This is a genomic window from Kitasatospora saccharophila, from assembly GCF_039529925.1.
GTDB lineage: Bacteria > Actinomycetota > Actinomycetes > Streptomycetales > Streptomycetaceae > Kitasatospora > Kitasatospora saccharophila.
The window spans coordinates 1-110,614 of record NZ_BAAANS010000011.1; the positions used below are offsets into that span (position 1 = coordinate 1).

Here is a 110,614-nt window from a genome sequence, read left to right on the forward strand (position 1 = left end):
ACAAGGACCCCGAAGCCCCCATCTTCGAACTCGTCGACTACGGCGTCGTCGGAGACCTCTTCAACGTCCTGCCCCAACTCACCGACGAGGTCAAGGCCCGCAAGGGCTGATCCGGCCCGCAACGGCGGACGGCGCGGCTCCCGGGGTCTCCGGGGGCCGCGCCGTCGTGTTGCCGTGCGGTCGTGCCGTGGGCGGGTGGCGCGGTCAGCGGCCCGCGAGGGCGTGCACGAAGCGGGTGCCGTCGACGGTGCCGAGCCCGGAGGCCAGGTCGTAGCCCTTGGCGGCCGGGTAACCGGTCACCGCGTCCCAGGAGTTGTCGCCCGCGGTGACGTCGGTGATGCCGCTGACCTGCTGCGGCAGCAGGGCGAGCGCGTACAGCCGGGGGTTGAGCTGGCCGAGGCGGTGGCCCGCCAGCTGGTTCGCCAGGGCGACGACGCCGGAGAAGATCGGCGTGGCCTCGCTGGTGCCGCCGACCAGGTGCCAGCCGACCCGGGTCGGGTCGTAGGACTCGTACGTCCAGGCGGCGCCGTCCACGGCCGCGCTCATCGAGATGTCCGGCGTGCCGCGGTGGCCGCCGGTCACGTTCCCCACGGCGGCCTGGTACCAGGGGCGTTCGAAGACGCCGGAGACGCCGCCGCCCGCCGCGCCGTAGTCGTCGTGCCAGACCCGGTCGGGCGCGGTGCGGTTGCCGCCGTCGTCGAGGGTCAGCTGGGTGCCGCCGACCGAGGTGACCAGCGGGTCCGCCGACGGCCAGGAGTTGACCCTGTACGGGTACAGGTCGCTGCCGTTCTCCGTCGCGTCGGTCGCGCCGTTGTCACCGGAGGCGGCCAGCACGGTGACGTCCTGGGCGGCGGCGAACTTGAAGGCGTACCGCAGCTTCTCGATCGACTTGAAGTCGCCCTTGTCGTAGCCCGGGAAGGTGTTCTCGGTCGCGCCGAAGCTCTGCGAGACCACGTCCACGTCGTGCGACTTGATGACGGCCTTCTCGGCGTCCATCATCTCGGGCAGGCCGGTGACGCCCTCGGTCTCCGCGACGCCGGTCTCCACCAGCACGATGTGCGCGTCGGGGGCGATCGCGTGCGCGTACTCGACGTCCAGGGTGGTCTCGCCGGCCCAGCCGGTGTGGTCCGCGTTGGTCGGGTCGAACACCGGGACGTCGCCCCACTTGACCACCTCGACCCGGGTGTCCGGGATGCCCCACTGCCTGTCGAAGGTCTCCAGGTCGTGCTGGATCGTCGGCGAGCCGAAGGAGTCCACGATCACGATGGTGCGGCCCTTGCCCGTCACGCCCTGCTGGTAGAGCGGGTCCAGGTGGTAGGCGGTGCGGTACTGCAGCGGCGAGTAGCAGTGGATGCCGATCTGGGCGACGCAGTCCGAGGTGGATATCGGCGCCACCCGGCCGACCGCGTCGATCTGCCCGGCCGAGGCGGGGCGCAGCTTGAAGACCGCGGGAAGGCGGGCGGCGGACCGGGCGGTGGCCGTCGCCCCGGTCAGGGCGGTGGCCCCGACGGCGAGCAGCGCGGCGGCCCGCAGCGCGGTGGAGCGTCGGGTGCCCGCGGTGGCGGGGTGCATACCCAAGGAGGACTCCTCGAAGAGACGGTTCCCCGGCCTGGTCCGGTCGGGGCGCCCCCATCACATCGGCAGCCGCCGGGCCCTTCCATAGTCCGAGACGGCTGTGGGCATGGCCCCGACAGGCCACCGGGTTCGGTAAAGGGAACGGCGGGGTTCGGTAACGTCCCAGCTCCGGGGCGCGGGCGGGGCGCGGGCGCGGTGGCGGCGACCCGTGGGCGGGGCGCTGCTGCGCGCGGCCGGGCCGGACTCGTAGAGTCGGGCGGCATGGGACTGCTGACAGCACTCGACGGCGGGTACGGCGACCGGGCGGACGCGATCACGGTGGACGGGACGGCGCTGTCCCTGGAGCAACTGCTGGGCGCGGCCGGGGCGGTGGCCGAACGCGCCGCCGGGGCGCCCGGCCTGGCGGTGCTGGCCCGGCCGACCGCCGAGACGGTCGCCGCCGTGGTCGGCGGCCTGCTGGCCGGCGTGCCGGTGGTGCCGCTGCCGCCCGACTCCGGGCCGGTCGAGCGCGCGCACATCCTGCGCGACAGCGGCGCCGCGCTGCTCGCCGGAACCGGACTGCCCGAGGACGCCGAAGGGCTGACGGCCCTCCCGGTCGACCTGGCGGACCGTCCGTCCGGCGGCTGGCGGCCCGCCGCCGAGGACGGCGACCGGACCGCGTTCGTGCTGTACACCTCCGGCACCACCGGCGCCCCCAAGGGCGCGCTGATCCCGCACCGGGCCGTCGCCGCCGGGCTCGACGGCCTCGCCGACGCCTGGCGCTGGGACGCCGGGGACACCCTCGTGCACGGCCTGCCGCTGTTCCACGTGCACGGCCTGGTGCTCGGCGTGCTCGGCGCGCTGCGCACCGGCAGCCGGCTCGTCCACACCGGCCGGCCCACCCCCGCCGGGTACGCGGCCGCCCGCGGCAGCCTGTACTTCGGCGTCCCCACCGTGTGGTCGCGGATCGCCGCCGACCCCGCCGCCGCCCGCGAGCTCGCCGCCGCCCGGCTGCTGGTCTCCGGCAGCGCCCCGCTGCCCGTGCCGGTCTTCGAACGGCTGCGGGAACTCACCGGGCAGGCCCCCGCCGAGCGGTACGGCATGACCGAGACGCTGATCACCGTCGCCACCCGGGCCGACGGCGAACGCCGCCCCGGCGCGGTCGGCGTGCCGCTGCCCGGCGTGCGCACCCGGCTGGCCGGGGAGGACGGGCGGCCGGTGCCCGCCGACGGCGAGGGCGTCGGCGAACTCCAGCTCCAGGGGCCGACGCTGTTCGACGGCTACCTCGGCCGGCCCGAGGCCACCGCCGCGTCCTGGACCGCCGACGGCTGGTTCCGCACCGGGGACGTCGCCGTGATCGAACCCGACGGCTTCCACCGGATCGTCGGCCGCGCCTCCGTCGACCTGATCAAGAGCGGCGGGTACCGGATCGGCGCCGGCGAGGTCGAGGCCGCGCTGCGCGACCACCCCGGCGTGGCCGACGCCGCGGTGGTCGGCGCCCCCGACCCCGACCTCGGACAGGCCGTGGTCGCCTACGTGGTGGCGGCCGACGGCGGCGGCGTCGGGGAACGCGAACTGGTCGACTTCGTGGCGGGCCGGCTCTCCGTCCACAAGCGCCCCCGGCGGGTGGTGCTGGTCGACGACCTGCCGCGCAACGCGATGGGCAAGGTGCTCAAGAAGCGGCTGCTGGAGGGCGACGGGTAACCCGCCCCGCCGTCCGTGCCGCCGTCCGTTCGTCCCCGGACCCGTCCTCCGTTCCGTCACCCGGCGCGCGCCCCCCCGCGCACGAACCCGCCCCTCGGCGCTCCCTTTCAGGAGGCCGGGGAGTGGGTACCACTGGAGAGGCGCGGGGGCCGGTGCCCCGCGCTGCCCGGCCGCGCGGCCGGGCCGCCGAGGAGGGGCAGGGATGCTTGTGATCGTCTGGGTCAATGGGGCCTTCGGAGCGGGCAAGACGAGCGCCTGCCGGGAGTTGCTCCGCCTGCTGCCGGGAAGCGTGCTGTTCGACCCGGAGACCCTGGAGCCGGTCCTGCGGGCCGCCCGCCCGGGCCGCGAGGACACCGACCCGTGGGAGTCGCCCGCCTGGCGGCGGCTGACCGCCGAGAGCGCCGCCGCGCTCGCCGCCGAGGCCGACGGGCCGGTCCTCGTCCCCGCCACGCTGCTGCGCCAGGAACACCGCGACGAGGTCTTCGGCCTGCTCGCCGGCCGCGGCATCCCCGTCCACCACGTCGTCCTCGACCCCGTCGAGACCATCCTGCGGGCCCGGATCGCCACCCGCGAGGACGTCCCCGGCGACCCGGAGGCCACCGCGAGGCTGCGCCGGCGCGCCCGCGAGGCGCTGCCCGCCTACCTCACCGCCCGCGGCTGGCTGGCCGGGGACGCCCGGATGGTCGACAACGGCGTCCTGACCCCCCGGCAGAGCGCCGAACGGATCGCCGAACTGGTGCGCGGCGGCGGCGCCCGCTGCCCGATCGTGCGCAGCGAGGGCGGCGACGGGGACACCGTCGCCGCCGCGGTGCTGCTCTTCGACGACCGGGACCGGGTGCTCCTGGTCGACCCCGCCTACAAGCCGCACTGGGAGTTCCCCGGCGGCGTCGTCGAGAGCGGCGAACCGCCCACCGCGGCGGGCGTCCGCGAGGTCGCCGAGGAACTCGGCCTGCGGCTGCGGCCCGAGGAACTGCGACTGCTCGCCGTCGACTGGGAACCCGGCGCGGGCCGCGGCCGCGGCGGCCTGCGACTGGTCTACGACGGCGGACGGCTCGGCCCCTCCCAGGTGCTGCGGCTGCGACTGCCCGCCGGGGAACTGCGCGACTGGCACTTCGCCACCCTCCGGGAGGCCGCCGAGATGCTGCCCGCCGCCCGGATGCGACGGCTGACCGCCGCGCTGGAGGCCCGGGCGGTCGGCGAACTGCGCTACCTGGAGGGCGGGCGGCCCGCCGCGACGGGGGTGGCGCCCGCGCGATGAGAGCCCCTGCCGGGGGCTCGGCAGAGCGCGCGCATTCAGGGGCTCGGGGAACGGCGAGGCTGTGGCTGCGGGCGGTGCACTGCCGTTGCGCGCCATTGGCTTTCGGTTCTGTTCACGGCACGCAGCAGCACGGACACTTCGATGGGCTCCGGCCGTCAGCAGCATCGACCCGCCGTTCCCCGGGCCCCTGTCGGGGCCGATGCGCAGTATGGACCCGCCGTCCCCCGAGTCCCTGTCGGGGCTCCTCAGAGGTAGCGGGCAGGATGGGGGGATGCCGTTCACCCTCAGTCATGCTGCCGCCGTCCTGCCCGGGTTGCGGGCCGCGCGGCGGCGCGGGGCCCTGGTCGCCGCCGGGTTGGTCGCCGGTGCGATGGCGCCCGACGTGCCGTTCTTCGCCGAGTCCCTCGTCCGGGGGGCGTACCGGCACGGCGGGTTGACGCACCGGTGGTGGGCCGCGCCGACCGTCGACGTGGTGATCGGGGCCGGGCTGGTCGCCGGGTGGTACGGGGTGTGGCGCGAGCCGCTGCGGGCGGCGGTGCCCGGGCGGTGGAACGGCGCGCTGCCCGCCGGGCGGCCGACGGCCGGTGAACTCCCCTGGGCCGCCGGGGCGCTGGCCGTCGGCGCCACCACCCACCTGGTCTGGGACTCCTTCACCCACCACGGCCGGGCCGGGGTCCGCGCGCTGCCGGTCCTGGAACGGCGGGTCGGCGGTGTCCCGCTGCACGGCGTCCTGCAGTACGGGACCTCGCTGGCGGGGCTGGCCGTGCTCGCCCGGTACGCCGGGCCGTGGCGGGAGAGCCGGAGGGGCACGGCCGCGCTGCTGGCCGCGGCAGCGCTGGCCGGGGCGGCGGAACGGGTGCGGCGCCGCGAGCGCGGCTTCGTCGACGAGGCGTGCTTCGGCGCGGGCGCGGGGCTGGCGGTGGGGGCGGCGCTGCTCGGCAGTGCGCGCGTTCAGGGGCTCGGGGAACGGCGAGGCCGTGGCTGCTGACGGTTCACTGCCGTTGGGTGCCGCCGCTTCGGGTTCTGTTTACGGCACGCAGCAGCACTGACACTTCGATGGGCTCCGACCTTCAGCAGCATCGACTCGCCGTTCCCCGAGCCCCTGACGGTGCTCGGGGAGGCTCGTCCGGTTAGAGGTAGCCGTTGGTGGCGAGGTGGGCGCCGATGGCGCGGTAGATGGCGGGGTCCTCGGGGGTGAGGGCGGCGAGGCCGTCGACGTAGCGGTTGTACATGCAGAAGGCGGCGGCGATCAGGACGGTGTCGTGCACGGTCTCGTCGTCGGCGCCGGCGGCCTTCGCGGCGGCGATGTCGGCGGGGGTGACGGACAGTCCGCTGTCGGCGACCTTGGCGGCGAGTTGGAGGAGGGCGCGCATCAGGTCGGTGACGGGGGCGGTGGCGAGGTCGTCCTGGACGGCTTCGACGAGGGCGAAGTCGCCGTCGAGGCGGTGGGCGGCGGTCGCGCCGTGCGCGCCGGCGCAGTAGCGGGTGCGGTTGAGGGAGGAGACGTAGGCGGCGATGAGTTCGCGTTCGCCGACGCCCAGCGGGGAGTCGCCGCGCAGCAGTTGTTCGGCGAGTTCGCTCAGGCGCAGGCCGGAGGAGGGTTTGGCGGCGAGCAGGCCCCGGATGCCGGGGTCGTCGTTGGGGAGCGCGATGTGGGGCATGGGGGCCACTGAAGCGGTTCGGGGCGGCCTTGGCAAGGGCTTGACCTGGGAAGGCGACGCCGGGGCCGGAGGGGCGGGGGAGGGCCGCGGCGGGGGGCGGGCAGATTAGGATGGGCGACCGTGACTGACACCGGTAGCACTCAGGACCAGGCCCTCGCCGACGACGCCGGTGACGGGGCGTCGGAGGGGTTCGCGGGCACCGACCCGCAGGACGGGCAGGACGACGGGACGGCGGCGCGGCTCGACGGCGTGTGGGACGTCGTGGTGGTCGGGGCGGGCCCGGCGGGCTCCTCGGCGGCGTACGCGGCGGCCCGCAGCGGTCGGCGGGTGCTGCTGCTGGACAAGGCCGAGCACCCCCGGTACAAGACCTGCGGCGGCGGCATCATCGGTCCGTCCCGGGACTCGCTGCCGGAGGACTTCAAACTGCCGCTGCAGGACCGCATCTCGGCGGTGACCTTCGCGCTGAACGGCCGGTGGACGCGGACCCGGCGCTCGAAGCGGATGCTGTTCGGCGTGGTCAACCGGGACGAGTTCGACCTGCGCCTGGTGCAGGCCGCCGAGCAGGCCGGGGCGGTGCTGGTGACCGGGGTGACCGCGACCGGCGTCGAGCAGCGGGGCGGCGACAGCCGCACGGTGTTCGTGACGCTGGCGGGCGGCCGGAAGGTGGAGGCGCGGGCGGTGGTCGGCGCGGACGGCTCGGCCAGCCGGATCGGTCGGTACGTCGGCGTCAGCTTCGACCAGATCGACCTGGGCCTGGAGGCGGAGATCCCCGTCCCCGAGTCGGTGTCGCGGGCCTGGGCGGGCCGGATCCACCTGGACTGGGGGCCGCTGCCGGGCAGTTACGGCTGGGTGTTCCCGAAGACCGACTCGGGGACGCTGACCGTCGGCGTGATCTCGGCGCGCGGCGAGGGCGAGCGGACCAAGGAGTACCTGGCGGCGTACGTCCGGCGGCTGGGCCTGTCCGGGTTCGAACCGCTGGTGGAGTCCGGGCACCTGACCCGCTGCCGGGCCGAGGACTCGCCGCTGTCGCGCGGCCGGGTGCTGGTCGCGGGCGACGCGGCGGGGCTGCTGGAGCCGTGGACCCGGGAGGGCATCTCGTACGCGCTGCGCTCGGGCCGGCTGGCCGGCGAGTGGGCGGTGCAGGTGGCCGAGGCGTCCGGCGCGGCGGACGTGCGGCGGCAGGCGCTGAACTACGCGTTCGCGATCAAGGCCGGGCTGGGGGTGGAGATGCGGGCCGGCAAGGTCATGCTGGCCTCGTTCGAGAAGCGCCCGTACCTGTTCCACCTGGCGGTGTCGGTGATCAACCCGGCGTGGCGGGCGTTCGCCCGGACCACCCAGGGGCACACCACCTTCGCGCAGTTGATGCGGGACCACCGGGCGGCGCGCAAGCTGGCCGCGGTCGCCGGGCGCCAGTAGCGGGTGCGGGCCCGCCCGGGAGGGGGTTCCCTCCCGGGCGGGTGGTGCGGACGGGCGCGGGGGTTGGGATTCGGGGGGCCGCCCCGCGCCCGCGTCCCGGGGTTACTTCAGGCCGGCGTCCAGGGCGTTCATCAGGGTGCCGGACGGGGTGTCGCCGGACATCTCCCAGACCATCGCGCCGAGCAGGTTCTTGGACTTGAGCCAGGCGGTCTTCTGGCCGATCGACCAGGTGTCGTCGAAGGTCCACCACTGGCCGCCGTTGCCGGTGTAGCCGTAGGTGGAGACCGAGACCGGGTCGTGGTAGACGGTCAGGTTGGGCACCGAGGTGATCAGGTTGTTGTAGCCGCGGGTGCCGGCCTCCTCGGCGAACTGGCCGGGTGCGGCGCCGCCCGCGGCCTGCCAGGCGCCGTGCGCGCCGCCGTCGGTGACGTTCTGCCAGCCGCGGCCGTAGAACGGGAAGCCGATGGTGAGCTTGCGCGGGTTGACGCCCGCCGCCAGGTAGGTGTTGACGGCGCTCTCGACCGAGAAGTGGAAGTTGTACGGGTCGTTGGGGTCGGCGTACAGGTTGGCCTGCTGGCCGGTCTTGTTCGGCTCCCACGAGTTGTCGCTGCCGGAGCCGTGGAAGTCGTAGCCCTGGACGTTGGCGATGTCGAGGGACTGGAAGATCTGCGAGAGGTCCCAGCCCTGGCCGATCTTGGCCGGGTCGGCGGGGGTGAAGGCGGTGAGCAGCTTGTGCGAGCCGCCGAGGGCGTCGAGCTGGCGGCGGAACTCGGCCAGCAGCAGGGTCAGGTTCTGCTTGTCGTTGGGCGAGTAGTGGTTGCCGGGGTGGCCGTCCGGGGAGCCGGGCCACTCCCAGTCGATGTCGATGCCGTCGAAGATGCCGGCGCCGGTGCCGGGGCCGCCCGCGCCGTTGTAGGCGGGCAGGTTGCCCTTGATCCAGATGTCGATGCAGGAGGAGACCAGCTTCTTGCGGGAGGCGTCGGTGGCGGCCGCGTCCGAGAAGAACTTGGAGTACGTCCAGCCGCCGAGCGAGACCACGACCTTCAGGTTCGGGTACTTCGCCTTGAGCTTCTTGAGCTGGTTGAAGTTGCCGCGCAGGGTCGACCAGCCGTCGTCGGCGACGCCGTCCACGGACTGGGCGGCGCTCATCGGGCGGGCGTAGTCGGCGTCGGCGTCACCGGCGCCGGTGCCCTGGTCCGGGTCCTCCGGGTCGGCGGTGGTGCCCTTGGTGACGCCGGCCATGCAGGTCAGGTTGGTCGGGTCGATGTTCTCGAAGGCGTAGTTGATGACGTCGAGCTTGGCGGCGCTGCCCGAGGTGTCGAGGTTCTTGACGAAGTACTGGCGGCCGTAGATGCCCCACTGGACGAAGTAGCCGACCCGGGAGTACTTGCCGGGCCCGGCGAGGTCGCCGGTGGAGACGTTCAGGGTGGTGGAGGCGGGGGAGTTGTTGTCGGCGGCGTCCCGGGCCCGCACGGTGAAGGAGTACGGGGTGGCGGGGGAGAGCTGGCCGACGGTGGCGGTGGTGGTGGCGCCGGTGACGGTCTGCACCAGGTTGGCGCCCTGGTAGACGTCGTAGGCGGCGACCCGCTTGTTGTCGGTGGCGGCGTTCCAGGCCAGCGAGACGCTGGTGCTGGTGACGCCGGTGGAGCGCAGGTTGCCGGGCGCGGTGGGCGGCACGGTGTCGCTGGCCGGGTCGACGGTGGCGGCGCTCAGCACCGGGCTGACCGGGCCGGTGTTGCCGCGGGTGTCCTTGGCCCGGACGGTCAGGCCGTAGGTGGTGGCCGGGGTCAGGCCGGTCAGCGTGGTGGAGGTGCCGGTGGCCGAGCCGAGCACCACCGAGCCGTTCAGCACGTCGTACGAGGCGACCGGGAAGTCGCCCTTGGACGCGGCCGGCCAGCTCAGCGAGAGGCTGTGCGCGGTGGCGTCGACCAGGGTCGGGGCGCCCGGCGCGGTCGGCGGGACGTCCGGGGTGCCGTCGCACTTGTCGCCGTTGACGCGGCAGTTGAGCGGGGCGGTGATCGGGCCGTTGCCGATGAACCAGAAGCTGTACGGCTCGGTCGAGCCGTTCGCCGGGACGGTCGCGTTGTAGTACGCGTTGGTGGCGACCACGTGGCTGCCGGTGGTGGTGGAGGTGCCGTTGTAGGTGCCGGTCATCGTGACGCCCGCGGGCAGGTCGAACTCCAGCGTCCAGCCGCTGACGGCGGTCGCGTTGGGGTTCTTCACGATGAAGGTGCCCTTCCACCAGGACCCGTAGTTGTCGCTGGTGAAGGTGGCGGTCAGTTTGGCCGCGGCGTTCGCGGGCGTGGCGGCGAGCAGGGCTAGCGGCAGTGCGAGCGCGGCGAGCAGGGCCAGCAGTCGGGCCCTGAGCCATTGCCTGGAGCGGACGTGCATCGGTACTCCCTGTCTGGTGTGGGGGATTCCGTACAGGGGTGCCGGGAGCGGCACTCAGGAGGGTAAGTGGACTGGACCAACTCGTCAACAGGTCTATACCGGAGGGAGATTGACGGGACGTCGGCTCCATGATCCACCGCTGTCGGTGGCGGCTGGCAGGATCACCGGCATGGGACTGGACCTGATGGTGGGCGCGCTGATCGGCGCCGACGAGGAGACCGCCGAGTGGTTCCGCGCGGAGTGCGCGGAGATCACCCGGGTGCTGACCGCGGAGGGGCTGCCCGGCTGGCGGGAGCCGGAGGACGGGCCGCGCTTCGGCGACCGGCTCTGGGGCTACTCGGGCCTGCACACGCTGCGCCGGCTCGCCGCGCACCTGGCCGCGCACGGGCGGCTGCCCGCACCACTGGCGGCGGGGGAGCGGGCCACCGACGACCCGGTGCTGCGGGCGGCCTACGAGGAGATCCCCGACGAGCGGCCCGGCCCGTTCGACCACCTGCTCCACCACTCGGACTGCGAGGGCTACTACGTGCCGGTGGACTTCGCCCCCGTCCTGGCCGACCTGGAGCTCTCCGGCGGCCTGCTCGGCTCCTCGGTGCGGCTGCTCGCCGAACTCGACGAGCTGGCCCGGGCCCTGGGCCTGCCCGACGGCCTCGACCCGGACTCCGCGGAGGTCGCCGACGCGGCCGAGGACCCGGACCCGGCGGCCGGGGACTGGCGGCGCTACGGCACCGAGGCGTTCATCTGCCTGCAACTGCGGCTGGCGGCGCGCCACTCGGTGGAGACGGGGGCGGTGCTGGCCTTCTGCTGAGGCGGAACGCGCGATCAGGGGCTCGGGGAACGGCGAGTCGATGCTGCTGACGGCCGGAGCCCGTCGGAGTGTCCGTGCTGCTGCGTGTCCTTGACCGAACCGGAAGCCGATGCGCGCTCCGGCAGTGCACCGTCAGCAGACCCGGGCTCGCCGTTCCCCGAGCCCCTGGTGGGGCTTCTCTCACGGGCCCAGCAGGCGGTCGGCGAGCGGGCTGCGGGCGTAGAGCACCAGGCGGCCGTGGCGGGCCCGGGTGACCAGGCGGGTGGCGTGCAGGACGGCCAGGTGCTGGCTGACGGCGCCGGGGGTGACGCCCAGGCGGCGGGCCAGTTCGGTGGTGGCGGCGGGTTCCTGGAGCAGGGCGAGCAGGCGGGCCTTGGGGGCGCCGAGCAGTTGCTCCAGGGCGTGCGGGGCGGGCGGCGGGTCGGCGGGGCCGGACAGGTTGCCCTGGCCGCGGGCGGGGTAGCTGACGGACGGGGAGAGGTCGGGTCCGATCGCGGTGATCGCGCCGCGGGCGAAGCAGGTGGGCAGCAGGGCCAGGCCCTGCCGGTCCAGCCGGACGTCCAGCTCGCCCGTCCCGGGCATGTCGATCGTCAGCGTCCCCTCCGACCAGTGCAGCCGCGGGTCGAGGTCGGCGAACAGCCCGGCCGTGCCGCGCTCGGCCAGCACGCGGGAGCGGTGCACGATGTCGGCGTGCAGCACCGAGCGGGCCCGGGGCCACCAGGCGGGCTCCAGGACGTGCGTCCAGTAGGCGTCCAGGGCGTCGGCGAGCTCGGCGATCAGCGCGGCGGGCCGGTCGGCGCGTTCGGCGAGCAGCGGGGGCAGCGCCCGGTCGTGCGGGAGGAAGGCGAGGGCGAGTTCGCCGGCCAGCCGGGCCGGGTCGAAGGCCCGGACCAGGGCGAGTTCGGCGCGGAACTCCGGGAAGGGCGTGCTCGGCCGGGGCGTCAGGAAGTCCGGCACGTACTTGTTGCTCGCCACCAGGGCGCGCAGCAGCGGCGCCTGCGGCAGCGCCTCGAAGGCCGGGCGCATCGCCTCGAACGCGGCGGTGTGCGGGTACCGGCCGGGATGGGTCCACATCCGCAGGCTGAGCACCGCCTCCTGGAGCGGCGAGCAGGCGAAGGAGGTGGCGGCCAGGTCGGCCAGGCCCAGCCGGAACCGCAGCAGCACCGAGCCCCCCGGGGTCCGTTCCCGCCCGGACGATTCAGGCGGGGGCTAAATCAATACCACGGGCGTTCCGTACCCGGTCTGATCGGGGCATGACCTCCACCGCTCCCGCGGCCGACCGGGCCGTGCCGCCGCCCCCCGCCCGCAGCCGCCCGGCCCGGCTGCTCCCCGAGGACCCGGTGCTGCGCCGGCTGTCCGCGATCACGCTGGTCAACACCGTCGGCAACGGCCTGGGCATGACGCTCGGAGTGGTCTACTTCACCCGGGTGATGGGCTTCGGCGTCGGCGCGGTCGGCCTGGTGCTGACCCTCGCCGGGGCGTGCGGGGTGGCGGCGGGCGTCCCGGCCGGGCGACTGTCGGACCGGTACGGGCCCAGGCCGGTGCTGGTCGTGCTGCTGGCGGCGCAGGCGGTGTGCGCGGCGGCGTACGTGCTGGTGGACCGGCTCGCGGTGTTCGCGGTGCTGGCCTGCCTGGTGGCGGTCGCCGACCGGGGCGGCTCGGCGGTGCGCGGCGCGCTGTTCGCCGAGGTGCTGCCGGTGGACGGGCGGGTGGCGGGCCGGGCCTACCTGCGCTCGGTGACCAACACCGGCCTCGCGGTGGGCACCCTGGGGGCCGCGGCCGTCCTGCAACTGGACACCCGGGGCGCCTACTTGACGGCGCTGCTGGCCGACGCGGCCTCGTTCGGGGTGATCGCGGTGCTGTACCTGCTGCTGGTGCCGTCCACGCCGCGCACCCCCGAGCAGGCGGCGCGCTCCGCCGGCGGCCCGAACCCGGCGCTGCGCGACCGGGCCTTCCTCGCGCTGACCGGCCTGAACGCGGTGGTCAGCCTGCAGTTCGTGATGATCGAGGTGGGGCTGCCGCTGTGGGTGGTGCGGGACACCGACGCGCCGCGCTGGATGGTGGCGGGCGGGCTGCTGGTGAACACCGCGCTGGTGATCGCGCTCCAGGTGCGGGCCACCCGGGGCACCGAGCGGCCGCGGGCCGCGGCCCTGGTGTTCCGCCGCGGGGCGCTGCTGGTGGCCGCGTCCTGCCTGGTGCTGGGCCTGGCCGCCGGGCTGCCGGGCTGGGCGGCGGCGCTGCTGGTGGCGGGCGGCGTGGCCTGCCAGGCGCTCGGCGAGGTGTACAGCCAGGCGGGCGCCTGGGCGCTCGGCTACGACCTGGCGCGGGACGGCGCGCACGGCGCCTACCAGGGCGTGCTCAACACCGGCACGTCGGGCGCGCTGATGCTCGGCCCGGTGCTGATGACCTCGGTGGTGGTCGCGCACGGGCTGCTCGGCTGGGCGCTGCTGGCCGCGCTGTTCGCCGCCGCGGGCTGGGGGATGACGGCGCTGGTGCGGAGCTGAGGGTGCGGCGGCGGCGCCGGGGTGCCGGTGCGGCGCCGGTGGGCGGGCACGGGGGAGGCCCCGGCCGACGCGTGGTCGGCCGGGGCCCGTCGTCCTTCAGCGGGTCAGCAGCTCAGGTTGGAGCCGGTGGGGACGCCGAGGATCGAGGCGAAGCTGGTGTAGGCGTTGACCCGGCTCTGCACCTGGGCGGGGTTGCCGCCGTTGCACTCCAGCGAGCCGTTGATGGAGCGGATGGTCTCGCCGAAGCCGTTGCCGTTGACCATGGCGTTGTGCGCGGTCATGGTGCCCGGGCCGTTCTGGGTCATCCAGTACCAGATGCCGGTCTGCCAGGCGACCGAGGCGTCGGTCTGCACCAGGTTCGGGTTGTTCAGCAGGTCGATGCCGAGCGCGTCGCCGGCGGCCTTGTAGTTGAAGTTCCAGCTGAGCTGGATCGGGCCGCGGCCGTAGTACGCGGACTGCCCGGCCGGGCAGCCGTAGGGCTGGGTGGTGTCGCAGTAGTGCGGGTAGTTGGCGGTGTTCTGCTCGACCACGTACACCAGGCCGCCGGTCTCGTGGTTGATGTTGGCCAGGAACGCCGCCGCCTCCTGCTTCTTCACGGTGTCCGAGCCGGTGTTGGCGAACGCCGGGTAGGCCTTCAGCGCCGCGACCAGGCCGGAGTAGGTGTAGAAGGAGTTCCGGTTCGGGAACATCTGGTTGAACTGGGCCTCGGAGACCACGAACCCGCTCGGGTTGGGGGTGGTCGAGGCCGAGGTGGACGGGCCCGGGCTCGGGGTGCCGTCGGTGGTGCAGGTGGTGGGGCTCCAGTACCAGGTGGACACCGTCGGGTCGTAGCCCGGGTTGTCGTGGGTGGCGACGTAGAACTTCCCGTTGGGCGCGTACTTCACCGTGGTGCCGGTGGTGTACTGCGTGCCGGCCACCCAGATCGGCAGGTTGCAGTCCTGCAGGGTGGGGCTCGGGCTGGGGGTCGGGCTCTTGGTGGCCGGGCTGGAGTTGGTGGGGCTGGTGCCGCCACCGGAGCCGCAGACGCCCTGGTCGGCCCAGACGCCGGAGCCGCCGGTGCTCGGGGTCTCGCCCTGGGTCCACCACTTGGCGTTCCAGTTGTGCCCGTTGTACGAGGCGGAGGTGCCGCCGGTGTACACCTGCGAGGCCGCGTACGGGGTCGCGCAGGCGGTGGCCGCGGTCGAGGTGGTGGGCACCATGACGGCCAGGCCGGTCGCGGCCAGCGCGCCGGTGAGCAGCGCGGCGACCTTGCCGCGGCGGGAGCCGGCGCGGTGCGCCGGCCGGTGGGTGGTGCGGGTGTGGGACATTCGGCCACTCCTTGTGGGGGAACGAGCGGTGTAGCCAGCACTCAAGCGACCTTGTCCGTTAACTGTCAATAGGTCTAGACCTTAAGGGAGTCGAGGACGTGTACGGAGCGCTGTGCGGCGCGCTGCGGGCGCGGTGGCGGCACGGCACGGGGAAGATCGGGTACTGGTCAGTAGCGCCACCGTGTGCCAGGGTGCAGGCGAAGCCCCGTCCGACCCACCCTCAGCCGGAAGGCAGGCCAGGCCAGATGACCCCCGCCGCGCCGTACGTCCGCCGCACCACCGACGAATCCGTCGCCACCCTGGTGCTCGACTCCCCGCACAACCGCAACGCCCTCTCCACCCGGCTGATGGCCGAACTCACCGCGCACCTCGCCGACGCCGCCGCCGACCCCGGGGTGCGGGCCGTCGTCCTCGGCCACACCGGCCGGGTCTTCTGCGCGGGCGCCGACCTCTCCGAGGCCACCGGCGACGACCCCACCGCCGCCCCGCGCGGCCTGGTCGCCCTGCAGCGCGCGATCGTCGACTGCCCCAAGCCCGTCGTCGCCCTGGTCGACGGCCACGTCCGGGCCGGCGGACTCGGCCTGGTCGGCGCCTGCGACCTCGCCGTCGCCGGACCCGACGCCACCTTCGCCTTCACCGAGTCCCGGCTCGGCCTCGCCCCCGCCGTCATCTCGCTGCCGCTGCGCCCCAAGCTCGACCCGCGCGCCGCCGCCCGCTACTACCTCACCGGCGAGACCTTCGACTCCGCCGAGGCCGCCCGGATCGGCCTGGTCACCGAGGCCGCCGACGACTCCGCCGCCGCGCTGCGCACCGTCCTGGACGCCCTCCGGCTCTGCTCGCCGCAGGGCCTGGCCGAGTCCAAGCTGCTGGCCAACGCGGCCGTCCGGGAGTCCTTCGAACGGCACAGCGAGGAGCTGGTCGCGCTGTCGGCCAAGCTGTTCGCCTCCGAGGAGGCGCAGGAGGGCATGCGGGCCTTCCTGGCCAAGCGGCCCGCGCCCTGGGCGCGCTGACCTGGCCGAGCCTGCTCCGAGGCTGCTCCCGGGCCCGCTTCCGAGCCCGCTCCCGAACCGGAAGTTACCGGCCGGTGTGAGTTTGGTCCCGTTGCGGGCCGCCGGACCGCACCGGCCGCTACGGTGAGCCCATGTCGATCGCCCGCAGACTGCTCGGACCCGTCCGCGAGCGCGCGCGCCGGACCGCCGGGCGCGCCGTGCACCGCGGCTGGCGCTGGGTCCAGGACGCCGGGGCGGTCAGCAACCGCAACCCCGGCCCGTACCGGTTCGGGGAGCTCGGCGACGGCACCAAGCTCGCCTTCCCGCTCGGCACCGTCTTCAACGAGCGCTGGATCACCATCGGCCCGTTCTCCATCATCGGCGAACGCGTCACCCTCTCGGCCGGCTTCCTGCCCGGGCTCGACCTCGGCCCCGAACCGATCGTCCGGATCGGCGGCGGCTGCGTCATCGGCCGCGGCAGCCACATCGTCGGCCACCAGCGGATCGAGCTCGGCGACGACGTGTGGACCGGCCCCGACGTCTACATCACCGACCAGGCCCACGAGTACCGCGACACCGGACTGCCGATCGGCAAGCAGTGGCCCCGCAACGAGCCCGTCTCGATCGGCGCCGGCTCGTGGATCGGCACCGGCGCGGTGATCCTGCCCGGCGCCCGGATCGGCCGCAACGTGGTGGTCGCCGCCAACTCCGTGGTGGCCGGCGAGGTCCCCGACTACGCCGTGGTGGCCGGCGCCCCCGCCCGCCAGATCCGCGGCTGGAGCCCCGAGGACGGCTGGCAGCCCCCCATCCGCCACGACCCGCCCCGCCCCGTCCCCGAGGGCGTCACCGCCGAACAGCTCCGCGCCCTGGTCGGCTGGGACCTCCGCCTGCCCGGCGAGAGCGAGCCGCCCCCCGCGCGGTAGCCCGGTCGGCGCCCCGCGCCGCGGCCCTGTCGGCGCCGCCTGCGATCATCCCGGCGTACCCGGACGGTGAGGGAGCGGTGACGGTGGAACGGCCGGAAGAGCTGGAACGGCTGGAACGGGACCTGCGGGCGGTCGTCGCCCGGCTGGCGCGCAGCGCGCCCGAGGGGTGGACGGAACTGCGCCTGGAGGCGGTCGACAGCCGCGACGGGCCCGGCACCCACGGCGAGTGGACGCTGGCGGACGGCAGTCGGCACGGCCTCCAGGCCGAACCGGCGAACCTCGACGCCCTCGCGGCGACGATCGCCGCCGAACGCGGCTGGCCGCGCGCCCGGCTCCACCTGGAGCACGCCCCGGCCGGGCCGTACACCCTCACCGCGACGCCCGAACCGCCCGCCACCCGGGGCCGCCTGCTGGTCCTCGACCCCGGGTACGTCCACCCCGCACCCGGCCGGGACCAGCCCGGCTCCGTGCTGCCACCCGCCGGGGACCCGGCGCGGGCCGTCGCGCTGCTGGTCGAGTACCGGCGGCGGGTCGCCGAACTCACCGGCTACGAACGGCCGTTGGATCCACCCCTGACGCCCGGGCAGATCGAGGAGGCCGAACGCCGACTCGGCCACCGGCTGCCCGACGACCTGCGGGCGCTCTACCGGGTCGCGAACGGCTGCGACGTCATGGCGGACGGGCTGTGGCTCGGCTCCCTGCGCTGGCTGCCGCTCGACGAGGCCGTCCGGGCCCACGCCAACTGGGCGCGCCACCCGCACCGGCCCGACCTCGACCAGCCGACCGACGTCCGCGTCATGGCCGAACCCGGGCCGCCCGACACCGTCCGCCGCTGCCTGAACCACCCGGGCTGGATCCCGTTCGCCACCGCCGACGACGGCAACTACCACGCGGTCGACCTCGCCCCGGCCGAGCACGGCCGCCCCGGCCAGGTCATCGAGAGCGGCCGGGACTTCCACGACGGCCCGCTGTACGTCGCCGACTCCGTCACCTCGCTACTGGCCGCCTGGATCGACCTGCTCGACCGGGGCGCCTACGAGATCGAGGACGCCCCCGAGGACGGCGAGGAGATCGACCCCGCCCACCCGCCGTACCTGGACTTCACCGAATCGGTCCGCCCGCCGCGGATCGAGTCGTCCGCCCTCGGCCCCGACCTGCCCGCCGTCGTCGCACCCACCCTGCGGCGGGTGACCGTCAACGGCGAGGCCGGCGCCGGCCCCCTCGACCTCGCGCCGCTGGCCGCCGCGCCCGGCCTGCGGGTGCTCGGGGTCCGCCACCGCACCGTCACCGGTCTGGCGGTGCTGCGTCCGCTGCCGGTGGAGTTCCTGCGGGTCGGGTTGGACGGTGAGGGGCTGGCGCCGTTGGCCGGGCATCCGCGGTTGGGGGCGCTCGATCTGGCCTGCGGGGTGCCGTTGGACCTGGCGCCGTTGCGGACGCTGCCCGCGCTGTGGTGGCTGGACCTGTCGGGTTGTGCGGTGGTGCGGGACCTGGGCGTACTGCGGGAGTTGGCGGGTTTGCGGTACCTGGCGCTGACGGAGGCGCAGTGGGGGCGGCTGCTGGAGCGGGACGCGCTGCCGCCCGCCCTCGCCGTCGCCCGGCTCGCGGGAGGGGACGCCACGGACGAGCGGCTCAGGGCCTGGTCCGGGCGCTTCGTTCCCGCCGGGGGCGAGCCGCTGCACATGTACGGAACACTGGAGGCAGGAAAGTGACGGACAGCCAATTGGAGCAGGAAGTAAGGGAGTTCGTCGCCGCAGTGGCGGCCGGGGCCCCCGAGGGATGGACCGGGTTCGAGCTGGCCGTCAAGGGCGGGCCGGGCGGGCCGGAGTGCGACGGGTGGTGGGCGGTGCCCGGCGAGGGGCCGCGGCTGATGCGGGCGGTGCCCGGGGCCGGGGATCTGCTGGTGGCGATCGCGGCCGAACGGGGTTGGCGCAGCGCCCGGCTGACGGTGCGGGGGCAGCGGGGCGGGGCGTTCGAGTGCACCGCGGAGCCCGGGACGGTGCTGTCGGGGGACACCGCGGTCCTCGACCCCGGGTACGTCCACCCACTGCTGGACGAGAGCGCCCCCGGCTCCGCGCTGCCCCCGGCCGGGGACGCGGACCGGGCCGTCGCGGCGCTGCACGCCTTCCTCCGGGGCCGGGCCGAACTGCTCGGCGAGGCCGAGCAGTTGGCGCCACCCGCGATGCCCGAGCAGCTGGCCGAGGCCGAACGGCGGCTCGGGCACCGGCTGCCGGACGACCTGCGGGCGCTCTACCTCACCACCGACGGCGGCGGAGGGACCACGGACCTGATCGACGGCCGGCAGCTGCTGACGCTCGACGAGATGGTCGAGGCCGCCGAACACCTGCGCTACGCCGGGAAGTTCCACTTCGCCTGGGACGAACCCGGCGACGCGGTCGTCCCGCTCGAACCCCGGCCGCACGGCGCCGTCCGCCGCTGCCACGACCACCCGGGGTGGGTGCCGTTCAGCACCGACGGCAGCGGCAACCACCACGCCGTCGACCTCGCCCCGGCCCCGGCGGGCCGACCCGGACAGGTGCTGGACATCGGGGCCGACAACTACGAGGGCCCGCTGTACGTCGCCGACTCCGTCACCTCGCTGCTCGTCCACCACCTCGACCTGCTGGAACGCGGCCACTACGCGCTCCAGGACGACTGGCCGCCCTACCTGCTGCTCGACCTGGACCCGGACGAGGAACCGGAGGAGCCGGAGTGGAACGACGGCGGGCTGCCCGAGACCCCCGGCCCGGACCTCCAGTCGGTGCGGATCACGCCCCGCGCCCCCGCCACCGCGTTCGACCTCGCGCCGCTGGCCGCCGCGCCCCGGCTGCGCCGGCTCGACCTGGGGCCCGCACCGTCACCGGTCTGGCGGTGCTGCGTCCGCTGCCGGTGGAGTTCCTGCGGGCCGGGTTGGACGGTGAGGGGTTGGCGCCGTTGGCCGGGCATCCGCGGTTGGGGGCGCTCGATCTGGCCTGCGGGGTGCCGTTGGACCTGGCGCCGTTGCGGACGCTGCCCGCGCTGTGGTGGCTGGACCTGTCGGGTTGTGCGGTGGTGCGGGACCTGGGTGTGCTGGGGGAGTTGGCGGGTTTGCGGTACCTGGCGCTGACGGAGGCGCAGTGGGGGCGGCTGCTGGAGCGGGACGCGCTGCCGCCCGCCCTGGTGGCGGCGCGCTCGGTCGGGGCGCGGGTCTCGGAGGAGTGGGCGGCGCGGCTCGGGCACCCGGCGGGGGAGTCGTACCGGGTCGAAGGCGTTATCGCCGGAGGCGAGTTGAGGTAGCGCCGGTTCAACGGGTGGGCGGATCGCGGGGGTTCGCCGGAAGTCGCGCGGGGTGCAACGACTGTCACAGCTGCGCAACGGAGGAAACCGGGCGGGGCGGACCGGCGTGGTGGGGGGTGTCGGGTCGGGCAGGATGTCCGTCCGATGGATCTTGGAAGTGAAGGTCGGGCCGCGGGGGCGCTGACGAAAACACGGCCGGATCCGCGCTGTCCGCACTAGTTCCGGGGGGATTCGCACCATGCGTCTCAACCGTCTCACCGTGGCCGCCGTCCTGACTGCACCGCGAACGCGGCCGGCCGGACGGTGCTGGAGGCCACCGAGAACGCGTACTCCGTGCACGTCTGGATGCGCGCCAGGTCGACCGGGTTCGTCTGCGGTCCCGACGTGCCCAACGACGGTTACCTGGACTAATCGCAGTGCGCCGGGCTTCGGTCCGGTGGTGAAGCGGTTCTGAGCCCTGCTCTGACGTAGGCGGTGGGTACCCGTCCGCGCGGTGGAAGGTGTCCGCCGCAGGCGTCGGGTCGGGCGGTTGTGCTGCTCGGTGTACTGGCGGACCACCGGCAGGGGTGCGCCGTCGGCGGAGCCGGCGAAGTGCGGGCGGGGCCGGAGGCGTTGTGCGCGCCGGTCGTGCTCGACCGGGTTGGGGAACTCCTGGCACATGTGGCAGGAGTCGACGCCTTTCGAGCTGTTGGCCGGCTTGGGCGGGGTGGCCTTGGGCGGGTGGACGTGGTCGCCCCTGCCGTTGGGCTTCATCGGGCGGCCCGGAGTCGGCGGGGATGCTCCGCATGATCGCTTCGGGCCGGGCGGGGGCTGGCCGGTGGCCACTTTCTGGCGGTATTCGGTCACGAAGGCCGAGTGTGCGGGCGGGTGTCGACCGGTCGGGTCGTTACGGCGTCCGGTCGTGGATTGAGAGGCTACGGTGCGGTTGTGCAGCTCAGGTACTCCTTCCGCGTCTACCCGACGACGGGTCAGCGTGCGACGCTGGCCCGGACGTTCGGGTGTGCAAGGGTGGTGTACAACGATGCTTTGCGTGCCCGTGAGGACGCCCGGGCGGCGGGGTTGCCGTCCCCGAGGGCGGGGGAGCTGTCGAAGGCGCTGATCACCGGGGCGAAGAGGACCCCGGAACGCGTCTGGCTGGGCGAGGTGTCGGCCGTCGTGTTGCAGCAGTCCCTGCGGGACCTGGACACCGCCTACCGGAACTTCTTCGACGGCCTGAAGGGCAAGCGGCCCCGCACGGGTGCGCCGCGCTTCAAGTCCCGCAAGGACACCCGGCAGGCCGTCCGCTTCACCGCGAACGCCAAGTGGAAGATCACCCCTGGCGGGAAGCTGCGTCTGCCGAAGATCGGCGACCTCGCCGTGAAGTGGTCCCGCACCCTGCCCTCGACGCCGTCTACGGTGACGTTGGTCAAAGACAGTGCGGGCCGGTACTTCGCGAGCTTCGTCATCGAGACCGACTCTGCCGCCGACCTGGCCCGCATGCCCGACACCGACACGGCGGTCGGCATCGACCTGGGGCTTGCGCACTTCGCGGTCCTGTCCGACGGGACGAAGATCGACAGCCCGCGATTCCTGCGCCGTGCCGAGAAGAAGCTCAAGAAGGTCCAGCGTGCCCTGTCCCGCAAAGAGAGGGGCAGTAGGAACCGCGACAAGGCCCGCCGCAAGGTGGCCCGCGCCTACGCGCGGGTGGCCGACGCGCGGCGCGAGTTCCACCACCAGCTCTCCACCCGGCTGATCCGCGAGAACCAAGCGGTGGCCGTGGAGACGTTGGCGGTCAAGGCACTCGCCCGCACGCGTATGGCCAAGTCCGTGTACGACGCCGGCTGGTCGGCTTTCGTGGCCGTGCTGGAGTACAAGGCCGCGCGCTACGGGCGGGAGTTCGTCCGGATCGGACGCTTCGAGCCGACCAGCCAGGTGTGCTCGCACTGCGGCGTCAAGGACGGCCCCAAGCCCCTGCACGTCCGCGCATGGACGTGCGGCGGATGCGGGACGGTCCTCGACCGGGACGTGAACGCGGCGGTCAACGTCGCCAAGGCCGCCGGACTGGCGGTGACAGCCTGTGGAGCGCGGGTCAGACGGGCATCCGTGCCCGCACCGCGCAGCGAAGCAGGAACCCACCCGAAGCGACCCACCCCACCGGTGTGGGAGCAGGCGGGAATCCCCGGCCCCCAGGCCGGAGAGGATGTCAATGGGAGCCCGGGGGCGACGCCCGGGTCTACGAGTTCGACAACGACGTGAGGACCACGCTGCTGGACGGGGACCTGAAGTCCAGGGGCGTCGACCTGACCACCTTCATGAAGGTGCAGGAGACCTGCCTGAAGAACGCCGAGCCGGCCGCGCCGTACCGCTGCTTCGGCAACCAGTACGAGGTGGAGCTCGATGCCCGGGGCAAGGTGACCCTGATCGGCCAGCTGTACCAGCCGTGACGAGCTGCCGTCCGTGCGAGCGGACGGCGAGGCGGCGGCCTGGGCGCGTGGGGGCGTCCGGGCCGCCGCCGTGGTGCTTCCGGCGGGCGGGGCGGTCAGGCCGCGCGGTGGCGGCGGACGGTGAGGGCGAGCACTCCGGCCAGGGCCGAGCTGGCGGCGACGGTCAGCAGGGCGGCGGGCAGCGAGAGCGCGTCCGCCAGGAAGCCGATCACCGGGGGGCCGATCAGCATGCCCGCGTAGCCGAGGGTGGAGGCGGTGGCCACGCCCTGCGGCCCGGCGGTCGCCCCGGCCTGGGCGATGGCCAGCGGGAAGACGTTGGCCAGGCCGAGGCCGACCAGGACGAAGCCGGCCAGCACCACCGGGACGGACGGGGCCAGCGCGGCGGTCGTCATGCCCGCGCAGGCGGTCAGGCCGCCGAGCAGCATCACCCTGGTCTGGCCCAGCCGCTCGGCGAGCCAGGTGCCGGAGAGCCGGCCCGCGGTCATCGCGAAGGCGAAGGAGGCGTACCCGGTGGCGGCCAGCGCGCCGCTCGCGTGCACGTCGTCGGTCAGGTGCAGGGTGGCCCAGTCCGCGAGGGCGCCCTCGCCGTACGCGGTGCACAGGGCGGTCAGGCCGAGCAGGACGACCAGCAGCCGGGCGTGCCGGGACGGGCGGGCGGCGGCGGTGGCCTCGGTGGCGGGGGCGGTGGCGCTCGGCCGGGGGAGGGCCGCCGGGGCGCGCAGCAGGGCGGTGCCGGCCAGCACCGTCACGGCCAGGCCGAGCGCGGTGGCCGAGGCCAGCGCCCAGGAGGCGCTGATCCGGCCCGCCAGCAGGCCGCCGAGCGCGGCGCCGAGCAGGCCGCCGAGGCTGTAGCCCGCGTGGAAGCTGGGCATGACGGGTCGGCGGAGTTCGGCGACCAGGTCGACCGCGGCGCTGTTCATCGCCACGTTGGCCGCGCCGTAGCCCGCGCCGAACAGCAGCAGCACCGCGCCGAGCGCGAGCACCGAGTGGGTGTGCGCGGGCAGCGCCACGGCCAGCGAGAACACGGCGACCGAGGCGACGGTGACCGGGCGGGAGCCGTAGCGCAGGCACAGCCGCCCGATCAGGGCCATGGTGGCGACCGCGCCGGCCGAGATGCACAGCAGGGCCAGGCCCAGCGCGCTGTGCGAGGCGGAGACCTGGGCGCGGACGTCCGGGATCCGGACCACCCAGGACGCGAACAGGAAGCCGTCGACGGTGAAGAAGGCGGTGAGGGCGAGGCGTGCCGCCGACCAGGAGGAGCTGCGGCCGGACGGGGTCTTCGAAGGGGCAGCGGAGAGGAGGGAGGAGCGGGCTTCTGTTTTGTTCAGTAGCGGCACAAAGTCAGAATAGGGGAGTGCCGCACACACCTACAAGCCCGAATTCGGGTCAGACTCCGGGCCAGACTCCGCGTCCGCAGCCGGGGGCGTCCAAGCGGGCCGCGCCCGACCGCGGCCGCACCCTGCTCGGACCGGCCCTGCGCCTGATCCACACCGGACAGGCCCCCACCCGCTCCGCCCTCACCGGCGCCCTCGACGTCACCCGCGCCACCGCGGGCGCCGTCACCGGCGAACTGGAGGCGCTCGGCCTGATCACCGTCGACTCCCGCCCCGCCGGCGGCGGCCGCGGCCGGCCCTCGCACCGGCTCGCCCTCACCGACCCCGGCCCCGCCGTCCTCGCCGCCCAACTGCACGCCGACGGCGTCTCCGCCGCGCTGGCCGGACTCGGCGGCCGCCTCCACGACCCCGTCCACCTGCCGCTGCCCGCCGACACCTCGCCCGCCGCGCTGCTCGCCGCCGTCGCCGAGACCGGCGCCCGGCTCGCCCGCGACAGCCGCCGCCGGATCCTCGGCTCCGCGCTCGCCCTGCCCAACCCCGTCACCGAACCCGACGGCACCGCCCTCGCCGCCCTGCACTTCGGCTGGCCCCCCGGCACCCCCGTCGCCGAACTCTTCGCCGCCGCCGTCGCCCGCACCGACCCCGGCCCGCGCGCCCGCGCCACCCTGCCCACCGCCGTCGCCAACGACGCCAACCTGGCCGCCCTCGCCGAACACCGGCACGGCGCCGGCCGCGGCGCCCGCCACCTGCTGCTGGTCACCTCCGGACACCGCGGCGTCGGCGGCGCCCTGGTCATCGACGGCCGCCTGCACACCGGCAGCTCCGGCCTCGCCCTGGAGGTCGGCCACCTCACCGTCGACCCGCTCGGCCGCCCCTGCGCCTGCGGCAACCGCGGCTGCCTCAACGCCGAGACCGACACCGACGCGCTGTTCGCCGCCGCGAAGCGCCGCCCCGACCCGCACCGCCCGCTGCTCCCGCAGGCCCGCGAACTGGCCCGCGACCCGGCCGCCGCCGACGCCCTCGAACACGTCGTCGACCGGCTCGGGCTCGGCCTCGCCGGACTGGTCAACATCCTCAACCCGGACCGGATCGTGCTCAGCGGCCTGCACCTCGACCTGCTCGCCGCCGCCCCCGACCGGCTCGCCGCCGTGGTCGCCGAACGCTGCCTGTGGGGCCGCAGCGGACGCATCCCGATCGTCCCCGCGCAGGTCGTCCACGCCGGACTGGTCGGCGCCGCCGAACTCGCCTGGGAGCCCTACCTGGACGACCCGCAGGCGGTCGCGGCGCCCTGAGGCGCGTCCCGCCGGGGCCCGGCGCGGGGGAGGGGAAACGGAACGGCGCGGGGGACGGAGGACCGTCCACCCGCGCCGTCCGGCACGACCGTGCGCGCTTACTTGCCGAAGCGCAGCTTCCAGGGGGCCACCGCGGACTCCAGCTGCACGCCCAGGCTCATCTTCGACATGCCCTCGACCCGCTCCTCGAAGCGGATCGGCACCTCGGCGATGCGCATGCCGCGCTTGACGACCCGGTAGTTCATCTCGACCTGGAACGAGTAGCCGTTGGAGCGCACCGACTCCAGGTCGACCGCGCGCAGCGCCTGCGCCTCCCACGCCTTGAAACCGGCGGTGGCGTCCTTCACCTTCAGGCGCAGGATCGCGTTCACGTAGAAGTTCGCCCACGCGGACAGCGCCTTGCGGTGCCACGGCCACTCCGACGCGGTCGAGCCGCCCGGGACGTAGCGCGAGCCCAGCACCACCGAGGCGTCCGTGGTGGTCAGCTTCTCCACCATCGCGGGGACCGCGGTGTGCGGGTGCGACAGGTCGGCGTCCATCTGGACGACGATGTCCGCGCCGTCCTCCAGCGCCCGCGACATGCCGGCGATGTACGCCCGGCCCAGGCCGTCCTTCTCGGTGCGGTGCAGCACCGAGATGTTGCCGCCCGAGTCGGCCGCCAGCTTGTCGGCGACGTCGCCGGTGCCGTCGGGGGAGTTGTCGTCCACGACCAGGACGTGCAGGTTGTCCATGCCGAGGTCGGCCAGCCGACCAACCAGGACCGGCAGGTTCTCCCGTTCGTTGTAGGTCGGAACAACCACAACAACCTTCGGGTGGGCCTCAGCCATGTTTTTCTATCCTCGATGCAGTACGAGCTGGAGGCGGCAGTCTAGCGTTCCTTCCCGAACGTTCGTCCCACGGGGGTGTTTCGTCCGGGCACCCACCGGGTAACCCGGCCCCGGTCGGGAATCCCCGTGCCGGGCCGGTCCGTTCAGCAGGCATGACCGACACCGCACCGGCAGCCGGCCGGCCCGAACCACTGCACTACGCCGCCTTCACCGCCGACCCCGCCGGGGGCAACCCGGCCGGCGTCGTGCTGGACGCCACCGGGCTCACCGACGCACAGCAACTCGCCACCGCGGCCCGGCTCGGCTACTCCGAGACCGCCTTCCTCACCGCCGACCCCGACCGGCCCCGGACGCACGCCGTCCGCTACTTCAGCCCGCTCGCCGAAGTCTCCTTCTGCGGGCACGCGACCATCGCCGCCGCGGTCGCCCTCGGCGAACGGCACGGCCCCGGCGAGTTCCACTTCGCCACCCCGGCCGGACCCGTCCCCGTCGAGGTCACCCGGGACGCGGACGGCGGCCACCTGGCCACCCTGACCAGCGTCCCCGCCACCGTCGAGGACGCGGACCCGCAGGACGTCGCCGAGGCGCTCGCCGCCCTGCGCTGGCGGCCCGCGGAGCTCGACGACCGCCTCCCGCCCCGGATCGCCTACGCCGGGGCCCGCCACCTCGTCCTCGCCGCGGGCAGCCGGGCCCGGCTCGCCGAACTCGACTACGACTTCGACGCCCTCGCCGCGCTGATGCGCCGCCTCGACCTGACCACCCTCCAACTGGTCTGGGAACAGGACGCCACCACCTACCACGTGCGCGACCCCTTCCCGGTCGGCGGCGTCGTCGAGGACCCGGCCACCGGCGCGGCCGCCGCGGCGTTCGGCGGCTACCTGCGCGAGCTGCGCGGCCTCACCACCGCCCGCCTCACCCTCCACCAGGGCGAGGACCTCGGCCGGCCGGGCGTTCTCACCGTCGACCTCACCGAGGGGGAGGAGCGGGTGCGCGTCACGGGGCGTGCGGTGCCGATCCGGTAGGCACATTCAGGGGCTCGGGGAACGGCGAGGCCGTGCTGCCGGCGGTCGGAGCCCATCGAAGGTCCGTGCTGCTGCGTGCGGTAACAGAACCCGAAGCCGATGCGCGCTCCGGCAGTGCACCGTCAGCAGCCCCGGGCTCGCCGTTCCCCGAGCCCCTGAATACGCGCGCCGCCCTGCCGTACTCCACGGGTAGTACGCGTGTCTGCTCCGGCGGGACGATGGTGGGCGGGGCCGGGGTGGTTAGCCTTCCGGTATGGGTGAATCGCGTCCGCTGTGGGTGCCGCCGTGGGTGCGGGCGGCGAAGGCCGGGTGGCCGGTGGCGGGGGCCGCGGTGGTGGCGGTGGCCCAGGTGGTGGGGACGACGGCGGCGCAGCGGCACCAGGGCGGGCGGGTGCCGCTGGACGGCTGGGGGTACCTGCTGCTGGTGCTCGGCCCGGCGCTGCTGGTGCTGCGGCGCAGGTGGCCGGCGGCGACGGTGGTGGCGGTGGCGGCGGTGACCGCCGGGTACCTGTGGGCGGGGTACCCGTACGGCCCGGGGTTCCTGGCGATGGTGGTGGCGTTCTTCGTCGCGGTCCGGCACGGCCACCGGCGGGCGGCGTGGCTGAGCGCGGGCGGCTTCTACCTGGTGCACCTGCTGACGGGCTACGTGCCGCCGGACGGCTGGTCGCGGGCCCCGGAGCACGCCGTGCGGGGGTGGCAGGAGCTGGGCGTCACGGCCTGGCTGCTGCTGGTCTTCGCGGGGGCCGAGCTGGCCAGGTTCCGGCAGGAGCGGATCGCCGCGGTGCGGGCCGCCGAGGAGGAGGCCCGGGCCCGCCGCCACGACGAGGAACGGCTGCGGATGGCACGGGAGTTGCACGACATCCTGGCGCACTCGATCTCGCTGATCCACGTGCAGGCCGGGGTGGCGCTGGAACTGCTGGACGCCCGTCCCGAGCAGGCCCGGGAGGCGCTGACCACGATCAAGGCGACCAGCAAGGAGGCGCTCGGCGAGGTCCGCCAGGTGCTGGGCACGCTGCGCGGCCCCGGCGCGAGCGCGCCGCGGGCGCCCGCCCCCGGGCTGGCGCGTCTCGACGAACTGGTCGAACAGGCCGGGCACGCCGGGCTGGTGGTGACGGTCGAGCGGCGCGGCCGGGCGGCCAAGGCGGGCGCCGGGCTGGAACTCGCCGCGTTCCGGATCGTCCAGGAAGCCCTGACCAACGTGCTGCGGCACTCCACGGCCCGCACCGCGACCGTCGAACTCGCCTGGGACCGCGGCGGGTTGGCGGTGACGGTGGCCGACCCCGGCCCGGCCGGCGGCGGCGACGCCGGCGGCAGCGGCAACGGGCTCACCGGCATGCGGGAACGGGCCGCCGCGCTCGGCGGCAGCGTCGAGGCCGGACCGGACGGGGCCGGGGGCTGGCGGGTGCGGGCCCGGCTGCCGGTGCCGGCCGCCACCACGGAGAACGGGGACACGACGTGATCAGGGTGCTGCTCGCCGACGACCAGACGCTCGTCCGGGCCGGGTTCCGGGCCCTGCTGGACGCCCAGGCCGACCTGGAGGTGGTCGGCGAGGCCGAGGACGGCGAGCGGGCCCTCGCGCTGGCCCGCGAACTGCGCCCGGACGTGGTGCTGATGGACATCCGGATGCCCCGGCTGGACGGGCTCGCCGCGACCCGCCGGATCTGCGCCGACCGCCTGCTGGCGGACGTCCGGGTGGTCGTGCTGACCACCTTCGAGCTGGACGAGTACGTCTTCGAGGCGCTGCGCGCGGGCGCCGCCGGGTTCCTGGTCAAGGACACCGAGCCCGGCGACCTGCTGCGCGCCGTCCGGGTCGCCGCGGCGGGCGACGCGCTGCTCTCCCCGGGCGTCACCCGCCGCCTGATCGGCGAGTTCGCCGCCCGCTCCAAGGAGCCCGCCACCACCCGCCTCGACGTCCTCACCGACCGCGAACGCGAGGTCCTCGCCCTGGTCGGCCTCGGACTCACCAACGAGGACATCGCCCGCCGCCTGGTGGTCAGCCCGCTCACCGCGAAGACGCACGTCAGCCGCACGATGGTGAAACTCGGCGCCCGCGACCGGGCCCAACTGGTGGTGCTGGCCTACGAGTCGGGGCTGGTCCGGCCGGGGTGGCTGGGGTAGTGCGCGGGGAGTAGGGCGGGTGTCGCCCGGTGGGGGACGTGCCGGGGCCGGGGTGCGGGGGACGGTGGAGGGGCCGGCAGGGAGCCGGCGGCTCGACCGAAGGGGATGAGTGGTGATGGTGACGTTGCTGGCCGACGGGTGGCACGGGCCGGGGCCGTGGGTGCTGGTGTTCCCGCTGTTCTGGCTGCTGGTGGTGGTGCTGGTGGTGACGGTGCTGCGGCGGGCGGCGTGGCGGCGGCGCGGGTGGTGCGGGGGCGGGGAGCACGCTCCGCTGGCGGTGCTGGGGCGGCGGTACGCGCAGGGGGAGATCGACGCGGCGGAGTACCGGGAGCGCCGGGGCGTCCTGACCGAGGAGCACCGCGCGGACGGGGGGAAGCGGTGACGGCCGCGGCCCGGGTGGAGGACGCCGTGAAGGAGTACGGCGCGGGGGAGACCCGGGTGCGGGCGCTGGACGGCGTCAGCGTGGAGTTCGCCGCGGCCGCCTTCACGGCCGTGATGGGGCCCTCCGGGTCGGGGAAGTCCACCCTCATGCACTGCGCGGCGGGCCTGGACACCCTCAGCGGCGGCCGGGCCTGGCTGGGGGAGACCGAGCTGTCCGGGCTCGGCGACCGGGAGCTGACGCTGCTGCGCCGGGAGCGGATCGGCTTCGTCTTCCAGGCGTTCAACCTGCTGCCGACGCTCACCGTGCGGGAGAACATCACCCTGCCGCTGGACCTCGGCGGCGCCGCCCCCGACCGGGAGTGGCTGGACGCGCTGATCGACGTGGTCGGCCTCGGCGACCGGCTGCACCACCGGCCGAGCCAACTCTCCGGCGGCCAGCAGCAGCGCGTCGCCGTCGCCCGGGCGCTGGCCGGGCGGCCGCAGGTGGTGTTCGCCGACGAGCCGACCGGCAACCTGGACTCGCGCAGCGGCGGCGAGGTGCTCGGGCTGCTGCGCTCCGCGGTGGACACCATGCGCCAGTCGGTGGTGATGGTCACCCACGACCCGGCCGCCGCCGCGCACGCCGACACCGTGCTGTTCCTGGCCGACGGCCGGCTGGTCGACACCATGGAACGGCCCACCGCGGAACGGGTGCTGGACCGGATGAAGGCGTTCGACGGCCGGCGCGGCACGGCGGCCGCCCGGTGAACGCGAGCGTGCGGATCGGGGCGCGCTCGCTGCTCGCCCACCGGCGCCGACTGCTCGGCACCGTGCTGTCGATCGTGCTGGGCGTGGCGTTCCTGACCGGCACCATGGTGCTCGGCGACACCCTGCGGGCCAACTTCGACACCCTGTTCGCGGACGCCAACGCGGGCACCGACGCGGTCGTCCGCAGCGCCCGGGTGCTGGACGCGCCCAACGTGCCCGGCGGGGTCCGCGCCCCGCTGGAGGAGTCGCTGACCGCGAAGCTGCGCGCCGCGCCCGGGGTGAGCGCCGCCGAGCCGTCCGTGCAGGGCGCGGGCCAGCTGATCGGCACCGACGGGAAGCCGGTCGGCGGCCAGGGCCCGCCCACGCTGGCCGGGAACTGGATCGACGACCCGAAGCTCAACCCGTACCGGCTCGCCGAGGGCCGGGCCCCCGCCGCGCCCGGCGAGGCGGTGATCAACCGGGGCGCGGCGAAGGCGGGCGGGCTGGAGGTCGGCGACAGCACGGTGCTGCGCACCCCCGACCCGGTGCGGATCACCGTGGTCGGCATCGCCACCTTCGGCGCCGACGCCGACGGCATGGGCCCCAGCACCTTCACCGCGCTGACCCTGGCCGACGCCCAGGCCCACCTGACGCCAAAGGGCAGCGGGCAGGTGTCCACCGTCCGGCTCCGCTCGGACACCCTGAGCCAACGCCAACTCGTGGACGCGATAAGCCCGTTGCTTCCGCCGGGGGTGGAGGCGCTGACCGGCGCCGACGCCACCGCGCAGTCCACCGCCGACGTCTCCGGGCGCTTCCTGAGCCTGTTCACCACCCTGCTGCTGGTGTTCGCCGGGGTCGCCCTGCTGGTCGCCACCTTCACCATCCACAACACCTTCGCCATCGTCACCGCCCAGCGCACCCGGGACCACGCCCTGCTGCGCGCCCTCGGCGCCGGCCGCCGCCAGGTGCTCGGCACCACTCTCGGCGAGGCGCTCGCGCTCGGCGCGCTCGCCTCCGGGCTCGGCCTGCTCGGCGGCTTCGGCGTCGCCGCCGGACTGAAGGCGCTGTTCGCGGCGATCGGCTTCACGCTGCCCACCGGCGGCACCGTGGTGCACCCCGCGACGGTCCTGCTGCCGCTGCTCACCGGCACCCTGGTCGCCGCCGGCTCCGCGCTCGCCCCCGCCCTGCGGGCCGCCCGCACCGCCCCGCTGGCCGCCCTGCGCGACACCGCCGTGGACGACTCGGCGCGGGGCCGGGGCGCCCTGGTGCGCACGGCGGTCGGAGCCGTCCTGGTGGCGGCCGGACTGCCCGCCCTGGTGGTCGGGGCGACGCACGGCCCCTCGCTGGCGCTGACCGTCGGCGGGGCGCTCGCCCTGCTGGCCGGGACGGTGGTGCTCGGGCCGGTCGCCGCCGCGCTCGCCGTCCGGGTGCTGGGCGCGCCGCTGCCCCGGCTGCGCGGCGTCACCGGCGCGCTGGCCCGCCGCAACGCGGCCCGCAACCCGAAGCGGACGGCCGCCACCGCGACCGCGCTGATGGTCGGCGTCGCCGTGGTCACCCTGTTCACCGTGTTCGGCGCCTCGGTCCGGGCGACCCTGGACGACACCGTCTCGCGCACCTTCGCCGGCGACCTCGCCGTCACCGCCCCCGCCACCGGGGCCGGCGGCAGCGGCGTCTCCCCGAAGCTGGCCCCCGCCGTCGCCGCCCTCCCCGAGGTGCGCAGCGCGGTCGGCCTCGGCCGGGGCGTCGCCCAAGTGGACGGCCACGGAACCCGGTTGGGCGTCGCCGACCCGGTCGCGCTGGCCGAGGTCACCGACCTCGGCCGGATCGACGGCTCGCTGGCCGCGCTGGGCACCGACGGCCTCGCGGTCTCCCGGGCCGAGGCCGACGCGCACGGCTGGCGGCTGGGCAGCCCGGTGGCGATGCGGTTCACCGACACCACCGCCGCCTTCACCGTCCGCGCCCTCTACCAGGGCGGCGGCGTCGCCGGGGACTACCTGATCAGCCGCGAGGCGTGGCAGCCGCACCGGGTCCAGGACGCCGACACGCTGGTCGCCGTCGCGCTGGCGCCCGGCGTCACGGTCGAGCGGGGCCGGGCCGCGATCGGGGAGTTGGCCCGGGAGTACGGCGACCCGCAGGTGCAGACCCGGGCCGAGTACGCGCAGAGCTCCGCCTCCGGCGTCGACATGATGCTCTCGGTGGTCTACGCGCTGCTCGCGCTCGCCGTGCTGATCGCGCTGCTCGGCATCGCCAACACGCTGACCCTGGCCGTCCACGAGCGCACCCGCGAACTCGGCCTGCTGCGCGCCGTCGGCCAGAGCCGGGCCCAGCTGCGGGCGATGGTGCGCTGGGAGTCGGTGCTGGTCGCCGCGTTCGGCACGGCGGGCGGGCTGGCGCTGGGCGCGCTGCTCGGCTGGGCGCTCACCCGGGCCTCCGACAGCGCCGGGACGGGCTCCTTCGCGCTGCCCGCCGGGCGGCTGGCCGTGGTCGCGCTGGTCGGCCTGGCCGCCGGGGCGCTGGCCGGGCTGCGGCCCGCCGCGCGGGCGGCGAAGCTGGACGTCCTGCGGGCGGTGGCGAGCGACTGACGCGCCGTCGGGCGCCCCCGCCCCGCAGGGGCGGGGGCGCCCGGTGCGTGCGGGCGAAGGCGCCCGGCGGGGAGGCCCGGATCAGTAGGATGACCGCCATGCCTGAGACCCCGGAAGCGTTGATCGGCGGTCGCTACCGCCTGGTGGAGCCGATCGGCCAGGGCGGGATGGGACGGGTCTGGCGGGCGCACGACGAACTCCTCGACCGCCGCGTCGCGGTGAAGGAACTGCTGCTCCCGCCGGGCGCCCGGGACGCCGAACGCGACGAGCTGGTGCAGCGGGTGGTGCGGGAGGCCCGGGCCGCCGCCAGGCTGCGGCACCCGGGCATCGTGTCGGTGTTCGACGTCGTGCAGCACCGGGGCGCGCCCGCCATCGTCATGGAGTACCTGAGCGGCCGCTCGCTCGCCGCGGAGATCGGCGCGGACGGCGCCCTCGACCCCGAGCGGGTGGTCGCCCTCGGCCTGACCCTGCTGGACGCCCTCGCCGAGGCGCATGCCAAGGGCGTGGTGCACCGGGACGTCAAGCCGGACAACGTCCTGCTCACCGAACAGGGCGCCGTCCTCACCGACTTCGGCATCGCCCGGTCCGCCGACGCGACGACCGCGCTGACCGCGACCGGCGTCCTCATCGGCACCCCCGCCTACCTGGCCCCCGAACAGCTGGAGGGCAAGCAGGCGACCGCCGCCACCGACCTGTGGGCCCTGGGCGCCACCCTCTGGCACGCCGCGGCCGGCCGGCCGCCGTTCGCCGCGCCCACCTTGACCGCGCTGTACGTCGCCATCCTGACCCAGCAGCCCCAGCCCCTGCCGCCGGGCCCGGCCGAGCCGCTCGCCGCCGTCCTCGCCCCGCTGCTGGCGAAGGACCCGCAGCAGCGGCCCTCGACCGCCGCGGCCGCCGAGCGCCTGCGCGGCCTGCACCGGACCCACACCGCGACGACGCTCACCGCCGCCCCGGCCCCCGCCCCGGCCCCCGCCCCCGTGCCGGTCCCGGCCCCGGAGCCGGACCCGGTCCGGGTGACGCTGCTCGACCCGGTCGCGGCCGGCGAACCCGACGCCTCCCACGGCCCGTTCCGCCCGTACCACCGGTTCACGGTCGAGGCGGGGAGCCTCGTCCAGGGCGTCTCCTTCAGCCCGGACGGCGGCAGCGTCTTCGCGTACGGCCACGGCGGGGTCTGGCGGTGGGAGGCGGCCACCGGCCGGGCGCTGGTCGCCCCGCGGCTGCTCGGGGAGCGGAGGGTGGGGGCGGCGGTGCTCGGCCCCGACGGCGCCATGATCGCCACCGCCGGGACGGGGAACGCGGTGCGGCTGTGGAGCACGGCCACCGGCGAGCCGTTGGAGCCGTCCGGGCGGGGCGGGGTGGCCCGGCTGTGGGCGGGGCGGCGCGGGCCGGCCGCGCTGGCCTTCCCCGGGAAGACGTACGTCATGGCGATCAGCCCGGACGGGGGCCTGCTGGTGGCGGGCGGGGAGGAGTCGGCCCGGCTCTGGGACCTGTCCTCGGGCCGGGTCGTCGCCGACCTGAAGCGGCGTCCCCTGGTGGTGCGGTCGGTGGCGTTCGCCCCGGACGGGGAGAGCCTGATCACCAACACCTCGGGCGGCGTCCACCGGTGGGACCGCAGCGGGCGGCTGCTGGGGGAGTGGGCGGCGGAACACACCCCCGTGGTCGCGCAGAGCCTGGTCTTCCACCCGGACGGTGAACGGCTCGCCGTGGGCGTCTGGAACGAGGGCTGGTACCTCTGCGACCCCAGGACGGGGGAGCCGGAGCCGGGGACCGTCCGGGGCCGGCGGTCGTTCGAGTTCGCGCTCGCCTTCAGCCCGGACGGCCGGGAGCTCGTGGTGGGCGGGGACCCGGTCAGCGAGGAGCGGACGCAGGTGTGGGAGCTGGAGTCCGGCCGGTGCGTGGCCGCCCTCCACTCGAACTTCCGGGTGAAGTGCGCCGAGCAGGTGGCGTTCTCCCCGGACGGCCGCCTGCTGGCGGTGGCCGGCGGCTCGGCCGTGCAGCTGTGGCGCCGCTGAGGGGGCCTGGCATAAGGGGAAGCTGGAACCCCGGTAACCGTCACTTATCGTAGTTGACTGTTACGCTTGGTGGCGTAGCGGCGGCGGCGAGGAGAGCGTGCGATGAGCGACCACACCCAGGACGTGGACCGGACCGACCCCGAGTACCGGGCCTGGCTGAAGGAGGCCGTCCGCCGGGTGCAGGCCGATGCCAACCGGTCCGCCGACACCCACCTGCTGCGCTTCCCGCTGCCCGCCGAGTGGGGCGTCGACCTGTACCTCAAGGACGAGTCGACGCACCCGACCGGCAGTCTCAAGCACCGGCTGGCCCGTTCGCTGTTCCTGTACGGGCTGTGCAACGGCTGGGTCCGGCCCGGCGCCCCGGTGATCGAGGCGTCCAGCGGCTCCACCGCGGTCTCCGAGGCGTACTTCGCCCAACTGGTCGGCGTCCCGTTCATCGCCGTGATGGCCCGCACCACCAGCCGGGCCAAGATCGAGCTGATCGAGTTCCACGGCGGCCGGTGCCACCTGGTCGACAACCCGGGCGAGGTCTACGCGGTGGCCGCCGAGCTCGCCGCCGAGACCGGCGGCCACTACATGGACCAGTTCACCTACGCCGAGCGGGCCACCGACTGGCGCGGCAACAACAACATCGCCGAGTCGGTCTTCGCCCAGCTGCGGTTGGAACCCCACCCCGAGCCCGCCTGGATCGTCGCCACCGCGGGCACCGGCGGCACCTCCGCGACCATCGCCCGGTACGTCCACTACATGCAGTACGACACCCGGATCTGCGTCGCCGACCCGGAGAACTCCTGCTTCTTCGAGGGCTGGGTGCACCACGACCCGGACGCGCACTGCCCCACCGGCTCCCGGATCGAGGGCATCGGCCGCCCCCGGATGGAGCCCTCCTTCGTGCCCGGCGCGATCGACCGGATGATGAAGGTCCCCGACGCGGCCTCGATCGCCGCCGTCCACCTGCTGGCCGACGTCCTCGGCAAGAAGGCCGGCGCCTCCACCGGCACCGGCCTGTGGAGCGCGCTGCGGATCGTCGCCGAGATGCGCCGCGAGGGCCGCAGCGGCAGCGTCGTCACGCTGATCTGCGACCCGGGGGACCGGTACCTCGACAAGTACTACTCGGACGAGTGGCTCGCCGCCGAGCGGATCGACCCCCGGCCGCACCGCGCCGCCCTGGAGGAGTTCCTCGCGGGCGGCGACTGGGCGGAGGGCTGAGCGCTCGTCAGTTCTCCTCGCCGGTCCGGCCGCCCCGCTCGGTGAGCAGCAGGACGGCGGTGACCACCACGAACACGGCGGTGGCGAAGTGCACCCCGAAGGCCGTGGCGGTGCTGCCGTGGCGCGCCAGGATGGTGACGGCGTCGCCGAACGGGGTGACCGACTCGGCGAGCAGCGCCCAGCCGAGCGCCCGGCGGTGCCCGGTCAGCAGCAGGGCCAGCGGGACGAGGCCGGAGACGAGGTCCCGGATGCCCTTGAGGTTGAGGAAGGCCGCGGCCTCGCCCTGCGGCCACACCGGGAGGCCGAAGCCGGAAGCGGTGCTCTCCGGGGAGACCAGGAAGCTGATGCCGATGTAGCCGATGCCCAGGGCGACCAGGGCGGTGAACACGGTGGCGAGGTTGACGCGCAGTCGGCTGCTGGCCGGGCGGGTGGTGGTGGTTGTGGTGCCGGTGAGCGCGGACATGGTGGTTCCCCCTGGAGCGGTGTGCGGAGCGGAGCGGCGTGCGCCGCCGTTTTGCTAGCGGCGCTAGCGACAGGAATGATGCTAGACCGACGGACCGTCAGATGTCTAGCGGTGCTAGGATTCCGTTCATGGCTATCAAGGAACGCAGGGCGCGCGAACGCGCCGAACGGGAACGGCTGATCGTCCGGGCCGCCCGCGAACTCGCCGAGACCGAGGGCTGGGACGCCGTCACCACCCGCCGCCTCGCCGAACGCATCGAGTACAGCCAGCCCGTCCTGTACAGCCACTTCAGCGGCAAGGACGCCATCGTCGCCGCCGTCGCGGTCGAGGGCTGCGCCGAACTCGCCACCCTGCTGCGGGCCGCCGCCGCGGACGTCGCGGACCCGCGCGAGGCGTTCGCCGCCGTCGCCCGCGCCTACCTCGCCTTCGCCGCGGCCAACCCCGCCCTCTACGACGCGATCTTCACCCTCCCCAGCACCCTCCCCTTCGGCACCCCCGAAGCCCCCGCCCCCCTGCACGCCGCCTTCGCCGCCATCGCCGAACCCGCCACCCGCAGCGCCAGGGTCACCGGCCACGACCCCGGCGGCTACACCGAACTCGCCTGGTCCGCCCTGCACGGCATGGTCACCCTCGCCCGCACCGGCCGGCTGCGCCCCGACCTCGACCGGCCCCGGATCGACGCGTTCAACGCCGTCTTCTGAGCCGGCCGCCGGGCCCGTACCGCCGGGCCCGTGCCAGCACGCTGCCAGCCCCGTACCAGCGGTGCCCCCGAAGGTGGGCACGTCGGTACCCGAGAGCTGGAGGACGTGGTGGTGGAAGCGGTTCGTTCGGCCCGCCGGTGGTGGGCACTGGGGGCACTGGTGGTGAGCGTGCTGGTGGTCGGCCTGGACGGGACGGTCATCAACGTGGCCCTGCCCACCCTCGCCCGCGAACTCGGCACGGACAACACGCAGTTGCTCTGGATCGGCGGCGGCTACCTGCTGACCTTCAGCGTGGCGATGCTCCCCGTGGGCCGGCTCGGCGACCGGCTCGGCCACCGGCGGGTGCTCACCGCGGGCGTCGCCCTGTTCGGCGCCGCCTCGCTCGCCGGCGCCTTCACCGGCTCCGCGGGCGCGGTGATCGCGGTGCGCGCCGCGATGGGCCTCGGCGCCGCGATGATCATGCCGGTCTCGATGGCGCTGCTCCCGAAGGTCTTCCCCGCCGAGGAGGTCCCCCGGGCCATCGCGGTCTGGACGGCCGCCGCCGCCCTCGGCATGCCCGCCGGGCCGGTGATCGGCGGCTGGCTGCTGAACCACTTCTGGTGGGGCTCGGTCTTCCTGTTCAACGTCCCCGTGGCGGCGGCCGCCCTGCTCGCGGGCGCCCTGCTGCTCCCCGCCGACGGCCCGCGCGACCGGACCCGCAGCGCGCCGTTCGACTGGCCCGGCACGCTCCTCGGCACCACCGGGACCACCGCCCTGGTCTACGGCACCATCCTGGTCCCGGCCGACGGCTGGACCTCCCCGACGGTGCTCCTCCCGCTGGCCGCCGCCGCCCTGCTGCTGGCCGGCTTCCTCCGGCAGCAGCGCCGGGCCGCCGAACCCCTGCTCGACCTCGGGCTGTTCGCCGACCGCCGGTTCTCCTGGGGGACCCTGGCCGCCGTCCTCGGCAACTTCACCGTGATGGGCATCCTGTTCGTCGTCCCCCAGTACCTGGAGGCCGTCCAGGGCTACGACGCCCTCGGCACCGGACTGCGGGTGCTCCCGCTGATCGGCGGCCTGATGCTGTCCGCCGCGCTCAGCGAGAGCCTGGTCCCGAGGGTCGGCGCCCGCGCCGTGGTGCCCGCCGGACTGACCCTGCTCGCCGCCGGGGTCCTGCTCGGCACGCGGGCCGCACCCGACAGCGGGTACGGATCCACCGCGCTGTGGCTGGCCGTGGTCGGCGTCGGCTTCGGCCTGACCGTCGTGCCCGCCACCAGCCTGGTGATGGCCTCGCTGCCCGAGACCCGCACCGGCGTCGGCACCAGCGTCCTGGAAACCCTGCAACAGGTCGGCGGCGTCCTCGGCGTCGCGGCCCTCGGCAGCCTGCTCAGCGCCGGCTACCTGGCCCGGATCGACGTCACCGCCCTCCCCGCCCCCGCCGCGACGGCCGCCCGCGACTCGGTGACCGGCGCGACCGCCGTCGCCGCCGAACTCCACGACGGCGCCCTGCTCTCCTCCGCCCACACCGCCTTCGTCCACGGCATGTCCGCCGTCCTCACCGCCTCCGGCGCGGTCGCCCTCCTGGCGGCGGGCCTGGCGGCGGCCTTCCTCCCGAAGAAATGAGGACGGCGGAGGGCGCGCATCCAGGGGCTCGGCTGAGGACGGCGGAGGGCGCGCATCCAGGGGCTCGGGGAACGGCGAGTCCGTGCTGCTGACGGCCGGAGCCCATCGAAGGTCGGGGCTGCTGCGTGTAGTGAACAGAACCCGAAGCCGATGCGCGCTCCGGCAGTGAACCCGCAGCAGCCACGGCCTCGCCGTTCCCCGAGCCCCTGGAGGCGCAGCCCTCTCACTGCTCGCAGCCGGCGGCGGCCGCTCGCATCCAGTGGTCGCCGATCTGCGCGAACTCCCGTCGGCTGCGGTCGAGTTGCTCGGCGGCCTCGGCCGGCCGGTCCTCGGCGAGGGCGATCCGGCCGAGTACGAGGCCGGCGGCGGCGGAGGTCCACGGGTCGGGGTGGTCGAGCAGGGCGCGCAGTTCGCGCAGGGCGGTCGGCCGGTCGTCCAGCAGGAGGGCGCAGCAGGGGGCGAGCAGGGGCAGGACGGGGTGGGCCGGGCGGTCCGGCAGGTGGTCGCGGACGGTGGCCGCGGCCTGTCGGAGGGCCGCCGGGTCGTGGTCGGGGCCGGCGCCGAGGGCGGGGAGCAGGACGGCGAGCGCGGTGCAGAGCGCGTGGGCGTCCGCGAGGCCGGGCGGGACGTGGGGGCCGACCAGGTCGCGGACGGCGCGCGTCCAGTGGCCGGCCTCGCCGATGTGGTCGCAGATCGTCCAGAACCAGGCCAGGGCGCCTGCCAGTCGCAGTGCGTCCGCCGTGTCGCCGGTGGCGGTCAGGTGGCCGAGGGCGGCGTGCAGGTCGTCCCGTTCCGCGTTCAACCGGGCCGACCAGTGGGCCTGTTCGGGGCCGCGCAGTCGGGGTTCGGCCCGTTCGGCCAGGGCGAGGAAGCAGGCGGCGTGCGCGTCCCGGGTGCGGGCGGCGGTGCCGGCGGTGGCGGCCTTCTCGGCGGCGTACGCCCGGACGGTCTGCAGCAGGTGGTAGCGGACCCCGCCGTCCGGGCCGTCGGCCGCCGCCCGGACCAGGGACTTGTCGGTCAGGGCGGCGATCACCTCGACCACGTCGGCCCCCGGGGCCAGCGGGCCGCAGACCAGTTCGGCGTGCTCGGGCGTGGCCCCGCCGGCGAACACCGACAGGGCCGCCAGCACCGCGCGTTCGTCGGCGTCCAGCAGGTCCCAGCTCCAGTCGACCACGGCCCGCAGCGTCCGGTGCCTGGGCAGGGCGGAGCGGTCGCCGCCGGTCAGCAGTCGGAAGCGGTCGTCGAGCCGTTCGGCGACCTGGCGCAGCGTCAGGGAGCGGGTGCGGGCGGCCGCGAGTTCGATCGCCAGCGGGATGCCGTCCAGCGCCCGGCAGATGTCGGTGACCAGCGGCGCCGTCCCCGGGTCGATCCGGAAGCCGGGGCGGACGGCGGCGGCCCGGTCGGCGAACAGCCGCACCGCCGGGTAGTCGGCGGCCGCCGGGTCGTCGGCCGGGGGCAGCGGCAGCGAGGGCACCGGGCAGAGCGATTCGCCGGTGACGCCCAGCGGCTCCCGGCTGGTGGCCAGCACCCGGACGTGCGGGGCCCGGGAGAGCAGGCCGGCCGCCAACGCGGCCGCCGCGTCCAGCAGGTGCTCGCAGTTGTCCAGCACCAGCAGCAGCCGGCGCCGCTCCAGGGCCTCCGCCAGCCGTCCGACCGGGGAGGGCAGCGGGGTGAGCGGCTCGCCGACCCGCAGCGCGTCCGGGACGCCGAGCGCCTGCAGCGCGGCCTGCGGGACCTCGGCGGGCGAGGTGACCGGGGCCAGCGGCACCAGCCACACGCCGTCCGGGAAGTCCGCGGCCAGCCCCGCCGCGACCTCCAGCGCCAGCCGGGTCTTGCCCGCCCCGCCGGGCCCGGTCAGCGTCACCAGCCTGGTGGTGTCCAGCAGTTGGCGGACGGTCGCGGACTCCCGCTCGCGGCCGACGAAACTGGTCAGCGCCAGCGGCAGGTGGGAGCGGCGCGCCGACGGCTCCGGCGCGGGCGCTGTGGCCGGGCCTGGAGCCGGGGCCGCCGCTGAGGGCTCCGCCGGGGCCTTCGCGGGGGTCTTCGAAGTGGTCAACTCGCCGCGCAGCAGGGCGAGGTGGAGCGCGGACAGTTCGGGGGAGGGGTCCACGCCGAGCCGTTCGGCCAGCTCGCGCCGGGTCTCCTCGTACCGCTCCAGCGCGGCCGCCGGACGTCCCGCCGCCGCCAGGGCCCGCATCAACTGGCCGTGCAGCCGCTCGCGCAGCGGGTGCGCGGCCGCCAGCTCCGCCAACTCGGCTACCAGTGAAGCTCCCTGACCGAGCGTCAACTCCGCCGCCACCCGTTCCTCGACGGCGGTCAGCCGCAACTCCTCCCAGCGCCGGGCCGCCAGGGACGCGAACGGCTCGTCGGCGAACTCCGCGAGCGCCGGTCCGCGCCACAGTCCCAGCGCCCGCCGCAGCACCGGCAGCCGTTCCGCCGGGGCGGCCAGGCCGCGCGCCGCCGCCAGCAGCCGTTCGAACTCCAGCGCGTCGACCTCGCCCGCCCCCGCCGCCAGCCGGTAGCCGCCCGACCCGGCCAGCACCACGTCCCGCCCGCCCAGCGCCCGCAGTCGGGACACCAGCGTCTGCAGCGCGTTCCCCGGTACGGCGGGCGGCTCCGCGCCCCACAGGTCCGCCACCAGCCGCTCGGAGGAGACCACCCGGCCCGCGTCCACCACCAGCCGCACCAGCAGCCCCCGCAGCCGCGCCCCCGCGACCTCCGCGCCCCGGACCTCCAGCGGCCCCAGCACACCGATCAGCACGCGATCACCCCCGCCGGCCAGTCTGCCACCCCGGCCGCCGGCTCCCCGCCCGTCCCCGGCGGCCGGGACGGTCAGGGGGCGCCCAGCAGCCCCAGGAGCAGCAGTGGGACGGCGGCGGTGGCCAGCGCGCCCCGGGCGACCGGGGAGGCGGGCGGGTGGAGGAGGAGCAGGCCGGCCGCCGCCCCGCCGAGGACGATCGCGGTCACGCTGCCGGCCGGCCCCGTCCCCAGGCCCGTCCCCAGACCCGCCCCCAGGCCCAGGAGCAGCAGCAGCGCGGTGGCGGCGGCCAGCAGTCCCTGGACGGTCGCGGCGACCGGCAGGCCGAGGAAGTACAGGCCGGTCGCCACCCCGGCGAGGACGGCCGCGGTGCCCGCCAGCCCCAGGGCGACCCGGTGCGCGGGCGTGGTCCTCCGCCTGCCCTGGAGCACCTCGAAGCTGCCGTGCAGGAACCACCCGGCCACGGCCACGGCCTCGCCCGCCATCAGCAGCAGCGCCAGGCCCGCGTCGAACAGCCACCGCAGCATCCGGGCGCCCCCTCCCGCCGATTCCCGCCGACCATTCAACACCCTTGCCGGGCAGGCCCGGTGGCGGTTGCGGCGGTCCGCACCCCGGCCGCGCGCGGTGGGCCGGCAGGCCGACGGCCTGTGCAGGAGCAGGAGCAGGAGCAGGAGTTCGGCGGGCTGCGGCGCCGGGCGGGGTGCGGTCCCGGCGTCGGAGAACACGGACGGCGGCCCCGCTCGGGTCGGCTCCCGGAGCGGTGTCAGTCGAAGCGGTGCGGGTCGAACTGCGCGACGGGCAGGCGGGTGGAGCCGTCGCAGGCGAGCTCCGCCGCGATCTCGCCGATCACGGTGGCGAACTTGAAGCCGTGCCCGGAGAACCCGCCCAGCAGGGTGAGACCGGGCAGTTCGCGGCGGCCCCCGACCAGGAAGTGGCGGTCCGGGGTGAGCGAGTACATGCAGGAGGCCATCCGGACCGGGTACGGGTCCACGCCGAGCAGGGTGTCGCCGACCGCCTCCGCGAAGCGCTCGGCGTCCTGCCGGTCGGGCGGGCGGTGGCCGGCCGCCGGGTCGGCGGGCTCGTCGATGCCGGGCCAGGTGTGCAGGCCGACCTTGACGGTCGTGCCGTCGAGGGACGGGAAGCCGTAGCTGCCGTGCTCGCCGGTGGAGTCGGAGCGGGCGAAGATCGGGAACCGGTCGGGGGCGAAGGCGGCCGGGTCCCGGTGGCCGAACCAGCCCATCACCCGCCGCTCGACGGTGAGCAGCCCCGCGGTGCCCGGCAGCAGCTGCCGCAGCCAGCCGCCCGCCGCCACCACCACGTGGCGGGCCGTCAGCTCGCGGTCGTCGAGCACCACCCGCGGGCGCTCCGGGTCGGGCACGACCTCCCGGACGGCCGCCTCGGCGAACACCTCGGCCCCGCTCGCCACCGCGGCCTCCACGGCCGTGGTGACCGCGAGTTCGGGCCGCAGCAGGCCGGCCTCCTCCTCGTAGAAGCCCTGCAGGTCGTCGGTCACCCGGAACTGCGGGAAGTCCCGGCGCAGGTCCTCGGCGGACAGCAGGTCGTACGTGAGCCCGTGCGCCCTGGCCGAGGCCAGCGGCCCGGCGATCACCGAGGAGTCGGCGGGCCCGACCATCAGACCGCCGGTCCGCGCCAGCAGGCTCCGGCCGGAGACCCGCTCCAACTCCTGCCAGAGCTTCCAGGACCGCTTCACCAGCGGCACGTACGCGGCGCCCTCGGCGTAGGCGGTGCGGATGATGCGGGACTCGCCGTGGCTGGCGCCGTGGTCGTGCCCCGGGGTGAACTGCTCGATGCCGATCGCCCCGACCCCGCGCCGGGCCAGCTGCCAGAGGGCCTGGCTGCCCATCGCGCCGAGTCCGACGACGATCACGTCCGCATCCACCGAAGTGGTCATGGTTCGACAGCTCCACACTCGTGCCGGAATCACCCGGACCGGTCGGTCGCGTGCCGGTTCGGCCCGGTCGCGGACGCGTTCGAACGCCGGGGCACCGCCGTCCCCCATGCTGCCCGGTCCGAATCGAGTGCGCCAGGGCATCAAACATTCTGCTGCGAAAGGAAATTGAGCGAAGCTGTCGGCTACCGGCCGGAGTCCGCCGGGGCGTCGAGGCCGCCGGTGCGGACGGCGGTCACGAAGGTGGACCAGGCGGCGGCGGGGAAGAGCAGGGCGGGGCCGTGCGGGTCCTTGGAGTCGCGGACGGGGACGGTGCCGGGGATGTCGTCCGAGACCTCGACGCAGTTCCCGCCGTTGGCGCTGTGGGAGCTCTTGCGCCAAGTGGCGCTATGCAGCTCGTCCATGTTCAAAGCCTCTCCGTACCTCTCGAATGAACTGGATACTCGCGGCCTGGGACAGCGCCTCGCCTTGGAGGTAATCGTACTCACTGATCCACTCCTCCAGCGTTTCCAGATCGCGTTCGAGATAGCCGCGCTTCTGAGTCTCGCCGTAGCCGATGACTGACCTGTTCGGCATGGTCAGCAGCACGACCGGAAGAGTGAACGATCTGGCTTCGGGGACCGAGAACGGTGCCACCTGAATCCTGAAACGGGGGCGGGCGGCCATGGCCTCCAAGTGGCGGAGTTGGGCCACCATGACGTCCAGGCCGCCGACCGGTCGCCGTAGCGCTGCCTCGTCGATTACCGCGTGGTAGAACGGCGCCGGGGTCCGCTCCAGGGTCCGTTGCCTCTGAAACAGCGCCTCGCTTCGTTCGTCGGCCTGCTCCTGAGTTGCAACGCCTCGCAACACGGGACCCGCTTGGTAGGCGCGTTCGTAGTCGTGAGTCCGGAGCAGGCTCGGAATGACGCTGACCTCGTACGCCCGAATCGTTGTCGCCTTCGCCTCGTTGCGCACCAGCTCGGGGAAGCCTTCGAACAGGGCCTGCTGGCTTACCACGCTCCGTCCTCTGAGGAACTGTTCGCCCGAACCAAACACCCGGTCAAGTGTGGTTGCAATCTGTTGACTTGGTTTCCTCCGGCCGTGCTCGACCGCTGAGATGTACGACGACGTGCAGCCGACCAGGGACGCCAAGTGCTCCTGCGTCCACTCTCGCTGCTCCCTTGACGTGCGGAGCAGTGCCCCGATCCCGTCCGCCGGGGACGTCTCGGGGTCAAGTTCCCTCTTGTTCACGGTGATTCGACCTACCAAACAAACCGCTGGAGACAAGTTGAACAGTCTCGAAGCCTAGGGGACAGTGGGCGCTCCCGGTAGCCATTGCGTCACGGAGCGGAACGGCTCGGCAACGTGCTGGTGTCCCGTGCCTGCACGGGGTCGCCGGGTGCTGATCTCGGCCAGCAGAACTGGCCACCGCCCTATCGTGGTTGGGGCGGGCGAGGGCGGTGGTGGTCGAGGCGGTCCACCACTCCCACGGGCGAGCGCGCGGAGCGGGCGGGCCGCGCGACGGCGCGTTCGGGGGCGTGCGGGAGAGGAGCGGTGCCGTGGGCAGCGGATCCGATCCGCCCGGGCCGGCCGGAGCCGTACTCGCCCGTTCCTCCCGTACGAGAATTCGCGAGGTCACAGCCATGCTTGATCGCCCGTACCCGAGCCCGAAAGCCAAGTTGACGATCCGGGTCTATCGGGTGCGGCCCGACGGGGCCCGGGTGCAGGTCTCCTCCTGCATCTCCGACGAGGACCTGCACCTGCCGCTGGTCTCGGCGCTGACCTGGCCGGCCTGCGCCTGCCCGCGTTGCGTCGCCGCCGCCGAAGTGGCCTGAACGCACTGCATCATCGAGGAAGGGAAGCACGTGCTGTACACCGGACAACCGCTGGTGGCCGTCGACGTCCTGCAGCGGTTCCTGCGCGGGGGGTTCACCGATTCCGAGCGGGCGGCGGACTCGCTGGAACGCGCCTTCCAGGCGGCCAGATTGGACCCGCCGACCGGCCTCTCGCCGGTCTACCGCGACGACGTCCCGCCGGAGCTGGCCGGCCTCGCGCTGGGATGCGTCGGACTGCCCTGGGTGCAGAAACTCGCCGAGGCGCTGCTCGAACTCGCGGTGCTGCGCGGCGAGTTCCCCGCTCCCGTCCGGATCACGGCCCCGGAGTTGGGCCCCGAGGCCCGCTCCGCGCTGGGGGTGGCCCGGTGAGCGGTGACGTGTTGCGGCGACGTGCGTGGGAGATCGCCGAGCAACTCGCCGAGGCGGGTGGCGGGGAGGCCAGGCTGACCGTCATCCCCGACGGCTACCGCGTCGAACTGCGGATCTTCCGCCCCGAGGACGGCTCCCCCAGCCCCGAGGACCACCTGGCCGTCCTCAAAGCCCTCGCCCTCGGCGATCGCTGGGGCCACCGCTACTCCCCGCCCTCCCGCAACAACGGCACCGCCCGCGAACTCGTCTGGAGCGAGGTCCACCACAACCCGTCCGAGCAGCAGGGCAGTTGAGGGTAGCCGCCGGGCCCCGTCAGGCGTTCGCGGTGCGGCGGCCGCCGTACGAGGCGGTCAGGGCGTCGGCGACGGTCTCCGCGTCCGCCTGGGCCGGTTCGGCGGGGTACTCGGGGAGCAGGTCGTCCCAGACGGGCAGCCAGGAGCCGAGCATCTGGACCTGGCCGGCCGGGCGGGCGAAGAACCAGAGGTGCAGGTGGGCGGCGCCGTCGCCGAGGCGGTAGACGTGGGCGCGGGCTACGTGCGGCAGGGCCTCGACCAGGCGGACGACACGGGTGGTGAGCACGCCCAGTTCGGCGGCCAGTTCGTCGGGGAGCGCCGCCAGGTCGTAGTGGTCGCGGGGGTACAGCATCAGGGCCAGCGGCACGCCGACGCCGATGACCCGGGCCAGCCGCCAGTGCTCGGTGAACCACAGGCCCTCGTCCCGGGCCGCGCACACGTGGCAGTCGGCCGGGTCCTCGCCGTGGCGCGGCGGCTCGGGCAGCACCGGCGGGCGCAGCGGCGAGACGCGCAGCCCTTCCGGTTCGAACGGGCTGACCTCCCAGGCGGTCATCCGGGCCAGCGGGAGCCGGAGTTCGCCGTCGGCGGCCGCGCGGGCGTGGGCGTGGAACTCGTCGGGTGTCATTGCCATGATCGGCAGACTAGTACCCCGGGCCCCGGGTGCCGTCCACGAGTGCGGATTCGGGTCGGGCCGCAGAACGGGCGGCCCGCACCCGCGTACGGCCCCAGTCGCCCAGGGGGGGCCAGCGCCCCGTTGAGCCGGACGCCGTCCTCCGTCAGCGAGTACTCGACCCGCGGGGGCACCTCGTCGTACGACTCGCGGTGCACGACGCCGTCCGCCTCCAGTTCGCGCAGGTGGGCGGCGAGCACCTTCTCGGTCACCCCGGGCAGCATCCGCCGGAGTTCGCCGAACCGGCGGTGCGGCTGCTCGTGCAGGGCCCAGAGGGCCAGCACCTTCCACTTGCCGCCGATCACCTCCAGCGCCGTGTCGATCCCGCAGACGTGCCCGTCCGGCGCGCCCGGACGATTGACGGTCGTCATCGCGTCCTCCCCTGACCTGCTCGCTCACCCTGCTCGGCCTCGGCGCGATGGGCACCGCGCTCGGCCGGGCCTGGCTCGCCGCCGGACACCCGCTGACCGTCTGGAACCGCACCGCCGCCCGAGCCGGGGCCCTCGCGGCCGAGGGCGCGACGGTCGCCGCGCACGCCTTCGCGCTGATCGGCCGGGAGTCCGTCGCACCCTCCGCGCTCGCCCCGCTGCTCGCCGACTGGCTGACCGCGATGGCCCCGGCCGTCCACCACACCGCCGCCCAACTGGAGTCCGGGGACTACGCGTTGGGCGGCGTCTCCAACCTGGGCATGCAGGTGGCCGGCGTGCCGACCTTCCTGCGCACCGCCGAGGAGCAGCGGGTCAGCCCCGAACTGCTGTCCCCCTACTTCGCGTTGATGCGCCGACGACTGGAGACGGGGAGCGCCGGGGAGGACCTCACCGGCGTGGTCGACCTGCTGCGGCGCTGACCCCGGGCACGGCGGGTGCGGCGGGTGCGGGAAGACCGCCCACCGCCGTGCGGGTACGCCCTAGCCTGGGCGGCATGGAACTCCCGGAGCGCCTCGCCGCCCTGCGTGCCCTCGCCGCCGACGGCTCGACCTTCCCGCCCTCCCAACTCGCCTTCCTCGCCGACGAGATGGACCTCCCGCTCGCCGACCTGTACGCGGCGGCCGGCCGCGAGGTGCCGGCCGAGCTGCTGCCGCCGGAGCGCGACGACCGCACGCTGCGCGACTTCGCCTACGCGGTCAGCCACTGCGACCACGGGCAGCTGGCCGCGATCGAGGCGTACGTCCGGGCGCTGCCGCCGGTGCCGGACGCTCGGCGTCAGGCCAACCCGCCGCCGTTCGTCCCGTGGTTCGACGAAGCCGAACTGGCCCCTGACGAGGGCGGGTTCGCCGCTTTCCTGCTCAAGGCGTTCCGCAACCGGGGGTTCTCCACCGACTCGATCCCCTTCATGGGGCTGTCCCGGAGCACCATCGTCGGCATGGTCCGGACGTGGGAGTCGGACAGGCACAGCAAGTACCAACTGCTGGGTCTGACCGGCCCGTTGGGCTGGCCGCTGCCCGAACTGTTCGCCCTCGCCGGGGAGCCGTGGTCGCCGGAGCTGCGCCCGCACTCGCCCTGCCGCCACACCGGCCGGGTGTACGCGGCCGCCGCCCACCTGACCACCGAACAACTGACCGCGGCGGCGGCGGAGGTGGCCCGGCTGCGGACGGACCTGCCCCGCGGGGTCTGGCAGCCCGTCGCCGAGGGCCACGTCGCCGAATGCCCGGACTTCGGCTGAACCGCCCCGCCCGGGCACCGGTCAGTGCAGGTCGGCCGTGAACGGGTGGGTGTGGTCGGCCGGGCAGGTGAAGAGCCGCAGTTCGCCCCAGCGGCCGACGACGATGCCCGCCGTGTCGTCGCTGGCGATCGTGAAGAGCAGCGTCATCGGGGTTCCGCAGCGCCCGCAGGTGAGCGTGCGGGGGTGGTTGAGGTGCCAGGTCGGCCAGCCGCCGAGTTTCCAGCCGGGGACCCGGGTGATCGAGTCCTGGCCCTCGGGGTCGGTGTCCCGCACCAACTGGTCGAGGGCCGGACGGAGTTCGGGCGGAAGCTCCTCGCGGTAGGGGAAGTCGGTGAGGTGCTCCACCGAGAGGACGCACGGCTCCGGCAGGAACTCGTCCTCGTAGTACTCCGGCGGCTCCGGGGGGAGCGCCGTCCCGGCCGCGGAGAGCGCGGCGGCGTCCCGCCAACGGAGTTCGACCACCGGGCACAGGTCGGCCTGGCCGGCTGGCGGGTCATCGTGCTCGACGGGGCACCAGATCACCTGGAGCAGATCCGCCCCCGCGGGCCACCACGGGCCGGGCACGTCACGGGCGTGGAGCTGAGCCAGCGGGACCATCGCCAGCAGCCCGGACTCGTGCGGCCCGTCCTCCTCCTCGACCGGGCACACCGGCCACGGCTCGTCGGCGGGCCACAGCAGCGGGCCGCCGATCGAGCTGTCGGCGGGCCCGGGCGCCCCGGGAGCGAGCCACAGCCGGGCGGCCGCGCGGCCGTGCGGCGCGAGTTCCGGCACGCGCGCCAGGATCTCCTCCGTGGAGGGACGCTGATGATCCACCGATGGGCCTTCCGAACCGTGCGACGAACGAACGCGCACACGCTACCGCCGGACGCCGACGGGCCGGCCGGACGACCGCTGGAAACCGCCGTGACGACGCCGCCCGGCGGCTGCGACAATCGCGCCCATGAACGAAGCTGACGACCCGGCACCGGCCCTCCGCTCGCCGCGGATCACCCGCCTGGAGTGGGGCCTGATGGAGGTCGAGGGCCTCGCCCCCGGCAAGGACTTCGTGCTGTACCCGGGCGGCGGCCACCCCTGGGACTGGAACGTCCACGGCACCCGGCACGTCCCCGGCGTCCAGCCCGGCGACGCGCGGGAGCTCCTCGACCGGGGCGCCGAGGCGGTCGTCCTCACCCTCGGCATGGACCGCGTCCTGCGGATCGACCCGGCCACCCTGGAACTCCTCGCCGCCGCCGGGGCGGAGGTGCACACCGCCGACACCCGCGCCGCCGTCGAGCTCTACCACGCCCTCGCCGCGACCCGCCCGACCGGCGCCCTCTTCCACTCCACCTGCTGACGCCCCGCCGAGACCCGCTCCCAGCCCTGGTGGTCAGATGCCCGCAGAACACGCCGCCTTCTCCGTCCACCGGGCCCTGCCGCAGGTGGAACTCCTCGACGCCCACTACGTCGAGCACGCCTTCGGCCGGCACACCCACGACACGTACGTGATCGCCGCCATCACCGAGGGCGTCGAGGAGTTCCAGTACGGCGGCGGCACCGAACGCGCCGGAGCCGGAACCGTCGCGCTCGTCAACCCCGAGATCGTCGTCACCGGCCACGCCGGAGTGCCCGAGGGCTGGGGCTACCGGGTGCTCTACGCGCCCGTCGACAGCGTGCTCGACGCCGCCGCCGACCTGCGGCCCGCCGGAGCCGGGACGCCCGCCTTCACCACCGCCGTCACCGACGACCGCGAACTGGCCCGCCTCGTCCACGCCGTGCACGGGGCCGCCGGACGGGACGACCCGCTCGCCGCCTCCACCGCCTTCCGCCTGCTGGTCGCCCGCCTGCTGCGCACCCACGCCGCACCCCGCCGCGCCGCGCGGGTCGCCCCCGCCGGGGCCCTCGCCGTCGCCCGCGCCCGCGAACTGCTGCACGCCCGACTCGTCGACCCGCCCAGCCTGGACGAGTTGGCCGCCGCCGTCGGCGCCCGCCCCTTCCCGCTGCTGCGCGCCTTCCGCGACACCCACGGCCTGCCGCCGCACGCCTGGCTCAACCAGCAGCGCGTCACCGCCGCCCGCTCACTGCTGCGCCGCGACGTGCCACCCGCCGAAGTCGCCGTCGCCGTCGGCTTCGTCGACCAGGCGCACCTGGCCCGGCACTTCCGCCGCACCGTCGGCGTCCCGCCCGGGGCCTACCGCCGGGCCGTGCAGGAACGTACAAGACCCCCGGCGCCCGCCCGCGCCACCGTGGGGGCATGACCGTCACCACCCAACCGCCCGGCACCGGCGGGCCCACCGCACGGCCCACCCGGGCCGTACTCCGGGACTCCCTCACCGTCGGGGTCAGCGTCGGCATCTCCGGGGTCGCCTTCGGCGCGGCCGGAGCCGGCGCCCACCTGACCGTGACCCAGACCTGCGCGCTCAGCCTGCTGCTCTTCACCGGGGCCAGCCAGTTCGCGCTGGTCGCCGCCCTCGCCGCGGGCGCCGCCCCGGTGGCCGCCGTCGCCGGGGCGCTGCTGCTCGGCGTCCGCAACGCCTTCTACGGCATGCGACTGGCCGAACGACTCCAACTCCCCTCCGCGCTGCGCCCGTTGGCCGCACACCTGGTCATCGACGAGACCGCCGCCGTCACCCTCGCCCAACCCGACCGGCGCACCGCCCGCCTCGGCTTCACCACCACCGGCGTCAGCATCTTCGCCCTGTGGAACCTCACCACCCTGCTCGGCGCGCTCGGCGCCGACGCCCTCGGCGACCCCGCCCGCTACGGCCTGGACGCCGCCGGACCCGCCGTCTTCCTGGCCCTGCTCGCCCCCCGGCTGCGCGACCCGCACGAACGCGGGGTGGCCGCCGCCGCCGTCCTGCTGGTCCTGGCCGGGACGCTGCTGCTGCCCACCGGCGTCCCCGTCCTGCTCGCCCTGGCCGCCGTGCCACTGGCCGTCCGCCGGGGGAGGACCGCCCGATGACCGTCTGGACCGCCCTCCTGGCCACCGCCGCCGGCTGCTACCTGCTCAAACTCCTCGGCCTCTGCGTCCCCGGCCGCCTCCTCGACCGCCCGGCCGTGCGCACCTTCGCCACCCTGGCCCCCGTCGCCCTGCTCGCCGCCCTCACCGCCCAGCAGACCCTCACCCACGGCCACCACCTCACCCTCGACGCCCGCGCCGCCGGCCTCGCCGCCGCCGCCCTGGCCCTCTGGCGCCGGGCCCCGTTCCTCCTGGTGGTGCTCGCCGCGGTCACCGTCACCGCCCTGGTCCGACTGGCCTGAACGGAGCCGACCGGGCCGCCGCTTGACCCTGACGCCGGCGGCAGGGTTCCACCATGGCCGCATGACGAACCAACAGCGGGTGGCCGTGGTCACCGGAGCGGGCAGCGGCATCGGACGGGCGACGGCCCGGGCCCTCGCCGAACAGGGCGTGCGGGTGCTGGCCGTCGGACGGCGGGCCGAGGCACTGGCGGAGACCGCGCGGGGCCGGGACGGCATCGACCCCTGGCCCCAGGACGTCACGGCCGACGGGGCGGCGCAGCGGCTCGCCGAGACCCTCACCGAGCGGTACGGGCGGCTGGACGTGCTGGTCAACAACGCGGGAGTGGCGCGCGGCGCCCCGCTCGGCGGGATCCACCGGGCAGCCGTCGAGGAGCAGTTGGCGACCAACCTGACCGCCCCCGTCCTGCTCACCCAGGCCGTGCTACCGCTGCTCACCGCCGCGCGCGGCGTCGTCGTCAACGTCAGCACGTCCGTCGGCCAGCGCGGCTGGCCCGGCAACTCGGTGTACGCGGCCAGCAAGGCCGCCCTCGACACGCTCACCCGCAGCTGGGCCGTCGAACTCGCCCCGCACGGCGTCCGGGTGGTCGCCGTCGCCCCCGGCCCGATCGACACCCCCATCGCCGACCACCTGCCGCCGGAGCGGCTCGCCGCACTCCGGGCCTGGCAACTCGCCCACACCCCGCTCGGCCGGATCGGCCGGGCCGAGGAGGTCGCCTGGGCGATCGGCCGACTCGCCGAACCCGCCGCCGGGTTCGTCACCGGGGTGGTCCTGCCGGTCGACGGCGGCGCGGTGGTGGGATGATCGGCCGGGTGAGGATCGGTCAACTGGCCGCACAGACGGGCACCACGCCCCGGGCCGTGCGCCACTACGAGCAGGCGGGCCTGATCGACGCCGAGCGCGCCGCGAACGGCTACCGGGTCTACGGGCCCGGCGCCGTCACCCGGGTCCGCAACATCCGGGCCCTGCTCGCCGCCGGCCTCACCCTGGACGACATCCGCCCCCTGCTGCCCTGCCTCGACGGCGACGACGTCACCGCCCACCCGCCCAGCCCCCGGATGCTCGCGCTGGCCCGCGAACGCCTCGCCGCGATGGACCGCCGCATCGCCGAACAGACCGCCCTGCGCGACCGCCTGGCGGCGGCCCTGGGAGAGCCCTGAACGGGGTTCGGCAGAGCACCGCCAGGGGCTCGGGGAACGGCGAGGCCGTGGCTGCGGGCGGTTCACTGTCGTTGGGTGCCGCCGCTTCCGGTTCTGTTTCAGGCACGCAGCAGCACGGACACTTCGATGGGCTCCGGCCGTCAGCAGCACGGACTCGCCGTTCCCCGAGCCCCTGGCGGGGCTTACGCGCCCGGGAGGTCGGCGGGGACGAGGAGTTGGAGGTCCTCGGTGGTGGGGGAGGGGAGGTGGGCGACCCGGGAGGCGTGGCGTTCGACCATGGTTTCGAAGACCTGGCGGGCGGTGCGGCCGTTGCCGAAGCCGGTGGAGCGGTCGATGGCGGTGAAGTGGCCGAGCAGGGCGGACTCGGTGGCGTCGGAGAGGCGGTACTCGTGTTCGGCGGCCTGGGCGCGGGCGATGTCGAGCAGTTCGTCGGCGGTGTAGTCGGGGAAGGTGACGGTGCGGGAGAAGCGGGAGGAGAGGCCGGGGTTGGCGGCCAGGAAGCGTTCCATCTCGGCGGTGTAGCCCGCCACGATGACCACCACCTCGTCCCGGTGGTCCTCCATCAGTTTCACCAGGGTGTCGATCGCCTCCCGGCCGAAGTCCCGGCCGCCGTCCTCGGGGGCGAGCGCGTACGCCTCGTCGATGAACAGCACGCCGCCGCGGGCCCGGTCGAAGGCGGCGGCGGTGCGGATCGCGGTGGAGCCGATGTGCTCGCCGACCAGGTCCAGCCGGGCCACCTCGACCAGGTGGCCGCGCTGCAGGACGCCGAGCGAGGCGAGGATCTCGCCGTAGAGGCGGGCCACCGTGGTCTTGCCGGTGCCGGGGGCGCCGGTGAACACCAGGTGGCGGCGCGGGGAGGGCGCCTTGAGGCCGGCGCGCTGGCGGGCCCGGCCGACCGAGATCAGGTCGATCAGGGTGCGCACCTCCTGCTTGACGGTGGCCAGGCCGACCAGCGCGTCCAGTTCGGCCAGCGCCACCTCCGCCGGGCGGCAGTCCGGGATCGGGGCGATCACGGCGGCGGCGGGCAGGGCGGAAGAGGAGAGCTGGGCCAGGGTGGCCAGCGGGGGAGCGGCCGGGGCGGCGGGGCCGGCCGGGGCCGGGACGCCGGGGACGGCGGGCAGCGGCGCCGCGTCGTCCGAGGTGCAGCCCTCGGCGACCGGGCCCGGCTCGGAGAACTCGAACCCGGCCCGGGCGTTGCGCTCGGCCCGGCAGCGCACCAGCTTCGTCCGGCAGCCGTCGATCACGTGGAAGCCGAAGCCGCCGCCCTGCGAGACCCGGACCTCCTCGAACTCGCCGCGGCCCTGCGCCGACACGTACACCCCGGCCTCGCTGGCGCCGCGCACCGTGCAATCGCGCAGCACCGGATCGGCGCCCTTGGTGACGATCACGCCGGTGGCCACGTCCGCGATCTCGCAGTCGGTCAGCAGGCCGCCGGAGCCGTGGTCGCGGAACCACAGGCCGGTGCCCGCGCCCTGGATCCGGCAGCCCGCCAGGTCGGCGCCCGCGCCGCCGCTGACCGACACCGCGGAGGAGCGGATGCCGGTGAACGAGCAGTCCCGGACGGCCGCCGAGGAGCCCTGGTCGAGGACGAACAGCGCGTCGGGCAGGTCGTCCAGGGCGCAGTCGGCCAGCTCCAGGGCGGCGCCGTCGCTCACCCACAGCGCCGGGTAGTCGCCCTGCGCGGAGTGGAACCGGCAGCCCTCGGCGAGCACCTTCGTCCCGCCGTCCCACACCGAGAGCGCGCCCCGGCCGAAGCCGTGGACGGTGACCTGGCGCAGCGTCAGTTTGGAGCCGCCGCGCAGGTCCGCCGCGTTCTCCGGCACCTCGTGGATGCGGCAGGAGGACAGCTCCAGTTCGGCGCCGGTGTCCAGGCTCAGGCCGTTGCCGGAGACCCGGTGCACCGTGCAGTCGGTGAGCCGGCCCACCGCCTGCGCCTCGGCCTGCACGCCCGAGCCGCGCACCTCGGACACCTCGCAGCCGGTCAGCTCCGCCAGCGTCCCCGGGTCGGCCAGCAGGACGCCCGCGCCGCCGGCCCGGCGGACCTTCAGCCGCTCCGCGCGCAGCCGGGAGCCGGCCAGCACCGCCACCCCGCTCTGCCCGGCCGCCGTCACCTCGCAGTCCAGCAGTTCGGCGCGGGCCCGGGCGCGCAGCCGCACCCCGAGCCCGGACGGGTTCTCCACCACGCAGTTGACCAGTTGGGCGCGGGCCCCGTCGGCCAGTTCCACGCCCACCGCGGAGGAGGTCTCCACCCGGCAGTCGGCCAGCACCGCGCCGTCCGCGCCCGTCAGCAGCACCGCCGGGGTCGAGCGGTCGGAGCCCTCCACGACCAGGCCGCGGACGGTCGCGGCCGCCGTCACGGTCAGTGCGGTGCCGCCGCGCACCGCGCTCTCCGGCGGCGAGATCCGCACGCTGCCCGGGCCCTCCTCGGCGACCAGCGTCACGGGCTTGTCGACCAGCACGGCCTCGCGGAACGTCCCCGCGCGCACCGTCAGGGTGTCACCGGGCTCGGCGACCTCCAGGGCCTCGCGGAGCGTGGCGTACTCCCCGCCGCGGCGGCGCCAACGCGAGGCGCTGTCCTGCGTGACCCGGACCCTGAGCTCACCCATGGCGATCTGTCATCCCCGCCTTCGTCGTTGCGTCGGTTGCGTCGAGACGCTGCGCGATCGGCCCCACCGTAGCGCGCGGGGCGGACCCGGCGGGCCGCCGCCTCGGTCCGCTCCCGGTCCGCCGCCTCGGTCCGGTCCCGGTCCGGCGCCCGGTTCAACGACCGGAACGGGGGGTGGTTCCGGGTGCACGGAGCTGACGGCACCCGGCCGGGGCCGGGTCAGCGGCGGTCCGGCAGCGGCGCCGGGGCCGGGTCAGCGGCGGTCCGGCAGCGGTGCCGGGGCCCGCTCCAGCACCTCCACCGGGTCGCCGACCGCCAGCGCCCCCAGCACGTCCGCGGTCCCGGCCCCGGCCGGGCGGACCGGCACCAGGTTCTGGCCGAACACCAGCTTCCGGCCGAAGCGGTGGTGCCGGCCCAGCGCCCGCAGCGGCTCCGGGCCGCGCCGCTCGCCGCTCTCCTGGTCGGTGGTGGTCACCACGCAGCGCCCGCACGGCTTGACCACCCGGAACTCCAGGCCGCCGACCCGGATCCGGCGCCAGCCGTCCTCGGCCCAGGCGGCGGTGCCGGAGACCACCAGGTTGGGGCGGAAGCGCTCCATCGGCAGCGGCGCGCCCTTGACCGGGTCGCCGGGGTGGTCGTCGGCGATCCGGGCGTTCAGCTCGTCCAGCGAGCCGGTGGTGGTGAGCAGCAGCGGGAAGCCGTCGGCCATCGAGACGGTCTCGTCGGGGGCGGCGTACTCCGGGTTGATCGGGCGGCTGGTGGCCGGGCGGTCCAGGTGCACCAGCCGCACCCCGCCGAGCTTCGCGGGCAGCCGCTCGGCCAGCCAGGCGGAGGTCTCCTCGGTGGCCTCGGCGGCGGAGAAGGCGGTGCCGAAGACGCTGACGGTGGTCTCGGGGGCGCCGGCGGCCAGCGTGGGCGCGGCCAGGGTGTGCACGGCGCCGTCCGGGCCGGTGAGGGTGAGCGAGGCGCCGTCGGCGGACGGGACGGGGCGGAACCGCCCGATCGAGGGTTCATCGCGCTGGGTGAGCGCGGTGCCGTCGGCGTCCACCAGCATCCAGCGGCGGTCGCCGGTCAGGCCCCAGGGTTGGACCTCGGCGGACGGCGGGCTGAGCCGGTACATCGACTTGACCGGGTACAGGTGGAGCGAGGCGAGGCGCGGCATGCCGACCATCCTGCCAGGCGCGCGGCCGGCCCGGTACGGCGCTTCCCCGCGCCCCGGCGGGGAGCCGGGAGGCGGGGAAGCGGCGGGGCGTGCGGTGCCCGTCCGGGCGGGCGGCCCGTCCGGTGGGGTCCGGGGACGGGCGGCGGGTGCGGGCGGGCGGTGTGGGGGAGAGAAACGCGTCGTTGCGTGGTGACCTTGCCCCCCCTACGAGGGGTTCTCAGCCGGCCTGCGGGTACTGCCGGTACTGCGGGTACTGCTGCGGGGCCGCCGCCGGGCGCAGGGTGTTGCCGCCGAACGACTGGTCGCCGAACGACTGCTGCTGCGGGGCCGGCTGGGCGCCGAACTGCTGCGAGTTGAAGGTCGGCGTGAAGCTCTGCGGCGCGGTCGCGAAGCCGTTGCCGGGGGCCTGCGGGGCGGGGTACCCCTGCGCGGGCTGGGGCTGGAACTGCGCGGCCGGGCGCTGGCCGGGCAGGAAGCCCTGCGGGGCGCTCGCGTAGCCGGGCTGCGGCTGCACCGGGGCGCTCTGGTAGCCGGGCTGGACCGGGATGTACGGCGCCGGGGCCGGGGCCGGGGCGCTGCTCGGGCCGGGGCCGAGCGCGAGGCGGGCCGGGGGCAGGGCGGGCAGGTTCGACTGGGGGGAGTCGAAGCCGGTGCCGAAACCGCTGCCGTAGGCGGAGGACCAGGAGGAGGCCGGGAGGGCCGGGGGCACGTTGATGGGTGCGATCTGCGGGATGCCGCGCTCTGCGACCAAGCTGTCGTAGATGGGCGTGCCGGAGGAGAAGGACGGAGAGGGGTAGCCGACTCCGTCGTAGGAGCGGGGCGAGGTCATGGGGCATACCGTAAGCCCACAACGTGCCTGCTGAGGAGAGCGGAACGGCCTGGAGTTCAACTGTTTACAGACTCTTCGCTCGCTTAAATCGGGCATTGTCGGGCAGAGTTGGGCGAAAGGAGACCGCGTTTCGGTCATCCCGGATCCATCGTCCGTGCACCACCCGCTCACCCGGCGCCGGACAAAAGCCTCCGATCGGACGCCGGAAAGGCTCCGCCAAGGTTCCGTTAAGCCGGCGGTGGTCCAGACCGCCGCGGCGCCGCCCGGAACGGCCGGTGAACGGCCCCCGAACGCTCCCGGAACGGGCCCGGCCCGGACGGCGGGGAGCCGTCCGGGCCGGGGTGGTGCGGTGGGTGCTGCGGTGGCTGCTCAGCGGGCGGCCGCGGCGGCGGCCTGGGCGGGGAAGCCCGGGCGGCCGGCCAGTTCGCTGGTGCAGTGGGCGCAGCGGGTCGCCGCGGCCGGGACGGTGCTGAGGCACTCGGGGCAGTCGGCCTTGGCCACCGGGGTGTCCTTGACCGGGTTGAAACGGTTCTGCAGTCGGCCGACCGGCATCACCACGGCGAAGTAGATCACCGCGGCGACCAGCACGAAGCTGATCAGGGCCTGGAGGAACGCGCCGTACGGGAAGGTGACCCCGGTGACGGTGAACGACTCCTTGCTGAAGTCGCCGACCGCGCCGGAGGCGATGCCGATCAGCGGGGTCAGGAAGGCCGCGACGAAACCGGTGACGACGGCGGTGAAGGCCGCGCCGATGACGATGCCGACCGCGAGGTCGACGACGTTGCCGCGCAGCAGGAAGCTGCGGAATCCCTTGAACATGACGGTCATCCTGACCCCCCAACCTCCCTGCGGTCCAACCGAGTTCACCTGATCCGACTAACGGCCGAACCGCCTTGCGAAGCTCGATCGGGCGAGCCCGGCTCCGAGCCTCAGCCGGCCGCGAGCGCCGCCCGGACCTCCGCCGCGAAGGGCTGGACACGCACCACCGCGTCGGCGACCCGGCGGACCGTCGCCGCGTCCATGTGCGACCACAGCGGGACGGTCAGCACCGAGGCCGCCAGCCGGTCGGTGCGCGGCAGCTCCTCCGCCTGCCCCAGGTGGGCGTACGCCCGCTGCCGGTGGACGGGCGGGAAGAAGTACCGGCGGGTGTCGATGCCCTCGGCCTTCAGCGCCGCGGCCAGCTGCCGGTTGTCCAGGCCGAACTCCCCGGCGTCCAGGATCAGCGTCAGGTCCTTGAAGGTCGAGGTGTCGCCCTCCTCCGGCAGGGCGAGGCGCAGGCCGGGCACCCCGGCGGCGGCCCGGGCGAACTCGGCCACCAGCGCGCCCCGGTGGGCCACCCGCTCGGGCAGCCCGGCCAGCCAGGTCAGGCCGACCGCGGCGTGCAGCTCGCTCATCCGGGCGTTCAGGCCGGGGAACAGGGTGTCGTAGTCGCCCGGGTTGCCGTAGTCCCGGGCGGTGCGCAGGGTCTGCGCGAGCGCCGCGTCCCGGGTGGCGACCAGGCCGCCCTCGCCCGCCACCGCGACCTTGGTCGGGCTCATCGAGAACACCTCGGCCAGGCCGAAGCCGCCCACCGGCACGCCGCGCCGCGCCGAACCCAGGCCGTGCGCCGCGTCGTACACCAGCGGCAGCCCGGCCGCGTCGGCGACCCGCTGCAGCTCCTCGGTCTGGCAGGGCGTCCCGTACACGTGGGTGGCCATCACCGCGACGGGGGAGTCGGCGGCCTTCAGCCGGGCCTCGGCGTCGGCCGGGTCGAGCGTGATGTCCCGCTCCCGGGCCTCCGCGAACAGCGGGCTGCCGCCCGCCCAGTGCGCGGCGTGCGCGGTCGCCGAGAAGGTGAACCCCGGCATCAGCACCGGCCGGCCCCCACCGACCCCCGCGGCCTGCAGCACCAGCATCAGCCCCGCCGTGCAGTTGGACACCGCCACCACGTGCGGCACCCGCATCAACTCGGCCGCCCGCTCCTCCAGTTCGCGCACCCGCGGCCCGTTGGTGAGCATCCCGGAGTCCAGCACCTCGCCGAGCCGCCCGAGCAGCCCGTCCCGGTCGGGCACCCGCAGGCGGGTCAGCGGCAGGCCGTCGGGGAAGGCGGGCGCACCGCCGAGGACGGCGGGGCGGTTCTGGTCGGTCGTCGTGCGGCCGGTCGTGCCGGGGCCAGGCGTACGGCCGGTCGCGGGGTCGGTGGTGCGGTCGTCGGTCGTCATCGGATCTCCTTCGTGGATACCCCGGCTTCGGCCGGGGGAGGAAGCGAAGCTCTCGCGTAGCGGGGCAGGGGAAGCCGGACCGCCGTCAAGGCGGTACGGCATGGCGGTAGTTGACGATGTTTCACGTGTTCACGTGGTCACGTGCGGAGGTGTTAGCGTGTGAGGCATGGCGGTCACCCACGTGAAGCGGGCCTTCAAGTTCCGCTGCTACCCGACCGATGTGCAGGCGGCCGAGCTGTCGCGCACGTTCGGGTGTGTGCGGAAGGTCTACAACATGGCGTTGCAGGCCCGTACCGAGGCGTGGACGATGCGCCGGGAGCGGGTGAACTACAACGCGACGTCGGCGATGCTGACGGCGTGGAAGAAGACCGAGGAACTGGCGTACCTGTCCGAGGTGTCGTCCGTGCCGTTGCAGCAGTCGCTGCGCCATCTGCAAGGGGCGTTCGCCAACTTCTGGGGGAAGCGGGCGAAGTACCCGACCTTCAAGTCCAAGCGCAGGTCCCGCCGTTCCGCCGAGTACACCACCAGTGCGTTCCGCTACCGAGGCGGCGTTCTGACGCTGGCGAAGATGGCGGAGCCGCTGGACATCGTGTGGTCGCGCCCGCTGCCCGAGGGCGCGGCGCCGTCCATGGTGACCGTCAGCCAGGACGCGGCCGGGCGCTGGTTCGTCTCGGTGCTGTGCGAGGACCGGCCGTCGATGCCCGCTCCGGTGAACGCGGCTGTCGGTGTCGATGCCGGGATCACCGGCCTGGTGACGCTCTCCACCGGGGAGAGGGTCGCCAATCCGAAGTTCGAGCGCGCCGACCGCGAGCGCCTGGCCAGGGCGCAGCGGGAGCTGGCCCGCAAGGAGAAGGGCAGCAGCAACCGGGCCAAGGCCCGTGTCAAGGTCGCCCGGGTGCACGCGCGGATTGCCGACCGCAGGCGTGACTTCCTGCACAAGTTGACCACTCGACTCGTCCGTGAGAACCAAGCGGTCGTGATCGAGGATCTGTCGGTCCGCAACATGCTGGGGAACCGCAGGTTGTCGCGGGCGATCAGTGACGCGAGCTGGGCCGAGTTGCGGTCGATGCTGGAGTACAAGGCCGAGTGGTACGGACGAGAGGTGATCGCCGTCGACCGGTGGTTCCCCTCCTCCAAGCTGTGCTCGGCCTGCGGAATGATCCGCGACACGATGCCGCTGAACGTCCGCGACTGGGAGTGCGCCTGCGGCGCGGTCCACGACCGGGACGTGAACGCGGCGCGCAACATCCTGGCCGCCGGGCTGGCGGCAGCGGCCTGTGGAGACGGTGTAAGACCTCAACGGAGCACTCCGGGCGGGCAGTCGTCGGTGAAGCAGGAAGAAGTTCCACCGCCGCGCACACGTGCGGCGGCTCGGCCGCGAGGCTGAGGGGAACCCCCGCCCCCAGGGCGGGGAGGAAGTCAAGAGGTCGAGCCCCCCTGGGTTCGTGACGGATCCGGAGCGCCGACGGCGACCGGAAGCTCGGGCCCTGATCGGGCGGCGGCGCCCCACTGGCCCGGCTGGGCCCGCCACAGCGGCGGTCTGCGCCGCCGCACCGGCCCGGCCTGGGCCGGTTTCGGGATCGCCAGCAGCACCAGCACCAGCGGCAGCACCTGCACCCGCTCGCGCGACAGGATGCCCATGTTGTTGATGGTCGAGAACGCCCAGCAGAACAGCAGCGTGTACACCACGGCGAAGGCCACGTACGAGCGCCGGACGAACAGCTTGGGGATCCGGGCCAGCTGCGGCCAGGCCCGGACGAACATCACCAGCAGCGCGAAGCACTCCACCGACTGGATCAGGTTCTGGACGTTCGACGCCTCGAACGGGAACGGCCGGAACAGCACGCTCACCACCGACATCGGCAGCTTCACCGGGTTCAGGCTGAACGCGGGCGCCGGCTCGTCCGCGGTGGCCGCGTTGATCACCGAGTCGCCCTGCGAGGTGCGCCGCGAGGTCTCCGACAGCACCTGGTTGACGGCGTCCCCGCCGGTGCCGTTCGTCCCGAAGAAGGCCGACACCTGCTGCAGCATCAGCGCCACGCCCACCGCCAGCACCGCCGCCGTCAGCACCGTGCGCAGCGGCCCCAGCGCCGACACCTGCCGCGGCCGCTGCCGCAACAGGTACGCCACGCTCAGGCCCGCGCCCGCCAGCACCGTCACGTGCGGCCGCACCATCGCGGTGCCCAGCGAGCCCAGCGCGATGCACGCGAACGCGCCGAACCGCCGGTCCAGCAGCCGGGCCACCCCGTACGTGGTCAGGCCCAGGCAGAACATCATCCAGGCGTCCTTGCCGATGCTGGACGGCCAGAACAGCAGCGAGGGCAGGAAGAACACCAGCTTCGCGTAGCGCCGCGAGTCCGCCTCCGGGAAGGCGATCTGCAGCGCCCGCCAGAAGAACAGCAGTCCCCAGAAGCCCAGCCAGGAGAACACCAGGAAGCCGCCCACCAGGGTCGGCCCGGTCACCGCGTAGACCACGCCGGTGACGATGATGACGAAGCCCGTCCCGGCGACCTTCATCCCCAGGTCGTAGTGCAGCCCGGCGGTGAAGTCCGTGGTGGTCAGGTAGCGGGCCAGCTCGGAGCCCTTCTGGTGGTACATCTTGGCGTCCGCCGCGCCGCCGTACAGCACGAACGCCATCAGGTACCGGGGGAAGGCGCAGGCCAGCTTCGCCGCCATCGCCACCATCAGCAGCTTGAACACCCCGCGCTCCGGGTTGGCCGCCGCGACCCGGGCCAGCACCGGCGTGCCGATCGCCATCAGCGCGGGCGCCACCAGCAGCGCCCCCCAGGTGTCGTACGTGGTGTGCACCATCGCCAGCACGAACACCGTCACGTAGCCCAGCACCACCGCCCAGGCCAGCAGCGTCAGCCGGCCGCGCCGCAGGGACCCGCGCAGCCGGGCCGGCGCCAGCGAGCGGCCCGGCGGACGCGAACGGGCCCGCCGGGCCGGGCGGAGGAAGCCGGCGAGCGGCGCCGCCATCAGAAGACCTCCAGGTCGCCGAGGCTGAACCGCCAGTCGGCGAGCGAGCGTTCGGCCGGCAGCGGGCCGGTCGGGGTGCGGGCGGCCAGCACCATGCCGGTGCGCGGGGCCCGCACGCAGCCCGACCGCAGCCCGGCCGCGGCGGCCTCGGTGCCGGGGGCCAGGTGGGTGGCGGCGTGGTCGCAGCCGGAGGACGCCGCCGCCCGCAACAACTGCGCCGCCGCGGCCCGGTCGCCCGGGCGGACGATCAGCTCGGCCAGCGTGAACTCGGCCAGCGGTCCGCGCCGCCGCGGCCGCCCGAACGCCAACCCGACCAGCTCGCCGCCCCGTTCGACGCTCACCACCCGGTAGTCCAGGCCCGGCGCCGCCCCGTACCGCCAGGCCAGGTACGGCGCGGTGCGCACGGTGTGCAGCCGCGGATCGGCCGCGTCGGCCCGCTCGCGCTCGGCGAGCAGCTCGGCCAGCTGCCCGGCCCGCCGGGCGCCCGGATCGGCCAACCAGTCCGCGGCGGACGGGAGTTCGCAGCGCGGCGGTCCCGAGGGCCCGGGCCGCCGGGACAGCGCCGCCCGGGCGCCCCGGGCGAAGGACACCGGCCGGGCCACCCGCAGCGCCACCGGGACGCGGCCCAGCTCCCGCCAGCCCATCTTCAGGTAGCCCGGCAGGCTGTTGCCGTTCGGCGTGTTGAACACCAACTCGGCGTCGCCGCAGACCTGTTCGAGCAGCTCGGTGGTCAGCCGGCGGAAGATCCCGCGCCCCTGGAAGTCCGGGTGCGTCGCGGTGTCCACCGGCCGCACCGCCCGCACCTCGCGGCCGCCCTCCCCGCTGCCGTCCCGCCCGCGCCAGCACCAGCGCAGGAACAGCCGCACCCCCACCACCCGCCCGTCCGGCGCCACCGCGACCAGGCCCGGGCTCGACCCGAACGGGTTCTCCCGGTGCTTCCAGTCGAAGAACTCCGCGCTGCGCCGCCCGGTCGGGCCGCCCGCCAGCGAAGCCGTCAACAGCTCCAGCACCGCCGGCACGTCCGCCGACTCCAGCCCGCGGTACGTCAGTTCGCCACCCACGTCGTGCTCGTCCCCTCCGGACTACGCCCCACCAGTCGGTTCAGTTCGCCAGGACCCGCGCGTACACCCGCTCGATCGCCCGCTGCGCGCCCGCCACGTCGAAGGACCCCGCCCGCTCCCGGGCCGCCGCGCCCATCCGCCCGCGCCGCACCGGATCGGCCAACTCGGCCAGCGCGTCGGCCAGTCGGGCCGGATCGCCGGGCGGCACCAGCCGGCCCTCCACGTCGTCGTCCAGGATCTCCGGCATGCCGCCGACCCGGGTCACCACCGACGGCAGCCCCGAGGCCATCGCCTCCATCAGCGCCACCGGCAGGCCCTCCTGGCGCGAACTCAGGCAGAACACGTCCCAGCCCGGCAGCAGCGCCGGGACGTCCGCGCGCATCCCCGCGAACAGCACGCCGTCACCCGCCCGCGCCCGCAACTCGGCCTCCAGCGGCCCCGATCCGACCAGCACCAGCCGGGCGTCCGGCTCCTTGTCGCGCAGCAGCGCGAACGCCGCCAGCAGCGTCGCCTGGTCCTTCTTCGCCGTCAGGTTGCCGACCGTGCCGACCACCAACGCGTCCTCGGGCAGCCCGAGTTCGGCCCGCGCCGCGCGCCGCGCCGCCGGACCGGACGGCGCCCCGCCCAGGTCCGGGCCGTGGTGCACCACCGTCAGCCAGTCGCCCGCCCGGCGCCGCCCGACCCCCGCCGCCACCGCGTGCGACACCGCGACCACCGCGTCGTTGCGCCCGTACGTCAGCGCGTTCGCCCAGCGGGTCGGCAGCCGGTAGCGCTCCCACAGGTTGTGCTCGGTGTGCACCAGCCGCGGCCGCCGCCCGCCGCCCGGCCGCAGCAGCCGGGCCGCGACCGCCGGCACCGGCATGTGGGTGTGCACCAGGTCGTAGCGGCGCTCCGCCAGCAGCGCCCGCAGCCGCAGCGGCCAGCGCCGCCCCGGCGCGCCGCCCAGGCAGTGCACCGGCACGCCCGCCGCCTCCAGGGCCGGCACCAGCGCGTCCTTGTGCGGCAGCACGTACGCCACCTCGATGTCGTAGCGCGAACGGTCCGCGTGGCGCACGCAGTTGAGCAGCAACTGCTCCGCGCCGCCCCGGCCCAGGCCCTTGGCCAGCCAGAGCACCCTGGCCCGCGACCCCGTCACCGGTCCTCGCCCAGCCGCAGCTGCATGGTGGTCTCCACCGGCTCCTCCGGCGGCAGCTCCACCGGGCGGCGGCCCCAACTCGTCGTCCCGTCGGGCCGACCGCCCGGCTCGGCGGACCCGTACACCGGCTCGGCGGGCCCGTACACCGGCTCGCCGCGCCGCCCGCCGTCCGCCCGCTGGTGCTCGGGCCGGTGCGGCTCCACCCGCCGGTGCTCGGTCCGCCGCGGCTCCGGGCGCCGCGGCTCCGCCACCCGCTCCACCGGCTCCGGACGCGGCAGCGCCGGCCGGGACGGCTCCGGGCCCAGCGCCGGACGGCCGCCCAGCCGGCCCGGCAGTCGCAGCGAACGGTTGCGCCGCCCGGTGGCGACCTCCGTCCCCAGCAGCGCCACCCCCGCCACCGGCACCCCGGTGCGGGCCAGCAGCTCGGACACCCGGTCCGCCTCCTCCGGGCGCACGTTGCCCGCCATCAGCGTCACCAGCACCGCGTCCGCGTGCTGCACCAGGTCGTACGCGTCGTTCGCGTGCAGCAGCGGCGAGGAGTCGATCAGCACCACGTCCGCGTGCCGCCGGGCCAGCGCCAGCACCTCCCCGGCGCGCAGCACCAGCGCCGCCGGGTACGCCGTCGCGTGCCCGCCCGCGATCATCGCCACGTTCGGCACCCGGGTCTGCCGGATCAGGTCCACCGGGTCGGTCAGCTGCTCGCCGGACAGCAGCTCCGCCATGCCCGGGCCCTCGTCCATCCCGAAGTGCGCGTTCAGCTCCGGCTGCCGGAAGTCGCAGTCCAGCACCAGCACCTGGCGGCCGGTCTCGCCCAGCGCCGCCGCCAGGTTCGCCACCGTGGTGGTCCGCCCGTCGCCCGAACGCCCCGACATCACCAGCACCACCGGCGCCGGCTCCACCGCCCGCCGCACCCGCCGGTCGTCCGGGTCCAGCCCGCCCTGCCCGAACTGCGCGGACAGCGACTCCGGGCCGGTCAGCAGCAGCGTCGAGCGCAGCGAACGGAACGCCTCGGTCGCCGGATCCTCCGGCCGGGCCGTCACCAGCGGCTCGCGCAGCCGCCGCAGCCGCCGCGACAGCCGCGGGATCTCGCCGATCACCGGCAGGTTGAACGCCTCCTCGGTGCCGTCCCGGGTCCGCAGCCGGGTGTCCATCCGGGACAGCATCAGCGCCGCCACCACGCCCAGCGCCAGGCCCAGCACCACCGCCAGCGTCAGCCGCACCCCGCGCGAGGGCGAGGACAGCAGGCTGCCGCCCAGCTCCTTCGCGTCGATCGAACCCCACTGCTGGATCGCGTCGGTCTGGCTGTAGTTCTGCAGGTCGGCGATCGCCCCCAGGGTCTTGGTCAGCGCCGCCGTCGCCGTCGACAACTGCGGCTGCAGCTTGGCCTGATCGCTCGCGTTCGCCTTGCTGGACGCCTTCTGCAGGTCGTCCAGCTGCGACTGCTGGGCGTCCGCCTGGGTCCGCAGCCGCTTGATCGACTCGTCCGCGCTCTTCTTCGACTCCTGCGCGTACCCGGTGATCGTCGCCTCGGACAGCGCCGCCGCCAGCTCCACGCAGGACGCCTGGGTCGGCCCGGTCGTGGTGAACAGCAGCATCTGGGTGGACTCCGCCGCCACCGTCCGGCGCGCCGTCAGCCCCGCCACGTCCGTCACGTGCAGCTTCTGCGCCGCCGCCGTGGTCACCGCCGAACCCTGCGCGTACGACAGCACCTGGTCCGCCCGCACGGTGTCCGCCGCGCCCGCGACCGGGGTGATCGCCACCTTGCACTGCCACTTGCCGTTGTCCACGGCGTCACCGGCCGGCGTCAGCAGGAAACCCACGACCAGCGCGGCGACCGTACAGGCCGCCAGCAGCCGCCAGTACCGCCGCAGGACGGTGAACAGATTTGCCGGTTCCACCGGTTGGTTCCCCTCGCCTCGTCACGGAGCCCACGCGCCCCACGGCCGCACCCGCCCCCGCGGGCGGCGCGCATCGGTACGGCCGGGCCGCGGGCGCCTCCGGCGACGGCAGCGGCAGCGGCAGAAAGTGAACGTACAAGGCCGCCCCCACGGCCCTCCCCTGCGGTCGATGCTTCCCGCCCCGGACCTGCGGCGCAAGCACTTTGGCCATACTGACACCTGCTGTTGGTCGGAATCAGGACGCACGCACGCGAACTGACGCAACGTCATCAAACGTCCGCCCGCCGGACCGGCCGCCGCCCGCCCGACGGTTCGGCCACCGCCCGCCCGACGGTTCGGCCACCGCCCGCCCGCACCCCGCCGGGCCGGTGCGCGCCCGGAGCAGCCCGCCGCCCGCGCCCGGTCAGGCCAGCGCCCGCCCGTAGAACTCCACCATCCGCGCCGACACCCGCTCCAGCGTGTACCCGGACCGGAAACGCGCCCGCGCCGCCTTCGCCCGCACCAGCGCCTCCCCGGGCTCCTCCAGCACCCGCAGCAGCGCCCCCGCCAGCGCCTCCGGCCGCTCCGGCGGCACCAGCAGCGCGCACTCCTCCCCGCCGCCCACCGTCTCCCGCAGCGCCGCCACGTCCGCGCACACCAGCGGCACCCCCACCCCCATCGCCTCCATCGCCGCGCTCCCCAGCCCCTCCCAGCGCGACGGCACCGCGAACGCCTCCACCGCCGCCATCAGGTCGAACACGTCGTCCCGCGGCCCCAGGAACCGCACGCCCCCCGTCGCCGCCGCCAACTCCTCCAGCCGCCCGGTCTCCGCCCCCCGGCTGCCCGCCAGCAGCAGCACCGCGTCCGGCCGCGCCGCCCGCACCCGCGGCCACGCCGACACCAGCACGTCCAAGCCCTTCTGGTACTGCTGCCGGGCCGCCGCCAACACCACCGGCACCTCCTCGCCCAACCCCAGCCCCGCCCGCACCCGGGCCCGCCGCTCCGGCGTCACCGCCCCCAGCAGCAGCGGGTCCCGCCCCCGCGGCACCACGTCGATCCGCCGCCGCGACACCCGCAACCGGGCCGCCATCACCTCCGCCACGTGCTCCGTCAACGCGTGGAACCGCCGCACCCCCTGCGCCGTCACGGCGTCCACCGCCTGCGCCGCCCGCACCTTCCACGGGTTCAGCCCGCGCGCGTGCAGGTGCTCCGGCCCGTACGCCGAATTCACCAGGCTCGACACCACCGGCACCCGCGACCCGAGAGCGGCCGTCCGGCCCAGCACGTCCGACTCGTACAGCGTCGTGTGCACCAGGTCCGGCCGCAGCCGGCGCAACTCCGCCCGCAACCCCGCCACCCGGGCCCCCCGCGACCCCCGCAGCACCGGGTGCACCCCCGCGCCCGCCGCCCGCAACTCCTCCTGGAACCCACCCGGCGACTCCTTCAGGAACGCCACGTGCAACTCCACCCCCGAACGGACCAGCAGCGGCGCCATCGCCACCAACCCCTGCTCCGCCCCGCCCACCCGACTCACGCTGTCGATCACGTACACCACGCGCACCGCGCCAACCCCCTCGCCCGGGCCACCCCCTGACCGCGCATCAGCATCCCAGCCCGACCCGCCCGGCGTCCCCCGAACCAGAGGAAACCTCCCGCGGACGCGAAAACAGGGGCTCGGGGAACGGCGAGTCCGTGCTGCTGGCGGCCGGAGCCCATCGAAGGCCCGTGCTGCTGCGTGCAGTGAACAGAACCCGAAGCAGACGCACGCAACGGCAGTGAACCGTCAGCAGCCACGGCCTCGCCGTTCCCCGAGCCCCTGATGGTGCTCTCCCGGTACTCTCGGCGCCATGGCCGACCCGCGGGTACTCCACGTCATCACCGACCCCAGGGCCCGGGGCGCGCAGCGCCTCGCGCTGGACCTGCACCGGGAGTTGGCGCGTCGCGGCCAGTCCTCCGTGCTCGCCGCGCTGCACCCGCACCCCGACGCCGACCCCGGGGCGTCCGTCCCCGTGCTGGGCCCGTCCCGGCACCACCCGGCGACCCTGCGCGCCCTGCGCGCCCTCGCGCGGGACGCCGACGTGGTGGTCGCGCACGGCTCCTCGACCCTGCAGGCGTGCGCGCTGGGCCTGTTCGGGGCCCGCACCCCCTTCGTGTACGTCAACATCGGCGACCCCCGGCACTGGACGGCCGACCCGCTGCGCCGACTGCGGGTGGGCGCGTTCCTGCACCGGGCGGCGGCCGTCGCCGCGATCTCCCCGCACGCCGCGGACGTCCTGCGCGCCCGGTTCCGGCTGCCCGCCCGCCGCCTGCGCACCCTGCCCAACGCCCGTCCCGCCGACCGCTTCCGGCCCGCCGCGGACCCGGCCGGGAAGGCCGCCGCCCGGGCGGAACTGGGCCTGCCCGCCGAGGGCCCGCTGATCGCCTGGGTCGGCGCGCTCAGCCCCGAGAAGCGCCCCGACCTGGCGCTGGCCGCGCACGCCCTGCTGCCCGCCGACACCCACCTCGCGCTGGCGGGCGAGGGCCCGCTGCGCGCCACCCTCGCCCCGGGCCCGCGGGTCCACCCGCTCGGCCCGCTGGCCGACCCCGCGCCGCTCTACCGGGCCGCGGACGTGCTGCTGCTGACCAGCGACTCCGAGGGCGTTCCGGGCGTCCTGATCGAGGCGGCGCTGGCCGGCCTCCCGGCGGTGGCGACCGACGTCGGCTGGGTCTCCGACGTGGTCCGCCCCGGCGAGGGCGGCCTGCTCGTCCCGCCCGGCGACCCGGCGGCCCTCGCCGACGCGCTGCGCACCCTGCTGGCCGCCGACCGCACCCCGTACGCGGCCGCCGCCCGGGCCCGCGCGCTGGCCCACTTCGACCTCGACACCGTCACCACCGGCTGGCAGCAGCTGCTGCGCGAGGTCGCCCGTCGCTAGGCCGTCTCGGCCGTCTCGGCCGCGATCCAGTCCAGGTAGCCGGCCGAGCCGGTGGCCACCGGCACCCCGATCACCTCCGGGGTCTCGTACGGGTGCCGTTCGACCAGGAACGCGGTCAGCCGTTCGGCCAGCTCGGCCCGGGTCTTGAGGTCGATCCGCCACTCGGCGCCCTCCCGGACCCCGCCGTCCCACCAGTACACCGAGCGGACCGGGTACACCTGCGCGCAGGCGGCCAGGCGTCCGCGGACCGCCGCGGCGGCCAGTTCGCGGGCCCGGGCCTCGTCCTCGTGGGTGGTGGTCAGCACCAGGAACTCACGCTTCGTCATGGGCCCCACGGTACGGCGGCGGCCGGTCCGCCCCTCCCGGCAGCCGGGCGAACCGTCCGGGGGCGCGCCCGTCCGCCGACCCGCGGGGGAGTGTCCGGAGAGGGTCTCGAACGCCCGACGGGCGTTCGAGCCGCACCGCCGCCGCACCGCCCCGGCATTGCTCCGATCCGGCGAATCCCGCCGACCGGGGCCCGGTCTCCTGGAACGCCGCACGCCCCGCCTGCCAGGCTGCCGGGGTGAAGTCGCTGCTCAGAACCACTGTCCTGCTCGCCGTCGCCGGGGGCCTGCTGGCCGCCCCGGCCGCCGCCGAGGCCGCGTCCGGCCTCGCCCCGTCCCGGCTGCCGCTCGGCCCGGCCGGCCAGCAACTGCCCTCCCTCGGGAGCCAGTTCGGTGCCGCCCGGCCGTCCGCGCCGACCCAGCAGCACGCGCCGTCGCCCGCCGTCGCCCCGCTGGAACAGGCCGTACCGCCGGCGGCCGCGCCGAAGAGCCAGCGGGCCCACGAGGCGGTCGAGTTCTTCTGGTACGACTGCGCGCACTCCGCGCTGCTGGAGCAGCCGCTCACCCGCTGGGCGGCCCGGCACCAGGCGGACGTCACGCTGCGCCGGGTCCCGGCGGTCTGGCCCGGCAGCCCGGACGAGGCCGAACAGCGGGCGCACGCACGGCTGTTCTACACCCTGGACCGGCTCGGCGAGGTGGACCGCCTGCAGGCCGCGGTGTTCCGCGCCGTCCGCGAGCAGCACGCCGGCCTGACCACCGAGCAGGCCGCCGCCGACTGGGCGGCCGGCCAGGGCGTCGACGCGGCGGAGTTCCGGGCCGCGTACCGCTCCGCCGAGGTGGACCGGGCGGTGCAGGACGCCCCGAAGCTGTTCGCCCAGGACCAGGTCACCGAACTGCCCACCGTGGTGGTGGACGGCACCGGCCGCACCTCGCCGACCAGGGCCGGCGGCGTCGACGGCATGCCCGCCGCGCTCGACCAGCTGGTCGCCGAGCAGCCCGCCCGCTGACCGCCGCCGCCAACTCCCTGGCCGGAACGGGCCGTTCGGTCCGGAACCGTCCCGTACCGGGCTGAGCTGCCGCAATCTTCACCGAACCCGCCCGCGGCCCGCACACTCTGTGTCATTGTGGTCCGCGGGTCGGCCGGGCAGGACCGGCGGCCCGGCCCCGACGACAGCGGTGCGCCCGGTTCCCCCGGTCCGCCCGCACCCGGGGCCGGGGGAGGCCGTTCGGGCACGGAACCGGCGGCGGCAGACAGACGGCACAGGCACCAGGGGCGAGCACAGCCTCCGGGGAGGGCGGGAGTCCGTGGGGGGACAGCGCGCACAGGTCATCGACGAGCCGCGGGGCCAGGCCGCCCCGCCGGGCGCCCCGGTGCCCGCCGGACCGCCGCCCGAACTGGTCTTCAAACGCCGGCTGCGCCCCCTCCAGGTGGCCCGCGAGCTGTGGGCGGCACGGGAGTTGGTGCGCGCCCTGGCCGAGCGCGACCTGCGCGCCCGGTACAAGCAGGCGGTGCTCGGCTTCGCCTGGGCGGTGCTCACCCCGCTGGCGCTCTGCGCGATCTTCACCCTGGTGTTCCACCGGGCGGTCAAGATCGAGACCGGCGCCGTCCCGTACACGCTGTTCGCCTACCTCGGCCTGATCGTCTGGCAGTTCTTCTCCAACACGATGAACCAGGGCGCGCTCAGCCTGGCCAACAACCTGAGCCTGCTGAACAAGGTGTACTGCCCGCGCGAGGTGTTCCCGCTCGCCACCATGCTGGTCGCCACCGTCGACATGGTGATCGGCGTCGGCGTGCTGGGCCTGATGTTCCTGGTGTTCTGGACCGCCCCCGCCGCGACCTTCCTGTGGGTGGTGCCGCTGCTGGGCATCCAGTTCGCCTTCACCTACGGCATCGCGCTGATCCTCTCGGTCGCCGTGGTCTACCTGCGCGACGTCCGCCACCTGCTGCCGATCATCACCCAGATGGGCGTCTTCGCCACCCCGGTCGCCTACCCGCTGGCCAAGATCCCGCAGCGGCTCCAGGAGGTCTACGTCGGCGTCAACCCGCTGGGCGCGGTCATCGAGGGCTACCGCAAGGCGCTGCTGTACGGCGAGGCGCCGGACGCCCGGATGACGCTGATCGCCGCGGCCAGTTCGCTGGTCTTCCTGGTCGGCGGGTACCTGGTCTTCAAGAAGCTGGAAACGGGGATCGCCGATGTCGCGTGACTACCCTCTGGGCACCATCCGCACCGAGCAGGTCTGGAAGCGGTTCCGCGCCGACCAGCAGCGGATGCTGCTGCGCGACCGGGTCGACCAGATGGCCCGCCGCCTGCGCGGCGACCGCGGCGAGGACTGGCGCTGGGCGCTGCGCGACATCAACCTGCACATCGAGCCCGGCGAGTCGGTCGGCCTGATCGGCTCCAACGGCTCCGGCAAGTCGACGCTGCTGAAGATGCTGACCCGGGTGATGTACCCGTACGCGGGCGTGATCGACGTGCGCGGCCGGATCGGCGCCCTGATCGAGATCCGGGCCGGCATCCACCCCGACCTGACCGGCCGGGAGAACATCTACCTGTTCGGCGCGCTGCTCGGCCTCAAGCGCCGCGAGGTCGCCGGGCGCTTCGACGACATCGTCGAGTTCGCCCGCCTCGGCGGCGCGATCGACCGGCAGGTGAAGTTCTACTCCTCCGGCATGCAGATGCGCCTCGGCTTCGCGGTCGCCGCCTACCTGGAGCCGCACGTCCTGCTGGTCGACGAGGTGCTCGCGGTCGGCGACGCGGTCTTCCAGCAGCGCTGCCTGGACCGGATGCGCGAGGTGGCCGAGCAGGGCACCACCATCGTCTTCGTCTCGCACGACCTGCCCGCCGTGCAGTCCATCTGCCGCCGCGGCGTCTGGCTGGAGCAGGGCACCGTCCGGGTGGACGCCGGGATCACCGACGCGCTGGCCGGCTACCGCGACTCCATCGAGGCCCAGTCCGAGGCGTCCGCCCGGGTCGGCGAACCGCTGCAGCTGCTCAAGTACGAGGTGCGCGGCGAGGACGCCGAGGACACCACCCTGCACACCGACGAGCCGGTCACCGTCGAACTCACCCTCGGCGGCGACTACCGCGGCGACGCCACCCTGCACCTGGGCGTCAGCGAGGGCACCTCCAGCCCGATCTTCCAGATCAGCCACGAGATCCGGATGACCGGCGGCGACCACCGGGTGGCCTGCGTCATCCCCCGGCTGCCGCTGCCGCGCGGCCGCTACACGCTGTGGACGGGCGTCTACTCGATCGGCAAGACCGACGGCGGGACGCTGATGAGCTGGCACTCCGCCGGGCAGTTCGACGTCTTCGGCCCGATGCTCGACACCCCGCCGCGCGCCGTCGTGATGGCCGCGCCCGTCTTCGTCCCGCACCAGTGGGAGGACTGAGCATGCGTTCCGTCCGGGTCCTGGTCCACCTGAACAACCTCGCCCTCGGCGGGGCCCAGCTCAACGCCGTCGACATCGCCCGCACCCTGCGCGACCGCGGCCACCAGCCGGTGCTGTTCGCCCAGGGCGTCGACGGGCCGGCCCCGCTGGTCGAGCTCGCCGCCGGGCACGGCCTGGACCTGGTGGTCGCGGGCGACCCGGCCACCCCGCACGCGGTGGTCCGGGCCCGGCTCGCCAAGCTCGCCGACGAGCACGGCTCCCAGGTGGTGCACGCCTGGGAGGTCCGGGCCGCCCGCAACGCCTACTTCGGCCCCGGCCGGCAGGGCCGGCTCCCGATCGTCACCACCTTCTACGGCATCCGGATGCTCCGCGGCATGCCCCGCTACCAGCCGCTGGTGCTCGGCCTGGGCGCCCTGATGCCGGACGGCCGGGCCTTCGGGCACCGCGACCTGCGGCTGATCGAGCCCCCCGTCGACACCGGCTCCGACGCGCCGGGCGCGGTCTCCGGCGCCGCGTTCCGCGCCGAAGTGGGGGCCGCCGACGGCCAGTTGCTGCTCTGCGTGGTCACCCGGCTGGTCGCCGGCCTGGAGAAGGACGCCGGGGTCTCCCGCACGATCGCCGCCGTCCGGCTGCTCGACGACCCGAAGCTGGTCCTCGCGGTGGTCGGCGGCGGTCCCAGCGAGGAGCACCTGCGGGCCGAGGCCGCCGCCGTCAACGAGGAGCTCGGCCGCGAGGCGGTCGTCCTGACCGGCCAGCGCCCCGACCCGCGCCCCGCCTACCAGGCCGCCGACATCGTCCTCGGCATGGGCGGTTCGGCGCTGCGCGGCCTGGCCTTCGGCAAGCCCGTCATCGTGCACGGCGCGGCCGGCTACACCGCGATCCACGAACCCGGCCCGCTGGTCGAACCGCACGCCTCCCGCTGCATGTACGGCCACGGCGACCACCCCGCCGACGCCAAGGCGCTGGCCGCCCAGATCCGCACCCTCGCCGACGCCCCCGACCGCCGTGCGGAGCTGGGGAGCTGGGGCCGGGAGTGGGTGGTCGGCCGGTTCTCGCTGGACCACGTCTCCACCGCCTTCGAGGAGATCTACCGCGAGCTGGTCCGCCGGCCCCCGGGCCGCACCGCCTGGCTCCGCGACCTGGAGCAGATGTCCAGGTACGAGTTCGTGAAGCCCACCGCCCGCCGCCTGCTGGGCCGTTGACGGACCGCCCGGCCCGCCGTCCTCCCGGCCGTCCGGCCCGCCCAGCCCGCTGACGGTCCGCCGGTCAGGGCGCGTCCAGCAGGTGCTGGACGGTGTCGGCGATCCAGTCGGTCAGCTCCGCGCGGTCGCCGAGGTCGTCGCGGAGCACCCGCAGCCGGGCGGAGACGCCGAGCACGAAGGTGTCGACCGCCCGGGCGCGGGCGAGCGCCTCCGGTTCGGTCAGGCCGTAGCGCAGCAGTTGCCGCCGCAGCGGTTCCAGCGACTCCCGGTCGAGGAACGCCGCCAGCGCCTCGGCCGCCTCGCCGCGTTCGCCCGCGGCGCGGAGCAGGACGAGCAGCGGGTCCTCGCCCTCCATGCCGGTCCACCGCGCCACGATGCCCTCGGCCAGCCGGCGCCCGAGCGAGCCGCGCGGCCCCGCGAACACCCGTTCCAGGTCGAGCCGGACCTCGGTGGCGGCGACGAAGAGCCCCTCCTTGCCGCCGAAGTACCGGGTGATCAGGTTCGGCGACACCTCCGCCGCCGCGGCGACGGCCCGCACCGTCGTGCCCGCGAACCCGGCCCGGGCGAACTCGCGCCGCGCCGCGGCGAGGATCCGCTCGCGGGTGCGCGAGGCGTCCTTGGGTCGTGCCGTCGTGCTGTCCATGGCCCCAGGGTAGCGTCGGCCCGTCCCGTGTGTACGCGTGAACACATGATGTGTATGGTTGTACACATGCCGCTGCCCTTCACCCCCGTGCCCGAATCCGACCTGGACGACCTGCGCCGGCGCCTCGCCGCGACCCGGCGGCCGCCGCTGCCCCCGACCACGGGCTGGGAGCGCGGCACGGAACCGGACTTCCTCGCCCGCCTGCTCGCCCACTGGCGCGACCGCTACGACTGGCGCGCCCACGAGGCCCGGATCCTCGCCCTGCCCTGGGAGAGCGTCGAGACCGGCACCGGTCCGCTGCGCCTCGTCCACCAGCGGGCCGACCCGGACGCCCCCACCGTGGTCCTGCTGCACGGCTGGCCCGACTCGGTGCTCCGGTACGAACGGGTGCTCCCGCTGCTCGCCGACCTGAACGTGCTGGTCCCCGCCCTCCCCGGCTTCCCGTTCTCGGCCGGACCGCCGCGGCCCGGCACCTCGGCCGCCGCGATGGCCGCGGCGGTGGCCGACGCGCTCCACCGCCTCGGCCACCGCCGCTACGTCCTCTCCGGCGGCGACCTCGGCGCCGACGTCGCCGAGCACCTCGCCGCCGCCCATCCCGACCGGGTCGCCGCCCTGCACCTGACCAACGTCTCGCCGCTGCACGCGGTCTTCGCCGACCGCTCGGCCCTGGGCCCCGAGGAGCTCGCCCACCTCGACGCCGCCACCGCCTGGCAGCGCGCCGAGGGCGGCTACATCGCCCAGCAGTCCACCAAGCCGCACACGCTGGCCCCCGCCCTGGCCGACTCGCCCGCCGGGCTCGCCTCCTGGATCGCCGAGAAGCTGCGGAGCTGGTCGCACGTCCCGTTCGCCGAGGACGACCTGCTCACCTGGATCAGCGCCTACTGGTTCACCGACACCATCGGCACCTCGTTCGCGCCCTACGCCGAGTTCGTGCCGCCCGTCCCGTACGTCGCCACCCCCACCGTCCTCAGCGCCTTCGCCCACGACACCAAGCCCGCCCCCCGCAGCTTCGCCGCCCGGTACGTCGACCTCCGGGAGTTCGTCGAGCACGCGGACGGCGGCCACTTCGCCGCCTGGGAGCAGCCGCACGCGTACGCGCAGGACCTCCGCCGCGCCGTCGCCCTCGCGGAGCACGAGGGCCGCCGGCCGGTCAGGACGCCCGGCGCAGCACCAGCGTGACGAAGCCGAAGCCGTCGCGGTAGCCGGTCAGCCACTCCTCGCGGTGTTCGGCCGCCGTCCGCAGGGCCCGGTCGCGGTCGGGGCCCGGCGGCTGCTCCAGGGCCCAGTCGGTGAGCGAACCGGTCCAGGCCCACTCGTAAGCGTCGAGTTCCGTGCGGCTGGAGGTGTGCCCGGCGACCGGCAGCCAGCCGGCCGCCCGGACCGCCCCGACCGTCCCGGCCAGGTCGCGGACCCCGTCGCCGAACAACTCCCTTGCCAGGTCGGACGGTTCGCCCTCCCAGTAGGTCTCGCCGAGCAGCACCGCCCCGCCCGGGGCGAGCAGCGGCCCGATCGCGTCCAGGGCCGGCCCGATCCCCCCGAAGGCGTACGCCGCGCCCACGCACAGCACCGCGTCGAACGGGTCGGACGCGGTGAACTCCCGCACGTCGCGGTGGTGCAGGCCGATCCGCCGGTCGACGCCGAGCCGCTGCGCGCTGCGCAGGGCGGCGCGCAGCGCCCCGGCGTCGGTGTCCACGCCGACCGCGCGCAGCGCCGGGTGCGCGGCCAACGCCCGCACCACCCAAGGGGCTTCGCCGCAGCCGAGGTCGAGCAGCCGCCCGTCCGAGCGGCCGCGCAGCAGCCGCTCCAGCAGCTCCCGCACCGACTCGTCGGACAGCGGGGCGGCGATCGGGTGGTCGCGGTGCGCGATCCGGGAGATCTCCTGACGTTCCATCGTCCGATCCTGCCCGCCGCGCCGCGCGGCTATTCGGCCCGCTGCGGCCGCGGGTAGGTGCGCCCCTTCCAGGCGGCGCCGCGGCCGCGCCAGTGCTGGACGGCCGAGTCGACCGTCATCAGCAGGTACAGCAGCGCGGTGAACGGCAGCAGCGGCGCGGCGGCGACCGGCTGCCGGTAGTAACGGAGCATCGGCGCGTACGTCCCGGCCATCACCGCCCAGGCGGCCAGCCCCGCCCCGGCGGTCCACCACGCCCCGGCCGCGGCCCCGGCCAGCGCGGCCACCGGCGGCACCAGGTAGACCAGCGCCAGGCCCGCCACCGTGCCGACCAGCAGCGGCGGCGAGTAGCGCAGCTGGGCGTAGGCGCTGCGCGAGACCATCCGCCACAGCGGACCCAGACCGGGGTAGGGGCGGACGGACTCGACCCGGTCGGCGAGGCCCAGCCAGGTCCGGCCGCCGGTGCGCTTGACCGCCCGGGCCAGCGACACGTCGTCGATGACCGCGCCGCGGATCGCCGCCACCCCGCCCGCCCGCTCCAGCGCGCGCCGCCGCACCAGCGAGCAGCCGCCGGCCGCCGCGGCCGTCCGGGACCGGGGGCGGTTGGAGCGGCGGAACGGGTACAGCTGCGCGAAGAAGTACACGAACGCCGGGACGATCAGCCGCTCCCAGCCGCTCTCCACCCGCAGCCGGGCCATCTGCGAGACCAGGTCGAGGCCGCCGCCCTCGCCCGCCGCGACCAGCGCCCGCAGCGAGCCCGGCCGGTGCGCGATGTCGGCGTCCGTCAGCAGCAGCCACTCGGCGTCCGCCCCGGCCCGCTCCACGCCGTGCCGCAGCGCCCACAGCTTGCCCGTCCAGCCCGCCGGCAGCGGCGGGGGAGTGGTCACCGTCAGCTCCAGCCCGCCGACGCGCCGCGCCAGCTCCCGGGCGAGCCCACCGGTGCCGTCGGTGCTGTGGTCGTCGACCAGCACCACCCGGGCCCGCCCCGGGTACTCCTGGGCGAGCAGCCCGGGCAGCGACAGCGGCAGCACCTCCGCCTCGTCCCGGGCCGGGACCAGCACCACCACCGACGGCCAGGACGCGGGTTCGCCGCCGCCCCCCGGCAACCGCTGGTCGGTGCGCCAGAACCCGCCGTGGCACACCGCCAGCCACAGCCACGCCAGCAGCGACACCACCGAGACCCACCACAGGACCGTCACCCGGGCAGTCTGCCCGATCCGGCCCCGACCGACCCCGAGGCACGACGGCCCGGGCCCGGCTGGAGGAGGGCCCCGGCCGGGGGAGGGCGCCGGGCTCAGACCCGGGCGGCGGCCGTCAGCAGCGCGCCCTGCGGGTACGCCAGCGCCTCGGGCGGCAGCACCGCCGGGCGGCCCGAGTGCAGGACGGTCAGCGTGCCGCCGCCGGGCGGCGTGCCGGGGGCGAGCCGGCGGAGGGTCTGCGCGGCGATCGCGCCCGCCGAGCCGTGCAGCCGGACCTGGCCCGGGAGCGCGGCGGCGATCCGGTCGTCGATCAGCTCGTAGTGGGTGCAGCCCAGCACCACGTCGGTGGTCCCGGCGGGGGTGCGGGCGGCGGCCGAGGCGACCGCCGCGGCGATCGCGGCCCCGTCGGCCCGCTCCACCGCCTCGGCCAGCCCCGGGCAGGCCACCTCGTGGACCCGCGCGGCCCCGCCGAACTCGGCGATCAGCCCGCGCTGGTAGGCGCTGCCGGTGGTCCGCGAGGTCGCCCAGATCGCCACCACCCCGCCGGTCGCGGCGGCCGGCTTGATCGCCGGGACCGTCCCGATCACCGGCAGCCCGGGCTCGAACTCCGCCCGCAACCGGGCCAGCGCGTGCACCGTCGCCGTGTTGCAGGCCACCACCAGTGCCTCCGGCCGGTACTCCACCGCGGCCCGGGCGCAGGCCAGCGCGCGCTCGGCGATGTCCCCGGGCGTCCGCGGCCCCCAGGGCATGCCGTCCGGGTCGCCCGAGACCACCAGATCCGCGTCGGGCCGAGCCCGGCGGATCGCGGCGGCGGCGGCGAGCAGTCCGATTCCGGAGTCCACGAGGGCGATCTTCACGAGCACCGACTCTACCCCGAACAAGAGCTCCCGCCAGGGGCCCAGGAGGAGCACCACCAGGGGCTCGGGGAACGGCGAGGCCGGGTCTGCGCGAGGTTCACTGCCGGAGCGCGCATCGGCTTCCGGTTCCGTTTACTACACGCAGCAGCACGAACCTCCGATGGGCTCCGGCCGTCAGCAGCATCGACCCGCCGTTCCCCGGGCCCCTGAAAGCGCGTCCCCTTCGGTAGCGCAGCCTGCTCCGTTTGAATGACCGTATGACCGCGCCCCGCGCGTGTTCCCGGTCGGGGGCGGCGCGTCCGCAGAGGCTTGGGTCTCATGGGACAGCTGACAGCATCGAACGAGCGGGCGCCGGACGACGACCGGGTGTCGGGGACGGCCTACACCAACCTGGTGGTCGCCACCATCGGTTTCGCGCTGACCTTCTGGGCGTGGAACCTGATCGCCCCGCTGGCGGGCGAGTTCAACAAGACACTGCACATGACCTCGTTCGCGCAGTCGTTCCTGGTCGCCGTCCCGGTGATCGTCGGTTCGCTGGGCCGCGTCCCGGTCGGTGCGCTGACCGACCGCTTCGGGGCCCGGCTGATGTTCCCGCTGATGTCGGCGCTGACCATCGTCCCGGTGCTGCTGCTGATCCCGGCCCGCGAGTCGTACGGGGCGCTGCTGGCGGTCGGCTTCTTCCTCGGGCTCGGCGGCACCACCTTCGCGATCGGCGTGCCGCTGGTGAACTCCTGGTTCCCGCCGAGCAAGCGCGGCCTGGGCGTCGGGGTGTTCGGCATGGGCATGGGCGGTGTCGCGCTGTCCGGCTACTTCACCCCCCGGCTGTGGAAGCACGGCCACGACCTGCCGTTCTGGGTGATGGCCATCGCCCTGGCCGCCTACACGGTGGTCTCGTTCCTGCTGCTGCGCGACCGCCCCGACCGGGTGGTCCCGACCGCCTCGCTGGCCTCCCGGCTCGGCACGGCGGGGAGGCTGCGGGTGACCTGGGAGCTGTCCGCGCTGTACGCGATCGGCTTCGGCGGGATCGTCGCGTTCGGCGTCTACCTGCCGACGTACCTGAAGACCTGGTACGAGCTGTCCGCGACCGACGCCGGGACGAAGGCCGCCGGGTTCGCCCTGGTCACGGTCATCTTCCGGCCGTTCGGCGGCTGGCTGTCGGACCGGGTCCACCCGGCCGTGGTGACCTGCTGGGCGCTGGCGATCACCGCGCTGTTCGCCATCGTGCAGGCGTTCGACCCGGACCTCAGCCCGATCGGCACGATCGCCTTCATGGTGATGGCGGCCGGCCTCGGCACCACCAGCGGAGCGGTGTTCGCGCTGGTCGCCCAGGTCACCCCGGTCGCCCAGGTCGGTTCGGTGACCGGCATCGTCGGCGCCGTCGGCGGCCTCGGCGGCTTCGTCCCGCCGCTGGTGATGGGCGCCATCTACAGCGCCAAGGGCAGCTACTCGATCGGCTTCATGCTGCTCTCCGACCTCGCCCTGGCTGGCGCCGTCTACGCGATCGGCCGGATGCGCGGCATCCGCCCCACCGGCACCACCGCCTGACCGGGTCCGGACGCGCCCGAGGCCCGCACCCCCCTTCCCGCGGGGGTGCGGGCCTCGGGCCGTTCGCTACGCCTGCGCGCCCAGCAGCCGCTGCACCGCGGGCTCCAGGCCGGACAGGATGGTGTCGAAGCGGCGGGTCGAGGTGGTCGAGTCGACCTGGAGGCGGCTGATCCGCAGCGGGTGCGCGGGCAGCCGGGGGCCCAGCCGGTGGTCGGAGAGGAAGCCCAGCCGGTAGCCGAGCCGGCGCAGCACCGCGTCCGCCCGCTCGTCGAAACCGCCGTCGGGGTAGGCGAACGCCGACGGCGCCTCGCCCAGCCAGCCGGTCAGCGCCCGGTGCGCGCCGGCGATCTCCGCCTGCACCGTCGCCTCGTCGCAGCGCCGCAGCGAGGGGTGCCCCAGGGTGTGGTTGCCGATCGTGACGGCCGCCTCCCGCAGGGTCAGCAGGTCCTCCGGGCGCAGCTGCTCCTGGGCCGGCGGGCGGCGGCTCGCGGAGACCCGCAGCTCGGCCAGGCTGCGCCGGCGGTCCGGGTCGGGCATCGCCTTCAGCAGCGCCAGCACCCGGTCGGGGGAGCCGCCGCCGGGCAGCATCCGGGCCCGGCCGCCGTGCCGGGCCAGGAACGCCGCCTCGTGCCACCAGAACGGCTTCTCGGTGCCGACCAGCTCGGCGATCACGAACGCCGCCGCCGGGATCCGCCGGGCCACCAACTCCGGCAGGGCGTGCCGCAGCACGGTCCGGTCCGGGTCGTCGAAGGTCACCAGCACCGAGCGCGGCGGCAGCGGCCGCCCCTCGGCCAGCGCCCGCTCCACGTCCGGCACCGACACCGGGGTGGCCAGCCGCCGCAGCCGGTCCAGCTGGGCGCCGAACGAGGCCGGGTCGGTGATCCCGTGGTACGCCAGCACGGCCAGCCGCTGCGCCGCGCGGGCCCGGAACAGCGGCTGGGCCGGGCTGAAGCGCAGCCAGCTGCCCCGGTCCCGTTCCCGGGGTCGGCGCGGGGCGGCGGCGGACGGTACGACGGGCTGGGGCGGGGCGCAGACGGCAGCGGTGGCAGCGGTGGCGGTGGCGTACGACACGGTTCCCCCCTCGGTCGCCGGCAAGCGGCGTGGCGGTACCGTCGGCAGGCGGAGCCCGGCCTCCGACCCCGGGCGCGGCGGCTCCGCACCCGAGTGATCTAGCCCGCGGCGGGTACTCCCTACCCCGCACGCCGGACGGCTCCTGGATCGCTCAATGTAGTGGAGACCCGCGAGGTCCCGGGATGGTTGTACGCCGGACGGCGAGATTTCGCGGGCGCTCCGGCGGGCCGTCCGGGAACGGCGCGCGGACGGTTCGGAGGACCTCGCGGACGGGTGGGCCGGGACGGGCCGGGCGGGTCCGCGCAAGGGTCCGACGGCCGTGGTCGGTTCCCCCGCGCCGGGTTACCGTGGATGGCATGGCAGACACCCGAAGTGACCGCGCCGCTACCCGCTGGTCCGCGCTGTTCGGCGGCTGTGCGCTGCGCCGCCACCAGCCGCTGCTGGCCCTGCTCGGCCTGGTCTGCGTGGGGGCGGGCATCGCGGTGGCGGTGCTGGTCCCGGAGAGCGACGGCCCGGCCTGGGTGATGGCGGTGGCCGGCTGCCTGGCCGCCGGGCTGCTGCTGCTGGTCCGGATCGGCGTCGCGCTGCTCCGCCCGGGCGGCGGCGCCACCCCCTGAGCGGGCCGCCCGCCACCCCGTCCGCCGGGCACCCGCCCGTCCCGCCGACCGGAAAACGTCCTCCAACGGGACAGGACCGGTCGGACCGGCTTATTTTCGGCCTACCTACGCACTTCTTTCACGTTTCGGGGGCAGGAGCCCCACAGTTCCCCCTACTGTGATGCGCATCGCCCGCGTCGACCGCGGGCCGGGGGAGTCACAGGTCCGGTGCGGGGGCACCGCGAGGGGGATTCATGGCGAGCAGCGCCGGCGACGCCGCAGGCATCCGCTCCAAGGTCAAGCAGCAGTTGGCCCGCGCGGCCGGCCGGGTGCCCGGCGAGGGCGCCACCGTGCTCATCTACCACCGGGTCGGCGGCGGCACCACCGACGAACTCGACCTGGCCACGGCCGACTTCACCGCCCAGGTCGACCTGCTCGCCGAACTGCCGCCCGGCCGGGTGGTCTCCCTGGACACCGCCGCCGACCGGCTCGAAGCCGGCCTGCGCACCCCCAGCACCGTCCTCACCTTCGACGACGGCTTCGCCGACACCCACGAGACGGCCTGGCCGCTGCTCCGGGAACGCGGCCTCCCGTTCACGATCTACCTGGCCAGCGGCCTGGTCGGCGGCCCGATGCGCTGGGAGGGCTCCACCGCCAAGGGCGCCCCCGCCACCGGCCTCAGCTGGGAGCAGCTGCGCGAGATGACCGCCTCCGGGCTGTGCACCGTCGCCAACCACACCCGCAGCCACGCCCGCCCCGAACTGCTCACCACCACCGAGCTCGACGCCTGCGGCGACGACGTCGAGGAGCACCTCGGCACCCGCCCCCGGCACTTCGCCTACACCTGGGGCCGCCCCGTCCCGCACATGGACGCCGCGCTGCGGGCCCGCTTCCGCACCTCCGCCACCGGCCAGGTCGGCCGGAACCTGCCCGGCTACGACCCGGTCCGCTTCCACCGCGTCCCGGTCCGGCGCACCGACCCGATCGACTTCTTCCGGGCCAAGCTGTACGGCCGGCTCGTCCCCGAGCGCGCCTACGCCCGGATCGTCGCCGCCGCGAAGGCGGTGGGCGCCGGTGCCTGAGCAGTTCCCCCTCCGCCTGCGCGGCGAGGGCGGCCGGCCGCTGAAGGTCGCCCACCTCACCACCGTCGACATGTCGCTGCACCTGCTGCTCGCCACCGAACTCACCGTCGACGTCGAGCACGGCCTGCACACCTACGGCCTCAGCGCGCCCGGCCCCTACCTGGAGCGGATCGAGCAGATCGGCGTCCGGCACCGGCCGCTGCCCTCGCTCACCCGGGCCTGGCAGCCGCGCGCCGACCTCGCCGCCGCCCGCGAACTGCTCACCGCGCTGCGCGAGATCCGCCCCGACGTGCTGCACACCCACAACCCGAAGACCGGCGTGCTCGGCCGGGTGCTGGGCCGGCTCGCCCGCGTCCCGGTGGTCGTCAACACCTGCCACGGCCTGTGGGCGCAGGCCCACGACCCGTTCGCCAAACGGCTCGCCGTGCTCGGCGCCGAGGCACTGGCCGCCCGCTTCTCGCACGCCGAGCTCTACCAGAACGCCGAGGACCGCGCCACGCTCGCCAGGTGGGGCGTCCCGGCGAAACGTTCCCGCGTGGTCGGCAACGGCGTCGACCTCGACCGCTTCCCCGCCCCCGGCCCGGCCCGGGACGCCCTGCGCGCCCGGCTGCGCACCGAACTCGGCCTCGCCGAGGACGAACTGCTGGTCGGCGGAGTCGGCCGCCGGGTCGCCGAGAAGGGCATCCGCGAGTACGCCGAAGCCGCCCGCGCGCTGGCCGGCAAGGCCCGCTTCGTGTGGATCGGCCCCGACGACCCCGACAAGCCCGACGCCCTGCGCGCCGCCGAGGCCGGCCTGGAGTTCCTCGGCGCCCGCGACGACATGCCCGCCGTGTACGCCGCCCTCGACGTCTTCGTCCTCCCCTCCTACCGGGAGGGCTTCTCCCGCTCCGGCATGGAGGCCGCCGCCAGCGGCCTGCCGATGCTGCTCAGCGACATCCGCGGCTGCCGCGAGATCGGCACCCACGACCAGCACCTGCTGCTCGCCCCGGCGGCCGACGCCGCCGCCCTGACCACCGCGCTCGACCGGCTCCTCACCGAGCCCGGCCTGCGGACCCGCCTGGGCGCGGCGGCCCGCCGCCGCGCCCTCGACCAGTTCGACCAGCGCGCGGTCGCCCGGGTCTCGCTGGAGACCTACGCCGCCGTCGCCCGCCACCGCGGGCTGCGCTGGACCACCGACTGAGCACCGCGCCACCGCGCCACCCGCGCGCCGAGCAGCCCGGGGCGCGCCCACAACACCACAACGCACCAACCCAGTTGGGGGAGAAATGAAGCGAGGGGGGGACCTCGCGGTCACCGCGCTGGCCGGGATCATCGCCGTCCCGCTCGGCCTGCTGATCGCCCTCCTGATCCGTGCCACCATGGGCGGTCCGGTGATCTTCCGACAGACCCGCTCCGGCCGGCACGGCCAGGAGTTCCGCATCCTCAAGTTCCGCACCATGCGCGACAAGCACCACGAGGACGAGCCCGACGCCCCGCGCATCACCCGCCTCGGCGCGCTGCTGCGCAAGACCAGCCTGGACGAACTCCCGCAACTGTGGAACGTCGTCCGCGGCGACATGGGCGTCATCGGCCCGCGCCCCACCCTGCCCGAGCAGGTCGCCCACTACTCCGAACGCCAGCGCGGCCGACTCGCCCTGCGCCCCGGCCTCACCGGCTGGGCCCAGGTCCGCGGCCGCAACTCCATCACCTGGCCCGAACGCATCGAACTCGACCTCTGGTACATCGAGCACCGCAGCCTCGCCCTCGACCTGCGGATCCTCGCCCTCACCGCGAAGATGCTGCTGCGCCCCACCGGCATCACCGCCGCCGGCGGCGTCAACCCCGGCTTCCCGGTCCCCGCCGAGGCACCCGCCCCGGCCGCCCCCCGGATCGTGCTGCCCCGGCAGGCCACCGCGACCGCGCCCCGGCTGGCCCGGGAGGAACTGCGCGGCTGAGCGGACCCGAGCACGACGATCCGGCCGGACGGCAGCGGGCGACCGCGACCGCCCGGCCGGGTACCTTCCCTGACGGATCATCGATGTCCCCACTCAGGACGGAGCACGGCGCATGGTGTGGATCGCGGGCGCGGGCGGGGTCGGACGCGAGGCGCTGGACGTGGCGCTCGCCGCGGGCACGGCGGTGTCCGGCTTCCTGGACGACCGGCTGGCCGGCGGCGAGGTGCGCGGCCTGCCCGTCCGCAAGCCCACCGAACTGCCGCACGGCGCACCGTACGTGATCGGCATCGCCGACCCGGCCGTGCGGGCCCGGCTGGCCGTGCTGCTGGACGCGGCGGGCGGCCACCCCGTCACCCTGGTGCACCCCCGGGCGATCATCGCCCCGGAGACCGAACTCGCCCCCGGCTGCCTGGTGATGGGCGGCGCGCACGTCTCCAGCAGCGTCCGGCTCGGCCCGCACAGCCAGGTGCACTACAACGCCACCGTCGGCCACGACAGCCTGCTCGGCGCCCGGGTCACCGTCTACCCCGGCGCGAACGTCTCCGGCGCCGTCCGGCTGGAGGACGACAGCACCGTCGGCTCCGGCGCCGTGGTCCTCCAGGGCCGCACCGTCGGCCGCGCCGCCTTCGTCGGCGCCGCCGCCACCGTCACCCGCGACGTCCCCCCCGCCACCACCGTCATCGGCACCCCCGCCCGCCCCCTGACCCGCTGACCCCGCCCCCGCCCGGAGGGCGTCACAACCGCCGGCTGCCCCCGCCGCCGGCCGGCCGGAAGACCGCCCCGCCGGGCCGCGCGCAGCGCATAGGCTCCGGGGCATGGGAATTCCTGCGTTTCTGGCGGAGCTGCGCCAGGTGGTCGGCCACCGGCCGCTGTGGTTGTCCGGGGTGTCGGCGGTGGTCCTGGACGAGGACGGGCGGGTGCTGCTCGGGCGGCGGGCCGACAACGGCAGGTGGGCGCTGATCGGCGGCATCATCGATCCGGGGGAGCAGCCCGCGGACACCGTGGTGCGCGAGTGCCTGGAGGAGACGGGCGTGACGGTGCGGCCCGAGCAGCTGGTCGCGGTGGGTGTCTCCCCGATGATCGAGTACCCGAACGGCGACCGCAGCCAGTACCTCGACCTGGTCTTCCGCTGCCGGCTGCTGTCCGGTGAGGCCCGGGTCAACGACGACGAGTCGCTGGAGGTCGGCTGGTTCCACCCGGACGCGCTGCCCGACGTCGGCGACCGGGCCCGCGACCACGTCGCCCGCGCGCTGGCCGGAAAGGACACGGCGCACTTCGAGCTGACCGAGCTCCACTGAGCCGGGGGCGCACGCCGAGCGTGCGCCCCCGCCGCGGTGCTAGAGGGTCCGGAACCAGTCCGCGGTGCGCCGCAGCCCCTCGTCCAGCGGGACGGGCAGCACGTCCGGGAAGAGTTCGCGCAGCCGCGCGTTGTCGGCCTGCGAGTCCCGGACGTCCCCCGGTCGCGGGTCGACGTGCTCGGCGGCGACCGGGGCGCCCAGCACCCCGCCCATCAGGTCGATCAGCTCCAGCAGCGAGGTGCGCGTCCCGAAGGCCAGGTTCACCGGGTCCGCGGAGACCACCCGGCGCAGCACCGCCTCGGCGAGCACCTGGGTGACCGTGCCGACGTAGGTGAAGTCGCGGCTCTGCCGCCCGTCCCCGTGCACCGTCACCGGCCGCCCGGCCAGCGCCGCGTCCAGGAAGGCGGGCACCACGGCGGCGTACGCGTGCCCGGCGGCCTGCAGCGGCCCGAACACGTTGAAGAAGCGCAGCGGCAGCACGCCCAGGCCGTAGCAGTGGTGGTACGCGCCGAGGTAGGACTCGGCGGCCAGCTTGGAGACCGCGTACGGGCTCATCGGCACCGGGCGCATCGACTCGCGCTTGGGCAGCTCCCGGTTGGCGCCGTAGACCGAGGAGGAGGACGCCGCCGCCACGTACAGGCCGCCCGCCCGGCGGGCCGCCTCCAGCACCTCCAGGGTGCCGGTGGCGTTGACCCGGTGGCTGGCCAGCGGGGCGGCGATCGAGCGCGGCACCGAGGGCAGCGCCGCCAGGTGCACCACCGCGTCGGCGCCGGTGAACGCCGCGTCCAGCAGGGCCGGGTCGAGGATGCTGCCCTCGAAGAAGGTGACGTCCACCCCCGCCAGGTTGGCCTTGCTGCCGGTGGACAGGTCGTCCACCACCCGGACCTCCGCCACCTCCGGACGGGACGTCAACTCCCTGGCCAGGTTGGCTCCGATGAACCCCGCCCCGCCGGTGACCACCACGCGCATCGACCCGCACCACCCCTCGATCGGGCCCGGGGACTCCCCCCGCCGGGCCGGTGCGGCCGACTCTAGCGGCGCGGCCGGGCCCGGCGTACACGAAATCCGCACAGTCGCGGCCAAACCAACCCATCGGACAGATTCCGGCCGACGGACGGGGGAGAGGGCCGTCAGCGCTTCGGCCGACGGGCGGTCTCCTCCGCCGCGTCCAGCACCGCCGCCAGGTCGCCGCCCGCGGTCGCGGTCGCCGCCGCGGCCACCGCGCCCTCCACGAACGGGGCGTCCGCGAAGCGGGTGGGGAACGGCAGGCCGTGCTCGTCGGCCGCCGCCAGCACGGTCAGCACCGTGCGCACCGGGCCGTCCAGGTCGCACAGCACCGCCACGCCGTGGCCCTGGTCGACCCGCCGGGCCGCCGCCGCGACCAGCACCGCGCTGCTGCCCGGCCCGTCCGCGAGCGCGCCGCCGGTCGCCGCGACCGGCGCCGGGTCGCCCCCCTCCAGCAGGGCCAGCGCCAGCGTCCGCACCGCGTCCGCGAGTTCCTGGCTCTGCGACACCAGCACCAGGCCCACCCGTCCGTGCCCGGCCGGCCGGGAGGGCCGCGGCACGGTCGGCGCGGGCACGGTCACGGTGCCCGTCGCGGCGCCCACCGGCGGCGCCGAGGGCGCGGTGGTGATCGGGATGACGTCGGCGCGGCTGCCGTCCCGCTGGTCCATCGGCTGCTCCCGGGTGGGTGGCTGACTGCTCGTCACCCCATCCTCACCCGGCCGCCGTCCGGAACGCGGCCCCTAGCACAGGTGTCGCCGCCGGAGGGCCGGATCGGCGCAGTCCCCCCGCCCGCGGGCCCACAGGGGAGGAACGCCCGGACCGGACGGCCCCGACTGGCTACGCTGGTGCCCGAACAGGCAGGCAGGACGGAACGGAAGGACGTGCGGATGACGCCGGCAGAAGCGGCCCAGGCGGCGGAAGAGCGCCGCAAGATCGAACTGGACGTGAGCGGCGCCGAGTGGCTGAACGCCCCGGGGGACGAGGAGGGCGTGCAGATCGCCTTCGTCCAGGGGTACATCGCGATGCGCAACGGCGCGGAGCCCGACGGCCCGTCGCTGATCTTCACCCCCGCCGAGTGGCGGGCCTTCGTGCTGGGCGCCCGGGACGGCGAGTTCGACATCCAGCCGCAGGAAGCGCCGCAGCAGCAGGGCGAGTAGGCGGGCGCGCACCGACCCGAACCGGCCGTCCCCGGGACGGCCGGTCGGCCGCCCCGCCGGGAACCGGACCGGGCCCCGGCCCGGGAACCGCGCAGCCCAGAAACCCGCGCGCAGGTGACGAGTGGGCATACGCCGAGGTTACAAAAGAGTTCTGATGGGCCGAATCTTGTTGACTGGTCGACAAGCCTGCCAGCACAGTAAGAGCAGGCAGACGCCGTGCCTACCGCCCCCACGCGGTATAGGCACGGCGCCCGCTTGTGCTGCCCGTCAACGGCGCCGCTGACGGGCCCTCCCAACCCCTGCCGCACCAGGTGCGGCAGCCGTCACAACGGGAGTGACCCGACCGGGAAGAGCGACTCCCCGGCTGGGCCGGAGCCCGGATTCCGCACGCCCCCACGCGGCGGTGATCCGGGCAAGGTTCGCGAACGCGACGGCGAAGGGCCCGCGAACCTGGCTCTGGGTGTTCTGTGGATGATGTTGTGATGCCGATCCCGGGGGCGCCCCGGAGGCACTTCGAAGGTCCGGAGCCAGCCGGAATCACCCGCAGGCTCCAGGAACCGTCCAAGGACCATTGAATCAGCAAATGGTGCTCTGAGTTCACACGACCGCGTGCGCAGTGAGGGAATGCGCGCAAGGCACGCTGCGACAAGCCGCCCCCTGTGGATCTCGCCCCGGAGCGGCCGTCGTGCTGAACCGAACGTAGCCCGGACGGTTGCTCAGAGTCAACATTGGTCCCTGAGCGTAGATCTCGGCCTGATCGCGGACCCGCGCACCGGCCCCCGCCCACCGGGCACGTACGATGGGCCCATGTCATTTCTCCGCCGTCGCTCCGGACAGCCCGCCGGCCCGGACTTCGACGTACTGGCCATGGATCCGGGCGACTGGCCCGGCGACTTCGGTGCCATGATCCTGGCCGGTCAGGACGGATCCTGCCAAGGCATTTTCCTGCAGTACGACCTGCTCGGCGGCCGCGGCCCGGCCATGCTGATCGGCAACGTCCCGCAGGAGTCGCCCGCCCGCGAGAGCGAGGACGGCGTCCCGCTGGAGGCCCGGCAGTTGCTCGCCTCGCTGGAGAACGAGGAGCAGGTCGACTTCGTCTCGGCCGAGGACTTCCCGGTCATGCTCGGCGACGACCTGCTGATCGTCCGCAAGGTCAAGGTCACCGAGGGGCGGCTCTACTGCTCCCAGTTCGGCCGCAGCGACGGCGTCCAGGTCACCATCGCCTCCTGGGACCGGCCGATTTCGGACGATCTCTACCAGCTCCTCAAGCCGCTTCCGGCGGAGATGTTCCAGCAGGGCTGACACCCGATGCCCCGGCCGCTACTGCTGACCCGACGCCTGCACGTGGACCTCCGGCGCACCGCCGGCGCGGTCTGTCCGGCTTCCTGACACCCCCACCGTCACGGACGCCCGACACCCACGCCGCCCGGCCCGGAGGCCCACCGCCATGACCCGCACCGCAGCGCAGCCGACCGTCCCCACCCCCGCCGCGACCGCCGGCACGACCGCGCCCGCCGACGGCACCGACGGCGCCGTCGAACGCGCGCTCGCCCGGCTGCCCCGGGTCGTCGACCTGCTGGCCGCCCGCGCCGCCGAGCACGACCGCGACGGCACCTTCCCCTACCAGGGCGTCGAGACCGTCCACGAAGCCGGACTGCTCACCCTCACCGTCGGCCGCCGCCACGGCGGACCCGGCGCCGGGCTCGCCGACACCGTCCGGGTGCTGGCCAGACTCGGCCGCGGCGACGCCTCCGTCGCCCTGCTCACCGCGCAGACCCTGCTCCACCACGCCGAACAGGCCCGCACCGCGCCCTGGCCCGCCGCGCTCTACCGGCGGCTGCTCACCGAGTCCCGCCGCGGCCCCGCCCTGGTCGGCACCCTGCGCGCCGCCGCCGGACGGCCGCCCGCCGTCACCGCGCACTGGCAGGGCAGCGGTTGGCGGCTCGGCGGCCGCGCCCCCTACTGCCCCGGCGCCGAAGCGCTCGCCTGGCTGGTCGTCGAGGCCCGCACCGCCGAGGCCCAGCCGCGCACCGGACTCTTCCTGCTCCGCGCCGACAGCCCCGGACTGGAGATCGACCCCGCCGCCGACCAGCTCGGCCTGCGCGCCGCCGCCGGACACGACGTCCTGCTGGAGGACGCCCGGGTCGGCACCGACGCCGTCCTGCTGCCCCGGGGCGCCGCCCCCGCACCCGACCCGGTCGCCGCCGCCTGGCGGCAACTCGCCCTCGCCGCGATCCTGCTGGGCACCGCCCGGGCCGCCCTCGACTGGTCCGCCGCCCGGCTGCGCGACACCGCCGCCGCCCACCGCCGCCCGCTCGGCGAACTCGACGCCGCGCTCACCGGCGCCGAGGAACTCGTGCACGGCCTCGCCGCCCGCACCGACGCCGACCCGGCCGCCGCCACCCGGGCCCCCGCCGTCCAACTGCTCGCCGCCCGCACCGCGGGCGACACCGTGCAGCGGGCCCTCACGCTCACCGGCAGCGCCGGCCTCGACCGCCGCCACCCGCTGGAGCGCCACCTGCGCGACACCCTCAGCCTGCGCGCCCAACTGCCCGCCGAGGACGCCGTGCTGGACGCCCTCGGCGAAGCCCTGCTGGGTGGCTGAAACCCGCCGGTCGGGACCCGCTACCGGGTGCCGACCGCCGGGCTCCCGAACCGCTACCGGGTGCCGACCGCCGCGCGCACCGCGCGGCGGGCCAGCGCCGCGTCGTCGTACAGCCGGCGGATCATGATCCGCTGCTCCTCGCCCGCGCCCGGGACGTCGTGCAGCCGCAGCTCCCGCATCAGCACCAGCACCAGGTTCACCAGGAACGCGTCCCGGGCCAGCGTGCCGCCGGACTGGGCGAGTTGGCTGATCTGGCGGCGGGCCGCGGTGTCCCCGGAGAGCACGCTCCACAGCACCGCCAGGTCGTAGCCCGGCAGGTACCAGCCGGCCTGCTCCCAGTCCAGCAGGACCGGGCCGGACGGGGCCAGCAGCACGTTGCCGAGCAGCGCGTCGCCGTGGTTGAGCTGCCACGGCACCGAGGACAGGCCGTGCAGCAGGCCGCGCAGGTCGCCCGCGTCCCGGTCGGTCAGCAGGCCCAGCGAGTGGAACCGGGCGATCTCGGTCTGGTAGTCCATCGGCTTGCCGAACACGTCGGTCGGCGGACGCCACAGGTTCAGCGTGCGCACCGCGCCCAGCACCGCGCGCACCTCGCCCGGGGTCGGCGCGTTCACCGGGTGCCGCTCGCGGGCCGCCGGACGGCCCGGCACCCGCTCCAGCACCAGCACGCAACGGTCGTGGTCGGCCGCCACCAGCCGGGGCAGCCGCACCGGCGGACGGTGCCGGACGAACGCCCGGTACACCGCCACCTCGTGGTGGAAGCGCTCGATCAGCTGCTCCGCCCGCTCCCCGCGCATCGCCGCCGGCGCCAGGCACTTCGCGACCACCGGCGCCCGGCCGATGGTGCCCGCGATCAGGATGTGCCGGCTGCCCTCGCGCAGCACCTGGCGCGGCAGGAACGCCGGACATATCCGCGCGACGTTGGCCAGCACCGCCCGCACCGCCGGGGTCTGCAGCGCGGCCGGGTCCACCCGGTCCACGAACGCCTCCGGGGCCCGGCCCGCGGCGGGACGGCCCAGCCGCCCGGCCTGGTCCACCAGTGGCCGGGTCACCAGGGTGGTGCGCCCGCGCGGGTCGCGCAGCTCGGCGCCGCGCGGCGCGGGCCGGCCCGCACCGGCGGTCGGGGGGCGCAGGGGGGAGCGCGACGGGCGTACGGTCGCGCCGTCCGCCCCGGCCGGGGCGGACGAGCGAGTACCGGTGCTGGATGTGGAGTACATGGGCTGGTGAGGGTCCTTCCTTGACCGGCGGCAAAGCGGGGAGCGGCGGATCCGGGAGCTGCACGGGCCCGGGTCCGCGGGGTCGGGCCACCGGGTGGGACGCGGGCGCCGGGCACGGTCCGCGGTGCGCCGGAACCGCCCGCACCCTGGGGAGTGCGTCCGTCCCGTGCCCACCGCGCCCTGCCCGGCGCCCCCGCGCCACCCGGTCGCGCCACCCCCCGGAACGCTGCTCCCGGACGGCCTCCTGACGTACCGTCGGATCGGGGTCCGGGCCGGTCGGGGGCCGTTCCGGTGCGAAACCGGGGTGGCGCATACCTACCTGACACCCGGACGGCACTGGCACACCACGTAGCGCACCCTGGCGAACCCTGGCGAATGGTCGCCTGGCAAGTGACAGAGCCATTAGTGTCGGTGGCCAGCCGAGGATCCTGGGGGCTTCAGTTGAGCAAGGGGCCGAACACCAGACTGGCCGACCACTTCGCCCTGACCGGATGGTCCAAGGGCGAGCTGGCCCGGCTGGTCAACCGGCGGGGTGCCGCGCTGGGCGAGCAGCAGCTGTCCACCGACACCTCCCGGGTCCGGCGCTGGATCGAGCAGGGAGAGATCCCGCGCGACCCGGTGCCGAGGGTGCTGGCCGCCGTGTTCACGGAGCGGCTCGGCCGTGTCGTCACCACCGAGGACCTCGGTCTCGAACGACACCGGCCCACCAGGTCCGGCAGCAGCGCAGTACCGCCGAAGGAGCCCTGGGCACCGGATCGGACGGCCGCGGTCCTCACCGAGTTCACGGGAATGGACCTCATGCTGAACAGACGCGGACTGGTCGGCGCCTCGGCCGCCCTCGCGGCGGGCGCGGTCATCGCCGACAACCTGCACGACTGGCTCACCGGCGGGGAGGTCGCCGAGGCGGCCGCCCGCCCCGGGCCCCGCCACGTGCCCGCCCGGGGCGGGCCCCGCCCCGTCCTCGACGTCTACGAACCCGGACCGGTCGGCAACGAGGAGGTCGCCGCCCTGGAGCGCGCCGTGGAGGTGTTCCGGGCCTGGGACGCCTCGCGCGGCGGCGGGCTCCAGCGCAAGGCGGTGGTCGGCCAGCTCAACGAGGTCGGCGGCCTGCTCACCCACGGCCACCCGCCCGCGCTGGAGCGCCGACTGTGGACGGTCGCCGCCAACCTCGCCGTGCTGGCCGGCTGGATGTCCCACGACGTCGGCCTCGAACCCACCGCCCAGCGCTACTTCGTGATCGCCGCGCAGGCCGCCCGGGAGGCCGACGACCGGCCCCGGGCCGGCGAGGCGATCTCCCGCGCCGCCCGCCAGATGCTCCACCTCGGCCGGGCCGACGACGCCCTCGAACTCATGCAGCTCGCCAACGCCAGCGCCGGCCCCGCCGACGGCACCCTGCCGCAGACCCGGGCCATGCTGCACACCGTCGAAGCCTGGGCGCAGGCCGCGCTCGGCCGCTCCGAGGCCACCCGCCGGGTGCTCGGCGAGGCCGAGCGGCTGTTCGTCCAGGACGCCCCCGAACCCCCGCCCAGCTGGATGCAGCTGTTCAACGAGGCCGAGCTGCACGGCATGCAGGCCCTGGTGTACCGCACCCTGGCCGAGCACGACCCCGGCGCCGTCCCGCTCGCCCTCCAGCACGCCCGGGAGGCGATCCGGCTGCGCCAGGCGACCGGGCGGGAGCGCTCCGCGCTGCTCGACCGGATCAACCTGGCCTCCATCCACTGGATCTCCGGCGAGCCCGACGAGGCCCAGGTGCAGGCCAAGCTGGCGCTGGCCTCGATCAACGACACCTCCTCCAAGCGCACCTGGGACCGGCTGCGCGAGATGTACCGGCTCTCCACCCGGTACCAGGGGCTGCCCGCGGTGGCCGAGCTCCGGGAGCAGATCCACGCCGTCCTCCCCGTCCCCAGGAACCCCCGGACGGTCTGACCCCCCGTCGGCCCGCGGGGCTTTCCGGGCTGCGGGCCGATCCGATTCGTGTCCGAACGCACGTCCCATTGTGGAAGGGGTCGATCCCGTACGGACGGACCCGGCCCGGCGCCGTCGGGCGGGGCAGAACCGTTGCCCTGTGTGCAGATCGGCCACCCAGGCGGTAACCTTCGGTGATTCCGGCGCCCGGGCGCCTGAGCTGTGCCAACCGACCCCGGCGACGGAAATCCCGTTGCCACGACGACCGCCGCAACGGATGCTGACCTCATGTTCGAGCCAGTGATAGCGCCCAGCGCCAGCCTCCTCGGCCTCCTCCAGAGAGGTCGCGGAGACGGGCAGCTGCATGCGTTGGCCGCAGACCGCGACGAGGCGATCGCCGCCGTCGAGAGCTGCGTCACCAACGACCCCCGCGCCGACTGGCAGGTCGAGAACCGCTCCTTGTACTACGCACGCCTCTACATGGAGCTCGAAGCCCCCCTCACCGGCATCGAGCTCCACCTCCACTCGCCCGAGGACGACCTCGACGACGACGAGGCCCGCACCGGCCTCGCCCTCGCCGTACTGGGCCACCTCGCCGGCTACGGCCGCCGCGACGCCCTCGACCTGCTGCGCGCCTACACCGCGACCGGGGCCAACTGGGCCTGGGCCCTCGACGAGCTCGCCCTGCGCGACACCGACGAGGCGCTGCTCGCCCTCGCCCCCGCCGTCCTCGACCGCTTCCCGGTCGGCCCGGAGGGCGACGCCGAACTGCGCGAAGCCGTCCGCGCCGCGTACGAGCCCCGGGTGTGGCGGCTGTGGGCCGCCCACCACCCGCGGGTCGCCGTCGCCGGCGAGCAGTCCCCGTTCGACCTCTGGCAGCGCCAGCTGGCCCGCCCCGGCGTCACCCCCGGCTGGTCCACCGCCGACGTGCTCGCCTGGGCCGACCAGGGCCAGGGCACCGCGCCCGACGCCCTGGCCCGCCGCGCCGCCGCGGCCGCCCGCTGCCTCACCGCCGTGGTCCGCCCCGAGGACGCGCCGCTGCTGCACGACGCCGCCGCGCACGGACCGGCCGGCGCCCGCTGCGCCGCGCTCCGGCACCTGGTCGAGCAACGCGACCCGGCCGCCGCCGCGCTGATCGAGGCCGCCGCCGCCGACCTGGACCACCGGGTGGTGCGCGCCGCCCTGGAACTGCTCGGCCGGATGCGAGGTCCCGAGGCGCTCGCGCACGCCCGCCGCTGGGCCGACCCGGCGACCGGCGGCGCGGACAGCGCCCTCGCCCAGGCCGCCGTCCGCCTCCTCGCGGACGCCGGCGAGAGCTGCGACGCCCCGCTGGTCGTCGCCGGACTGCACCAGTGGATCTCGCTGAACGGCGTCACCGGCGCGGCCCTCGGCAGCCTGGTCGACGGCGTCGGCCGCCTGCGCGCCGCCGCCGCCGTCCCCGCCCTGCGGCACGTCTACGGCGAGGCCGCCTCCTCCGAGCTGCGCGGCCGCGCCGCCCAGGCGCTCGCCGCCACCGACCCCCACTTCGGGGCCGGCCCCGCGGTCGAGTGCCTGTGGGACTGCGAGGAGTCCACCCGCGAGCTGGCCGCCACCCACGTCACCACCACCGGCGACGTCCGGGTCCTCGAACGGCTGCGCAGGCTCGCCGCCGACCCGGCCGAGGAGGCCGAGGTGCACGCCGCCGTGCGCGGCCGCCTGACCGCGCGCGACCGGTAGGGTTCCTGCCATGCAGCGCTCACGAGTCCTCCGCCGGTCCGCCGTGCCCGCCCTCGCGCTGGGCCTGCTGCTCGGCGCGGCCGGAACCGCGGCGGCGCACGTCGAGGTGGAGTCCGCGACCGCCCGGGCGCTCGCGGTCGACGCCCGGCTGGCCTTCTCCGCGGAGGGCGAGTCCTCCACCGCGGGCATCAGCGACGTCAAGGTCGTGCTGCCCGCCGGGATCGCCCCCGCCGACGTCACCCTGGTCGAGGCCCCGGCCGGCTGGTCGCTCACCCCGACCGCGGACGGCTACGCGGTGGCCGGCCCGGCCCTCGCCCCCGGCGCCGCCGCCGACTGGACGGTCGAGGTCCGCCAGCTGCCCGACGCCACCTCGCTGGTCTTCAAGACGCTGGTCGACTACTCCGACGGCCACACCGACCGCTGGATCGAACTCCCGCAGGGCGACACCGAGCCGCAGCACCCGGCACCCACCCTCGCCCTGAGCGCGGCCGCCCCCGGCGCGACCCCGCTGGCCGCGGCCGGCGCGAGCGCGTCGGCGTCGGCGTCCGCCTCGGCTTCGGTGTCCGCCTCGGCGTCCGTTGCGGTCCCGGCCCCGGCGTCCGCCGCCGCCACCCTCTCCGCCGTCGCCGACCCGCCGAAGGACGGCGAGGACGGCACCGGCACCACCGCCGTCGTGCTCGGCACCATCGCGGGCGTCGCCGTCCTGGCCGCGCTGGTCGTCCTGGTGCTGCGCCGCCGGAAGACGCCCTCCGCCTGAGCGCCGGGCCCGCCCGCCACGACCACCCCGCCGCCGTCCCGGATCACCGGGCGGTGGCGGCGGCCGTTCCCGGGCCGCCGTGCGGGAGCCGGCGGACGGCGGGGGAGAGCAGCGGGAGCAGGGTGAGCGAGCCCTGGGCGAGGGCGGCGGCGGTGGCCAGGGCGGGGGCGCCGAGACGGGCGGTGAGCGGGGCGCAGGCGAGCTGGCCGAGCGGGATCGCCAGGTAGGAGAGCACGTCGGCGTTGGCGGAGACCCGGGACAGCACGCCGTTCGGCAGGTGCTCCTGGAGCGAGGTGTCCCAGGCGGTGGCGGACAGCGCCAGGCCGAGGCCGGAACCGAACGCGGCGGCCAGCAGCCAGGGCGCGGGCGCGTGCCGGCCGAGGGCGAGCAGCGGGAACGGCAGCAGCAGCCCGGCGAGTTGGCCGGTGGCGAGCAGCCGGCGCGGGGCCAGCCGGTAGGCGGCGGTGCTCGCCAGCAGCAGCCCGGCGCCGCGGGCGGAGAGCAGGACGCCCCACAGGGCGGGCCCGGCCAGCCGCGGGCCGAGGACCTGCCAGGGGCCGACCAGCAGCAGGTTGGTGGCGCAGCAGGACCAGGTGGTCCACCAGATCCAGCGGGTCCGGCGCAGGACCGTCCAGCCCTCGCGCAGTTCGCGGCCCAGCCCGGTCGGAGCGGTGGCGGCGGCGGTGGCGGCGGTCCGGCCGGCCGGGAGGCAGGCCAGCAGGCAGGCGGCGGGCAGGTAGCCGAGCGCGTCCAGGGCGACCGCCCAGCCGGGCCCGGCCCCGGCGACCAGCAGGCCGGCCAGCGGCGGGCCGAGCAGCTTGCTGCCGTTCGCGGCCATGCCCAACAGGGCGTTGGCGGGCCGCAGTCGCCCGGGCGGGACGAGTTCGGGCAGCACCCCGAGCAGCGCGGGCGAGCCGAACGCGGTGAGCGCGCCGTTCAGGAACTCCAGGGCGGCGAACGGGCCGAGCGCGTAGTGGCCGGTGAGCAGCAGGACGGCGGCCGCGCCCTGGCTGAGGCCCGCGCCGAGGTGGGTGGCCAGCAGCACGGTGCGCCGGGGCAGCCGGTCGGCGACCGCGCCGCCGAGCAGCAGCAGGGCGAGCAGCGGCAGCGTCCGGGCGGCGAGCACGACGCCGAGGTCGGCGGCCCGGCCGTCCGCCGCGTCCAGGACGGCGAAGGCCAGCGCGACCGGGGCCATCGCGCCGCCGAGCAGCGAGACCGTGCGGCCGAGCAGGAAGCGCCGGAAGGCGCGGTGGTGAAGGAGTGGTGGAAGCACCCGCGGAGTGTGCGGGCGGGCGGGGCGCGGCCCCTATCGTTTCGGGAGCCGCCGAAAGGTGCCGGAGGGGAGGGCGTGGCCGTGGTCGTGCTGCGGTTGGACTCGCTCGCGCTGTCGCGTTCCCGGTTCGCGCTGTCGCCGTTCGCCGAGACGCTGGCCGCGGTCGTCCAGCTGGCCCGGCCGCACGCCGACCCGTGGGCCGCGCCCTGGTGGCAGCGGCACCGGCCGGCGTTCCTGGCCCGGCTGGCGGGGGACGGGTACGCGCGCGGGCTGGTGGAGCTGGTCGCGGCGACCAAGTACCTGCCGGACCACCTGACACTGCCGCCGGGCGGGGGGATGGACACCGCCCTGGAGTCCGAACTCGCCGAGGTGGCGCGGGTTCCGGACGAGGTCGCGGTGGCGGGGCTGCGCGCCGCGCAGGAGCGGGCCTGGGCGGGCCAGCGCCTGGACTGGCTCACCGGCCGCGACCACGGCGCCCGGGCGGCGGAACTGTTCCGCGCGGTCTGGGACGCCCACCTGGCCGCCGACTGGCCGGCCCGGCGGGCCGCCCTGCGGCGCGACGTCACCCACCGGGCCGGGCTGCTGGCCGCGCACGGCTGGCCGCGCGCCCTGCACCTGATGAACCGGACCAGCGCGTGGGTCGGGGCGGACGCGATCCGGTTCAGCGACCGGCCCGGGCGGGACCGGGTGGTGGGGCCGGACGGGATGCTGTTCGTCCCGGTCACGGCGCAGCGCAGCTCGTGGCTGTGCGAGGCGCCGGGCCGCCCGTTCGCGATGGTGTACCCGGCGCGCGGGACGGGGGAGGGCGGGGCGGACGGCGGCCACCGGGCCGGGGACGGCCGGGCGCTGGCCCGACTGCTCGGCGGCGGGCGGGCGCAGATCCTGCGGAACCTGGCCACGCCCGCCACCACCAGCGAACTCGCCCTGCAGCTGGCCCAGTCGGTGGGCACGGTCGGCGGCCACCTGGCGATCCTGCGCGACACCGGCCTGGTCGACCGGACCAGGCTGGGGCGGCGGGTGCTCTACCACCGCACGCCGCTGGGCGACCGGCTGGTGGCGGGCCCGGGGGCGGGCTGAGCGCGCGGTCAGGCGACGCAGAACTCGTTGCCCTCGGGGTCGCGCATCACCCACCAGTGGCCGGCCGGCCCCTGCTCCTGCTCCTCGACGCGGGTCGCCCCGAGCTGCTCCAGGCGCTCCACCACGGCGGTGAGTTCACCGTCGGAGTGGACGTCGATGTGCAGCCGGTTCTTGCCCCGCTTGGGCTCGGGGACGTCCTGGAACAGGATCCGGCGGCCCCGGCCGACGCCGCTGGCCGGGTCGTACGGGTCCTCGGGGTGGCGGACGGCCGAGTAGCCGCGGAACAGCTTGCGGCCGTCCCGTTCGAGCACGGCCGCGGCGGGGAGGCGGCCGGCGGCGAGCAGCGTGTCGATCAGGGCGGTCGGGTCCTCGACCTCGTAGCCGAGGGCGGCGGCCCAGAACTCGGCGAGGGCGGGGGAGTCGGCGCTGTCCACGACCAGTTTCCAGGTGAGCGTCATGGCACGGGATCCAATCGCACGTCAGATCGAGCGGCAACCACCGCCCGGGCCCGGTGTGTCGTCCGGGAACGGCGACGGGCGAGGGGAGGAGAGGGAGAGGGAACGGGAGCGGGGACGGGCGAGGGGGAGCGGGGACGGCGACGGGGACGGGCGGCCGGGGTGCGGCGGCCCGTCCCCGTGCGGACGGCGGGCGGGGCGGGTCAGTGCGCGGCGCCCGCGTTCGGGTCGAGGGTGCCCATGGTGACCAGGGCGATGATGGCGATGCCGAGCAGGATCCGGTAGATCACGAACGGCGTGAAGCTGTTGTGCGAGATGTACTTCAGGAACCAGGCGATCGCCGCGTAGCCGACCGCGAAGGCGATCAGGGTGGCCAGGATCGTCGGCCCCCAGGCGGGCGCCGGGCCGTCGCCGATCTTGAGCAGCTCCAGGCCGCCGGAGGCCAGCACCGCCGGGATGGCGAGCAGGAAGGAGTAGCGGGCCGCCGCCTCCCGGCTGTAGCCGAGGAACAGGCCCGCGCTGATCGTGCCGCCGGAACGGGAGACGCCCGGGATCAGGGCCAGCGACTGGGCGGCGCCGTAGATCAGCGCGTGCCGGAAGTTCAGCGACTCGATGCCGCGGGCGTTGCGGACGGCGCGCGAGCGGTCGGCGACCGCCAGGATCACGCCGAACAGGATCAGCGTGGTGCCGATCAGCCGCAGGTCGCGCAGGGTGGTCTCGATGGTGTCCTGGAACAGCTTGCCGATGATGCCGATCGGCAGCGTGCCGATGATCACGTACCAGCCGAGCTTCGCGTTCTGGTCGCGCCGCCACTCGGCGCGCAGCAGCGACAGCGTCCACGCCTTGATGATCGCGCCGATGTCGCGCCGGAAGTAGATCAGCACCGCGGTCTCGGTGCCCAGCTGGGTCACCGCGGTGAACGCCGCGCCCGGGTCCTCCCAGCCGGCCAGGGCCGAGAACACCCGCAGGTGGGCGCTGGAGGAGACCGGCAGGAACTCGGTCAGGCCCTGCACCAGGCCGAGCACGGCGGCGTGGAACCAGTTGATCACCGGACACCCGCCGCGGATATCTCTCGGAGGCTCAGCATGGCGGTTTCCTGTTCGCTCGTGGGGTGGTCCGGCGGCCGGGGCTGTCCGGTGCGGGCAGATGATAAGGGGTCCGGATGTACTGAAGATCGCAAAGGGGCGCACCGGGACGAACCGGACCATTCGCACCGGCGCGCGTCAGGGCGCGGAGGCCGCCCACTCGGCGCGGGTCAGCGCGTGGACCACGTCACCCAGCTCGCTGCCCGGGATCGGGTCCGGCCAGTCGGCGAAGAACGTCCGCACGTGGCGCAGGCCGACCCGCTCCAGGACGCGGCGGGAGGCCGTGTTCACCGCCATCGTGGTGGCCACCACCCGCCCGGCCCCCAGCTCCCCGAACGCGGCGCCGACCAACGCGGACGCCGCCTCGGTGGCGTACCCCCGGCCGCGGGCGGCGGGCAGCAGCCGGTAGCCCAGCTCCAGGCCGTCCGCCGGGTCCAGGCCGACCGAGCCGGGCGGGCGCAGTGCCGCCCAGCCCAGGAAACGCCCGTCCGCGTCGAGGGCCCAGCAGCCCAGCCCGTCCGGCAGTTCGGCGTACTCGCGCAGCAGGCCCGGCAGCAGCTCGTCCGCGACCCGGGCGGGCGGGACGGGGCGGCCGTCGTCGATGTACCGCATCACCTCCGGGTCGCCGCACAGGGCGGTGACGGCGGGCAGGTCGGCGGGGGTGAGGCGGCGCAGGGCGAGCCGCTCGGTGCGCAGGCGGAGGGTGGTCACCGGGCGAGCAGAGCACCGCGGGCGGGGGAGCGGCAAGCGCTTTTCCGGTGGGGCGGCCCGGGGCGGGGAATGCGGGTGACGATCACTCTGTTGGTCTGTTTCGTTCACTCTGTTGTACGGTCGAAGCATTCCGCCCCACCACCCGGGAAGTGCCATGCTCGCTCTGCTGCTCGCCCTCGGCAGCTCCCTCGCCTACGGCTGCGCCGACTTCCTCGGCGGCCTCGGCGCCCGCCGGGCGCACGTGCTGCGCACCGTGCTGGTCGCCGCGCCCGCCAGCCTGGCCGTCGAACTGCTGCTCTGGCCGCTGCTCGGCGCCCGGTTCGAGGCCGGGGCGGTCGGCTGGGGCGCGGCCTCCGGGGTGGCCTCGGCCGCGGCGTTCGCGCTGCTGTACCGGACGCTGGCGATCGGCCCGATGAACGTGCTCTCGCCGGTGACGGCGCTGGTCTCGGCGATGCTGCCGGTCCTGGTCGGCCTGCTGCAGGGCGAGCGGCTGGGCGCCGCCGGGCTGGTCGGCCTGCCGCTGGCGCTGTTCGCGGTGGTGCTGGTCAGCGCCGGTACGGGCGGCGGCCGGGGGCGGGTGAGCCGCCGGGCGCTGCTGCTGGCGCTGGGCGCGGGCAGCGCGATCGCCGTCCAGCTGGTCTGCCTGCACCAGGCCCCGTCCGGCAGCGGCGTCGCCCCGCTGATCGTCGGCCGCGCCGTCACCTCCGCGCTCACCCTGGGCGCCGCCGTGCTGTGGCGCCGCCGGCTCGGCCCCGAGCGCCCCGGGTACGCCCTGGCGGCCGCCGCCGGCGTACTGGACTCGCTGGCCGGGGTGCTGTTCCTGCTCGCCGCCCGCAGCGGCGACCTGGCCGTGGTCGCGGTGATCACCGCGCTCTACCCGGCCGGCACCGTGCTGCTGGCCCGCGCCGTCCTCGCCGAACGCATCCACCGCGGCCAACTGGCCGGCCTCGGCGCGGCCGCCCTCGCGGTCGGCCTGCTGGCCCTGACCTGATCCCCTTCGGAGACCCCCGATGACCCTTCCGCACCTGCACCCCGACGTCGCCGCGGCCTTCCCCGCCGCCCGGATCGCCGTCCTCACCGCCCGCGGCGTCCGCGCCGGCCGGCCCTGGCCCGCCACCGAGGCCGCGCTCGCCCGGCTGGAGGCCCGCACCGCCGACGGCGACTGGCGCCCCGCCGACGAGCACGACCCGCGGATCGCCGCCTGGCACACCGCCTACCGCGCCTTCGGCACCAACCCGCGCCGCCTGCGCCCCAGCGTGGACGCGCTCGGCCGCCGCCTCGCCAAGCAGGGCGCACTGCCCCGGATCAACCCCGCCGTCGACTCCTACAACGCCGTCTCCGTCCGGCACGCCCGCCCGGCCGGGGCGTTCGACCTGGCGGCGGTCGACGGCCGGATCGAGATCCGGTTCGCCGACGGCACCGAGGAGTTCACCCCGCTCGGCGAACCCGACACCGTCGAGCAGCCCAAGCCCGGCGAGGTGGTCTACGCCGACGCGGCGGGCGTCCTCACCCGCCACTGGAACCACCGCGACGCCCACCGCACCCGCGTCACCGAACGGTCCACGGACGTGCTGTTCGTGCTGGAGGCCATGGACGGCGCGGAACTCGCCGAGGCCGCAGGGGAGTTGCGCGACCTGCTGGTACCGCACAGCGAGCAGGTCACCGTCCGGTACCTGGGCTGAGGCGTCAGCCCCCCGCCAATTCGGCGGCCCGCTGCGGGTGTTCGGCCAGCCAGCTCTCCACCGCGCGCTGCACGGCCTCGGCGGTGCAGGCGTGGACGGGGGTGTTGCCGAGGGTGCGTCGGGTGGCGCCCTCGAGTTCCAGCCGGTCGAGTTTGATCGAGAGGACGGCGGTCAGCCCGGTGGGCAGGTCGGGGCGGTTCAGGGCGGCGGCCAACCCCGCCCGGAAGCCCTCAAGTTGGGTGCCGCCGTCCATGGGGCGGCTGTTGGCGTAGCAGTGGACGCCGCCGTGGCCGGTCCAGGAGAGGGCGACGGCGAGGGTGCCGCCCATGCGTTCGTCGGTGGTTTCGACGGTGACGGTCTGGGCGGGGTCGCCGCCGAGGTGGGTGGTGAAGTCGATCAGTCCGGCGGGGTGGTGGAAGCGTCCGGCGCGCGGCGGGGTGTCGCGCTCGTCGGTCAGGGTGATATCCAACTCTCGGTTGAGGAATGCGAGTTCGCGCAGGTGGTCGGCCAGCAGGTGGTAGCGGAGGGCGGCGCCCTCGAAGATCTCCGGGTCGAGGTGGAAGGTGATCACAGTGCCGTCGACCGGGTCGCTCCCGGTGGGCGGGGTGAGCTGCTCGCCCCGGGCGTAGGCGTGGCGGACGGTGGTGCCGTCGCGGTGTTCCCGCACGTCCAGGCGGGTGGAGAGTGCGTTGGTGGCGGCCAGGCAGGTGCCGCCCCAGGCGATGCACCGCCGGTCCAGGTCGCGGTCGTAGCCGCTCGCGGGCACGGTCAGCGCGTGGGTCAAGCCGTCCGGGTAGGTGCCGTCGTGGCCCACTCGCAGGCCGCCGTCGGCCGTCAGCGTGACGTCGACCCGGGTCGCCCGGCCGGACAGCACCTCGTTCGCGGCCGCCTCCACCACGTCGTACGCCGCGTTGTGCAGCCCGCGTTCCCCGGTCGAGCCGACGTACATCCCGGGCCGTTTCCGGACTGCCTCCGGCCACTCCAGTACCTGGATGTGCGCAGCGTTGTATTCGGTCATCACGTGTCCCCTCCGACGTGGTCCGCAGTGCTGCCAACCCTAGGGGAAAATCGGGAAAACACCAGGTCAGGCGCTATGTGGCGAAGGGCTGTGCGGCCTGCGGCGGGGGGTTGCGCGGAGAGGAGACCGCCACGCACCGGGAGGTGGGGGCCGGGGGCGCGGTGGTGCGGCGGAAGGTCGGGAAGGGGCCTTTCCGGGCGGCCGGAGGAGCGGGAATCCGAGGAATTTTCCGGAGCCGCGGCAAGGCGCGACCGGGGGCGTGACGGGGCGTCGGGAGGGTCAGCTGAACGCCTCGACCCGGACGCCCGCGGAGGCCAGCGCACCCCGTACCCGCCAGGCGAGTTGGGCGGCGCCGGGGGTGTCGCCGTGCACGCACAGCGAGCGGGCCCGGACGGTGATGGGTTCGCCGCCGACGGCGGTGACGGTGGCGTCCCGGGCGATGCCGACGGCGCGGGCGATCACCGCCTCCGGGTCGTGCACCACGGCGTCCGGCTCGCGGCGCGGGACGAGGGTGCCCGTCCAGGTGTAGGCGCGGTCGGCGAACGCCTCGGTGACCACGGGCAGTCCGACGCCCTCGGCCACCGCCAGCAGCCGGGAGCCGGGCAGGCCGAGCAGCGGCAGCGGCCCGTCGCAGACCGCCCCGGCCCGCAGTACGCCCGAGACCACCGCCTCGGCCTGTTCGTTGTCGTGCACCACCCGGTTGTAGAGCGCGCCGTGCGGCTTGACGTAGGAGACCCGGGAGCCGGCCGCGCGGGCGAACACCTGGAGCGCGCCGATCTGGTAGGCGATCTCGTCCGCCAGCTCGTCCGGCGGGACGTCCATGGCGCGGCGGCCGAACCCGGCCAGGTCGCGGTAGGAGACCTGGGCGCCGATCCGCACCCCGCGCTCGGCGGCCAGCGAGCAGACCCGGCGCATCGTGGACGGGTCGCCGGCGTGGTAGCCGCAGGCGACGTTGGCGCTGGTGACCACCGAGAGCAGGGCTTCGTCGTCGGTCAGGGTCCAGCGTCCGAAGCCCTCGCCGAGGTCCGCATTGAGATCGATCACCGCGTCGGCCACTTTTCTCCTCGTCCGCCCTTCCGCGCGCGGGCCGATCCGGGCCCGGGGTCCGCTCCTGGGGGTGATCGTAGGGCCTGATCGTTTCGCTCGGGGCGGCGGTCGCGGCCCGGGCGGCAGGTTTTACCCGCCGGCCCGCGCGGGGGCGTCGGCACGTCCACCCGCTCGGCGCAACACCCGTCGGGGGGAGCGGTGGGCGGCGGGCGTTGACGGGTGCCGGGGCGCCGGTGCGGGCGGTGGAGGGGGCGGTGGGGTCAGCCGCGCGGCCAGGGGCGGCCCTGGATCCGTTCGATGTCGCGGTTGAAGCGCTCCAGCACCCCGGCGAAGTCCGCCAGGTCCTCGGACGTCCACTCGGTGACCACCCGGGACAGGCCCTGGATCGACCAGTCGCGGTCCTGGCGCAGGCGGCGCAGGCCCTCCTCGGTGATCCGCAGCTTGCGGGCGACCCCGCCGTCCGGGTCCGGGATCCGGTCCACCAGACCGGCCCGCAGCATCGCGGCGGTCTGCCGGTTGACGGTGGAGGTGTCCAGCCCGAACGCCTCGGCGAGCTGGCCGATGGTCAGCGGACCCTCGGTCTCGATCCGGCTGAGCAGGGTGTACGCACTGCGTTCCAGGGCGTCGGGGCCGCCGTTGGTGCGGGCGGTGGCGAGCACCTGGTGGCGGGCGAGCAGCATCATTTCCCGTTCGATCAGGGCGAGTTCCTTGTCGCGCCGCATGCTCCTCCGTCCCGTGCGTCACTTTTCGGCAGCATATCCCGCGAGGGTGCCATATGTATGGTACACATTGTGTGCATCATGCATATCTAGCTGAAGAGATGGAAGTACCCCATGAGTCAGGCACGCACCGGCCCCATCGTCGGAGTGCTCGCCGGCGCGGGCATCGTGGTCTCGCTGATGCAGACCCTGGTCGTCCCGCTGATCCCGGACCTGCCGAACCTGCTCCACACCACGGCCGCCAACGCGTCCTGGGCGATCACCGCCACCCTGCTGGCCGGTGCCGTGGCCACCCCGGTGCTCGGCCGACTCGGCGACATGTACGGCAAGCGCCGCATCCTGCTCGCCAGCCTCACCATGCTCGTCATCGGCTCGCTGATCTGCGGCTTCAGCAGCTCGCTCGCCCCGATGGTGGTCGGCCGCGCCCTGCAGGGCGTCGGCGCCGGCGTCATCCCGCTCGGCATCAGCATCATGCGCGACGAACTGCCGCCGCAGAAGCTCGGCTCCTCGATGGCGCTGATGAGTTCCTCGCTCGGCATCGGCGGCGCGTTCGGCCTGCCGCTGTCCGCCGTCATCGCCCAGAACGCCAGCTGGCACGCGCTGTTCTGGATCTCCGCCGCGCTCGGCGCGGTGGTCGCCGCCGCGGTGTTCCTCCTCGTCCCCGAGTCCCCGGTCCGCTCCGGCGGCCGCTTCGACGTCGTCGGCGCGATCGGGCTCACCATCGGACTGGTCGCCCTGCTGCTCACCATCTCCAAGGGCAGCGACTGGGGCTGGGGCTCCGGCACCACCCTCGGCATGCTGGCCGTCGCCGTCGTGGTCCTCCCGGTCTGGGGCTGGTGGGAGCTGCGCACCCAGCAGCCGCTGGTCGACCTGCGCACCAGCGCCCGCCGCCAGGTGCTGATGACCAACCTGGCCTCCGTGGTGATCGGCTTCGCGATGTACGCGATGAGCCTGGTCTCCCCGCAGCTGCTCCAGATGCCCACCGCCACCGGCTACGGCCTCGGCCAGTCGATGGTCGCCGCCGGCCTCTGGATGGCCCCCGCCGGCCTGGTCATGATGCTGCTCTCGCCGATCTCCGCCAAGCTCTCCAAGGCCAAGGGCCCCAAGGTCTCGCTGCTGGTCGGCGCCGTCATCATCACCGCCGGCTACCTCTCCGCGCTCGCCCTGATGGGCCACGCCTGGGGCGTGCTGGTCTTCTCCTGCCTGATCAGCGGCGGCATCGCGTTCGCCTACGCGGCCATGCCCGCGCTGATCATGGGTGCCGTCCCGGTCTCCGAGACCGCCGCCGCCAACGGCCTCAACACCCTGATGCGCTCCATCGGCACCTCCAGCTCCTCCGCCGTCATCGGCGTGGTGCTGGCCCACATGACCACCGACTTCCACGGCCACGTCCTGCCGTCGGAGAGCGGCTTCCGCACCGCCTTCGTGATCGGCGCGGGCGCGGCGATCGCCGCCGCCCTGGTCACCCTCGCCATCCCGGGCGTCCGCCGCGCCGTCACCGGCGGCGGCGTCGCGGGCCAGGCCAGCCCGAAGGACGGCGCCGCGCAGGCCGCCGCCACCGAGGGCGCGGCCGCGAAGTAGTCGCCCCGCTCGGCACCGGGTGGGCCGTCCGTTCCCGCGGGGACGGGCGGCCCACCGTGCTTTCCGACCTCTCCGATCTCTCCGGGCTCTCCGACCTCTCCGGGCTCCAGAGGGATCGTCTACGCGTGGACGAACGGCGGGCGGGGGCCTGCGGCGAGGAGTTCGTCTACGCGTAGACGAACTCCCGGCGGCCTCCTCCCGGGGAGCGGTTCCTCCACGCGAGGACCGACCGTCAGCGGCAGGTCCCGGCGGGAGTCCGCCCGCGCGGGGAGGAGCCGTCCGCCGTGGCTCCCGCGCGGGTCGCGGCAGTAGGGTGCGCGGATGGCGACCCACGAGCGAGAGATCACCGGCCCCGCCGACCTGTGCCGCCCCGACGGGCGGCTCGACCGCGCGGCCGTCGGCTGGTCGCGCACCCCGCTGCACCGGGCCAACCTGCGCGGCTGGGGGCGCACCAAGCGCTGGGAGTACTGGTGCGTCACCACGCCCACCCACCTGCTCGCGCTCACCGTCAGCGACCTGGACTTCCTCACCCTCGACACCGCGTACTTCCTCTCCTGGGACGAGCACGGCGTCCTGGAGGAGCACGAGCGCACCGCGATCGCCCCCGGCCTGCCCACCCGCCGCACCGCCTTCCCCGAGGGCATCGCCGGCTCCGGCGGCCCGCACGGCGCGGACCTCACCGTCGGCCCCGAGCGTCCCGGCCGCAGGCAGGTCCGGGTGTCGATCGGCCACGAGCCCGGCGGCACCCGGCTGCGCGCCCGCGCCCTCACCGCCGACCTGCGCCCGCTGGAGGCCGACCTGCTGGTCGCCCTGCCCGAGGGCCACGAGACCCTGTCGGTGGTCGTCCCCTGGGACGACAAGCGCTTCCAGTTCACCTCCAAGCACACCGCCCGCCCCGCCACCGGCACCGTCCGGCTCGGCGACCGGGTGTACGACTTCGGCGCCGACGGGGACGCCTGGGGCGTGCTCGACCACGGCCGGGGGCGCTGGCCGCGCTCGCTCGGCTGGAACTGGGGCGCCGCCTCCGGCCGCACCGACGGGCACACCGTGGGCCTCCAGTTCGGCGGCCAGTGGACGGTCGGCACCGGCAGCACCGAGAACGCGCTGTGCGTGGACGGCCGGCTCAGCAAGATCGGCACCGAACTGGCCTGGCACTACGACCCCGCCGCCCCGCTCGCCCCCTGGCGGATCACCACCCCCGGCAGCGACCAGGTCGACCTCGCCTTCCGCCCCTTCCACGACCGCCGCACCCGCACCGAGGCCGGCTTCATCGCCAACCGCACCGACCAGTGCTTCGGCCGCTACAGCGGCACCGTCCGCACCGACGACGGCCTGCGCGTCGCGGTGGACGGCCTGCTGGGCTGGGCCGAGGACGTCCGGATGCGCTGGTGACCGCACCCGCGATGTGCCCCGCGCACGGTCCCGGCCCCGACCTGGCCGCGCTGGTCGGCCGCCGGCTGACCGCCGTGGTCGCGTCCTGGTTCAGCCACCGGGGCGAGCGCGCCGCCGAGCCCGTGGTGGTCTGGCTGCGCGACGACCACGGCGGCTGCACCTTCGTCGGCACCGGCAGCGACTGGTGCCTGATCGTCTCCGACGACCGGCCGCACGCCGACGTCGACCTGGGCGAGTGGGGCCGCCTCGACGTCCGCGACGCCCCGCACGGCACCCCCTTCGCCCCGTACCTCGGCCACCCCGTCCTGGCCGTCCGCCAGGAACACGCCCCGGGCACCGGCCGCACCGCCCTCGAACTCGACTTCCCGACCGGCACCGTCCGCTGCGAGTCCCGGGACGGCGACCTGCGGCTGACCGCGACCGGAGACCCGCGATGACCGAACTCCCCGACCCTCGCGCCCTGTTGGCGTCCGCCGACTGGCCGTCGCTGGAGACGGCGCTGGGGGATCCGCTGGACGCGGCACTGCTGGCCAGGATGACCGACCCCGACCCGTTGGTACAGGAGGAGGCCACCAGCCGGGTGCTCGGTGCGGTCTGCCACCAGAACACCGTCTACGGGGCGACGCCTCCGGTGGCCCGCTACGCGGCCGCGATCCTCGGCGGGCTCCCGGACGCACCGCGGCTGCGCCTGCTGCGGTGGCTGGCGGGGGCGGCGCACGACGCGGACGACGCGAGCGCGGATTGCGAACTGGAGTGGATCACCGCCGAGGACGACTATCCGGCCTTCTGGGAGCTGCGCGCGCTGCGTCCCGAATTGTTCGCGGCCGTCCGCCCGTTCCTCGCCGACCCGGACCAGGAGATCCGGGAGGCCGCCCTGGTCGCGGCGTTCGCGCTGTCCGAGCACCCCGACCTGGCCGGGTACCGCCCCGAGCTGGCCGACCGCGCCGAGCGCCTGCTCGCCACCTCCACCGACCGCGTCCGCCGCAACCGGGCCCGTGACGCCCTGCGCGGCTGGGGCCGGGACGCCGCCGGGTTCGAGAGCGCCGAGGAGCGGGCGGTACGGGTCGGGTGGGGGAGCGGTGAGTACGCCGCGGAGCCGCCGTTCTGACTCCCGGGGTTGTCCGGGGGGAGGGGTAGCGTCCTGCGGCATGGACGACACCGAGCTCGACGCCCTGACCGCCGCCTGTGCCGGCGTGCTGCCCTACCCGGGGGAGTGGCGGCGGGCGCCGTACGAGGTGCGGGAGGTGGCCGGGGAGCGCTACCACCTGGTCGCCGTCGACCCCGGGGTGAGCGCGATCGGGGTGCGGGCCGACGGCGGGCCGGTGGTGGTGCTGCCGGAGGAGGGGGCGGGGAAGCCGGGGCTGCTGAACTCCGGGCCGGGGCGGTTGCTCGCCTTCCTGGAGCTGTACCGGGCGGCCGCCGAGGAGGCCGAGCGGTACGAGGCGGGCGAGGAGCTGGACGAGGCGCTGGCCGCGGCGGAGGAGCTGACGGACGCGCTGCTGGCCCGGTTCGCGGCGGTGGACCCGGCGGCGGTGGCGGACGAGAACGCGTACTGGTGCATCGCCGCCGAGGAGCTGGGCTACGGGATGGATAGCTGAGCCGGTCAGGGGCAGGGCGTGACGCGGGCGAAGTCGTGGTGGGTGGTGACGGCCTGCCGCCACTCCAGGGTGCGGATCAGGCGGTGGACGATCAGCAGGGGGACGACGCCGACCACGCCGAACGACATGTCGACGAATTGCCAGAACAGGGGTATGCCGCGCAGCGGGCCGCAGATCAGGGCGAGCGGGATGACGCCGCCGCAGGCCAGCATGGCCCAGCGGACCACCCAGACGTTGCGGACCGGGTCGCGCAGCGGGCCCCAGAAGGCGGCGGCGATCACCAGGTGGGCGAAGGCCAGCCAGTCGGTGCCGTAGGCGAGGAAGGGGTAGTTGCCGTAGCCGTCGGCGACGCCCCGGCGGACGTGCTCGACCCAGGCGCCGAGGGTGGGGGAGAGGCCGTCCAGGCCGGTGGCGTCGACCAGCCGGGCCAGCAGGGAGGTCTCGGTCCGCAGCGGGAAGGCGGTCAGGCCGCTGAGG

General features: G+C 75.3%; 106 protein-coding genes and 2 pseudogenes (1 of these 108 cut by a window edge). 65 read left to right on the plus strand and 43 right to left on the minus strand.

Annotation, left to right across the window (positions count from 1 at the left end):
- A pseudogene (locus ABD345_RS10350) lies at positions 1-110 on the plus strand (electron transfer flavoprotein subunit alpha/FixB family protein); the annotation flags it as partial.
- A gap of 94 nt (positions 111-204) precedes the next feature.
- Here ABD345_RS10350 and ABD345_RS10355 read toward each other — a convergent pair.
- Complete coding sequence (locus ABD345_RS10355; RefSeq protein ID WP_380272653.1) at positions 205-1,572, minus strand: S53 family peptidase; 1,368 nt, start codon at positions 1,570-1,572, stop codon at positions 205-207.
- A gap of 264 nt (positions 1,573-1,836) precedes the next feature.
- Here ABD345_RS10355 and ABD345_RS10360 point away from each other — a divergent pair, with 264 nt between their 5' ends.
- The 3 genes from ABD345_RS10360 to ABD345_RS10370 all read left to right on the plus strand — a co-directional run bounded on the left by ABD345_RS10360 (position 1,837) and on the right by ABD345_RS10370 (position 5,504).
- The gene (locus ABD345_RS10360; RefSeq protein ID WP_344551669.1) at positions 1,837-3,258 is read left to right on the plus strand and encodes an acyl-CoA synthetase; all 1,422 of its coding nucleotides are present in this window, start codon (positions 1,837-1,839) and stop codon (positions 3,256-3,258) included.
- Between the two features lie 208 nt (positions 3,259-3,466).
- Entirely contained in the window at positions 3,467-4,516 is a 1,050-nt protein-coding gene (locus ABD345_RS10365; protein WP_344551812.1) for an NUDIX hydrolase, read from the plus strand.
- Between the two features lie 271 nt (positions 4,517-4,787).
- Entirely contained in the window at positions 4,788-5,504 is a 717-nt protein-coding gene (locus tag ABD345_RS10370; RefSeq protein ID WP_344551670.1) for a DUF4184 family protein, read from the plus strand.
- A gap of 142 nt (positions 5,505-5,646) precedes the next feature.
- Here ABD345_RS10370 and ABD345_RS10375 read toward each other — a convergent pair whose 3' ends face one another.
- Positions 5,647-6,177, minus strand: coding sequence for a carboxymuconolactone decarboxylase family protein (locus tag ABD345_RS10375; RefSeq protein ID WP_344551671.1), 531 nt, complete (start codon positions 6,175-6,177; stop codon positions 5,647-5,649).
- 249 nt (positions 6,178-6,426) lie between these two features.
- Here ABD345_RS10375 and ABD345_RS10380 point away from each other — a divergent pair, with 249 nt between their 5' ends.
- On the plus strand, positions 6,427-7,593 hold the full coding sequence (locus tag ABD345_RS10380) for a geranylgeranyl reductase family protein (RefSeq protein ID WP_344551813.1): 1,167 nt from the start codon (positions 6,427-6,429) through the stop codon (positions 7,591-7,593).
- 102 nt (positions 7,594-7,695) lie between these two features.
- Here the strand turns inward: ABD345_RS10380 and ABD345_RS10385 are convergent, their stop codons facing one another.
- On the minus strand, positions 7,696-9,984 hold the full coding sequence (locus ABD345_RS10385) for a glycosyl hydrolase family 18 protein (RefSeq protein WP_344551672.1): 2,289 nt from the start codon (positions 9,982-9,984) through the stop codon (positions 7,696-7,698).
- Between the two features lie 169 nt (positions 9,985-10,153).
- Between ABD345_RS10385 and ABD345_RS10390 the strand changes: the two genes are divergently transcribed.
- Positions 10,154-10,792, plus strand: coding sequence for a hypothetical protein (locus ABD345_RS10390; protein ID WP_344551673.1), 639 nt, complete (start codon positions 10,154-10,156; stop codon positions 10,790-10,792).
- A gap of 180 nt (positions 10,793-10,972) precedes the next feature.
- On the opposite strand, the gene ABD345_RS10395 is transcribed toward ABD345_RS10390, so the two are convergent.
- Positions 10,973-11,956, minus strand: a complete 984-nt coding sequence (locus ABD345_RS10395; RefSeq protein ID WP_344551674.1) for an ArsR/SmtB family transcription factor — start codon at positions 11,954-11,956, stop codon at positions 10,973-10,975.
- A gap of 89 nt (positions 11,957-12,045) precedes the next feature.
- Between ABD345_RS10395 and ABD345_RS10400 the strand changes: the two genes are divergently transcribed.
- The gene (locus tag ABD345_RS10400) at positions 12,046-13,296 is read left to right on the plus strand and encodes an MFS transporter (protein ID WP_344551675.1); all 1,251 of its coding nucleotides are present in this window, start codon (positions 12,046-12,048) and stop codon (positions 13,294-13,296) included.
- 104 nt (positions 13,297-13,400) lie between these two features.
- On the opposite strand, the gene ABD345_RS10405 is transcribed toward ABD345_RS10400, so the two are convergent.
- Positions 13,401-14,495 carry a glycoside hydrolase family 19 protein gene (locus ABD345_RS10405; protein WP_344551814.1) on the minus strand — a complete coding sequence of 365 codons (1,095 nt, stop codon included), beginning with the start codon at positions 14,493-14,495 and terminating at the stop codon, positions 13,401-13,403.
- Positions 14,496-14,848: 353 nt separating this feature from the next.
- Between ABD345_RS10405 and ABD345_RS10410 the strand changes: the two genes are divergently transcribed.
- The 7 genes from ABD345_RS10410 to ABD345_RS10440 all read left to right on the plus strand — a co-directional run bounded on the left by ABD345_RS10410 (position 14,849) and on the right by ABD345_RS10440 (position 22,211).
- Positions 14,849-15,613: an enoyl-CoA hydratase family protein gene (locus tag ABD345_RS10410; protein ID WP_344551676.1), complete on the plus strand. Its 765-nt coding sequence runs from the start codon at positions 14,849-14,851 to the stop codon at positions 15,611-15,613.
- Between the two features lie 131 nt (positions 15,614-15,744).
- Entirely contained in the window at positions 15,745-16,515 is a 771-nt protein-coding gene (locus ABD345_RS10415) for an acyltransferase (protein WP_344551677.1), read from the plus strand.
- A gap of 83 nt (positions 16,516-16,598) precedes the next feature.
- Positions 16,599-18,224, plus strand: coding sequence for an SMI1/KNR4 family protein (locus tag ABD345_RS10420; RefSeq protein ID WP_344551678.1), 1,626 nt, complete (start codon positions 16,599-16,601; stop codon positions 18,222-18,224).
- Positions 18,221-19,618, plus strand: coding sequence for an SMI1/KNR4 family protein (locus ABD345_RS10425; RefSeq protein ID WP_344551679.1), 1,398 nt, complete (start codon positions 18,221-18,223; stop codon positions 19,616-19,618). The genes ABD345_RS10420 and ABD345_RS10425 overlap by 4 nt, the downstream gene beginning before the upstream one ends.
- Positions 19,591-19,788, plus strand: coding sequence for a DEAD/DEAH box helicase family protein (locus ABD345_RS10430; RefSeq protein ID WP_344551680.1), 198 nt, complete (start codon positions 19,591-19,593; stop codon positions 19,786-19,788). Before ABD345_RS10425 ends, ABD345_RS10430 begins: the two co-directional genes overlap by 28 nt.
- A 927-nt stretch (positions 19,789-20,715) precedes the next feature.
- Positions 20,716-22,023 (plus strand): RNA-guided endonuclease InsQ/TnpB family protein, encoded by a 1,308-nt coding sequence (locus tag ABD345_RS10435; RefSeq protein ID WP_344551681.1) that lies wholly within the window; start codon positions 20,716-20,718, stop codon positions 22,021-22,023.
- Entirely contained in the window at positions 22,020-22,211 is a 192-nt protein-coding gene (locus ABD345_RS10440) for a hypothetical protein (protein WP_344551682.1), read from the plus strand. Before ABD345_RS10435 ends, ABD345_RS10440 begins: the two co-directional genes overlap by 4 nt.
- A 95-nt stretch (positions 22,212-22,306) precedes the next feature.
- Here the strand turns inward: ABD345_RS10440 and ABD345_RS10445 are convergent, their stop codons facing one another.
- Positions 22,307-23,548, minus strand: a complete 1,242-nt coding sequence (locus ABD345_RS10445; RefSeq protein ID WP_425556795.1) for an MFS transporter — start codon at positions 23,546-23,548, stop codon at positions 22,307-22,309.
- A gap of 122 nt (positions 23,549-23,670) precedes the next feature.
- Between ABD345_RS10445 and ABD345_RS10450 the strand changes: the two genes are divergently transcribed.
- On the plus strand, positions 23,671-24,837 hold the full coding sequence (locus ABD345_RS10450) for an ROK family protein (RefSeq protein WP_344551816.1): 1,167 nt from the start codon (positions 23,671-23,673) through the stop codon (positions 24,835-24,837).
- 98 nt (positions 24,838-24,935) lie between these two features.
- On the opposite strand, the gene ABD345_RS10455 is transcribed toward ABD345_RS10450, so the two are convergent.
- On the minus strand, positions 24,936-25,664 hold the full coding sequence (locus ABD345_RS10455) for a polyprenol monophosphomannose synthase (protein WP_344551683.1): 729 nt from the start codon (positions 25,662-25,664) through the stop codon (positions 24,936-24,938).
- Between the two features lie 152 nt (positions 25,665-25,816).
- Here ABD345_RS10455 and ABD345_RS10460 point away from each other — a divergent pair, with 152 nt between their 5' ends.
- The 8 genes from ABD345_RS10460 (at position 25,817) to ABD345_RS10495 (ending at position 35,714) form a co-directional block, all read left to right on the plus strand.
- Positions 25,817-26,686 (plus strand): PhzF family phenazine biosynthesis protein, encoded by an 870-nt coding sequence (locus ABD345_RS10460; protein ID WP_344551684.1) that lies wholly within the window; start codon positions 25,817-25,819, stop codon positions 26,684-26,686.
- Between the two features lie 253 nt (positions 26,687-26,939).
- Positions 26,940-28,145, plus strand: coding sequence for a sensor histidine kinase (locus ABD345_RS10465; RefSeq protein WP_344551685.1), 1,206 nt, complete (start codon positions 26,940-26,942; stop codon positions 28,143-28,145).
- The gene (locus ABD345_RS10470; protein WP_344551686.1) at positions 28,142-28,804 is read left to right on the plus strand and encodes a response regulator; all 663 of its coding nucleotides are present in this window, start codon (positions 28,142-28,144) and stop codon (positions 28,802-28,804) included. Before ABD345_RS10465 ends, ABD345_RS10470 begins: the two co-directional genes overlap by 4 nt.
- Before the next feature lie 115 nt (positions 28,805-28,919).
- On the plus strand, positions 28,920-29,186 hold the full coding sequence (locus ABD345_RS10475; protein ID WP_344551687.1) for an SHOCT domain-containing protein: 267 nt from the start codon (positions 28,920-28,922) through the stop codon (positions 29,184-29,186).
- Entirely contained in the window at positions 29,183-29,932 is a 750-nt protein-coding gene (locus ABD345_RS10480; RefSeq protein WP_344551688.1) for an ABC transporter ATP-binding protein, read from the plus strand. The genes ABD345_RS10475 and ABD345_RS10480 overlap by 4 nt, the downstream gene beginning before the upstream one ends.
- Positions 29,929-32,493, plus strand: coding sequence for an FtsX-like permease family protein (locus tag ABD345_RS10485; protein WP_344551689.1), 2,565 nt, complete (start codon positions 29,929-29,931; stop codon positions 32,491-32,493). Before ABD345_RS10480 ends, ABD345_RS10485 begins: the two co-directional genes overlap by 4 nt.
- A gap of 98 nt (positions 32,494-32,591) precedes the next feature.
- Positions 32,592-34,505: a WD40 repeat domain-containing serine/threonine protein kinase gene (locus ABD345_RS10490; protein ID WP_344551690.1), complete on the plus strand. Its 1,914-nt coding sequence runs from the start codon at positions 32,592-32,594 to the stop codon at positions 34,503-34,505.
- A 102-nt stretch (positions 34,506-34,607) separates the two neighbouring features.
- Positions 34,608-35,714, plus strand: coding sequence for a PLP-dependent cysteine synthase family protein (locus ABD345_RS10495; protein WP_344551691.1), 1,107 nt, complete (start codon positions 34,608-34,610; stop codon positions 35,712-35,714).
- A gap of 7 nt (positions 35,715-35,721) precedes the next feature.
- Here ABD345_RS10495 and ABD345_RS10500 read toward each other — a convergent pair whose 3' ends face one another.
- A complete protein-coding gene (locus ABD345_RS10500; protein ID WP_344551692.1) occupies positions 35,722-36,177 on the minus strand; it encodes a DUF4267 domain-containing protein in 456 nt (151 codons plus the stop codon).
- A gap of 128 nt (positions 36,178-36,305) precedes the next feature.
- Here ABD345_RS10500 and ABD345_RS10505 point away from each other — a divergent pair, with 128 nt between their 5' ends.
- Positions 36,306-36,878: a TetR/AcrR family transcriptional regulator gene (locus ABD345_RS10505; RefSeq protein WP_344551693.1), complete on the plus strand. Its 573-nt coding sequence runs from the start codon at positions 36,306-36,308 to the stop codon at positions 36,876-36,878.
- A 111-nt stretch (positions 36,879-36,989) separates the two neighbouring features.
- Positions 36,990-38,477 (plus strand): MFS transporter, encoded by a 1,488-nt coding sequence (locus ABD345_RS10510; protein ID WP_344551694.1) that lies wholly within the window; start codon positions 36,990-36,992, stop codon positions 38,475-38,477.
- 223 nt (positions 38,478-38,700) lie between these two features.
- Here the strand turns inward: ABD345_RS10510 and ABD345_RS10515 are convergent, their stop codons facing one another.
- From ABD345_RS10515 to ABD345_RS10535, 5 genes are all read right to left on the minus strand, one after another.
- On the minus strand, positions 38,701-41,238 hold the full coding sequence (locus ABD345_RS10515; RefSeq protein WP_344551695.1) for an AfsR/SARP family transcriptional regulator: 2,538 nt from the start codon (positions 41,236-41,238) through the stop codon (positions 38,701-38,703).
- 71 nt (positions 41,239-41,309) lie between these two features.
- The gene (locus tag ABD345_RS10520) at positions 41,310-41,762 is read right to left on the minus strand and encodes a hypothetical protein (RefSeq protein ID WP_344551696.1); all 453 of its coding nucleotides are present in this window, start codon (positions 41,760-41,762) and stop codon (positions 41,310-41,312) included.
- 236 nt (positions 41,763-41,998) lie between these two features.
- Entirely contained in the window at positions 41,999-43,147 is a 1,149-nt protein-coding gene (gene solA, locus ABD345_RS10525; RefSeq protein WP_344551697.1) for an N-methyl-L-tryptophan oxidase, read from the minus strand.
- 182 nt (positions 43,148-43,329) lie between these two features.
- Positions 43,330-43,548: a DUF397 domain-containing protein gene (locus ABD345_RS10530; protein WP_344551698.1), complete on the minus strand. Its 219-nt coding sequence runs from the start codon at positions 43,546-43,548 to the stop codon at positions 43,330-43,332.
- A complete protein-coding gene (locus ABD345_RS10535; RefSeq protein WP_344551699.1) occupies positions 43,532-44,374 on the minus strand; it encodes a helix-turn-helix domain-containing protein in 843 nt (280 codons plus the stop codon). Before ABD345_RS10535 ends, ABD345_RS10530 begins: the two co-directional genes overlap by 17 nt.
- A gap of 392 nt (positions 44,375-44,766) precedes the next feature.
- On the opposite strand from ABD345_RS10535, the gene ABD345_RS10540 reads away from it, so the two are divergent.
- The 3 genes from ABD345_RS10540 to ABD345_RS10550 are packed head-to-tail and all read left to right on the plus strand — an operon-like array spanning position 44,767 to position 45,620.
- Positions 44,767-44,958, plus strand: a complete 192-nt coding sequence (locus ABD345_RS10540) for a hypothetical protein (protein ID WP_344551700.1) — start codon at positions 44,767-44,769, stop codon at positions 44,956-44,958.
- Positions 44,959-44,988: 30 nt separating this feature from the next.
- Entirely contained in the window at positions 44,989-45,327 is a 339-nt protein-coding gene (locus ABD345_RS10545; RefSeq protein ID WP_344551701.1) for a hypothetical protein, read from the plus strand.
- An 11-nt stretch (positions 45,328-45,338) separates the two neighbouring features.
- Positions 45,339-45,620, plus strand: a complete 282-nt coding sequence (locus tag ABD345_RS10550; RefSeq protein WP_344551702.1) for a hypothetical protein — start codon at positions 45,339-45,341, stop codon at positions 45,618-45,620.
- 19 nt (positions 45,621-45,639) lie between these two features.
- Here ABD345_RS10550 and ABD345_RS10555 read toward each other — a convergent pair whose 3' ends face one another.
- Positions 45,640-46,251, minus strand: coding sequence for an HIT family protein (locus tag ABD345_RS10555; protein ID WP_344551703.1), 612 nt, complete (start codon positions 46,249-46,251; stop codon positions 45,640-45,642).
- A 10-nt stretch (positions 46,252-46,261) separates the two neighbouring features.
- Positions 46,262-46,661, minus strand: a pseudogene (locus ABD345_RS10560) (winged helix-turn-helix transcriptional regulator).
- A gap of 11 nt (positions 46,662-46,672) precedes the next feature.
- On the opposite strand from ABD345_RS10560, the gene ABD345_RS10565 reads away from it, so the two are divergent.
- Positions 46,673-47,137 carry an imine reductase family protein gene (locus ABD345_RS10565; protein WP_344551817.1) on the plus strand — a complete coding sequence of 155 codons (465 nt, stop codon included), beginning with the start codon at positions 46,673-46,675 and terminating at the stop codon, positions 47,135-47,137.
- Between the two features lie 74 nt (positions 47,138-47,211).
- Entirely contained in the window at positions 47,212-47,952 is a 741-nt protein-coding gene (locus tag ABD345_RS10570; RefSeq protein ID WP_344551704.1) for a hypothetical protein, read from the plus strand.
- A gap of 21 nt (positions 47,953-47,973) precedes the next feature.
- Here the strand turns inward: ABD345_RS10570 and ABD345_RS10575 are convergent, their stop codons facing one another.
- A complete protein-coding gene (locus tag ABD345_RS10575; protein WP_344551705.1) occupies positions 47,974-48,723 on the minus strand; it encodes a YwqG family protein in 750 nt (249 codons plus the stop codon).
- A gap of 169 nt (positions 48,724-48,892) precedes the next feature.
- On the opposite strand from ABD345_RS10575, the gene ABD345_RS10580 reads away from it, so the two are divergent.
- The 6 genes from ABD345_RS10580 (at position 48,893) to ABD345_RS10605 (ending at position 52,347) form a co-directional block, all read left to right on the plus strand.
- Positions 48,893-49,285 carry an MTH938/NDUFAF3 family protein gene (locus ABD345_RS10580; RefSeq protein ID WP_344551706.1) on the plus strand — a complete coding sequence of 131 codons (393 nt, stop codon included), beginning with the start codon at positions 48,893-48,895 and terminating at the stop codon, positions 49,283-49,285.
- Positions 49,286-49,322: 37 nt separating this feature from the next.
- The gene (locus ABD345_RS10585; protein WP_344551707.1) at positions 49,323-50,186 is read left to right on the plus strand and encodes an AraC family transcriptional regulator; all 864 of its coding nucleotides are present in this window, start codon (positions 49,323-49,325) and stop codon (positions 50,184-50,186) included.
- On the plus strand, positions 50,183-50,890 hold the full coding sequence (locus ABD345_RS10590) for an AzlC family ABC transporter permease (protein WP_344551708.1): 708 nt from the start codon (positions 50,183-50,185) through the stop codon (positions 50,888-50,890). Before ABD345_RS10585 ends, ABD345_RS10590 begins: the two co-directional genes overlap by 4 nt.
- A complete protein-coding gene (locus ABD345_RS10595; protein WP_344551709.1) occupies positions 50,887-51,189 on the plus strand; it encodes an AzlD domain-containing protein in 303 nt (100 codons plus the stop codon). The genes ABD345_RS10590 and ABD345_RS10595 overlap by 4 nt, the downstream gene beginning before the upstream one ends.
- 61 nt (positions 51,190-51,250) lie before the next feature.
- Complete coding sequence (locus ABD345_RS10600; protein WP_344551710.1) at positions 51,251-51,991, plus strand: SDR family NAD(P)-dependent oxidoreductase; 741 nt, start codon at positions 51,251-51,253, stop codon at positions 51,989-51,991.
- Positions 51,992-51,999: 8 nt separating this feature from the next.
- Positions 52,000-52,347: a MerR family transcriptional regulator gene (locus tag ABD345_RS10605; protein WP_344551711.1), complete on the plus strand. Its 348-nt coding sequence runs from the start codon at positions 52,000-52,002 to the stop codon at positions 52,345-52,347.
- 182 nt (positions 52,348-52,529) lie between these two features.
- Here ABD345_RS10605 and ABD345_RS10610 read toward each other — a convergent pair whose 3' ends face one another.
- The 5 genes from ABD345_RS10610 to ABD345_RS10630 form a co-directional block, all read right to left on the minus strand.
- Entirely contained in the window at positions 52,530-54,953 is a 2,424-nt protein-coding gene (locus tag ABD345_RS10610; RefSeq protein ID WP_344551712.1) for a right-handed parallel beta-helix repeat-containing protein, read from the minus strand.
- Between the two features lie 252 nt (positions 54,954-55,205).
- The gene (locus ABD345_RS10615) at positions 55,206-56,114 is read right to left on the minus strand and encodes an MOSC domain-containing protein (RefSeq protein ID WP_344551713.1); all 909 of its coding nucleotides are present in this window, start codon (positions 56,112-56,114) and stop codon (positions 55,206-55,208) included.
- A gap of 217 nt (positions 56,115-56,331) precedes the next feature.
- On the minus strand, positions 56,332-56,943 hold the full coding sequence (locus ABD345_RS10620; RefSeq protein WP_344551714.1) for a DUF6643 family protein: 612 nt from the start codon (positions 56,941-56,943) through the stop codon (positions 56,332-56,334).
- Positions 56,944-57,312: 369 nt separating this feature from the next.
- Positions 57,313-57,762 (minus strand): large conductance mechanosensitive channel protein MscL, encoded by a 450-nt coding sequence (gene mscL, locus ABD345_RS10625; RefSeq protein ID WP_344551715.1) that lies wholly within the window; start codon positions 57,760-57,762, stop codon positions 57,313-57,315.
- 110 nt (positions 57,763-57,872) lie between these two features.
- Positions 57,873-59,144 carry a DegT/DnrJ/EryC1/StrS family aminotransferase gene (locus tag ABD345_RS10630; RefSeq protein WP_344551716.1) on the minus strand — a complete coding sequence of 424 codons (1,272 nt, stop codon included), beginning with the start codon at positions 59,142-59,144 and terminating at the stop codon, positions 57,873-57,875.
- Between the two features lie 166 nt (positions 59,145-59,310).
- On the opposite strand from ABD345_RS10630, the gene ABD345_RS10635 reads away from it, so the two are divergent.
- A complete protein-coding gene (locus tag ABD345_RS10635) occupies positions 59,311-60,531 on the plus strand; it encodes an RNA-guided endonuclease InsQ/TnpB family protein (protein WP_344551717.1) in 1,221 nt (406 codons plus the stop codon).
- A gap of 32 nt (positions 60,532-60,563) precedes the next feature.
- On the opposite strand, the gene ABD345_RS10640 is transcribed toward ABD345_RS10635, so the two are convergent.
- The 5 genes from ABD345_RS10640 to ABD345_RS10660 all read right to left on the minus strand — a co-directional run bounded on the left by ABD345_RS10640 (position 60,564) and on the right by ABD345_RS10660 (position 67,757).
- A complete protein-coding gene (locus tag ABD345_RS10640; RefSeq protein WP_344551718.1) occupies positions 60,564-62,123 on the minus strand; it encodes a hypothetical protein in 1,560 nt (519 codons plus the stop codon).
- The gene (locus ABD345_RS10645) at positions 62,123-63,184 is read right to left on the minus strand and encodes a GNAT family N-acetyltransferase (RefSeq protein ID WP_344551719.1); all 1,062 of its coding nucleotides are present in this window, start codon (positions 63,182-63,184) and stop codon (positions 62,123-62,125) included. The genes ABD345_RS10640 and ABD345_RS10645 overlap by 1 nt, the downstream gene beginning before the upstream one ends.
- A gap of 40 nt (positions 63,185-63,224) precedes the next feature.
- Positions 63,225-64,319 (minus strand): glycosyltransferase, encoded by a 1,095-nt coding sequence (locus ABD345_RS10650; RefSeq protein ID WP_344551720.1) that lies wholly within the window; start codon positions 64,317-64,319, stop codon positions 63,225-63,227.
- Positions 64,316-66,217, minus strand: a complete 1,902-nt coding sequence (locus ABD345_RS10655; RefSeq protein WP_344551721.1) for a polysaccharide biosynthesis tyrosine autokinase — start codon at positions 66,215-66,217, stop codon at positions 64,316-64,318. The genes ABD345_RS10650 and ABD345_RS10655 overlap by 4 nt, the downstream gene beginning before the upstream one ends.
- Positions 66,218-66,620: 403 nt before the next feature.
- Entirely contained in the window at positions 66,621-67,757 is a 1,137-nt protein-coding gene (locus ABD345_RS10660; protein WP_344551722.1) for a glycosyltransferase family 4 protein, read from the minus strand.
- Between the two features lie 286 nt (positions 67,758-68,043).
- On the opposite strand from ABD345_RS10660, the gene ABD345_RS10665 reads away from it, so the two are divergent.
- A complete protein-coding gene (locus ABD345_RS10665; protein ID WP_344551723.1) occupies positions 68,044-69,108 on the plus strand; it encodes a glycosyltransferase in 1,065 nt (354 codons plus the stop codon).
- On the opposite strand, the gene cutA is transcribed toward ABD345_RS10665, so the two are convergent.
- Positions 69,105-69,434, minus strand: a complete 330-nt coding sequence (gene cutA, locus ABD345_RS10670) for a divalent-cation tolerance protein CutA (protein ID WP_344551724.1) — start codon at positions 69,432-69,434, stop codon at positions 69,105-69,107. The two genes, ABD345_RS10665 and cutA, sit on opposite strands and share 4 nt — an antisense overlap.
- 236 nt (positions 69,435-69,670) lie before the next feature.
- On the opposite strand from cutA, the gene ABD345_RS10675 reads away from it, so the two are divergent.
- From ABD345_RS10675 to ABD345_RS10690, 4 genes are all read left to right on the plus strand, one after another.
- Positions 69,671-70,438 carry a thiol:disulfide interchange protein DsbA/DsbL gene (locus ABD345_RS10675; protein ID WP_344551725.1) on the plus strand — a complete coding sequence of 256 codons (768 nt, stop codon included), beginning with the start codon at positions 69,671-69,673 and terminating at the stop codon, positions 70,436-70,438.
- A 298-nt stretch (positions 70,439-70,736) separates the two neighbouring features.
- Positions 70,737-71,636, plus strand: a complete 900-nt coding sequence (locus tag ABD345_RS10680; RefSeq protein ID WP_344551726.1) for an ABC transporter permease — start codon at positions 70,737-70,739, stop codon at positions 71,634-71,636.
- On the plus strand, positions 71,626-72,825 hold the full coding sequence (locus ABD345_RS10685; protein WP_344551727.1) for an ABC transporter ATP-binding protein: 1,200 nt from the start codon (positions 71,626-71,628) through the stop codon (positions 72,823-72,825). Before ABD345_RS10680 ends, ABD345_RS10685 begins: the two co-directional genes overlap by 11 nt.
- Before the next feature lie 2 nt (positions 72,826-72,827).
- Entirely contained in the window at positions 72,828-74,027 is a 1,200-nt protein-coding gene (locus tag ABD345_RS10690; protein WP_344551728.1) for a glycosyltransferase, read from the plus strand.
- A gap of 64 nt (positions 74,028-74,091) precedes the next feature.
- Here the strand turns inward: ABD345_RS10690 and ABD345_RS10695 are convergent, their stop codons facing one another.
- On the minus strand, positions 74,092-74,670 hold the full coding sequence (locus ABD345_RS10695; protein WP_344551729.1) for a TetR family transcriptional regulator: 579 nt from the start codon (positions 74,668-74,670) through the stop codon (positions 74,092-74,094).
- A 66-nt stretch (positions 74,671-74,736) separates the two neighbouring features.
- Between ABD345_RS10695 and ABD345_RS10700 the strand changes: the two genes are divergently transcribed.
- Positions 74,737-75,849 (plus strand): epoxide hydrolase family protein, encoded by a 1,113-nt coding sequence (locus ABD345_RS10700; RefSeq protein WP_344551730.1) that lies wholly within the window; start codon positions 74,737-74,739, stop codon positions 75,847-75,849.
- On the opposite strand, the gene ABD345_RS10705 is transcribed toward ABD345_RS10700, so the two are convergent.
- From ABD345_RS10705 to ABD345_RS10715, 3 genes are all read right to left on the minus strand, one after another.
- Positions 75,821-76,561, minus strand: a complete 741-nt coding sequence (locus ABD345_RS10705; RefSeq protein WP_344551731.1) for an SAM-dependent methyltransferase — start codon at positions 76,559-76,561, stop codon at positions 75,821-75,823. The two genes, ABD345_RS10700 and ABD345_RS10705, sit on opposite strands and share 29 nt — an antisense overlap.
- Positions 76,562-76,590: 29 nt before the next feature.
- Positions 76,591-77,775 carry a glycosyltransferase gene (locus tag ABD345_RS10710; RefSeq protein ID WP_344551818.1) on the minus strand — a complete coding sequence of 395 codons (1,185 nt, stop codon included), beginning with the start codon at positions 77,773-77,775 and terminating at the stop codon, positions 76,591-76,593.
- 77 nt (positions 77,776-77,852) lie between these two features.
- The gene (locus ABD345_RS10715) at positions 77,853-78,614 is read right to left on the minus strand and encodes a glutamate racemase (protein ID WP_344551732.1); all 762 of its coding nucleotides are present in this window, start codon (positions 78,612-78,614) and stop codon (positions 77,853-77,855) included.
- 318 nt (positions 78,615-78,932) lie between these two features.
- On the opposite strand from ABD345_RS10715, the gene ABD345_RS10720 reads away from it, so the two are divergent.
- A complete protein-coding gene (locus ABD345_RS10720; protein WP_344551733.1) occupies positions 78,933-80,159 on the plus strand; it encodes an MFS transporter in 1,227 nt (408 codons plus the stop codon).
- A 66-nt stretch (positions 80,160-80,225) separates the two neighbouring features.
- Here ABD345_RS10720 and ABD345_RS10725 read toward each other — a convergent pair whose 3' ends face one another.
- Positions 80,226-81,230, minus strand: a complete 1,005-nt coding sequence (locus ABD345_RS10725) for a polysaccharide deacetylase family protein (protein WP_344551734.1) — start codon at positions 81,228-81,230, stop codon at positions 80,226-80,228.
- A 356-nt stretch (positions 81,231-81,586) separates the two neighbouring features.
- Between ABD345_RS10725 and ABD345_RS10730 the strand changes: the two genes are divergently transcribed.
- The 6 genes from ABD345_RS10730 (at position 81,587) to ABD345_RS10755 (ending at position 86,140) form a co-directional block, all read left to right on the plus strand.
- Positions 81,587-81,847 (plus strand): hypothetical protein, encoded by a 261-nt coding sequence (locus tag ABD345_RS10730; protein WP_344551735.1) that lies wholly within the window; start codon positions 81,587-81,589, stop codon positions 81,845-81,847.
- Between the two features lie 233 nt (positions 81,848-82,080).
- Positions 82,081-82,908 (plus strand): polysaccharide deacetylase family protein, encoded by an 828-nt coding sequence (locus tag ABD345_RS10735; RefSeq protein ID WP_344551736.1) that lies wholly within the window; start codon positions 82,081-82,083, stop codon positions 82,906-82,908.
- The gene (locus ABD345_RS10740; RefSeq protein WP_344551737.1) at positions 82,901-84,088 is read left to right on the plus strand and encodes a glycosyltransferase; all 1,188 of its coding nucleotides are present in this window, start codon (positions 82,901-82,903) and stop codon (positions 84,086-84,088) included. The genes ABD345_RS10735 and ABD345_RS10740 overlap by 8 nt, the downstream gene beginning before the upstream one ends.
- Positions 84,089-84,173: 85 nt before the next feature.
- On the plus strand, positions 84,174-84,842 hold the full coding sequence (locus ABD345_RS10745) for a sugar transferase (RefSeq protein WP_344551738.1): 669 nt from the start codon (positions 84,174-84,176) through the stop codon (positions 84,840-84,842).
- Between the two features lie 112 nt (positions 84,843-84,954).
- Positions 84,955-85,554 carry a NeuD/PglB/VioB family sugar acetyltransferase gene (locus ABD345_RS10750; RefSeq protein ID WP_344551739.1) on the plus strand — a complete coding sequence of 200 codons (600 nt, stop codon included), beginning with the start codon at positions 84,955-84,957 and terminating at the stop codon, positions 85,552-85,554.
- A 103-nt stretch (positions 85,555-85,657) separates the two neighbouring features.
- Positions 85,658-86,140, plus strand: coding sequence for an NUDIX hydrolase (locus ABD345_RS10755; protein ID WP_344551740.1), 483 nt, complete (start codon positions 85,658-85,660; stop codon positions 86,138-86,140).
- Between the two features lie 39 nt (positions 86,141-86,179).
- Here the strand turns inward: ABD345_RS10755 and ABD345_RS10760 are convergent, their stop codons facing one another.
- Complete coding sequence (locus tag ABD345_RS10760) at positions 86,180-87,109, minus strand: NAD-dependent epimerase/dehydratase family protein (protein ID WP_344551741.1); 930 nt, start codon at positions 87,107-87,109, stop codon at positions 86,180-86,182.
- A gap of 161 nt (positions 87,110-87,270) precedes the next feature.
- Complete coding sequence (locus ABD345_RS10765; RefSeq protein WP_344551742.1) at positions 87,271-87,813, minus strand: PTS-dependent dihydroxyacetone kinase phosphotransferase subunit DhaM; 543 nt, start codon at positions 87,811-87,813, stop codon at positions 87,271-87,273.
- A gap of 219 nt (positions 87,814-88,032) precedes the next feature.
- On the opposite strand from ABD345_RS10765, the gene ABD345_RS10770 reads away from it, so the two are divergent.
- The 4 genes from ABD345_RS10770 to ABD345_RS10785 all read left to right on the plus strand — a co-directional run bounded on the left by ABD345_RS10770 (position 88,033) and on the right by ABD345_RS10785 (position 90,907).
- Complete coding sequence (locus ABD345_RS10770) at positions 88,033-88,302, plus strand: DUF397 domain-containing protein (RefSeq protein ID WP_344551743.1); 270 nt, start codon at positions 88,033-88,035, stop codon at positions 88,300-88,302.
- 807 nt (positions 88,303-89,109) lie between these two features.
- Entirely contained in the window at positions 89,110-89,604 is a 495-nt protein-coding gene (locus tag ABD345_RS10775; RefSeq protein WP_344551744.1) for a hypothetical protein, read from the plus strand.
- A 6-nt stretch (positions 89,605-89,610) separates the two neighbouring features.
- Positions 89,611-89,691, plus strand: a complete 81-nt coding sequence (locus tag ABD345_RS10780; protein WP_344551819.1) for a putative leader peptide — start codon at positions 89,611-89,613, stop codon at positions 89,689-89,691.
- A 58-nt stretch (positions 89,692-89,749) separates the two neighbouring features.
- Positions 89,750-90,907 (plus strand): acyl-CoA dehydrogenase family protein, encoded by a 1,158-nt coding sequence (locus tag ABD345_RS10785; protein WP_344551745.1) that lies wholly within the window; start codon positions 89,750-89,752, stop codon positions 90,905-90,907.
- Between the two features lie 53 nt (positions 90,908-90,960).
- Here ABD345_RS10785 and ABD345_RS10790 read toward each other — a convergent pair whose 3' ends face one another.
- Positions 90,961-92,121, minus strand: coding sequence for an aminoglycoside phosphotransferase family protein (locus ABD345_RS10790; protein ID WP_344551746.1), 1,161 nt, complete (start codon positions 92,119-92,121; stop codon positions 90,961-90,963).
- 441 nt (positions 92,122-92,562) lie between these two features.
- On the opposite strand from ABD345_RS10790, the gene ABD345_RS10795 reads away from it, so the two are divergent.
- From ABD345_RS10795 to ABD345_RS10805, 3 genes are all read left to right on the plus strand, one after another.
- Positions 92,563-94,047: a DNA-binding protein NsdB gene (locus ABD345_RS10795; protein ID WP_344551747.1), complete on the plus strand. Its 1,485-nt coding sequence runs from the start codon at positions 92,563-92,565 to the stop codon at positions 94,045-94,047.
- Positions 94,048-94,314: 267 nt separating this feature from the next.
- Positions 94,315-95,742 (plus strand): HEAT repeat domain-containing protein, encoded by a 1,428-nt coding sequence (locus tag ABD345_RS10800; protein WP_344551748.1) that lies wholly within the window; start codon positions 94,315-94,317, stop codon positions 95,740-95,742.
- A 10-nt stretch (positions 95,743-95,752) separates the two neighbouring features.
- Positions 95,753-96,499 (plus strand): DUF1775 domain-containing protein, encoded by a 747-nt coding sequence (locus tag ABD345_RS10805; protein ID WP_344551749.1) that lies wholly within the window; start codon positions 95,753-95,755, stop codon positions 96,497-96,499.
- Between the two features lie 43 nt (positions 96,500-96,542).
- Here the strand turns inward: ABD345_RS10805 and ABD345_RS10810 are convergent, their stop codons facing one another.
- Entirely contained in the window at positions 96,543-97,772 is a 1,230-nt protein-coding gene (locus tag ABD345_RS10810; RefSeq protein WP_344551750.1) for an MFS transporter, read from the minus strand.
- Positions 97,773-97,847: 75 nt separating this feature from the next.
- Here ABD345_RS10810 and ABD345_RS10815 point away from each other — a divergent pair, with 75 nt between their 5' ends.
- Positions 97,848-98,849: an ArsR/SmtB family transcription factor gene (locus ABD345_RS10815; protein ID WP_344551751.1), complete on the plus strand. Its 1,002-nt coding sequence runs from the start codon at positions 97,848-97,850 to the stop codon at positions 98,847-98,849.
- Between the two features lie 8 nt (positions 98,850-98,857).
- Here ABD345_RS10815 and ABD345_RS10820 read toward each other — a convergent pair whose 3' ends face one another.
- The 3 genes from ABD345_RS10820 to ABD345_RS10830 form a co-directional block, all read right to left on the minus strand.
- Entirely contained in the window at positions 98,858-99,307 is a 450-nt protein-coding gene (locus ABD345_RS10820; protein ID WP_344551752.1) for a VOC family protein, read from the minus strand.
- Between the two features lie 200 nt (positions 99,308-99,507).
- On the minus strand, positions 99,508-100,350 hold the full coding sequence (locus ABD345_RS10825; RefSeq protein WP_344551820.1) for an undecaprenyl-diphosphate phosphatase: 843 nt from the start codon (positions 100,348-100,350) through the stop codon (positions 99,508-99,510).
- Between the two features lie 177 nt (positions 100,351-100,527).
- Positions 100,528-101,100: a GNAT family N-acetyltransferase gene (locus tag ABD345_RS10830; RefSeq protein ID WP_344551753.1), complete on the minus strand. Its 573-nt coding sequence runs from the start codon at positions 101,098-101,100 to the stop codon at positions 100,528-100,530.
- A 154-nt stretch (positions 101,101-101,254) separates the two neighbouring features.
- On the opposite strand from ABD345_RS10830, the gene ABD345_RS10835 reads away from it, so the two are divergent.
- Together ABD345_RS10835 and ABD345_RS10840 are read left to right on the plus strand one after the other, a co-directional pair.
- Entirely contained in the window at positions 101,255-102,091 is an 837-nt protein-coding gene (locus tag ABD345_RS10835) for an EamA family transporter (RefSeq protein WP_344551754.1), read from the plus strand.
- Positions 102,092-102,110: 19 nt separating this feature from the next.
- A complete protein-coding gene (locus ABD345_RS10840; protein WP_344551755.1) occupies positions 102,111-102,782 on the plus strand; it encodes a B3/B4 domain-containing protein in 672 nt (223 codons plus the stop codon).
- A gap of 4 nt (positions 102,783-102,786) precedes the next feature.
- On the opposite strand, the gene ABD345_RS10845 is transcribed toward ABD345_RS10840, so the two are convergent.
- The 3 genes from ABD345_RS10845 to ABD345_RS10855 all read right to left on the minus strand — a co-directional run bounded on the left by ABD345_RS10845 (position 102,787) and on the right by ABD345_RS10855 (position 105,569).
- Entirely contained in the window at positions 102,787-103,800 is a 1,014-nt protein-coding gene (locus ABD345_RS10845; RefSeq protein WP_344551756.1) for a DNA gyrase subunit B, read from the minus strand.
- A gap of 279 nt (positions 103,801-104,079) precedes the next feature.
- Positions 104,080-104,844, minus strand: a complete 765-nt coding sequence (locus ABD345_RS10850; RefSeq protein ID WP_344551757.1) for a LamB/YcsF family protein — start codon at positions 104,842-104,844, stop codon at positions 104,080-104,082.
- A gap of 263 nt (positions 104,845-105,107) precedes the next feature.
- Entirely contained in the window at positions 105,108-105,569 is a 462-nt protein-coding gene (locus ABD345_RS10855) for a MarR family winged helix-turn-helix transcriptional regulator (protein ID WP_344551758.1), read from the minus strand.
- A 111-nt stretch (positions 105,570-105,680) separates the two neighbouring features.
- On the opposite strand from ABD345_RS10855, the gene ABD345_RS10860 reads away from it, so the two are divergent.
- The 5 genes from ABD345_RS10860 (at position 105,681) to ABD345_RS10880 (ending at position 110,137) form a co-directional block, all read left to right on the plus strand.
- The gene (locus ABD345_RS10860) at positions 105,681-107,147 is read left to right on the plus strand and encodes an MFS transporter (RefSeq protein WP_344551759.1); all 1,467 of its coding nucleotides are present in this window, start codon (positions 105,681-105,683) and stop codon (positions 107,145-107,147) included.
- Positions 107,148-107,468: 321 nt separating this feature from the next.
- Positions 107,469-108,539: a DUF2804 domain-containing protein gene (locus ABD345_RS10865; protein ID WP_344551760.1), complete on the plus strand. Its 1,071-nt coding sequence runs from the start codon at positions 107,469-107,471 to the stop codon at positions 108,537-108,539.
- Positions 108,536-108,976, plus strand: a complete 441-nt coding sequence (locus ABD345_RS10870) for a hypothetical protein (protein ID WP_344551761.1) — start codon at positions 108,536-108,538, stop codon at positions 108,974-108,976. Before ABD345_RS10865 ends, ABD345_RS10870 begins: the two co-directional genes overlap by 4 nt.
- Positions 108,973-109,647: a hypothetical protein gene (locus ABD345_RS10875; RefSeq protein WP_344551762.1), complete on the plus strand. Its 675-nt coding sequence runs from the start codon at positions 108,973-108,975 to the stop codon at positions 109,645-109,647. Before ABD345_RS10870 ends, ABD345_RS10875 begins: the two co-directional genes overlap by 4 nt.
- Before the next feature lie 40 nt (positions 109,648-109,687).
- Complete coding sequence (locus ABD345_RS10880; protein ID WP_344551763.1) at positions 109,688-110,137, plus strand: SUKH-4 family immunity protein; 450 nt, start codon at positions 109,688-109,690, stop codon at positions 110,135-110,137.
- 5 nt (positions 110,138-110,142) lie between these two features.
- Here ABD345_RS10880 and ABD345_RS10885 read toward each other — a convergent pair whose 3' ends face one another.
- Positions 110,143-110,614, minus strand: the 3' portion of a protein-coding gene (locus ABD345_RS10885; RefSeq protein ID WP_344551764.1) for a hypothetical protein. Its footprint extends 128 nt past the window's final position; only the last 472 of its 600 coding nucleotides appear in the window; its start codon lies beyond the right edge, outside the window; it ends in the stop codon at positions 110,143-110,145.

What these genes read in the sequence shown, in the direction of transcription:
- ABD345_RS10355 (WP_380272653.1), bottom strand. Translation starts at nt 1,572, where the DNA reads ATGCACCCCGCCACCGCGGGCACCCGACGCTCCACCGCGCTGCGGGCC.
- ABD345_RS10360 (WP_344551669.1), top strand. Translation starts at nt 1,837, where the DNA reads ATGGGACTGCTGACAGCACTCGACGGCGGGTACGGCGACCGGGCGGAC.
- ABD345_RS10370 (WP_344551670.1), top strand. Translation starts at nt 4,788, where the DNA reads ATGCCGTTCACCCTCAGTCATGCTGCCGCCGTCCTGCCCGGGTTGCGG.
- ABD345_RS10375 (WP_344551671.1), bottom strand. Translation starts at nt 6,177, where the DNA reads ATGCCCCACATCGCGCTCCCCAACGACGACCCCGGCATCCGGGGCCTG.
- ABD345_RS10385 (WP_344551672.1), bottom strand. Translation starts at nt 9,984, where the DNA reads ATGCACGTCCGCTCCAGGCAATGGCTCAGGGCCCGACTGCTGGCCCTG.
- ABD345_RS10390 (WP_344551673.1), top strand. Translation starts at nt 10,154, where the DNA reads ATGGGACTGGACCTGATGGTGGGCGCGCTGATCGGCGCCGACGAGGAG.
- ABD345_RS10400 (WP_344551675.1), top strand. Translation starts at nt 12,046, where the DNA reads ATGACCTCCACCGCTCCCGCGGCCGACCGGGCCGTGCCGCCGCCCCCC.
- ABD345_RS10405 (WP_344551814.1), bottom strand. Translation starts at nt 14,495, where the DNA reads ATGGTGCCCACCACCTCGACCGCGGCCACCGCCTGCGCGACCCCGTAC.
- ABD345_RS10410 (WP_344551676.1), top strand. Translation starts at nt 14,849, where the DNA reads ATGACCCCCGCCGCGCCGTACGTCCGCCGCACCACCGACGAATCCGTC.
- ABD345_RS10415 (WP_344551677.1), top strand. Translation starts at nt 15,745, where the DNA reads ATGTCGATCGCCCGCAGACTGCTCGGACCCGTCCGCGAGCGCGCGCGC.
- ABD345_RS10455 (WP_344551683.1), bottom strand. Translation starts at nt 25,664, where the DNA reads ATGGCTGAGGCCCACCCGAAGGTTGTTGTGGTTGTTCCGACCTACAAC.
- ABD345_RS10460 (WP_344551684.1), top strand. Translation starts at nt 25,817, where the DNA reads ATGACCGACACCGCACCGGCAGCCGGCCGGCCCGAACCACTGCACTAC.
- ABD345_RS10465 (WP_344551685.1), top strand. Translation starts at nt 26,940, where the DNA reads ATGGGTGAATCGCGTCCGCTGTGGGTGCCGCCGTGGGTGCGGGCGGCG.
- ABD345_RS10475 (WP_344551687.1), top strand. Translation starts at nt 28,920, where the DNA reads ATGGTGACGTTGCTGGCCGACGGGTGGCACGGGCCGGGGCCGTGGGTG.
- ABD345_RS10490 (WP_344551690.1), top strand. Translation starts at nt 32,592, where the DNA reads ATGCCTGAGACCCCGGAAGCGTTGATCGGCGGTCGCTACCGCCTGGTG.
- ABD345_RS10495 (WP_344551691.1), top strand. Translation starts at nt 34,608, where the DNA reads ATGAGCGACCACACCCAGGACGTGGACCGGACCGACCCCGAGTACCGG.
- ABD345_RS10500 (WP_344551692.1), bottom strand. Translation starts at nt 36,177, where the DNA reads ATGTCCGCGCTCACCGGCACCACAACCACCACCACCCGCCCGGCCAGC.
- ABD345_RS10505 (WP_344551693.1), top strand. Translation starts at nt 36,306, where the DNA reads ATGGCTATCAAGGAACGCAGGGCGCGCGAACGCGCCGAACGGGAACGG.
- ABD345_RS10520 (WP_344551696.1), bottom strand. Translation starts at nt 41,762, where the DNA reads ATGCTGCGGTGGCTGTTCGACGCGGGCCTGGCGCTGCTGCTGATGGCG.
- solA (WP_344551697.1), bottom strand. Translation starts at nt 43,147, where the DNA reads ATGACCACTTCGGTGGATGCGGACGTGATCGTCGTCGGACTCGGCGCG.
- ABD345_RS10530 (WP_344551698.1), bottom strand. Translation starts at nt 43,548, where the DNA reads ATGGACGAGCTGCATAGCGCCACTTGGCGCAAGAGCTCCCACAGCGCC.
- ABD345_RS10540 (WP_344551700.1), top strand. Translation starts at nt 44,767, where the DNA reads ATGCTTGATCGCCCGTACCCGAGCCCGAAAGCCAAGTTGACGATCCGG.
- ABD345_RS10555 (WP_344551703.1), bottom strand. Translation starts at nt 46,251, where the DNA reads ATGGCAATGACACCCGACGAGTTCCACGCCCACGCCCGCGCGGCCGCC.
- ABD345_RS10570 (WP_344551704.1), top strand. Translation starts at nt 47,212, where the DNA reads ATGGAACTCCCGGAGCGCCTCGCCGCCCTGCGTGCCCTCGCCGCCGAC.
- ABD345_RS10580 (WP_344551706.1), top strand. Translation starts at nt 48,893, where the DNA reads ATGAACGAAGCTGACGACCCGGCACCGGCCCTCCGCTCGCCGCGGATC.
- ABD345_RS10585 (WP_344551707.1), top strand. Translation starts at nt 49,323, where the DNA reads ATGCCCGCAGAACACGCCGCCTTCTCCGTCCACCGGGCCCTGCCGCAG.
- ABD345_RS10590 (WP_344551708.1), top strand. Translation starts at nt 50,183, where the DNA reads ATGACCGTCACCACCCAACCGCCCGGCACCGGCGGGCCCACCGCACGG.
- ABD345_RS10595 (WP_344551709.1), top strand. Translation starts at nt 50,887, where the DNA reads ATGACCGTCTGGACCGCCCTCCTGGCCACCGCCGCCGGCTGCTACCTG.
- ABD345_RS10600 (WP_344551710.1), top strand. Translation starts at nt 51,251, where the DNA reads ATGACGAACCAACAGCGGGTGGCCGTGGTCACCGGAGCGGGCAGCGGC.
- ABD345_RS10610 (WP_344551712.1), bottom strand. Translation starts at nt 54,953, where the DNA reads ATGGGTGAGCTCAGGGTCCGGGTCACGCAGGACAGCGCCTCGCGTTGG.
- ABD345_RS10615 (WP_344551713.1), bottom strand. Translation starts at nt 56,114, where the DNA reads ATGCCGCGCCTCGCCTCGCTCCACCTGTACCCGGTCAAGTCGATGTAC.
- ABD345_RS10620 (WP_344551714.1), bottom strand. Translation starts at nt 56,943, where the DNA reads ATGACCTCGCCCCGCTCCTACGACGGAGTCGGCTACCCCTCTCCGTCC.
- mscL (WP_344551715.1), bottom strand. Translation starts at nt 57,762, where the DNA reads ATGTTCAAGGGATTCCGCAGCTTCCTGCTGCGCGGCAACGTCGTCGAC.
- ABD345_RS10630 (WP_344551716.1), bottom strand. Translation starts at nt 59,144, where the DNA reads ATGACGACCGACGACCGCACCACCGACCCCGCGACCGGCCGTACGCCT.
- ABD345_RS10635 (WP_344551717.1), top strand. Translation starts at nt 59,311, where the DNA reads ATGGCGGTCACCCACGTGAAGCGGGCCTTCAAGTTCCGCTGCTACCCG.
- ABD345_RS10640 (WP_344551718.1), bottom strand. Translation starts at nt 62,123, where the DNA reads ATGGCGGCGCCGCTCGCCGGCTTCCTCCGCCCGGCCCGGCGGGCCCGT.
- ABD345_RS10665 (WP_344551723.1), top strand. Translation starts at nt 68,044, where the DNA reads ATGGCCGACCCGCGGGTACTCCACGTCATCACCGACCCCAGGGCCCGG.
- cutA (WP_344551724.1), bottom strand. Translation starts at nt 69,434, where the DNA reads ATGACGAAGCGTGAGTTCCTGGTGCTGACCACCACCCACGAGGACGAG.
- ABD345_RS10685 (WP_344551727.1), top strand. Translation starts at nt 71,626, where the DNA reads ATGTCGCGTGACTACCCTCTGGGCACCATCCGCACCGAGCAGGTCTGG.
- ABD345_RS10690 (WP_344551728.1), top strand. Translation starts at nt 72,828, where the DNA reads ATGCGTTCCGTCCGGGTCCTGGTCCACCTGAACAACCTCGCCCTCGGC.
- ABD345_RS10695 (WP_344551729.1), bottom strand. Translation starts at nt 74,670, where the DNA reads ATGGACAGCACGACGGCACGACCCAAGGACGCCTCGCGCACCCGCGAG.
- ABD345_RS10700 (WP_344551730.1), top strand. Translation starts at nt 74,737, where the DNA reads ATGCCGCTGCCCTTCACCCCCGTGCCCGAATCCGACCTGGACGACCTG.
- ABD345_RS10705 (WP_344551731.1), bottom strand. Translation starts at nt 76,561, where the DNA reads ATGGAACGTCAGGAGATCTCCCGGATCGCGCACCGCGACCACCCGATC.
- ABD345_RS10720 (WP_344551733.1), top strand. Translation starts at nt 78,933, where the DNA reads ATGGGACAGCTGACAGCATCGAACGAGCGGGCGCCGGACGACGACCGG.
- ABD345_RS10730 (WP_344551735.1), top strand. Translation starts at nt 81,587, where the DNA reads ATGGCAGACACCCGAAGTGACCGCGCCGCTACCCGCTGGTCCGCGCTG.
- ABD345_RS10735 (WP_344551736.1), top strand. Translation starts at nt 82,081, where the DNA reads ATGGCGAGCAGCGCCGGCGACGCCGCAGGCATCCGCTCCAAGGTCAAG.
- ABD345_RS10745 (WP_344551738.1), top strand. Translation starts at nt 84,174, where the DNA reads ATGAAGCGAGGGGGGGACCTCGCGGTCACCGCGCTGGCCGGGATCATC.
- ABD345_RS10750 (WP_344551739.1), top strand. Translation starts at nt 84,955, where the DNA reads ATGGTGTGGATCGCGGGCGCGGGCGGGGTCGGACGCGAGGCGCTGGAC.
- ABD345_RS10755 (WP_344551740.1), top strand. Translation starts at nt 85,658, where the DNA reads ATGGGAATTCCTGCGTTTCTGGCGGAGCTGCGCCAGGTGGTCGGCCAC.
- ABD345_RS10760 (WP_344551741.1), bottom strand. Translation starts at nt 87,109, where the DNA reads ATGCGCGTGGTGGTCACCGGCGGGGCGGGGTTCATCGGAGCCAACCTG.
- ABD345_RS10765 (WP_344551742.1), bottom strand. Translation starts at nt 87,813, where the DNA reads ATGGACCAGCGGGACGGCAGCCGCGCCGACGTCATCCCGATCACCACC.
- ABD345_RS10770 (WP_344551743.1), top strand. Translation starts at nt 88,033, where the DNA reads ATGACGCCGGCAGAAGCGGCCCAGGCGGCGGAAGAGCGCCGCAAGATC.
- ABD345_RS10775 (WP_344551744.1), top strand. Translation starts at nt 89,110, where the DNA reads ATGTCATTTCTCCGCCGTCGCTCCGGACAGCCCGCCGGCCCGGACTTC.
- ABD345_RS10780 (WP_344551819.1), top strand. Translation starts at nt 89,611, where the DNA reads ATGCCCCGGCCGCTACTGCTGACCCGACGCCTGCACGTGGACCTCCGG.
- ABD345_RS10785 (WP_344551745.1), top strand. Translation starts at nt 89,750, where the DNA reads ATGACCCGCACCGCAGCGCAGCCGACCGTCCCCACCCCCGCCGCGACC.
- ABD345_RS10790 (WP_344551746.1), bottom strand. Translation starts at nt 92,121, where the DNA reads ATGTACTCCACATCCAGCACCGGTACTCGCTCGTCCGCCCCGGCCGGG.
- ABD345_RS10800 (WP_344551748.1), top strand. Translation starts at nt 94,315, where the DNA reads ATGTTCGAGCCAGTGATAGCGCCCAGCGCCAGCCTCCTCGGCCTCCTC.
- ABD345_RS10805 (WP_344551749.1), top strand. Translation starts at nt 95,753, where the DNA reads ATGCAGCGCTCACGAGTCCTCCGCCGGTCCGCCGTGCCCGCCCTCGCG.
- ABD345_RS10820 (WP_344551752.1), bottom strand. Translation starts at nt 99,307, where the DNA reads ATGACGCTCACCTGGAAACTGGTCGTGGACAGCGCCGACTCCCCCGCC.
- ABD345_RS10835 (WP_344551754.1), top strand. Translation starts at nt 101,255, where the DNA reads ATGCTCGCTCTGCTGCTCGCCCTCGGCAGCTCCCTCGCCTACGGCTGC.
- ABD345_RS10840 (WP_344551755.1), top strand. Translation starts at nt 102,111, where the DNA reads ATGACCCTTCCGCACCTGCACCCCGACGTCGCCGCGGCCTTCCCCGCC.
- ABD345_RS10845 (WP_344551756.1), bottom strand. Translation starts at nt 103,800, where the DNA reads ATGACCGAATACAACGCTGCGCACATCCAGGTACTGGAGTGGCCGGAG.
- ABD345_RS10855 (WP_344551758.1), bottom strand. Translation starts at nt 105,569, where the DNA reads ATGCGGCGCGACAAGGAACTCGCCCTGATCGAACGGGAAATGATGCTG.
- ABD345_RS10860 (WP_344551759.1), top strand. Translation starts at nt 105,681, where the DNA reads ATGAGTCAGGCACGCACCGGCCCCATCGTCGGAGTGCTCGCCGGCGCG.
- ABD345_RS10865 (WP_344551760.1), top strand. Translation starts at nt 107,469, where the DNA reads ATGGCGACCCACGAGCGAGAGATCACCGGCCCCGCCGACCTGTGCCGC.
- ABD345_RS10875 (WP_344551762.1), top strand. Translation starts at nt 108,973, where the DNA reads ATGACCGAACTCCCCGACCCTCGCGCCCTGTTGGCGTCCGCCGACTGG.
- ABD345_RS10880 (WP_344551763.1), top strand. Translation starts at nt 109,688, where the DNA reads ATGGACGACACCGAGCTCGACGCCCTGACCGCCGCCTGTGCCGGCGTG.